This window comes from Microbacterium sp. WCS2018Hpa-23, from assembly GCF_031843845.1.
Lineage (GTDB): Bacteria > Actinomycetota > Actinomycetes > Actinomycetales > Microbacteriaceae > Microbacterium.
In genome coordinates this window covers 280,676-396,018 of sequence record NZ_JAVTIZ010000003.1, presented here as the reverse complement: position 1 = coordinate 396,018, position 115,343 = coordinate 280,676, and the positions used below count along the sequence as shown (strand labels likewise).

At 68.6% G+C, this 115,343-nt stretch carries 101 protein-coding genes and 1 pseudogene (2 of these 102 running past the window's edge); 38 read left to right on the top strand and 64 right to left on the bottom strand.

What is annotated here, in order from left to right; genetic code table 11:
- From RQG77_RS07380 to RQG77_RS07370, 3 genes and pseudogenes are all read right to left on the bottom strand, one after another.
- Nucleotides 1-4,924 carry the 5' portion of a choice-of-anchor G family protein gene (locus RQG77_RS07380; protein ID WP_311244162.1) on the bottom strand. 614 nt of this gene lie to the left of the window's left edge, so 4,924 of the gene's 5,538 nt are visible here — the first part of the coding sequence; the start codon lies at nt 4,922-4,924; its stop codon lies off the left edge, out of view.
- A 360-nt stretch (nt 4,925-5,284) separates the two neighbouring features.
- Nucleotides 5,285-7,040 (bottom strand): annotated as a pseudogene (locus RQG77_RS07375) (glycoside hydrolase family 3 protein).
- A 2-nt stretch (nt 7,041-7,042) separates the two neighbouring features.
- Nucleotides 7,043-8,341: an MFS transporter gene (locus tag RQG77_RS07370; RefSeq protein WP_311244161.1), complete on the bottom strand. Its 1,299-nt coding sequence runs from the start codon at nt 8,339-8,341 to the stop codon at nt 7,043-7,045.
- Between the two features lie 136 nt (nt 8,342-8,477).
- On the opposite strand from RQG77_RS07370, the gene RQG77_RS07365 reads away from it, so the two are divergent.
- Nucleotides 8,478-9,758, top strand: a complete 1,281-nt coding sequence (locus RQG77_RS07365) for a TetR/AcrR family transcriptional regulator (RefSeq protein WP_311244160.1) — start codon at nt 8,478-8,480, stop codon at nt 9,756-9,758.
- 13 nt (nt 9,759-9,771) lie between these two features.
- On the opposite strand, the gene recQ is transcribed toward RQG77_RS07365, so the two are convergent.
- Complete coding sequence (gene recQ / locus RQG77_RS07360; RefSeq protein ID WP_311244159.1) at nt 9,772-11,802, bottom strand: DNA helicase RecQ; 2,031 nt, start codon at nt 11,800-11,802, stop codon at nt 9,772-9,774.
- A gap of 91 nt (nt 11,803-11,893) precedes the next feature.
- Here recQ and RQG77_RS07355 point away from each other — a divergent pair, with 91 nt between their 5' ends.
- Nucleotides 11,894-12,211, top strand: coding sequence for a GNAT family N-acetyltransferase (locus RQG77_RS07355; RefSeq protein ID WP_311244158.1), 318 nt, complete (start codon nt 11,894-11,896; stop codon nt 12,209-12,211).
- Nucleotides 12,212-12,242: 31 nt separating this feature from the next.
- Here the strand turns inward: RQG77_RS07355 and RQG77_RS07350 are convergent, their stop codons facing one another.
- The gene (locus RQG77_RS07350) at nt 12,243-12,620 is read right to left on the bottom strand and encodes a hypothetical protein (protein WP_311244157.1); all 378 of its coding nucleotides are present in this window, start codon (nt 12,618-12,620) and stop codon (nt 12,243-12,245) included.
- Between the two features lie 64 nt (nt 12,621-12,684).
- Here RQG77_RS07350 and RQG77_RS07345 point away from each other — a divergent pair, with 64 nt between their 5' ends.
- A complete protein-coding gene (locus RQG77_RS07345; protein ID WP_311244156.1) occupies nt 12,685-13,650 on the top strand; it encodes a pirin family protein in 966 nt (321 codons plus the stop codon).
- A gap of 136 nt (nt 13,651-13,786) precedes the next feature.
- Here RQG77_RS07345 and RQG77_RS07340 read toward each other — a convergent pair whose 3' ends face one another.
- The 7 genes from RQG77_RS07340 to RQG77_RS07310 form a co-directional block, all read right to left on the bottom strand.
- Complete coding sequence (locus RQG77_RS07340) at nt 13,787-16,819, bottom strand: S8 family peptidase (RefSeq protein WP_311244155.1); 3,033 nt, start codon at nt 16,817-16,819, stop codon at nt 13,787-13,789.
- Between the two features lie 171 nt (nt 16,820-16,990).
- A complete protein-coding gene (locus RQG77_RS07335) occupies nt 16,991-18,448 on the bottom strand; it encodes a cation acetate symporter (RefSeq protein WP_311244154.1) in 1,458 nt (485 codons plus the stop codon).
- Nucleotides 18,445-18,855: a heavy metal transporter gene (locus tag RQG77_RS07330; protein WP_311244153.1), complete on the bottom strand. Its 411-nt coding sequence runs from the start codon at nt 18,853-18,855 to the stop codon at nt 18,445-18,447. Before RQG77_RS07330 ends, RQG77_RS07335 begins: the two co-directional genes overlap by 4 nt.
- A complete protein-coding gene (locus RQG77_RS07325) occupies nt 18,852-19,571 on the bottom strand; it encodes a LytTR family DNA-binding domain-containing protein (RefSeq protein ID WP_311244152.1) in 720 nt (239 codons plus the stop codon). The genes RQG77_RS07330 and RQG77_RS07325 overlap by 4 nt, the downstream gene beginning before the upstream one ends.
- Nucleotides 19,572-19,580: 9 nt before the next feature.
- Nucleotides 19,581-20,762: a histidine kinase gene (locus RQG77_RS07320; protein ID WP_311244151.1), complete on the bottom strand. Its 1,182-nt coding sequence runs from the start codon at nt 20,760-20,762 to the stop codon at nt 19,581-19,583.
- Between the two features lie 41 nt (nt 20,763-20,803).
- Nucleotides 20,804-21,049 (bottom strand): YbdD/YjiX family protein, encoded by a 246-nt coding sequence (locus RQG77_RS07315; RefSeq protein ID WP_311244150.1) that lies wholly within the window; start codon nt 21,047-21,049, stop codon nt 20,804-20,806.
- A 1-nt stretch (nt 21,050) separates the two neighbouring features.
- Nucleotides 21,051-23,345 carry a carbon starvation CstA family protein gene (locus tag RQG77_RS07310; RefSeq protein WP_311244149.1) on the bottom strand — a complete coding sequence of 765 codons (2,295 nt, stop codon included), beginning with the start codon at nt 23,343-23,345 and terminating at the stop codon, nt 21,051-21,053.
- A 183-nt stretch (nt 23,346-23,528) separates the two neighbouring features.
- On the opposite strand from RQG77_RS07310, the gene RQG77_RS07305 reads away from it, so the two are divergent.
- The 5 genes from RQG77_RS07305 to RQG77_RS07285 all read left to right on the top strand — a co-directional run bounded on the left by RQG77_RS07305 (nt 23,529) and on the right by RQG77_RS07285 (nt 28,346).
- Nucleotides 23,529-24,071 (top strand): ECF transporter S component, encoded by a 543-nt coding sequence (locus RQG77_RS07305; protein ID WP_311244148.1) that lies wholly within the window; start codon nt 23,529-23,531, stop codon nt 24,069-24,071.
- A 90-nt stretch (nt 24,072-24,161) separates the two neighbouring features.
- The gene (locus RQG77_RS07300; RefSeq protein ID WP_311244147.1) at nt 24,162-25,868 is read left to right on the top strand and encodes an ATP-binding cassette domain-containing protein; all 1,707 of its coding nucleotides are present in this window, start codon (nt 24,162-24,164) and stop codon (nt 25,866-25,868) included.
- Nucleotides 25,865-26,683: an energy-coupling factor transporter transmembrane component T gene (locus RQG77_RS07295; RefSeq protein ID WP_311244146.1), complete on the top strand. Its 819-nt coding sequence runs from the start codon at nt 25,865-25,867 to the stop codon at nt 26,681-26,683. The genes RQG77_RS07300 and RQG77_RS07295 overlap by 4 nt, the downstream gene beginning before the upstream one ends.
- 11 nt (nt 26,684-26,694) lie before the next feature.
- Entirely contained in the window at nt 26,695-27,570 is an 876-nt protein-coding gene (locus tag RQG77_RS07290; protein ID WP_311244145.1) for a siderophore-interacting protein, read from the top strand.
- Nucleotides 27,567-28,346: an ECF transporter S component gene (locus tag RQG77_RS07285; RefSeq protein ID WP_311244144.1), complete on the top strand. Its 780-nt coding sequence runs from the start codon at nt 27,567-27,569 to the stop codon at nt 28,344-28,346. The genes RQG77_RS07290 and RQG77_RS07285 overlap by 4 nt, the downstream gene beginning before the upstream one ends.
- A 291-nt stretch (nt 28,347-28,637) precedes the next feature.
- Here RQG77_RS07285 and RQG77_RS07280 read toward each other — a convergent pair whose 3' ends face one another.
- The gene (locus tag RQG77_RS07280) at nt 28,638-29,801 is read right to left on the bottom strand and encodes an acyl-CoA dehydrogenase family protein (RefSeq protein WP_311244143.1); all 1,164 of its coding nucleotides are present in this window, start codon (nt 29,799-29,801) and stop codon (nt 28,638-28,640) included.
- A 176-nt stretch (nt 29,802-29,977) separates the two neighbouring features.
- Nucleotides 29,978-30,913, bottom strand: a complete 936-nt coding sequence (locus RQG77_RS07275; protein WP_311244142.1) for a M15 family metallopeptidase — start codon at nt 30,911-30,913, stop codon at nt 29,978-29,980.
- 83 nt (nt 30,914-30,996) lie between these two features.
- Between RQG77_RS07275 and RQG77_RS07270 the strand changes: the two genes are divergently transcribed.
- Nucleotides 30,997-32,058 (top strand): Rv2578c family radical SAM protein, encoded by a 1,062-nt coding sequence (locus RQG77_RS07270; protein ID WP_311244141.1) that lies wholly within the window; start codon nt 30,997-30,999, stop codon nt 32,056-32,058.
- Nucleotides 32,059-32,143: 85 nt separating this feature from the next.
- The gene (locus tag RQG77_RS07265; RefSeq protein ID WP_311244140.1) at nt 32,144-32,683 is read left to right on the top strand and encodes a YaeQ family protein; all 540 of its coding nucleotides are present in this window, start codon (nt 32,144-32,146) and stop codon (nt 32,681-32,683) included.
- Between the two features lie 187 nt (nt 32,684-32,870).
- On the opposite strand, the gene RQG77_RS07260 is transcribed toward RQG77_RS07265, so the two are convergent.
- Complete coding sequence (locus tag RQG77_RS07260; protein WP_311244139.1) at nt 32,871-35,198, bottom strand: DEAD/DEAH box helicase; 2,328 nt, start codon at nt 35,196-35,198, stop codon at nt 32,871-32,873.
- A 293-nt stretch (nt 35,199-35,491) separates the two neighbouring features.
- On the opposite strand from RQG77_RS07260, the gene RQG77_RS07255 reads away from it, so the two are divergent.
- The gene (locus RQG77_RS07255; RefSeq protein ID WP_311244138.1) at nt 35,492-36,388 is read left to right on the top strand and encodes an aldose 1-epimerase family protein; all 897 of its coding nucleotides are present in this window, start codon (nt 35,492-35,494) and stop codon (nt 36,386-36,388) included.
- Nucleotides 36,389-36,554: 166 nt separating this feature from the next.
- Here RQG77_RS07255 and RQG77_RS07250 read toward each other — a convergent pair whose 3' ends face one another.
- The 9 genes from RQG77_RS07250 to RQG77_RS07210 all read right to left on the bottom strand — a co-directional run bounded on the left by RQG77_RS07250 (nt 36,555) and on the right by RQG77_RS07210 (nt 46,858).
- On the bottom strand, nt 36,555-39,797 hold the full coding sequence (locus RQG77_RS07250; protein ID WP_311244137.1) for an efflux RND transporter permease subunit: 3,243 nt from the start codon (nt 39,795-39,797) through the stop codon (nt 36,555-36,557).
- A 22-nt stretch (nt 39,798-39,819) separates the two neighbouring features.
- A complete protein-coding gene (locus RQG77_RS07245) occupies nt 39,820-40,413 on the bottom strand; it encodes a TetR family transcriptional regulator (protein WP_311244136.1) in 594 nt (197 codons plus the stop codon).
- A 135-nt stretch (nt 40,414-40,548) separates the two neighbouring features.
- Nucleotides 40,549-41,718: a Gfo/Idh/MocA family oxidoreductase gene (locus tag RQG77_RS07240; RefSeq protein ID WP_311244135.1), complete on the bottom strand. Its 1,170-nt coding sequence runs from the start codon at nt 41,716-41,718 to the stop codon at nt 40,549-40,551.
- Between the two features lie 47 nt (nt 41,719-41,765).
- Nucleotides 41,766-42,830: a LacI family DNA-binding transcriptional regulator gene (locus RQG77_RS07235; protein WP_311244134.1), complete on the bottom strand. Its 1,065-nt coding sequence runs from the start codon at nt 42,828-42,830 to the stop codon at nt 41,766-41,768.
- A 3-nt stretch (nt 42,831-42,833) separates the two neighbouring features.
- Nucleotides 42,834-43,727: a carbohydrate ABC transporter permease gene (locus tag RQG77_RS07230; RefSeq protein WP_311244133.1), complete on the bottom strand. Its 894-nt coding sequence runs from the start codon at nt 43,725-43,727 to the stop codon at nt 42,834-42,836.
- Complete coding sequence (locus RQG77_RS07225) at nt 43,720-44,676, bottom strand: sugar ABC transporter permease (protein ID WP_311244132.1); 957 nt, start codon at nt 44,674-44,676, stop codon at nt 43,720-43,722. Before RQG77_RS07225 ends, RQG77_RS07230 begins: the two co-directional genes overlap by 8 nt.
- A 6-nt stretch (nt 44,677-44,682) precedes the next feature.
- Nucleotides 44,683-45,954: a sugar ABC transporter substrate-binding protein gene (locus RQG77_RS07220; RefSeq protein WP_311244131.1), complete on the bottom strand. Its 1,272-nt coding sequence runs from the start codon at nt 45,952-45,954 to the stop codon at nt 44,683-44,685.
- 161 nt (nt 45,955-46,115) lie between these two features.
- Complete coding sequence (locus RQG77_RS07215) at nt 46,116-46,475, bottom strand: CrcB family protein (protein ID WP_311244130.1); 360 nt, start codon at nt 46,473-46,475, stop codon at nt 46,116-46,118.
- The gene (locus RQG77_RS07210; protein WP_311244129.1) at nt 46,472-46,858 is read right to left on the bottom strand and encodes a CrcB family protein; all 387 of its coding nucleotides are present in this window, start codon (nt 46,856-46,858) and stop codon (nt 46,472-46,474) included. Before RQG77_RS07210 ends, RQG77_RS07215 begins: the two co-directional genes overlap by 4 nt.
- Before the next feature lie 86 nt (nt 46,859-46,944).
- Here RQG77_RS07210 and RQG77_RS07205 point away from each other — a divergent pair, with 86 nt between their 5' ends.
- Entirely contained in the window at nt 46,945-48,474 is a 1,530-nt protein-coding gene (locus tag RQG77_RS07205) for an FAD-dependent oxidoreductase (protein ID WP_311244128.1), read from the top strand.
- A 5-nt stretch (nt 48,475-48,479) separates the two neighbouring features.
- Here RQG77_RS07205 and RQG77_RS07200 read toward each other — a convergent pair whose 3' ends face one another.
- The 3 genes from RQG77_RS07200 to RQG77_RS07190 all read right to left on the bottom strand — a co-directional run bounded on the left by RQG77_RS07200 (nt 48,480) and on the right by RQG77_RS07190 (nt 50,662).
- Nucleotides 48,480-49,301, bottom strand: a complete 822-nt coding sequence (locus tag RQG77_RS07200) for a nitroreductase family protein (RefSeq protein WP_311244127.1) — start codon at nt 49,299-49,301, stop codon at nt 48,480-48,482.
- A 4-nt stretch (nt 49,302-49,305) separates the two neighbouring features.
- Nucleotides 49,306-49,680, bottom strand: coding sequence for a hypothetical protein (locus RQG77_RS07195; protein WP_311244126.1), 375 nt, complete (start codon nt 49,678-49,680; stop codon nt 49,306-49,308).
- A gap of 193 nt (nt 49,681-49,873) precedes the next feature.
- Nucleotides 49,874-50,662: a MerR family transcriptional regulator gene (locus tag RQG77_RS07190; RefSeq protein WP_311244125.1), complete on the bottom strand. Its 789-nt coding sequence runs from the start codon at nt 50,660-50,662 to the stop codon at nt 49,874-49,876.
- A gap of 140 nt (nt 50,663-50,802) precedes the next feature.
- Here RQG77_RS07190 and RQG77_RS07185 point away from each other — a divergent pair, with 140 nt between their 5' ends.
- The 3 genes from RQG77_RS07185 (at nt 50,803) to RQG77_RS07175 (ending at nt 54,883) form a co-directional block, all read left to right on the top strand.
- Nucleotides 50,803-53,289 carry a glycogen/starch/alpha-glucan phosphorylase gene (locus RQG77_RS07185; protein WP_311244124.1) on the top strand — a complete coding sequence of 829 codons (2,487 nt, stop codon included), beginning with the start codon at nt 50,803-50,805 and terminating at the stop codon, nt 53,287-53,289.
- 131 nt (nt 53,290-53,420) lie between these two features.
- Nucleotides 53,421-54,260, top strand: coding sequence for a DUF4097 family beta strand repeat-containing protein (locus RQG77_RS07180; protein WP_311244123.1), 840 nt, complete (start codon nt 53,421-53,423; stop codon nt 54,258-54,260).
- The gene (locus RQG77_RS07175) at nt 54,257-54,883 is read left to right on the top strand and encodes a PadR family transcriptional regulator (RefSeq protein ID WP_311244122.1); all 627 of its coding nucleotides are present in this window, start codon (nt 54,257-54,259) and stop codon (nt 54,881-54,883) included. Before RQG77_RS07180 ends, RQG77_RS07175 begins: the two co-directional genes overlap by 4 nt.
- A 208-nt stretch (nt 54,884-55,091) precedes the next feature.
- On the opposite strand, the gene RQG77_RS07170 is transcribed toward RQG77_RS07175, so the two are convergent.
- The gene (locus RQG77_RS07170; RefSeq protein WP_311244121.1) at nt 55,092-55,634 is read right to left on the bottom strand and encodes a universal stress protein; all 543 of its coding nucleotides are present in this window, start codon (nt 55,632-55,634) and stop codon (nt 55,092-55,094) included.
- A 149-nt stretch (nt 55,635-55,783) separates the two neighbouring features.
- Here RQG77_RS07170 and RQG77_RS07165 point away from each other — a divergent pair, with 149 nt between their 5' ends.
- Together RQG77_RS07165 and RQG77_RS07160 are read left to right on the top strand one after the other, a co-directional pair.
- Entirely contained in the window at nt 55,784-55,972 is a 189-nt protein-coding gene (locus RQG77_RS07165) for a DUF3073 domain-containing protein (protein ID WP_045254362.1), read from the top strand.
- A gap of 134 nt (nt 55,973-56,106) precedes the next feature.
- On the top strand, nt 56,107-56,928 hold the full coding sequence (locus RQG77_RS07160; RefSeq protein ID WP_311244120.1) for an MOSC domain-containing protein: 822 nt from the start codon (nt 56,107-56,109) through the stop codon (nt 56,926-56,928).
- Between the two features lie 75 nt (nt 56,929-57,003).
- Here the strand turns inward: RQG77_RS07160 and RQG77_RS07155 are convergent, their stop codons facing one another.
- Genes RQG77_RS07155 through purM form a run of 3 tightly spaced genes read right to left on the bottom strand, consistent with a single transcriptional unit; the run spans nt 57,004 to nt 60,917 of the window.
- Nucleotides 57,004-58,335 carry an MFS transporter gene (locus tag RQG77_RS07155; protein ID WP_311244119.1) on the bottom strand — a complete coding sequence of 444 codons (1,332 nt, stop codon included), beginning with the start codon at nt 58,333-58,335 and terminating at the stop codon, nt 57,004-57,006.
- A complete protein-coding gene (gene purF, locus RQG77_RS07150; RefSeq protein WP_311244118.1) occupies nt 58,308-59,780 on the bottom strand; it encodes an amidophosphoribosyltransferase in 1,473 nt (490 codons plus the stop codon). Before purF ends, RQG77_RS07155 begins: the two co-directional genes overlap by 28 nt.
- 6 nt (nt 59,781-59,786) lie before the next feature.
- Nucleotides 59,787-60,917 carry a phosphoribosylformylglycinamidine cyclo-ligase gene (gene purM / locus RQG77_RS07145; protein ID WP_311244117.1) on the bottom strand — a complete coding sequence of 377 codons (1,131 nt, stop codon included), beginning with the start codon at nt 60,915-60,917 and terminating at the stop codon, nt 59,787-59,789.
- A 62-nt stretch (nt 60,918-60,979) separates the two neighbouring features.
- Between purM and RQG77_RS07140 the strand changes: the two genes are divergently transcribed.
- Nucleotides 60,980-61,612 carry a zinc-binding alcohol dehydrogenase gene (locus RQG77_RS07140; protein ID WP_311244116.1) on the top strand — a complete coding sequence of 211 codons (633 nt, stop codon included), beginning with the start codon at nt 60,980-60,982 and terminating at the stop codon, nt 61,610-61,612.
- Nucleotides 61,613-61,669: 57 nt separating this feature from the next.
- Here RQG77_RS07140 and RQG77_RS07135 read toward each other — a convergent pair whose 3' ends face one another.
- On the bottom strand, nt 61,670-61,984 hold the full coding sequence (locus RQG77_RS07135) for a potassium transporter Trk (RefSeq protein WP_311244115.1): 315 nt from the start codon (nt 61,982-61,984) through the stop codon (nt 61,670-61,672).
- Between the two features lie 101 nt (nt 61,985-62,085).
- Nucleotides 62,086-65,559, bottom strand: a complete 3,474-nt coding sequence (locus RQG77_RS07130) for an HtaA domain-containing protein (protein ID WP_311244114.1) — start codon at nt 65,557-65,559, stop codon at nt 62,086-62,088.
- A 163-nt stretch (nt 65,560-65,722) separates the two neighbouring features.
- Here RQG77_RS07130 and RQG77_RS07125 point away from each other — a divergent pair, with 163 nt between their 5' ends.
- The 3 genes from RQG77_RS07125 to RQG77_RS07115 are packed head-to-tail and all read left to right on the top strand — an operon-like array spanning nt 65,723 to nt 68,708.
- Nucleotides 65,723-66,847, top strand: coding sequence for an ABC transporter substrate-binding protein (locus tag RQG77_RS07125; protein WP_311244113.1), 1,125 nt, complete (start codon nt 65,723-65,725; stop codon nt 66,845-66,847).
- The gene (locus tag RQG77_RS07120) at nt 66,844-67,917 is read left to right on the top strand and encodes an iron ABC transporter permease (RefSeq protein WP_311244112.1); all 1,074 of its coding nucleotides are present in this window, start codon (nt 66,844-66,846) and stop codon (nt 67,915-67,917) included. Before RQG77_RS07125 ends, RQG77_RS07120 begins: the two co-directional genes overlap by 4 nt.
- Complete coding sequence (locus tag RQG77_RS07115; RefSeq protein ID WP_396653396.1) at nt 67,908-68,708, top strand: heme ABC transporter ATP-binding protein; 801 nt, start codon at nt 67,908-67,910, stop codon at nt 68,706-68,708. Before RQG77_RS07120 ends, RQG77_RS07115 begins: the two co-directional genes overlap by 10 nt.
- 109 nt (nt 68,709-68,817) lie before the next feature.
- Here the strand turns inward: RQG77_RS07115 and RQG77_RS07110 are convergent, their stop codons facing one another.
- On the bottom strand, nt 68,818-69,189 hold the full coding sequence (locus RQG77_RS07110; RefSeq protein ID WP_056512688.1) for a sterol carrier family protein: 372 nt from the start codon (nt 69,187-69,189) through the stop codon (nt 68,818-68,820).
- A gap of 184 nt (nt 69,190-69,373) precedes the next feature.
- On the opposite strand from RQG77_RS07110, the gene RQG77_RS07105 reads away from it, so the two are divergent.
- Both RQG77_RS07105 and purD read left to right on the top strand, forming a co-directional pair.
- Nucleotides 69,374-70,054, top strand: a complete 681-nt coding sequence (locus RQG77_RS07105) for a CoA pyrophosphatase (RefSeq protein ID WP_311244110.1) — start codon at nt 69,374-69,376, stop codon at nt 70,052-70,054.
- Between the two features lie 61 nt (nt 70,055-70,115).
- Nucleotides 70,116-71,393: a phosphoribosylamine--glycine ligase gene (purD, locus tag RQG77_RS07100; RefSeq protein WP_311244109.1), complete on the top strand. Its 1,278-nt coding sequence runs from the start codon at nt 70,116-70,118 to the stop codon at nt 71,391-71,393.
- 136 nt (nt 71,394-71,529) lie between these two features.
- On the opposite strand, the gene RQG77_RS07095 is transcribed toward purD, so the two are convergent.
- The 7 genes from RQG77_RS07095 to RQG77_RS07065 form a co-directional block, all read right to left on the bottom strand.
- Entirely contained in the window at nt 71,530-72,258 is a 729-nt protein-coding gene (locus RQG77_RS07095; RefSeq protein ID WP_311244108.1) for an amino acid ABC transporter ATP-binding protein, read from the bottom strand.
- Nucleotides 72,255-73,733, bottom strand: a complete 1,479-nt coding sequence (locus RQG77_RS07090) for an amino acid ABC transporter substrate-binding protein/permease (protein WP_311244107.1) — start codon at nt 73,731-73,733, stop codon at nt 72,255-72,257. Before RQG77_RS07090 ends, RQG77_RS07095 begins: the two co-directional genes overlap by 4 nt.
- A 120-nt stretch (nt 73,734-73,853) precedes the next feature.
- Nucleotides 73,854-74,384, bottom strand: coding sequence for a GNAT family N-acetyltransferase (locus RQG77_RS07085; protein ID WP_311244106.1), 531 nt, complete (start codon nt 74,382-74,384; stop codon nt 73,854-73,856).
- 104 nt (nt 74,385-74,488) lie between these two features.
- Nucleotides 74,489-76,063 (bottom strand): DHA2 family efflux MFS transporter permease subunit, encoded by a 1,575-nt coding sequence (locus tag RQG77_RS07080; RefSeq protein ID WP_311244105.1) that lies wholly within the window; start codon nt 76,061-76,063, stop codon nt 74,489-74,491.
- Nucleotides 76,060-76,692, bottom strand: coding sequence for a PadR family transcriptional regulator (locus tag RQG77_RS07075; RefSeq protein ID WP_396653395.1), 633 nt, complete (start codon nt 76,690-76,692; stop codon nt 76,060-76,062). The genes RQG77_RS07080 and RQG77_RS07075 overlap by 4 nt, the downstream gene beginning before the upstream one ends.
- A gap of 72 nt (nt 76,693-76,764) precedes the next feature.
- Entirely contained in the window at nt 76,765-77,313 is a 549-nt protein-coding gene (locus RQG77_RS07070) for a GNAT family N-acetyltransferase (protein ID WP_311244103.1), read from the bottom strand.
- 53 nt (nt 77,314-77,366) lie between these two features.
- The gene (locus tag RQG77_RS07065; RefSeq protein WP_311244102.1) at nt 77,367-77,582 is read right to left on the bottom strand and encodes a DUF2945 domain-containing protein; all 216 of its coding nucleotides are present in this window, start codon (nt 77,580-77,582) and stop codon (nt 77,367-77,369) included.
- A 97-nt stretch (nt 77,583-77,679) separates the two neighbouring features.
- Between RQG77_RS07065 and RQG77_RS07060 the strand changes: the two genes are divergently transcribed.
- Nucleotides 77,680-78,558: a phosphoribosylaminoimidazolesuccinocarboxamide synthase gene (locus tag RQG77_RS07060; RefSeq protein ID WP_311244101.1), complete on the top strand. Its 879-nt coding sequence runs from the start codon at nt 77,680-77,682 to the stop codon at nt 78,556-78,558.
- A 183-nt stretch (nt 78,559-78,741) separates the two neighbouring features.
- A complete protein-coding gene (locus RQG77_RS07055; protein ID WP_311244100.1) occupies nt 78,742-80,097 on the top strand; it encodes a solute carrier family 23 protein in 1,356 nt (451 codons plus the stop codon).
- Nucleotides 80,098-80,229: 132 nt separating this feature from the next.
- Here the strand turns inward: RQG77_RS07055 and RQG77_RS07050 are convergent, their stop codons facing one another.
- The 5 genes from RQG77_RS07050 to RQG77_RS07030 are packed head-to-tail and all read right to left on the bottom strand — an operon-like array spanning nt 80,230 to nt 86,391.
- Complete coding sequence (locus tag RQG77_RS07050) at nt 80,230-81,951, bottom strand: biotin carboxylase N-terminal domain-containing protein (protein ID WP_311244099.1); 1,722 nt, start codon at nt 81,949-81,951, stop codon at nt 80,230-80,232.
- Nucleotides 81,948-83,543: an urea amidolyase family protein gene (locus RQG77_RS07045; RefSeq protein ID WP_311244098.1), complete on the bottom strand. Its 1,596-nt coding sequence runs from the start codon at nt 83,541-83,543 to the stop codon at nt 81,948-81,950. The genes RQG77_RS07050 and RQG77_RS07045 overlap by 4 nt, the downstream gene beginning before the upstream one ends.
- Nucleotides 83,543-84,343, bottom strand: coding sequence for a putative hydro-lyase (locus tag RQG77_RS07040; RefSeq protein ID WP_311244097.1), 801 nt, complete (start codon nt 84,341-84,343; stop codon nt 83,543-83,545). The genes RQG77_RS07045 and RQG77_RS07040 overlap by 1 nt, the downstream gene beginning before the upstream one ends.
- 1 nt (nt 84,344) lies before the next feature.
- Entirely contained in the window at nt 84,345-85,109 is a 765-nt protein-coding gene (locus RQG77_RS07035; RefSeq protein ID WP_311244096.1) for a 5-oxoprolinase subunit PxpA, read from the bottom strand.
- Nucleotides 85,110-85,113: 4 nt separating this feature from the next.
- Nucleotides 85,114-86,391 carry a divalent metal cation transporter gene (locus tag RQG77_RS07030; protein WP_311244095.1) on the bottom strand — a complete coding sequence of 426 codons (1,278 nt, stop codon included), beginning with the start codon at nt 86,389-86,391 and terminating at the stop codon, nt 85,114-85,116.
- 173 nt (nt 86,392-86,564) lie between these two features.
- Between RQG77_RS07030 and RQG77_RS07025 the strand changes: the two genes are divergently transcribed.
- Entirely contained in the window at nt 86,565-87,221 is a 657-nt protein-coding gene (locus RQG77_RS07025; protein WP_311244094.1) for a GntR family transcriptional regulator, read from the top strand.
- A gap of 62 nt (nt 87,222-87,283) precedes the next feature.
- Here RQG77_RS07025 and RQG77_RS07020 read toward each other — a convergent pair whose 3' ends face one another.
- Nucleotides 87,284-87,949, bottom strand: a complete 666-nt coding sequence (locus tag RQG77_RS07020) for a TetR/AcrR family transcriptional regulator (RefSeq protein ID WP_311244093.1) — start codon at nt 87,947-87,949, stop codon at nt 87,284-87,286.
- Nucleotides 87,950-88,067: 118 nt separating this feature from the next.
- On the opposite strand from RQG77_RS07020, the gene RQG77_RS07015 reads away from it, so the two are divergent.
- A complete protein-coding gene (locus RQG77_RS07015; RefSeq protein ID WP_311244092.1) occupies nt 88,068-88,871 on the top strand; it encodes a DUF1266 domain-containing protein in 804 nt (267 codons plus the stop codon).
- 98 nt (nt 88,872-88,969) lie between these two features.
- Here RQG77_RS07015 and RQG77_RS07010 read toward each other — a convergent pair whose 3' ends face one another.
- The 5 genes from RQG77_RS07010 to RQG77_RS06990 form a co-directional block, all read right to left on the bottom strand.
- Nucleotides 88,970-89,965: a LacI family DNA-binding transcriptional regulator gene (locus RQG77_RS07010; protein WP_396653394.1), complete on the bottom strand. Its 996-nt coding sequence runs from the start codon at nt 89,963-89,965 to the stop codon at nt 88,970-88,972.
- A 55-nt stretch (nt 89,966-90,020) separates the two neighbouring features.
- The gene (locus tag RQG77_RS07005) at nt 90,021-91,451 is read right to left on the bottom strand and encodes a GH1 family beta-glucosidase (protein WP_311244091.1); all 1,431 of its coding nucleotides are present in this window, start codon (nt 91,449-91,451) and stop codon (nt 90,021-90,023) included.
- 5 nt (nt 91,452-91,456) lie between these two features.
- Nucleotides 91,457-92,347 (bottom strand): carbohydrate ABC transporter permease, encoded by an 891-nt coding sequence (locus RQG77_RS07000; RefSeq protein ID WP_056310182.1) that lies wholly within the window; start codon nt 92,345-92,347, stop codon nt 91,457-91,459.
- Nucleotides 92,344-93,477, bottom strand: coding sequence for a sugar ABC transporter permease (locus tag RQG77_RS06995; RefSeq protein ID WP_311244090.1), 1,134 nt, complete (start codon nt 93,475-93,477; stop codon nt 92,344-92,346). Before RQG77_RS06995 ends, RQG77_RS07000 begins: the two co-directional genes overlap by 4 nt.
- Nucleotides 93,478-93,600: 123 nt before the next feature.
- Nucleotides 93,601-94,908: an ABC transporter substrate-binding protein gene (locus RQG77_RS06990; protein ID WP_311244089.1), complete on the bottom strand. Its 1,308-nt coding sequence runs from the start codon at nt 94,906-94,908 to the stop codon at nt 93,601-93,603.
- 267 nt (nt 94,909-95,175) lie between these two features.
- Between RQG77_RS06990 and RQG77_RS06985 the strand changes: the two genes are divergently transcribed.
- From RQG77_RS06985 to purQ, 3 genes are all read left to right on the top strand, one after another.
- A complete protein-coding gene (locus RQG77_RS06985) occupies nt 95,176-95,706 on the top strand; it encodes an adenine phosphoribosyltransferase (RefSeq protein ID WP_311244088.1) in 531 nt (176 codons plus the stop codon).
- Nucleotides 95,707-95,787: 81 nt separating this feature from the next.
- The gene (gene purS / locus RQG77_RS06980) at nt 95,788-96,036 is read left to right on the top strand and encodes a phosphoribosylformylglycinamidine synthase subunit PurS (RefSeq protein ID WP_311244087.1); all 249 of its coding nucleotides are present in this window, start codon (nt 95,788-95,790) and stop codon (nt 96,034-96,036) included.
- Nucleotides 96,033-96,740: a phosphoribosylformylglycinamidine synthase subunit PurQ gene (gene purQ / locus RQG77_RS06975; protein ID WP_311244086.1), complete on the top strand. Its 708-nt coding sequence runs from the start codon at nt 96,033-96,035 to the stop codon at nt 96,738-96,740. Before purS ends, purQ begins: the two co-directional genes overlap by 4 nt.
- Nucleotides 96,741-97,007: 267 nt before the next feature.
- On the opposite strand, the gene RQG77_RS06970 is transcribed toward purQ, so the two are convergent.
- Nucleotides 97,008-98,270, bottom strand: coding sequence for a hypothetical protein (locus RQG77_RS06970; protein ID WP_311244085.1), 1,263 nt, complete (start codon nt 98,268-98,270; stop codon nt 97,008-97,010).
- Between the two features lie 152 nt (nt 98,271-98,422).
- Between RQG77_RS06970 and RQG77_RS06965 the strand changes: the two genes are divergently transcribed.
- Entirely contained in the window at nt 98,423-98,896 is a 474-nt protein-coding gene (locus RQG77_RS06965; RefSeq protein WP_311244176.1) for a VOC family protein, read from the top strand.
- A 100-nt stretch (nt 98,897-98,996) separates the two neighbouring features.
- On the opposite strand, the gene RQG77_RS06960 is transcribed toward RQG77_RS06965, so the two are convergent.
- Nucleotides 98,997-99,425, bottom strand: a complete 429-nt coding sequence (locus tag RQG77_RS06960) for a DUF1761 domain-containing protein (protein ID WP_056310200.1) — start codon at nt 99,423-99,425, stop codon at nt 98,997-98,999.
- A 138-nt stretch (nt 99,426-99,563) separates the two neighbouring features.
- Here RQG77_RS06960 and RQG77_RS06955 point away from each other — a divergent pair, with 138 nt between their 5' ends.
- The 4 genes from RQG77_RS06955 (at nt 99,564) to RQG77_RS06940 (ending at nt 104,880) form a co-directional block, all read left to right on the top strand.
- Nucleotides 99,564-101,225 carry an alpha-amylase family glycosyl hydrolase gene (locus tag RQG77_RS06955; protein WP_311244084.1) on the top strand — a complete coding sequence of 554 codons (1,662 nt, stop codon included), beginning with the start codon at nt 99,564-99,566 and terminating at the stop codon, nt 101,223-101,225.
- A 90-nt stretch (nt 101,226-101,315) separates the two neighbouring features.
- Nucleotides 101,316-102,326, top strand: a complete 1,011-nt coding sequence (locus RQG77_RS06950; protein WP_311244083.1) for a LacI family DNA-binding transcriptional regulator — start codon at nt 101,316-101,318, stop codon at nt 102,324-102,326.
- 75 nt (nt 102,327-102,401) lie between these two features.
- Entirely contained in the window at nt 102,402-103,295 is an 894-nt protein-coding gene (locus tag RQG77_RS06945; protein WP_311244175.1) for a formylglycine-generating enzyme family protein, read from the top strand.
- Between the two features lie 85 nt (nt 103,296-103,380).
- Nucleotides 103,381-104,880 carry an arylsulfatase gene (locus RQG77_RS06940; RefSeq protein WP_311244082.1) on the top strand — a complete coding sequence of 500 codons (1,500 nt, stop codon included), beginning with the start codon at nt 103,381-103,383 and terminating at the stop codon, nt 104,878-104,880.
- A 15-nt stretch (nt 104,881-104,895) separates the two neighbouring features.
- Here the strand turns inward: RQG77_RS06940 and nhaA are convergent, their stop codons facing one another.
- The 3 genes from nhaA to RQG77_RS06925 form a co-directional block, all read right to left on the bottom strand.
- On the bottom strand, nt 104,896-106,167 hold the full coding sequence (nhaA, locus tag RQG77_RS06935) for a Na+/H+ antiporter NhaA (protein WP_311244081.1): 1,272 nt from the start codon (nt 106,165-106,167) through the stop codon (nt 104,896-104,898).
- Between the two features lie 67 nt (nt 106,168-106,234).
- Entirely contained in the window at nt 106,235-106,408 is a 174-nt protein-coding gene (locus tag RQG77_RS06930; protein ID WP_311244080.1) for a hypothetical protein, read from the bottom strand.
- A 32-nt stretch (nt 106,409-106,440) separates the two neighbouring features.
- The gene (locus RQG77_RS06925; protein ID WP_311244079.1) at nt 106,441-106,782 is read right to left on the bottom strand and encodes a metalloregulator ArsR/SmtB family transcription factor; all 342 of its coding nucleotides are present in this window, start codon (nt 106,780-106,782) and stop codon (nt 106,441-106,443) included.
- Between the two features lie 83 nt (nt 106,783-106,865).
- On the opposite strand from RQG77_RS06925, the gene RQG77_RS06920 reads away from it, so the two are divergent.
- Both RQG77_RS06920 and RQG77_RS06915 read left to right on the top strand, forming a co-directional pair.
- On the top strand, nt 106,866-108,200 hold the full coding sequence (locus tag RQG77_RS06920) for an FAD-dependent oxidoreductase (RefSeq protein WP_311244078.1): 1,335 nt from the start codon (nt 106,866-106,868) through the stop codon (nt 108,198-108,200).
- Nucleotides 108,197-108,607 (top strand): arsenate reductase ArsC, encoded by a 411-nt coding sequence (locus RQG77_RS06915; protein ID WP_311244077.1) that lies wholly within the window; start codon nt 108,197-108,199, stop codon nt 108,605-108,607. Before RQG77_RS06920 ends, RQG77_RS06915 begins: the two co-directional genes overlap by 4 nt.
- A 119-nt stretch (nt 108,608-108,726) precedes the next feature.
- On the opposite strand, the gene RQG77_RS06910 is transcribed toward RQG77_RS06915, so the two are convergent.
- From RQG77_RS06910 to fdxA, 3 genes are read right to left on the bottom strand one after another with little or no spacing between them, the layout of a single operon-like run.
- Nucleotides 108,727-109,356, bottom strand: coding sequence for a superoxide dismutase (locus tag RQG77_RS06910; RefSeq protein WP_311244076.1), 630 nt, complete (start codon nt 109,354-109,356; stop codon nt 108,727-108,729).
- A 10-nt stretch (nt 109,357-109,366) separates the two neighbouring features.
- The gene (locus RQG77_RS06905) at nt 109,367-109,891 is read right to left on the bottom strand and encodes a flavin reductase family protein (protein WP_311244075.1); all 525 of its coding nucleotides are present in this window, start codon (nt 109,889-109,891) and stop codon (nt 109,367-109,369) included.
- Nucleotides 109,888-110,214, bottom strand: coding sequence for a ferredoxin (gene fdxA / locus RQG77_RS06900; protein ID WP_120494986.1), 327 nt, complete (start codon nt 110,212-110,214; stop codon nt 109,888-109,890). The genes RQG77_RS06905 and fdxA overlap by 4 nt, the downstream gene beginning before the upstream one ends.
- A 76-nt stretch (nt 110,215-110,290) precedes the next feature.
- On the opposite strand from fdxA, the gene soxR reads away from it, so the two are divergent.
- Nucleotides 110,291-110,773, top strand: a complete 483-nt coding sequence (gene soxR / locus RQG77_RS06895; protein WP_311244074.1) for a redox-sensitive transcriptional activator SoxR — start codon at nt 110,291-110,293, stop codon at nt 110,771-110,773.
- 33 nt (nt 110,774-110,806) lie between these two features.
- Here soxR and RQG77_RS06890 read toward each other — a convergent pair whose 3' ends face one another.
- The 4 genes in view from RQG77_RS06890 to RQG77_RS06875 are tightly spaced (at most 1 nt apart) and all read right to left on the bottom strand, a layout consistent with a single transcriptional unit that may run on beyond the window.
- Nucleotides 110,807-113,053, bottom strand: coding sequence for a glycoside hydrolase family 3 N-terminal domain-containing protein (locus tag RQG77_RS06890; protein ID WP_311244073.1), 2,247 nt, complete (start codon nt 113,051-113,053; stop codon nt 110,807-110,809).
- Entirely contained in the window at nt 113,053-114,177 is a 1,125-nt protein-coding gene (locus RQG77_RS06885; RefSeq protein ID WP_311244072.1) for an ABC transporter permease, read from the bottom strand. The genes RQG77_RS06890 and RQG77_RS06885 overlap by 1 nt, the downstream gene beginning before the upstream one ends.
- Nucleotide 114,178: 1 nt before the next feature.
- Entirely contained in the window at nt 114,179-115,267 is a 1,089-nt protein-coding gene (locus RQG77_RS06880; protein ID WP_311244071.1) for an ABC transporter permease, read from the bottom strand.
- Nucleotides 115,264-115,343 carry the 3' portion of an ATP-binding cassette domain-containing protein gene (locus RQG77_RS06875; RefSeq protein ID WP_311244070.1) on the bottom strand. It continues 727 nt past the right edge of the window, so the window shows 80 of its 807 coding nt (coding positions 728-807); its start codon lies beyond the right edge, outside the window; it ends in the stop codon at nt 115,264-115,266. The genes RQG77_RS06880 and RQG77_RS06875 overlap by 4 nt, the downstream gene beginning before the upstream one ends.

The following is a 115,343-nucleotide window of genomic DNA, read 5'->3' as shown; positions in this document are numbered from 1 at the left end:
CCTGGGCCGCGACCGCCGCCGAGGCGTTCGCGTCCGTGGTGGCGGTCGTCGAGGCATCCGTGGAGGCGTCGTCGGTCGCCGCGGCCGAAGCCGCTGCATCCGCCGTCACGTCCGCAGCCGCCGAGGCGGTGCTCGTCGCGTCGGCGAGTGCCGCAGCGACAGCCGCCGCCTCGACCGAGGCGTTGCTGTCATCGTCGGCCTGAGCCGATGCCGACGCGGATGCCGAGGCGTTGGTGTTGACCTCAGCGGACGGATCAGCCGCTGCCGACGCGTCAGCCGTGGCGACCGCATCCGAGGAGGCATCGGTCGAAGCGCTGGCGATCGCCGCCGCGCTCGCGTTCGACGCCGCACTCGTGCTGGCGTCCGACGTCGCCGAGGCTTCAGCCGCGGTGTCGGTCGACGCGTCTGCCAGCGCCGCCGCCTGAGCCGCGATCGCCGCACCGGCGTTCGCCTCTGAGGTGGCGTCCGCGGTGGCAGCCGTCGACGACGTCGCCGTCGCAGCCGATTCCGCCGCCGCTTCCGCTGCCGGGTCGGCCGCAGCCGAACCCTCGGCCGTGGCATCCGCGAATGCCGCAGCCTGCGCCGCCGCCTCCGCGATCGCATCGGTCGAGGCATCGGCGTTCGCAGATGCGGATGCCGATGCCGCCGCGTTCGTGTTGGCGGAGGCCTCGGAGGAGGCGTCGGTCGACGAGTCCGCCGTCGCCGCCGACTCCGACGATGCCGCCGAGTTCGCGTCCGCTGCCGTCGAGGCATCCGCGTTCACGTCGTCCGATGCATCCGCCTGAGCCGCCGCCTGAGCCGCCACAGCCGCAGAGGCGTTGGCCGTCGAGGTGGAGGTCGTCGACGCATCCGTCGATGCCGCCGTGAGCGCCGCAGCCTCAGCCGCCGACTCCGCACTGGCATCGGCGGCCGCCGAGGCGATCGCCGTCGCATCCGAGAACGCCGCAGCCTCAGCCGCCGCCTGCGCCGACGGGTCGCCGTCTGCGGTCGCGTCAGCCGACGCGGATGCCGAAGCCGCCGCGTTCGTGTTGGCCGACGCCTCGGAAGAGGCGTCCGTCGACGAGTCCGCCGTCGCCGCCGACTCCGACGATGCCGCCGAGTTCGAATCCGCCGCCGTGGAGGCATCCGCGTTCACGTCGTCCGACGCATCCGCCTGAGCCGCCGCCTGAGCCGCCACAGCCGCAGAGGCGTTGGCCGTCGAGGTGACGTCGGTGGAAGCGGTGGTCGACGCATCAGTCGTCGCCGCGGCCTCAGCCGCAGACTCCGCATCGGCGGTCGCTGCCGCGGAGGCGGTGGACGTCGCGTCGGAGAGAGCGGCAGCCTCAGCCGCCGCCTGCGCCGACGGGTCGCCGTCTGCGGTCGCGTCAGCCGACGCGGATGCCGAAGCCGCCGCGTTCGTGTTGACATCGCCCGGGTCGCCCGCCGTCACCTCTGTGGTGTCCGTGTCGCTGAACGCACCCGACGTGGCCGTGAGCGTGTACCCCGTGCCAGGAACCGTGTCGGCGGGAACCGGATAGTTCGCCGTGAACGCTCCGAACTCGTCGGTCGACGTGGTCACCGGACCACCGACGTCCGCGCCACCGCCCGGTGCCGTCAGCTGCAGCGACACCGTGGAGTTCACGGGCCAGCCCGTTCCGGTGACGCTCAGGTTGGTGCCCGCAGGGACGGTTGCGGCCGCGTCCACGACGACCGGAGCCGCCGTGACCTCGGTCGTGTCCGTCGCGATCTGAGTGCCGACGCTCGCAGTGACCGTGTAGCCCGTACCCGCGGGGGTTCCTGCGGGCACCGGATAGTCGATCGCGAATCCGCCGAGCGCACCCGTCGTCACCACCTGCGGTGTGCCGATCACGGCGCCGCCCGGTGCCGTCAGCTGGATCGTGACCTGGGTGTCAGCCGGCCAGTCGGTGCCGGAGACCGCGAGGTCCGAGCCCGCCTCGACGGTGTCTGCGGCATCGACGGTCGCAGCCGCCGTCACCGCGGTCGTGTCGGTCGCGGTCTGCGTGCCCACGGTCGCCGTCACGGTGTACCCCGTGCCCGGTGTCGCGTCAGCGGGAACCGGGTAATCCAGCGTGAAGCCACCGCTGCCATCCGTCGTCACCGTCTCAGGACCGCCGACGTCCACTCCCCCACCGGGGGCGGTCAGCTGCACCGAGACCAGGGTGTTCGCCGGCCAGCCGGTGCCCGTGACAGGAAGGCTGGTTCCCGCCTGCACGGTCGCCGCGGCATCGATCGCCGCTGCGGCCGTCACCTCAGTCGTGTCGGTCGCGGTCTGAGTACCCACGGTCGCCGTGACCGTGTAGCCCGCGCCGGGGACCGCCGCGGCGGGAACCGGGTAGTTCAGGGTGAACCCGCCTGCGCCGTCCGTCGTCACCGTCTCAGGATCGAAGGGGACCCCGCCGCCCGGGGGCGTGAGAGTCACCGAGACCTGGGTGTTCGCCGGCCAGTTCGAGCCGGTGATGGGAAGGCTGGTGCCCGCCTGCACGGTGTCTGCGGCATCGATCGCCGCAGCGGCCGTCACCTCGGTCGTGTCGATCGCCGTCACCGCACCCGCGGTCGCCGTGACCGTGTAGGCGGTGCCGGGAGCCGCCGAGGCGGGAACCGGGTAGTTCAGCGTGAATCCGCCTGCACCATCCGTCGTCACCGTCTCAGGGCCGCCGACGTTCGCGCCCCCACCGGGAGCGGTCAGCTGCACCGAGACCGGGGTGTTCGCGGGCCAGGTCGTGCCCGAGACCGCGAGGTTCGTGCCGGCCTGCACCGTCGCCGCCGCATCGATCGTCGCGACGGGAGCATCCGTCACCTCGGTCGTGTCTGTCGCGGTCTGCGTTCCCACGGTCGCGGTGACCGTGTAGCCGGTCGCGGCAGGAGTTCCTGCCGGCACCGGGTAGTCGAGCGTGAACGAGCCGGAACCGTCGGTGGTCACGAGCTCGGGGCCACCGATGTTCGCGCCGCCGCCGGGAGCCGCGAGCTGCACGGACACCTGCGTGTTCGCGGGCCAGTTCGTTCCGGAGACGCCGAGGTCGGTGCCCGCCTGCACCGCGGGAGCCGCGTCGATCGCCGCCGCGGCGGTGACCTCGGTGGTGTCGGTCGCTGTGCTCGTGCCGTCGGTCGCCGTCACGATGTAGCCGGCACCCGGCGCCGTGGCCGCGGGGATGAACACGCTGCCCGTGAAAGCACCGGATGCATCCGTCGTCACGGTCACGGGGTCATTGACCGCAGTTCCGCCGGCGGTAGTCACCTCGACCTCGACATCGGTGTTCGCCGGCCAGCCCGAGCCGGTCACCGGAAGGTTGGTGCCCGCCTGGACGGTGTCCGCCGCGTCGATCGCAGCGACTGCGGCTGCCGCCGCCTTCACCGTCGATGAGGCGAGGTCGAGTTCGACCCCTCCGCCGACGGCCGGTAGCAGATCGATGCCGAGGGCACGCACGGTGAAGCTGTCGCCGGGGATGTCGCCAGGCTCGGACTGCTCGTTGATCGTGATCGTCGCCACTCCGGACAGCACGCCCTGCAGAACCGGGTCGAGTGCGGTCAGAAGCGGACCCGTCAGGCCGGCAAGGGTCGTCTGCAGACCCGGAACCACACTCGTCAACGCGGTGTCGACCAGGGGCCCTGTCGTGGTCGCGATCGCTCCGGTCACCGCTCCGAGAACAGGAGTCAGGATCGTTCCGAGATCGAGGCCGGCCAAGACCAGGTCGCTCGTGACGGTGGGCGGCGCGGGGTCGGTTCCCGCGAACTGCGCCAGAGTTCCCTGGACCGTCACTCCGCCGCTCGCCACCGTGCCGAGGAGGACCGCATTGAGATCGACGTCGACGTTCAGCGTGACCTGAAGCGCGTCGAGGGTCGTCGTGAGGACCGTCGACAGCTTGCCGTTGAGGCTGTTCGTGTGGGTTCCCGTGAGCGCCGAGGTCACACCTTGCTGAATTGCCGAGATCGTGGCGGCTGACAGCACGGGGGTGTTCGCCGGGAGGCTGTTGAGATCTGCTCCGGCACCGGTCTCGACGAGGATCTGAGCAAGATCCACCGAGATCGTGCCGGTCGCGAGGTTGACCAGAACCGAACCGGTCGTGTTCTCGACCGGCTCGGTCAGCACCTCTGCCACGACGGTCGCGCCGACGGTGTCGAGGCCTGCGATCGAGACATCGGAATCGGTCGCGTCCACCGAGATGAGCGGGATTCCGAGGGCCGAGAGGTTGAGCGCCTCGAGCGTGGAAGTGACCGTTCCGAGGAGGCCGGTGAGCGCGCCCCCCGGACCGACCAGGTTGCTGACCGGCGTCAGCGCACCCTGCACCGTGGTGCCGAGAGTGTCGGCGAGGTCATCGAGGAGCTGGCTGTGGAGGTCGACGTTCAGACCGGCGACGCGGTACTCCGAATCGACCGTACCCGTGGTCGACTCCGCCCGTGAGGCGAGAGCTCCGATGGCGATCGACGCTTCATCGATGATTCCGTCGGTGACACCGGTCAGACCCAGCTGATCGAGCAGACCGGTGAGTTCGAGGCTGGCGGGGTTCGTGCTGCCGTCGATCGACCCGGTGTCGATGGCACCACCCGAGGTGATGACGCCCGAAGAGGCGATCGACTGCGTCTGCGACGGCGAGGAGCTGAAGCTCTGCGTCGCGCCCAGGTCACCGAGCTGCAGGAGACCCGGCGTCGTGCCGTCGGTCAGCAGAGCGATGTTCAGCGTCCCGACATCGATGTTGAGCGCATCGAGAAGGCCGACGTCCAGCCCGCCGAGCTCAGAACCCGGAGCGGCGGGGTTGCTGGTGATCGTGTGACCGAGCGCTGCGATGTCCAGGCCGCCGAGCAGATCGGCCGGCAATTGGATGATCTGGCCCTGCGCGACCGACGGATCGGTCGGTTCCGCAGCGTCCAGAGCGTTCGCCGCTGTGGGCACCAACGCGCTCGCGAGGATCACAGCCCCGGCGGTCACGCCGGCGATGCCCCCTCCGATGGCTCTGCGTCGCCGCAGAGTCCTCCCCCTCAGAAATTCCATTCGCCTCTCCCGTGATGCAGATGTTCCGCGTCACAAGGCCCTCCCCAGGCGTCGACACGAGTCGACCGAGCGCATGTCCAGACAGTATTGCCGGATCGAGATTCTTAAGTCCAGCGAACGTCCAGACTTCGTTCCCGGATCGTCATGATGCGAGACATTTCGTTAATCGAATGTCGAACCACCCCACAGGCGTGCGCGGCGGAGCCTTTCGGCAGGACGAATCGACGGCCGGTCGGAGCACGCAGAAACGCCCCGCAGGTCGATGCCTGCGGGGCGTTTCTGTGCGCGGTCGGGTCGCTAGAGCGTGAGGCCGTGCCCGAACCGGAAGAGCGGATCTGCGGTGTCGAAAGGGACGTCGGGGCGCGAGGCCTCGACCGCCGCCATCGACCTCGGCAGGTCGAACGGCAGCGTGCCCTGCGCAGTCGCGACGCCGCTCAGGACATCGAGCAGTGCGGCCGCGGAGACGCCCCAGTTGACCGTGACGGCTGCCGCCGCATCAGTGATCGGCTGGAGGATCGGCGGACGATCCGCGAGCACGTCGACCACGGTCGGAGCCGCGCTCGCCACCTCGATCACGTGGGCGATCACGTCGTCTGCGAAGTCCAGCGAGCCCGCGTGGAAGAAGTTCTCGAACATGGTCTCCCGCTGCTCGAACGGCGCCTGCAGCCGGATGATCGCGAGATCGGCCTCCGCGGGGGTCCCGACGACCGTGCCGTAGGCCGCCGCGGCCTCGGCATCGATCCCCTCGACGTAGAGCTTGATCCCCATCGCGAAGGGCAGCGATCCGTCGTTCGTCAGCACCGTGACCGATGCGCGCTGAGCCGCCTCGCCGGCGGCACGGAACTCCGCGCATCCGACGACCTCGTCGGCGGCATCCTCATCGACGAACGGGTTCTCGAAGAGCCCGAGCTCGAACTTCTCGCGGAGGATGCGGCGGGCGGAGACGTCGAGACGTTCCTCCGACACCGAGCCGTCCGCGACGAGCTCGAGCAGCAGCTCGGGGCAGTCCTCGCCGCCGAACTGGTCGGCCCCCGCATCCAGCACCTTCAGCATCCGCTCGCGCGGCGTCAGGTCCTCGACGCCCCACGCCCTGGCGGGGAAGGGCTGGCCGAAGATTTCGGCGTCGTTGATCAGACCCCAGTCGGTGCACACCAGGCCGTCGAAGCCGTAGCGCTCGCGGAGCAGCCCGGTGATCACGGACCTGTTGAAGCCGAACCCGACCTCCTCGTACTCGGTGCCGACGGGCATGCCGTAATACGGCATCATCTGCCGCGTACCCGCCGCGAGGGCATCCTCGAAGGGCTTGAGGTGCAGCTCGAACTGCCCTCCCGGATACACCTGCTCACGGCCGTACGGGAAGTGCGGATCTTCGCCGTCCTTCTGCGGGCCGCCCCCGGGGAAGTGCTTCGTCATGGTCGAGACGGAGCCGGGGCCGAAGGCCTCACCCTGGAATCCACGGATATATGCCGCTCCGAGAATGCCTGCCAACTCAGCGTCCTCTCCGAAGGTCGCGGTCTGGCGAGCCCAGCGTGATTCGGTGGCGAGATCGACCTGCGGGTGCAGCGCGACCCGCAGACCCACGGCCGTATATTCCTGGCGCGCGATATCCGCGAAACGCTCGACCAGCTCAGGGTCGCGTGTGGCGGCGAGCCCCAGCGTCTCGGGCCACTGGGAGAAAGGACCCGCGAGGATCGATGCGCCCGGATTCTCGCTGAACGAGTGACGCGGATCGGTCGACAGCGTCGACCGGAATGCCGAGTCGGGTGTCTGCGGCGAGACGCTGCAGGGCGTTCTGCCACGCGGCGATCTCGCGTCCGGTCGGAGCCGCGCCGAGCAGGTTGAAGTGCGTCATGTTCTTGACGTGCACGAACTCGCGCGCGCTCGGGGTCGCGAAGACCGGGTTCGCCTCGTCGAGGTCGCCGATCGCGATCATCGTGTGGAAGAACAGCCCCGCCTTCTCCTCGATGCTCATCTCGTCGAGAAGCAGCTGCACGCGGTCATCGACGGGAAGGCTCGTGTCGAGCCACGGTCGGGCGGTGGTCACGTCTGTCATGGTCACTTGACTCCCTTGATGCGATAGACGAGGACGGCGCCGGCGAGTGCGACGAGCGCACCGAACAGGTACCAGGTGGTGTATACGCCGAGCGGGGTGGCAGCTCCGAGGGCGATGATGCTCGGGGCGATCGCGGGAGCGATCGACTGCGGAAGGGCGTTGGCGATGTTGAGCACGCCGAGGTCCTTCGCCACATCGTCGGGGTTGGGAAGCACCTCGGTGGCGAGTGCGAGGTCGACGGACAGGAACGACCCGGCGCCGAGGCCGATGATGGCCTGCGCGATGATGACGACGGCGATCGTGGGGGCGATCGCGAGGATCACGAGACCGATCACCATGATCACGCCGGCGATCGCGACGAACGGTCGGCGCTTGCCGATCTTGTCGGAGAGGAATCCGCCGAGCGGTGCGGAGATGGCCATCGCCGCCATGGAGGCGAGGTTCGCGATCAGGATCGTGCCGACGGCGCCCTGCTCGTCGAGCGCGAACTTGGTCACGAGGTACAGCGGAAGGAAGGTGGCGATGCCGGCGTAGCCGAACATCACGAAGAACTTCGTCAGCCAGGTCCAGCCGAAGTCGGGGTGCTTGCGCGGGTTGAAGACGAACGAGCCGAAGAACGTGCCCACCGTGAAGCGCGTGGCCGGCTTCTCGGTGAGGCGGCGGTCCTTGAGCGTGAGGACGAACACCACGACGAGCACGAGAGCGATCGCGCCGGGCACGAAGAAGCGCTCGAAGTCGCCTGGCAGGAAGTTCACGATGAAGCTTCCGGCCAGGATGCCGATGGGCGTCGTGATGCCGATGATGCCCGAGACCTTGCCGCGGCTGGAGACGGGGACCTGGTCGGGCAGGGTCGCGTTGGCGGCGGCGAGCACCGCGTTCATCGATGCCTGCACGAGGCACCAGGCCAGCATGACCACGAGCACCGAGGTCGCGGCGCCGATGATGGCGAAGCCGCCGAGCCCGACGATCGCGCCGCCGAGGATCCACGGGCGACGCATGCTCCACTGAGAGGTGGTGCGGTCGGAGAGGCGGCCGACGAGCGGGTTCGCGATGAGGGCGAACGCGGCGCCAACACCCATCACGAGGCCGAGGCTGCCCTCGGTGTTGACCGGGTCGAGGCGCTGGATCTTGAACGCCATCGACACCATCACCGGGGTGAGGAGCGCCAGGTAGACGCCGAAGTTCACGGCGGCGAGTCCGGGGGTGTAGCCGCGCGGGGTCTTGAGGGGCGTGGTGCCGGGGGCTTTGAAGCCGGTCGTTCCGACTGCGGCCGCAGGGGCGGCCGATGACAGCTCTGTCATGGGGGTCCTTTCGGGCAAGGTTCGCCGGTCATCCGCGACCTGGCGTGAGGAACACCATATCGGAATATCGACCGTTTGGTAAGTGAATGTCGACCGATTGGTAATGAGACAGAATGGGGGAAGGAAGGGGGCAGCGATGACGACTGTGGCGACAGGCTCCCGTCACACGCGCGCGGCCGAGACCCGGCAGCGCATCGTGGATGCCGCCCGCGAGCTCTTCGTCTCGGACGGCTACCGGTCGACGTCTCTGCGTGACATCGCGGCGGCGGCCTCGGTCAGCCACCCCGGACTCCTCGGCCACTTCGCGTCGAAGGACGACCTGCTCGCAGAGGTGGTCGCCGGGTTCGAAGGCGACAACGAGAAGGCCTTCGACCTGATCGCCGCCGCATCCGACTCCGGTGAGCTGATCTTCGCCGACGTCGCCAGACGCAATGCCCGCACACCGGGCTACCTCGAACTCTTCGCCGCGCTCACCGGCGAGGCCTCCGCACCCGATCACCCCGCCCACGAGAGGATGCGGAAGCGCTACGCCCGGCTGCGGGCGCTGAGCTCCGACGTGCTCGAGGATGCGGCACTGCACGGCACCATCGAATCCGACCGCCACGTGTCGGATGAGACCACCCGGCACATCGCCGGATGGGACGGCCTGCAGCTGATCTCGCAGTACCTCCCCGACCGCGTGGACGTCGTCGAGATGCTCGAGGAGCGGGAGTCCCTCTGGGTCCTCCCCGTCGGCTGGCGCGACCCTGATCAGCCCTCCCCTGCCCCGGACGCGGCGGGCCCCCTGCCCGCCCTCGACGGCACGGCGGTCGAGGGACTGCCGGAGACCGACCCCGGCTACGCCGTCGGCCGAAGGCGGCGAGCGCAGATCCTCGCGGACGCGATGCGACTCTTCTCCCTTGCCGGATACGGCGACACGAGCCTGCGGGACATCGCGGAGGCGGTCGGGGTGTCGAAGTCGACGCTGCTCCACCACTACGCCTCGAAGGAGCTGCTGCTCAGCGCCGTGCTCTCGGAGCGCGACCGGTCGATCCAGGAGCGCACGAATGCGCACAGGGCGGAGCGGGCCGCCGACGTGCTGCGTGCGATCCACGAGGGCGCTCGCGTGAACGCCCTCGACGAACCCGGTCTGATCGAGGTCTACGCGGTGCTCTCGTGCGAGGCAGTGCCGTCCGGGCATCCGGCCCACGACTACTTCACCGAACGATTCCGCAGGGTGATCGATCACTTCGCCGAGCTGTTCCGGCTCGCGCAGGTCGACGGAGACCTTCCGGATCACCGTGACCCCGAGCACGAGGCCGTCTGGCTTCTCGCGCTGTGGGACGGACTGCAATACCAGTGGCTCTACGACCGCGAGGCCGTCGACGTCGCGGCGCACCTGCGCGCGCATCTCGAGGACGTGCTTCCTCGACTGTGAGGGTCGCGCGCGATCAGGCGGAGGCGATGACCGCCAGCACGCCCTCGCCGTAGCCGTCGCGCTTCTTGGCGCCGATTCCGGTGATGCCGTCGAGATCGGCGAGCGAGGCCGGGCGATGTTCGGCGAGCGCTCGCAGGGTCGCGTCACCGAAGACCATGTACGCCGGCTTCCCCTCCTCTCGAGCGGTCTCGGCGCGCCAGGCGCGGAGCGCCTCGAACAGTCCGCGGTCGGCCGCATCCAGCGCATCCGCCGCGCTCGCCTTGCGCGCCCGCGGGGTGGATGCCGGTCGTCCGATCGTGTCTTTGCGCAGCGGCACGGGCGTCTCGCCCTTCAGTACGCCGACCGACTGCTCACCCGGGGCGAGCGTGCCGTAGTCTCCCTGCGCCACGATGATGCCGCGGGCGAGCAGCTGCCGGACGACGCTGCGCCAGTCCTGATCCGAGAGGTCTGCGCCGATGCCGTAGGTCGCGACCTTCTCGTGCCCCTGCTGCCGGATGCGCTCGGTCGAGGCTCCCCGGAGGATGTCGATCAGGTGTCCGGCGCCGAACGACTGGTTGCGCTCGCGCTTGAGCCGCACGATCGTCGAGAGCAGCTTCTGCGCGGGGATGAGCCCGTCGAAGGTCTCGGTGGTCTCCAGGCATGTGTCGCAGTTGCCGCACGGCTGGGAGTCCTGCCCGAAGTAGCCGAGCAGGTTCTGCCGGCGGCACTCGACCGTCTCGCACAGGGCGAGCATGGCGTCGAGGTGCTGCCCCAGGCGCATCTTGAAGGTGCGGTCGCCCGGGCTCTGGTCGATCATGCGGCGCTGCTGCACCACGTCGCCCAGGCCGTAGGCCATCCACGCGATCGACGGCTCTCCGTCACGACCCGCGCGGCCTGTCTCCTGGTAATACCCCTCGACGGACTTCGGCAGGTCGATGTGGGCGACGAACCGCACGTCGGGCTTGTCGATGCCCATGCCGAAGGCGATCGTCGCGACCATCACGACGCCGTCTTCACGGAGGAAGCGCGACTGGTTCTTCGCGCGCACCTCGGCGGGAAGACCCGCGTGGTACGGCAGGGCGTCGAAGCCCTGCGCCGCGAGATAGGTCGCCGTCTGCTCGACGGATTTGCGGCTCAGCGCATAGACGATGCCCACCGAGCCCTCGGGCTGCGCGCGGATGAAGGCGACGAGCTGCTTGCGCGGGTCGACCTTCGGCACGATGCGGTACTGGATGTTGGGGCGGTCGAAGCTCGCGACGTAGTGCTTCGCGTCGTCGAGACGCAGCCGCTCGGTGAGCTCCTTGTGCGTCGCACGGGTGGCGGTCGCCGTGAGCGCCATGCGCGGCACGCCGGGGAACCGCTCGCCGAGGTCGCCGAGCGCGAGGTAGTCGGGACGGAAGTCGTGACCCCACTGCGACACGCAGTGCGCCTCGTCGATCGCGATGACGCTGAGGGTTCCCCGCTGCAGCAGAGCCGTCGTCTGCGGCGACGACAGCCGCTCGGGGGCGACGTAGATGAGATCGAGCTCCCCCGCGACATACGCGCGCTCGACCTCGCGGCGCTCGTCGATCGACTGCGTGGAGTTGAGATACGCCGCGCTGACGCCGTTGGCCCGCAGCGCGTCGACCTGGTCGTGCATGAGAGCGATCAGCGGGCTGACCACGAGCCCCGTGCCCTCGCGGACGAGCGCCGGCACCTGATAGGTCACGCTCTTGCCGCCACCGGTCGGCATGAGCACGACGGCATCGCCGCCGCCGATCACGTGCTCGACGATCGCCGCCTGGTCACCGCGGAACTCGTCGTATCCGAAGACCGTGTGCAGCGCCTCACCCGCGCTCGGGTAGCGGCTGGGCGCAGCGCGTCGAGCCGGCGCGGCGAATGCCGTCGTCGCCTGTCCCACCGGCGTGACCGGTCCTGGCCCCCAATCGAGCGGCGGCTCGTAGCCTGCGCCCTGCGGCACCCAGTCCATGGGCTCCGGCGGCTCCGAGGGCTCCCACTCGGCGCCGTCCCACGGCTCGTCTGCGTACGGCAGATCCTCGTACGGGTCACGGGGAGTCTGCGGCATCCCTCCAGCGTAACGACCCCCGCCGACCTCGGCCCGCCCGTCCACAACTCAGCGGGCGTAGGTTGGACGCAGACAGCCGAAGGAGCACTCGATGACCGATATCACCGTCACCCGCAACGACGACGAGTCCCGCTACGAGATCCGCACGGATGGTGCGCTCGCGGGCTACGCCGAGTACCAGCTGCGGCCCGGGGCGATCCGCTTCATCCACACCGAGCTCGACCCCGCCTTCCAGGGGCAGGGCCTCGCGAGCATCCTCGCCGAGCGGGCGCTGACGGATGCCGCGGCATCCGGCGACGCGATCGTGCCACTGTGCCCGTACATCGCGAAGTACCTCACGACCCATGAGATCGCAGGAGCCGAGATCCGCTGGCCGAAGAGACCCGGCGACGCGCCGACCGAAGCCTGACGACGCCCGGATGCCGCGCCCCGGACAACGGCTACTGCATGCAGGTGCCGTTGTAGTAGTCGAAGAGCGCTTCGCCAGCAGCCTTGACGTCGTCGTCGTAGGCGTTGATCATCGCTGTGACGTCATCGGTGATCGATTCCGATGCCACCGTCAGGTATCCCTTCCACGTCTCGAGGTCGTCGGCGAGCTCAGGCGTCGGCTCGACCTTCTCCATGAGCGCGAGTCGCGCCGTGACGTCTCCCTCGGTGTTCATCCCGGGGATCAGCGGCGAGAAGGCGGCCGCCGATGTCTGGGTGTCATCGATCAGCGGGCCGCAGAAGCCGGCGTCTCCGCCGGATGCGCACCCCGACAGCAGCACGGCCGATGCACCGAGGGCGAGCAGGATAATGGGAGAGCGTCGAGCGTTCATCCGCTGAGCCTACGAGTCCGCTCGTGCGACCGTGCGCAGACGCACCTGAGCGAAGGAGAATCGGATGACCGAGATCGCGAGCGGATCCGCCGACGCCCACGGCGCTTCACCGACGATCGGTGAGCGCCGCATCGTGCTCGAGCCGCGCGAGGTTCCGCTCGGCGGCGTCCGAGGTATGAAGGTGCTGCGCGTGCTGCCGCACCGCAACCTGCCGACGATCGGGGCCTGGTGCTTCCTCGACAGATTCGGACCGGCGGACACCAGGATGCGCGTCGAGCCGCACCCGCACATCGGGTTGCAGACGGTCACCTGGCCGCTCGTCGGCGAGATCCGCCACCGAGATTCGCTCGGCAGCGACGCCGACCTCCGTCGGGGCCAGCTGAACCTGATGACCGCGGGCAACGGCATCTCGCACTCGGAGTACTCGATCGGTGACGACCCGATCCCGCTCGACGCCCTGCAGTTCTGGGTCGTGCTCCCCGACGGTGCACGTCAGGGGGTCGGCGGTTTCGAGCGGCATACCGACCTCCCGCAGGTGACCCTGGTCGCCCACGAGGGCGCGGATGCCACGGCCACCGTCGTGCTCGGCGAGTTCGCCGGCACGACCTCACCCGCGACCGTGCACACCCCGATCGTCGGCGCCGAGATCGTCATCCCCGCCGGAAGCCGCATGCGACTGCCGCTGCGGGGCGACTGGGAGCACGCGATCATGCTCGTCGAGGGCGATGCGTCGATCTCCGAACACGAGATGACGCAGAACGACATGCTGTACCTCGGCGATTCGAGGGAGGACATCGAGGTCGCCAGCACGCAGGGCGCACTGCTCTTCCTGATCGGCGGCGAGCCGTTCGACGACGAGATCGTCATGTGGTGGAACTTCGCCGGCCGCACGCACGAGGAGATCGTCGAGGCGCGCGCCGAGTGGGAGACGGCCTCCCCGCGCTTCGGAGTCGTCGACGGGCACGACGTGCGCATCCCCGCTCCTCCCCTGCCCGACGTGCGCCTGATGCCGCGCGGCCGCAGGATCTGATCCGCCCTTCTCCGGTCGTTGAGCGAGGACGACGGAGTCGACCGAGACGAAACGCGGTGAGCTGATCCTGCATGCCCACCGCGTTTCGTCTCGCTGCTCCGCCGCTCGCTCAACGACCTGAGCGGCGTATCGGCTGCTACGGCGCGTCGACCGTGACGATCGTCCGCACGTCCGACTCGCTGTACTGCACGAGTCCGAGGTAGCGGGTGCCGGCGGTGAGGCCGGTCCAGCTGAGCTCGTAGCTCGTCGCCTGACCCCGGACGGCATCGATCGGGTTCGGGGTCGCGGTCAGCGCTCCCTCGCCTGCAGGCTGCACGTTGGCGTAGGTCATGTCCCACGTCATCGGCGCCGACGTCGAGTACACGTTGGCGACGACCAGATACGTGCCGGCCGTCGGAGCCGCCAGCGTCACCTGCTCGTCGGCCGAGCCCGTCGCCGACTGCCAGCGCTCGTAGTAGCGCAGGTCGTCAGGGCTCACGACCCGATAGACCGTGAGGTCGAGGTCGCTGCCGGTGTCATCCGACGAGTCGAGGTCGAAGCGCGAGAGCGTCGTGCCCTCGGGCACGTCGACGATCCACGACACGTCCTTGTTCGCGTCTCCCGACGCCTCGTCACCCGAGTGACCGACGACGCGGCCGTCGGGGTCCTCGAGCAGCGAGAACGGCGTCAGACCCGACAGTGCGAGAGCGAGAGCGCCGTCGACGCCGGGAGTGATGTCGACCGTGGTCGCACCGTCGACTCCCGTGCCCTCGACCTCGGCCGGAGCATCCGCCGTGACCGGGAACACCGCGATCGGCGACCGCACCGTGTTCTTCTTGCTCGTCCAGGTAAGCGACCCGGTCGCCCACTGCTCGACCGGTGCGCTCTGGTTGTCGAACGTGACCGTGTAGGTCGCCGTCTGCCCAGGCTTGTCGAAGCTCAGCGTCGACGGCTGCACCGTCACGTCGACGCCGGGCAGATCGACGGATGCCGTGAACGTGCCCTTCTCGGTCGCGGTGACCGTGCGGGTGACGGTCTGCGCACTCGCCAGCGATCCGATCGAGAACGACGCGACGTTCAGGTCGCTGCCGTCGATCGGCTCTCCGGGGAAGTCGGCGAGGCCCTTGCCCTCGAGGAACGCCACCCAGTCGGGCACGTCGTTCAGATAGAGCAGACCCGGGTTGAGCATGCGCTTCGGGTCGACCTGACCCGCACCCTGCTGGAACGGGTCCTTGTTGGCAGAGCCGTCGGCGTTGACCGTGTCGTACGCCGTCGTCATCATCGCGGACTTGATCTCGGCGGGCTTCGCGTTCGGGCGCTCACCGAGGTAGAGCGCGGCGAGACCGGCGATGTGCGGCGACGCCATCGACGTTCCCGACAGGATGCCGAAGGTCGGTGCTTCGCCCGGAGCGTTCTGCGTCGCGGCGAGGATCGCCACACCGGGCGCTGCGATGTCGGGCTTCATGATGTCGCTGCCGTCGGCGAGCATCGGTCCGCGACTCGAGAATCCGGCGATCTGCGGCACCGGCGTCACGACACCGGTGGTGTTCTCGCCCACGAGCGTGATCGGACGGTCGGTGCCGCCCTGCACGTATGCCAGCACGGCCGCGCGATACGCCGAGGCGAGGTGCACGGTCGGCACGGCGTGGAAGTCGTTGTCGAGCGAGTCCGCACCGCCGGGCACGTTCACGAGAACGACGCCCATGCCACCGGCATCCTTCACGACCTGCGACTTCTCGGCGCGAGCGTTGCCGCCGCGATCGCAGACCACGATGTGGCCTGTGACCTTGGCCGCGTCCAGCGTGCCCGGCAGGCACAGCGCCGCGTCCGCGGCCGCCTGACCCGCAGCAGGTGCGTCACCCGCGTAGATCGAGGGACCCGTGACCGTGGTGCCGAACGGCACGCTCACCGAGGCGCCGGCCTGGGCGAAGCCGTCGAACTGCACGGTGCCCTCCCAGGTCGGGATCGTCGATGCCGCGACCGTCGTGTACCAGGGGGAGGCGTGGTCGGCGGTGACGGAATCGGGCCCGTCGTTGCCGGCGCTGGTGGCGACGAAGACGCCGGCCGCTGCCGCGTTGAAGAACGCGATGTCCTCGGGGGCGAGCACGGTGGATGCCGCACCGCCGCCGATCGAGTAGTTGATCACGTCGACGCCGTCGGCGACGGCCTGGTCGATGGCGGCGATCAGGTCGCTGCCGGCGCAGATGTCGTCGGTCGTGACGGCCTCGTCGGGCCCGACGTAGCAGGCCTTGTAGGCCGCGACCTTGGCACCGGGTGCGACACCCGAGATCTTGCCGAAGTCGACGTCCTCGATCGATGCCTTCACGCCGAAGTTGCCTGCCGCGGTGCTCGCGGTGTGCGAACCGTGGCCATCGCCGTCGCGCGGCGAGAGGTAGTCGTACTGGAAGTCGAAGCCGGCGGCCGCCGCGCCCGCGGAGAAGTACTGGGCTCCGATGAGCTTCGACGAGTAGTCGCCCTTGTCCCACTCCTGAGCCTCGACCATCGCACCGCGGAACTGACCGCCGTCCGACTTGTCGAAGTAGACGAAGGTGCCGTCGGTGTACGGCTGGCTGCCCTTGTGGCGCTTGTCGTTCTTCGGCTGTTTCTTGAGCTTCTTGCCCTCGAACGAGGGGTGCTCGGGAGCGATGCCGGTGTCGATGACACCCACGACCACGCCCTCGCCCGCCTTGTCGACGCCGCCGGTCTGCTGCCAGACGCCGCCGCGGCCCTTCTTGTCATCACCGAGACCGAGGAAGTCCGTCGACGTCTGCGCGTCGGGATGGCGGATGAAGTCGGGGTAGACGTCGTAGACGTCCTTCGACGCGCGCAGCTTGTCGACCTGTTCGCCCGTGAGCTCGGCGCTGAAGCCGTTCAGCACGACCTGATAGCTGACCTCCGGCGTGACTCCCGCCTCCTGGGCGACAGTCTGCTGCTCGGTCTCGAGGTGCTGCACATAGCGCTGCGAGTCCTGCGACTGCGTCTCGAGCTGCTCGCCCTCGGCGGGCTTCGTGGCTTTGAGCCCGTTGACGTCGCCGGTGTAGCTGGCGAGAGGATCGGACTTGAGCACGACGATGTAATGCCCGGGCGTCCCTTCGACCGGAGTGGGGTTTGTCACCTCCTCCGTGCCTGCGTAGCCTGCGGTTGCCGTCGATGCGATGAACAGCGTTGCCAGGGTGGTGGCTGCTGCCATCCGGAGGGGTGTTCGACCCATGTGCTTCTCCCGATGATCTTCGTGCGACTGCGTTGCCGCACCGCCGCTCAAGCTACGCCGGGCTTTGGTCTACATTCCAGGGTCAGGGACGATTCCTAGACGAACGGCCAGCGGAATCGCCGTTGGTCGACCCGTGAGCCCCGGCTCGCCTCAGCGTCGTTCCGGCGAGTGCACCCGAGCGAGAAATCGCGAGGTGCGCGGTGACGGCCCGCGCGGATCGAACAGCGACACGATCACGGTGACAGCGGCCGCGAGCGGGATGGTCCAGGCGGCCGGCTGCGCGAGATACGGCGCTGCGACGCCGACTCCCCCGACCGCTCCGTGGATCAGCAGCGCCAGCCCGGCGGCGAGTCCGCCTGCGGCCATGCCGGCCACGGCCCCGCGCGCGGTCAGCCCTCGCCACCAGACGCCGAGCAGCACGACCGGCGAGAGCGTCGACGCTGCGACCACGAAGACCACCCCCACGCTCGACACGAGTCCGGCAGGTGCGGTCGTGAGCGCCACTGCGAGCGGCACCAGGGCGCAGAGAACGGCGGACACCCTGAACGAGCGCACGGAACCTGAGAACACGTCCTGGCTGATCACCCCCGCCAGCGACACGACAAGCCCTGCCGAGGTCGCCAGGAACGCCGCGAACGCTCCGGCGACGATCAGTGCCGTGAGCAGTTCGCCGAACACCCCGGGGAACACCCGCGACGGCAGCAGGAGCACGACGGTGTCGGCGGTGCCGGGAACCGCGAGATCCGGTGCCTCGATGCGCGCCAGCAGACCCATCGCGCTCGACACGGCGTAGAAGGCGCTGACCATGGCGATCACGATCACCGTGGTCCTGCGCGCCGAGACCCCGGTCGGACTCGTGTAGAAGCGCACCAGCACGTGCGGCAGCCCCATGGTTCCCAGCAGCAGAGCGAGAAGCAGGGATGCCGATTCGTAGGCGTCGAATCCGGAGGGCCCTGCTTCCGCGGGGAAGACGAGAGCCGGGTCGAAGTCGTACGGCCCGCCGCTGAGAGCGAAGGCGATGCAGATGACCGGCACGAGAAGAGCGGTGAGCTTCAACCAGTACTGGAACGCCTGCACGTACGTGATCGCGCGCATCCCACCCGCCGCCACGGCCGCCGCGACCAGCACGGCGACAGTCACGGCGCCCACCCATTCGGGCAGCCCTGCAACCACGACGAGGGTGATGCCCGCCCCGTGCAGCTGCGGCACGATGTACAGCCATCCGATGATCAGCACAGCGAGACTCGTCACGCGACGGGCCGCTGTCGATTCGAGCCGCGCCTCGATGAAGTCGGGGATCGTGTACGCACCGCTTCGACGCAGCGGTGCGGCCACGAACACCAGCACGAGCAGGTAGCCGGCCGCATAGCCGATCGGGAACCAGAAGCCCCTGGCTCCGTCGAGGAGGACGAGGCCGGACAACCCGAGGAAGGTTCCTGCCGAGAGGTACTCGCCGCTGATCGCCGATGCGTTCCACACCGGGCGGACCGTGCGCGATGCCACGAAGAAGTCGCCTGTGGTCCGCGAAACCCTCAGCCCGTACACGCCGATCAGCAGCGTCGCGAGGATGATCAGGGCGACACCGACGAGATTGGCGACGGTGTTCATTCACGGTCCCTGAGCTCGCGGAAGCGGCGCTCGTTGCGAGCGGCGGTGCGCGCGTAGAGCACGGCGAAGACGAGGATGACCGGATAGAACGCGAAGGCCTGAAGCAGCCACGACAGCGGCACGCCCCACAGGGTGATGCTCTCCATTCCGGGGATCAGCGCCACGGCGAGCGCCAACACCAGCACGACGACGACGAATCCGGCGATGGTGCCGAGCGCCAGGCGCAGTTGACTGCGCATGAGGGCGCGCACGTAGACGGCATCCGCTTCGTCGACCGGTGAGCCTGGGAGCGCGATTCCCCGGGTGAGGGCCTGCGTCCGACGTGTCGGCAGGTCGGCCGTGACGCGCACCCTCTTGGGCGCCTCCACTCTCTTGGGCGCCTCGCCCCTCTTCGCCGGCTCTGTCATGGCCCTGCCTCGCCGCGCACCAGCGCCTCGCGCACCGTCGACACGAGGCGTCTGCTGACCGACAGCGAGACGGCGCCGATCACGAGGGACGGATCGGCGCCCGACAGTCGCGCCTCGGTCACTGCGGAGATCCGCACGAGCACCGAGCGATGGATGCGGAGGAACCCGGCATCGGCCCAGCGACTCTCGAGCTCGGAGATCGGGATGCGCACCAGATGTCCTGTGCCGTCTTCCGTGTGCAGGCGCGAGTAGTCGCCCTGGGCCTGTGCCCAGACGACGTTCTTGCGATGCACGAAGCGGACGGCGGATCCGACCGTCACCGGAATCACCTCGTCGTCGCCCGACGCCGCACTCTCGCCGAGTTCGAGCACGCGATCCACTGCTCGACGCAGCCGCTCGGTGCGCACGGGTTTGAGGAGGTAGTCGGCGGCGCGGAGCTCGAACGCCTCGACGGCGCGTGCCTCGTCGGCCGTCACGAACACGACGGCCGGCGGATCGGCGAGAGAGAGGAACGCGCGGGCGAGCTCGGTGCCGAGCAGCCCCGGCATGTGGATGTCGAGGAACGCGATCCGCACGGCACGCTCGGAGAGCTGGCGCAGCGCGTCGGCGCCCGTGCGCGCGGTGAGGATCTCGCCGATCCGTTCATCCGTGCGCAGCAGGTGCACGAGTTCGTCGAGCGCGGGCTGTTCGTCGTCGGCGACGAGGACGTCGATCATGAGCGCACCTCAGTCGTTGTCCGGGTCGTGGAGCGGCTGCGATTTGGGCACCCGCATCCGCACCAGGGTACCCGCGCCCGTGTTGGTCTCGACGACGAGTCCGCCGTCGGTGCCATACAGCTGGCGGAGTCTCGTGTCGACGTTGCGCAGGCCGATGTGCACCCCCTCGGATCCGGCGGTGAGCAGCACTCGCAGACCCTCCGGGTCCATCCCGATCCCGTCGTCCTCGACCGTGATCTCGGTGTGGGTGCCGTCATCCCGCGATGCGATGCGGATCTCGCCGCCGCCCTCCCCCGGCTCGAGACCGTGGCGCACCGCGTTCTCGACCAGCGGCTGCACCGAGAGGAAGGGGATGACGGTGGCGAGCGTCTCAGGGGCGATCTGGAGAGTGACCCTCAGCCGGTCGCCGAACCGGGCCCTTTCGAGCTCGAGATACGAATGGATGCTGCCGAGCTCCTCCGCCAGCGTCGTGAACTCGCCCTGCCTGCGGAACGAATACCGGGTGAAGTCGGCGAACTCCAGCACGAGATCGCGGGCGCGCATCGGGTCGGTGTGGATGAAGGAGGCGATGGCGGTGAGCGCGTTGTAGATGAAATGCGGTGAGATCTGGGCCCGCAGCGATCGCAGCTCGGCCTCTGCCAGCTGCGTGCGCGAGCGGTCGAGATCACCCAGCTCGACCTGCGCGGCGCACCAGTCGGCGACCTCTTCGGCCGCACGCACGAGCGAGGCGCGCACCGGTGCGGCGAACGCGACCACCGCTCCGATCACCCGTCCGTCGACGAGGATGGGCGCACCGACCCCCTCGAGGTCGTCATCGGCGCCGGGCGAGGGGAACACCTGACGACGCCCCGACGCCGTGACCTGCTCGGCGATGCGCACCGCGGCCGATTCCAGCCCGTCCGAGGGGCCGTCGAACGACAGCGTGCCGTCGGCGTCGACGATCGCGACCGCCGCGCTGCCGAGCAGCACCCGCAGGTGTCGGGCGGCCTTCACCACATCGGACGCTGCGAGGCCCGCGCGCAGGTGCGGCGCCGCGAGACTCGCATGGTGCAGGGCGGTGAGGGCCGCACGCTCGGCATCGCTGCCGAGGTCTGCCGCCCCGCGCGCGAGCCGACGGGCGAGCAGCAGCAGCACCGTGAGCACGACGCCGCCGAGCACGCCGAGCACCGCAGCGAGAACGACGTCGGTCATGCCCTCAGCCTAGGCACTCGGGGGTCGGCGACGACCGGGACTCAGCAGCACCGCGCGCCCGGATTGCGATCCTGATCGTCCATCCGCTGCCGCCAGAACTGCCGCTCGGTCAGCGGCTCCTCCCCCGGGTGCTGCCTCTGGTGATGCGCGACGTAGGTCGCGTAAGCGGTGTCACCCATCAGAGTCGTGATGTACCAGCGGATGCCGCGGCCCACCCGCCCCGCGCCGCGGAGAAGCGTGCGCAGGAGGGTGGTCGCGGCATCCGCGCGGGTCACGGTGTCGGCCATCTCAGTGGGTCGATGCCTTGCGCTCGTCGGCGAGGATCGGGTCCCACTCCTTCTCGAGCTCGCGCTCGGCAGGGCTCGGCAGGAATCCGGCCGGAGCGAACCGTCGGGAGGCGACCGGGGTCTCCTCGGTGTTCTCGCCGCCGCCGTTGCGGATCGCCCTGATCGTCACGATCACCGCGGCGACCATCACGATGATCGCCAGCGTCACGAAGATGATCGACAGCGTGCCCTGCACGGCCGTGTTGCGGATGACGGCGTCGAGCACCTCCGGCGCTCCGAGCGAGGTGTCGCCGCTGTCGCGAGCCTCGACGTAGCGGAAGTGGTTCGCCCAGTAACCGATGGCGGGCACCGGCGAGGCGATCTTGTACAGCGACGCGGTGATCGTGACGACCGCCGTGAACGCGAGGGGCAGCCCGATGATCCACAGCCACTTGACGTAGCTTCGTCCCCTCTTGGCCACGATCGCCATCACCACGGCGAGCGCGATCGCCGCGAGCAGCTGGTTCGCGATGCCGAACAGCGGGAAGAAGGTGTTGATGCCGCCGAGCGGGTCGGTGACCCCCAGGATGAGGATCGCTCCCCAGCCGGCCACCATGATCGCGGTGCAGATCCACACACCGGGGCGCCACGAGACGTCGCGGAACTTGGGGAACCAGGCGCCGATCGAGTCCTGCAGCATGAAGCGGGCGACGCGGGTGCCGGCATCCACCGCGGTGAGGATGAACAGGGCCTCGAACATGATCGCGAAGTGGTACCAGAACGCCATGAGCGCCTGCCCGCCGAGGGCCTGCTGCATGATGTGCGCGAGGCCCAGCGCCAGCGTCGGGGCACCGCCGGTGCGAGAGACGATCGACTCCTCGCCGACGGCCTGCGCTGTGCCGGTGAGCATCTCGGGCGTCAGATTCACCCCCGTCAGCCCCAGCGAGTTGACGAAGGCGACGGCCCCTTCGACCGTGCCTCCCGTCGCCGCCGTCGGCGCGTTCATGGCGAAGTAGATGCCCTGGTCGATCGAGATCGCGGCGACGAGCGCCATGATCGCGACGAACGACTCCATGAGCATGCCGCCGTAGCCGATGAAGCGCGTCTGGCGCTCTTTCTCGATGAGCTTCGGTGTGGTGCCGGACGCGATCAGAGCATGGAAACCCGATAGCGCGCCGCACGCGATCGTCACGAACAGGAACGGGAAGAGCGGGCCTGCGAACACCGGGCCCATCCCGTTCTCGCCGAAGATGCTGACAGCCGGGACGGTGATCTCGGGGCGCACGAGGATGATCGCTCCGGCGAGCATGACGATCACGCCGATCTTCATGAAGGTCGACAGATAGTCGCGCGGGGCGAGCAGCAGCCAGACCGGCAGCACCGCGGCGATGAAGCCGTAGACGATGATGCCCCACGCGATCGTGGTGCGGTCGAGGTGGAAGATCGCCTGACCCCAGTCGGTGCCGGCGACCCAGCCACCGCCGATGATGGCGGCCATCAGCAGCACGAAGCCGATGATGGAGACCTCGGTGACCTTGCCGGGGCGCAGGAACCGCAGGTAGATGCCCATGAAGATCGCGATCGGGATGGTCATCGCGACCGAGAACACGCCCCAGGGGCTCTCGCCGAGCGCGTTGACCACGACGAGGGCGAGGATCGCGACGATGATCAGCATGATGAGCAACGAGGCGATGATCGCGGCCGTGCCGCCGATGCGGCCGAGCTCCTGACGCGCCATCTGGCCGATCGTGCGGCCGCCGCGGCGCATGGAGAAGAAGAGCACCGTGTAGTCCTGCACGGCGCCGGCGAGCACGACGCCGACGATGATCCAGATCGTGCCGGGCAGGTAGCCCATCTGCGCCGCGAGCACCGGTCCGACGAGCGGTCCGGCACCGGCGATGGCGGCGAAGTGATGGCCGTAGAGCACACGACGGTCGGTCGGGACGTAGTCCTTGCCGTCCTGCTTGACCTCGGCCGGGGTCGCACGGCGGTCGTCAGGGCGGGTGATGTACTTCTCGATCACCTTGGAGTAGAACCGGTAGCCGATCAGATAGGTGCAGACGGCCGCGAACACGAACCAGATCGCGTTGACGGTCTCACCGCGGACGATCGCGAGCATCGTCCAGGCGACGGCGCCCAGCAGCGCGATCGCCGACCAGATGAGGATCTTCGGCCAGGTCCAGCGGTTCGCCTTCTCGTGGTGCTCGTCGCTCAGGGCGACCGGGGGCAGGGAGGGGTCGGTGGTGATCACCGGTTCGTCGAGTCCGGTGCGATCGCGGCCGGTCCCGTCGCGGCGATGCGACGAAGGTGCAGTCATGGGGGTCTCCTCGGGGTGCGCGTCTTTGCGTTCACCCACGCTAGAAAGCATCCGCGGGACCGGCGGGGGCATCTCGGGATGGATGCGACGAACGGCGCAGACCACGCGACGAACGGATGCCGGAGGGGTTTTCCACGGCGCCGATCAGGCTCCGCCGCACCCACGCGCAAGTAGGCTTGAGGGGTGGCAACCACCCCCGTCCTGACGACTCGCGTGCTGCTGGTCTGTGCCGCGATCGGCGTCGCCACCGGCATCCTCGGGGGGATCGCCGGGTGGATCACGCTCCCTGTTCTCGCGGGCCCGGCATTCCTCTACGGACTCGTTCTCGGATCGCACGTCCTGCCCGGGATCATCGCGCAGGAGGTGCTGCGCCGACCGCTCGTGGCTCTCGTCACGCACGTGATCGCCGCGCTCATCTCGAGTGCGTTCAACCCGGCATGGTCGCTGCGCTTCATCGGCACCGCGCTGCTGTTCGGGGCGATCCAGGAGGGCATCGCCGCACTCACCCGCTACCGCTCCTGGGGCGCCTGGCGCTTCTTCATCTCGGCCGGGGTGATCGGCGTGATCGTGGCCGTCGTCGTCTTCTTCGCCGCTCATCTGGCCGTGCTGCCGCTGTGGGCGCAGATCGCCTACCTCGTGATCGCGGTGCTCGGCCCCATCGCCTGGACGGCCGTGGGGTTGGCCATCGGCGGAGCCCTGAGCCGGGCAGGCGTCGCCCGCCGTTGATGCCCGATCACTCGGAATCCGGCGAATGCGGATCAGGTAAGGCTCAGCTAAGTTAGAACGGTACCGATCCGCCGAAACCGGGGTTATGCCGTGCGCTCATCTGCGCCTCTCCTCCGCGTGCGTGACCTCTCGATCACGCACGCCGATGCCGCGCACCCCTCCCCCGAAGACGTCACCTTCGACATCCACCCCGGCGAGGTCGTGCTGTTGCTCGGTCCCTCCGGTTCGGGCAAGTCGACGCTGACGCTCGCACTCAACGGGCTGATCCCCCACGCGGTGCCCGCGACCATGACGGGGTCGGTCGAGGCCGGCGGACTCGACACCGCCAACGCACTCACCGCCACGCTGAGCACCCACGTCGCGATGGTCTTCCAGGATCCGGATGCGCAGATCGTCACCGGCACCGTCTACGACGAGGTCGCCTTCGGCCCCGAGAACCTGCTGCTGCCGCTCGACGAGGTGCGCACGAGGACCGAAGACGCACTGCGCCGTGTCGGTCTGTGGGAACGACGAGACGACAACCCCGACCGGCTCTCGGGCGGCGGGCGTCAGCGTCTCGCGATCGCCTGCGCCCTGGCGATGGGCTCCCCTCTGATCGTGCTCGACGAGCCGACCGCCAACCTCGACCCCCAGGGCATCGACGACGTCTACGCCGCGCTCACCGACGTGGTCGCCGCCGGCGACCGGTCGATCCTGCTGGTCGAGCACAACCTCGACGCCGCGATGGGCTTCCTCACCCGCACGATCGTGATCGACCGCGCGGGGCGCGTGGCGTTCGACGGACCGCCCGCCGACATCATCCGCACGAATGCCGCAGAGCTCGTCGCGATGGGGGTCTGGCTGCCCGCGGCGACTCTCGCGGCCCTTCGCATGCAGGATGCCGGGACGCACTTCGACCCGCTCCCCCTCACGCCTGACGAGCTCGCCGCCGCGCTCGCCGGCGCCACCATCCACCCCGTTTCGACTCTCTCCGCTCGCTCGTCGAGCGAGGAGCGCAGCGACGAGACGACACGCCCCGACTCCACCCCGGCCTCGAGCGCCCCGATCATCAGCGCCCGCGGTCTGACCGTCCGCCGTCACCGCACCGAGATCCTGCACGGCATCGACCTCGACATCGCGCCGGGCACCCTCACCGCGATCGTCGGAACGAACGGTGCGGGCAAGACGACGCTGCTGCAGTCGCTCGCCGGGGTCGTTCCGCCGCCGAAGCGGCAGGTGACGGTCGACGGCATCGATCCCGGGTCGGCGTCGCCGAGAGATCTCGCGAGCCGCGTCGGCTTCGTGTTCCAGAATCCCGAGCACCAGTTCATCGCGCACACGGTCTTCGACGAGCTCGCGCACGGGCTGCGGCTGAGACACACGCCGGATGCCGAGATCACCGAGCGCGTCGATTCGATGCTCGCGCGCTTCGGGCTCGAGGCCAAGGCCGATGTGCATCCGTTCCTGCTCTCGGGCGGAGAGAAGCGACGCCTCTCGGTCGGCACGGCGCTGATCACCCGCCCCCAGGTGCTCGCGCTCGACGAGCCGACGTTCGGACAGGACCGCGCCAGAGCATCCGAGCTGCTCACGCTGCTGCACGACCTGCGCGACGAGGGCACCACGATCCTGATCGTGACGCACGACCTGCAGCTCGTCGCCGAGCACGCCTCGCACACCGTCATCCTGAAAGACGGTCGCGTGCACGCCGCCGACCGCACTGCGGTGCTCTTCGGCGACGAGACGCCCTTCGTCGAGGCCGGGCTGCGCCTTCCGGCGCTCCAGCGCATGCTCGCCGCAGCAGGGCGGGCGATCGCGTGAGCGCGCAGACGTTCGATCCGTACGCCGCGGTCACGGCATCCTCTCCCCGTCAGTTCCTCTACGCCCTGAATCCGCTCGCGAAGGTCGCCGCAGTCGCACCCGCGATGCTGGTGCTGATCTTCGTGCGCGACCTCGCGACCCCGGCCGCCTTCCTGGTGCTGTCGCTCGTGCTGATCATCGTGGGGGCGCGGCTCACCCTGCGCACCGCGGCGCTGCTTTTCCTCGCGTTACCGCTGGGCATGCTCGCGATCGGTCTCGGATTCTCGCTGTGGGTCGACGCGGGCATCGTCGGCGACACCCCGCCTGCTCTGCAGATCGGCGACTGGACGCTGTATCAGGGGGCGCTCGCGATCGGCTTCGCCACAGCCCTCCGTCTCGGCGCGATCATCTCCCTCGCGCTGATCGGCGGCCTCACCACCACCGGGCCAGACCTCGTGCGCGCGAGCGTGCAGCAGCTGCGGGTGCCCTATCGGATCGGGTACACGGCGCTCGCCGCCTTCCGGTTCGTGCCCCGGTTCGGGCATGAGCTGGCCGTGATCCGCGCGGCACATCGCGTGCGCGGTCATCATGGCGGCAGCGGACCGTTCTCGCGGATCGCCCGCGGATGGGGCTACATCGTGCCGCTGCTCGCTGGAGCCATCCGCCACGCCGAGCGCGTCGCTCTCGCGATGGACTCCCGCGCCTTCGGCGCCCATCCCACGCGCACCGAACGCCACCTCGTGCCGTTCCGCACGCGCGACACCGTCTTCATCGTCGCCTCGATCGCCGCATCCACCGCGATCTTCGTGCTCTTCTTCCCCTGGCAGCTGCCCTGAAAGGCGCCCGCATGGCATTCAGCAAACTGGTCAAGCCCGAGTCGGCCGAGCTCCTCCACCTCAGCGTTGTGCGCACCGAACGGCTCGCCCCGCACTGGATCAGGGTCACGCTCGGCGGAGGCGAGATCGAGAGGTTCCGACCCATGGGCTTCGATCAGTGGTTCCGGCTGTTCCTGCCGATCGGCGGAGACGCCGGCCTCGACCGGGTGCCCGCGAAGGCGAACAAGATGTTCGGCTACCTGAAGTTCCTGCGCATCCCCGACGGCGAGCGTCCGGTGATGCGCAATTACAGCGTGCGGGCGTATCGCGCGGCGACCGCGGAGGCCGGCGCCGAGATCGACGTCGACTTCGTGCTGCACGGATCCGCCGCCGACGGCACGGCGGGCCCGGCATCGCGGTGGGCCGAGACGTGCGAACCCGGCGAGCACGTGCTGATCATAGACGAGGGACTGACGTTCAATCCACAGCGTGGCACCGATCGGGTCGTGCTCGTGGGCGACGAGACGGCGCTGCCGGCGATCGCCTCGATCTGCGCCTCGCTCCCCGCGGATGCCACGGGCTCGGCGCTCATCGAGGTGCCCACTCGGGAGGATGCGCTGGACTTCCCGCACCCGGCCGGGATCGACATCGTCTGGCTCGTACGTCCACATGAGTTCGCCCCTGGTTCGTTCGCCCTCGCCCGGCTCGGCGAGCTGTCGCTGCCCGATGCGCCGTTCCACGCGTATGCGGCAGGCGAGCAGTCACTGGCATCCGGTGCACGCAAGCATCTCGTCGGTGAGCGCGGTGTCGACAAGAACGCCGTCAGCTTCTGCGGCTACTGGAAGATCGGCGCGTCCTCGCCGACCTCGAAGACCGCTCGCGACGCCGCTGCCGAGCCCCTCGCATGAGCGGAGCGGAAGCCGTGAACGGGGCGGAAGCCGTGGGCGGAGCGGAAGCCGTGAACGGGGCGGAAGCCGTGGGCGGAGCGGATGCCATGCGACCGAACCCCTACGCCGATGCGTCGCGCGGCGTGGGGGCCGGTGCGGGGTCGAATACGCATCCGACTCCCGGTGCGGGGTCAGAAACGCATCCGAAATCGCCTCCTCAGCTGCAGAATCGGCCACGCACCGGCGGTGAACGCTCACGCTTCCGGTTCCCGACCGCGATCCTGCTGACGTGCGCGGCGCTCGGCGTCGCCGGCGGCATCCTGCTCGCACCCGCCAACTGGATCTCGACGCTCCTGTTCCTCGGCCTCCCGTTCGTCAGCGTGGGCCTGGCCGGGCTCTGGCTGCTGCCATCGGTGATCGCCCTGCGCCTGTTGCGGCGCCCGCTGGTCGGGCTGCTGGTGGGGCTCCTCGCCGGCCTCGTGATCGTCCCGTTCTCCGGATACGGCTTCAGCAGCGTGGCCACGAACGTCTGGTGGGCGGCATTCACCGAGCTCCCGTTCCTGTTCGTCCTCTGGCGCTACTGGGGCACCTGGCTGCACTACCTCGGTGCGGCGATCGTCGGCATCGTCTATCCGATCCTCGCCTGGACGTCGTTCAACCTCGGAACGTTCGACCTGGGCCTGCAGATCACGTTCTTCGCGATCACGCTCGCGAGCTGCCTCGGGGGCACCGCCCTCGGCATCCTGATCGCCGATCGGCTGCGCCGCGCGGGTGTCGGCGGCCGTCTGCCCCGCTGACCGGCGCTCGCTCCAGCCTTCTCAGCTGCCCGCCTGTCCGAACGCCCCTTGCCGCCTGCCCCCCTGCCCCTCTGCCCCTCTGCCCCTCTGCCCCTCTGCCCGCCCCTCCGGCCGGGCACAGCTTCGGATGCCGGGGTGCGGCGCGCCGTGCTCCGGCCGCCGACCTCGGCGCGTCGCGCCCACCCTCCGAATCTGTGCCCGGGAGTGGGGATCGGTTCCTCAGTTCTGCCCCGTGACGATCGAGAAGGGCCCAGGATGCTGGCATCCTGGGCCCTTCTCGCAGACGTTGCGTCAGCGCTTGCCGACGATCTGACGACCGACGAGGTCGCGCATGATCTCGTTCGTGCCGCCGTAGATGCGGTGCACACGGGCATCGGTGAACGCGCGAGCGATCGGGTACTCCATGATGTAGCCGTAGCCACCGTGCAGCTGCACGCCCGTGTCGAGCACCTCCCACTCGCGCTCGGTCGCCCAGAACTTGACCTTCGCGGCATCCTCGGCGGTGAGCGTGCTGTTCTTGTACGCGAGCAGCGCGCGGTCGATGTACGCCCACATCGCGTCGGTGGTCGCGGCCATGTCGGCGAGCCGGAAGCGGGTGTTCTGGAAGTCGGCGATGCGCTCGCCGAACGCCTCGCGGTCCTTCGTGTAGGCGACTGTCCAGTCGAGCGCGGCCTGAGCGGCCGCGGCCGCGGCGACGCCGATCGAGAGACGCTCGAGCGGCAGGTTGAGCATCAGCTGGATGAACCCCTGACCCTCCTTGCCGCTGATGAGGTTCTCGTCGGGGATGAACACGTCGGTGAAGCTGAGCTCGGCCGTGTCCCAGCCGTGGAAGCCCATCTTGCTGAGCTTCTTGCCCTGGTCGAAGCCCTCCATGCCCTTCTCGACGAGCAGCAGGCTGAACGCGTCGGGGCGGTTGCCCTCGCCGGTCTTGACGAAGGTCACCACGACGTCGGCCGTCGTGCCGGAGGAGATGAACGTCTTGGCGCCGTTGAGGATGTAGCCGCCGTCGACCTTCTTGGCGTTGGTCTTGATGCCGCGGAGGTCCGAGCCCGCACCGGGGTCGGTCATGGCGAGAGCGCCGAGCACCTCACCCGTCGCCATGCGGGGCAGCCACTTCTCCTTCTGCTCCTGCGTGCCCATGTGCACGAGGTAGGGCACGGCCAGGTCGTCCTGGATGCCGAATGCGCCGGCCAGCGAACCTGCGCCTGCGGCGATGACCTCTTCCATCACGATCGTGCGGAAGCGGTAGTCCTGCAGCATCCCGGCACCGCCGAACTCCTCGGGCACGGACAGCCCGATCAGGCCCGCCTCACCGGCTGCCAGCATGGTCGCCCGGTCGATCTCGCCCGCGGCGTCCCACCCCTCGATCGCCTCATTGGTCACGTGGCGCTTGACGAAATCCTTGACGAGGTCGCGGAATGCCTCGTGATCCTCTTCGTAGATGTCGCGTTCCATTGCGTCCTCCTGAACGTTCGTGCGTCATTGCTCCGGCGATTCTATGCCGGTTCGCCGACACCGGGACAGCCCGTTGTGAGAATGCATCCCACAATCGGTGGGACTGGGTACCGCGATTGTCGGATGCCGCAATGCGGCGGCCCAGGCGATGTTCGGCCCGGCGTTCCGTGCGGCGTTCAGTGCGTGTAGTCGGGCGCGGCGGGGAGCCCGAAGAACTCCTCGAGCGTGTGATATCCGCCGTGGTGGTAGGCAGCCGCAAGGTCTCGTCCGAGGTACCGGAGGTGCCAGGGTTCCGGCTTGTATCCGGTGACGCCGGAGCCGACCTGCTCGTAGCGGACGATGAACCCGTGCTCCCAGGCGTTCGCCGCGATCCACTCCCCCTGCGCCGTGGAGCCGAACGCCTCGATCGCCCCGCACCGGGAGTCGCAGGCCACGAGATCGATGGCGAGACCGGTCTGGTGCTCGCTGTGCCCGGCCCGCGCCGACGACGCATCCGCGCCGGCCTGCCCGCTGTTGCGGACGTGCGACGCATGGGTCGCCACCTGGAGATCGTACGAGCGGTAGCCGTTGTTCGCCCCGATGCGCCCCGCGCCCTCGGCCGCCGCGGCTTCAGCCATCTCGCCCACAGCCACGGCGACGTCGGCGCGCGCCTGACCGGACGCGGTCGTCATCTGCAGCGGAATGTCCGCGAGCGACTGCGGGGCGAAGGTGACGGGGGCGAGCGGACGCGCCTTGTTCACGACCACCCAGACATGGGCGGGGTCATCGAGCGCCACGCATGGCGCATTGCCGGCGATCACGGCTGCGCGGAAGCTCTCGGCACCGCCGAAGCCGGCGATGATCGCCGCATCATCGGCCACCGCGATCGCCTCCACCACACTCGGCTCCGAGCACGGGTCGGCCGCCGTGGTCGCTCCGACCTCGACCGAGGGAACCTCCTGCACGACGAGCGGTTGCGGCATCGCCACCGCCTCCGACGCCGAGTTCGCGATGGGCGCGCCGGCGATCGACAGCAGGATGCCGACGGCGGTCACCGCAAGACCGATGGGCAGCGCGGGTCCGCGAATCGGGGAACGCGGCGCCGCATGCTGAGGCTGCGGCGAGAAGTACATGCTCCCATTGTCCCTTAAGTCCAATAGAACATATATCCCAGCCGGGTTGACTCCACTGTCGTTTCTATGTTCGAATGTCTCTCATGCGGTGGCAGGGACAGAAGCTCGGTGACGTCGATGCCGCAGCGCTGCCAGGACTCGAGAACCGCTCGAACGTCCTCCGCACGGTGACCACGCCCGATTTCGCGGGCATGACCTTCCACGAGGTCCTGTCGAAATCCGCGCTCAACCACGTTCCGGGCGCTTCGCGCATGCCTTTCGCGTGGACCATCAACCCCTACCGCGGATGCAGTCATGCATGTGTATATTGCTTCGCTCGCGGCACGCACGAGTATCTCGATCTCGACGGCGGATCGGACTTCGACTCTCAGATCGTCGTGAAGGTCAACGTCGTCGAAGTGCTGGAGAAGGAGCTGCGCAAGGGCAGCTGGGAGCACGAGACCGTCGCCCTCGGGACGAACACCGATCCCTACCAGCGCGCCGAGGGCAGGTACAAGCTGATGCCGGGGATCATCGAGGCCCTCGCCGCGTCGGGCACCCCGATGTCGATCCTCACCAAGGGAACGCTGATCAGGCGCGACATCCCCCTGCTGGTGAAGGCGGCACAGCGGGTGCCCGTCGACATCCAGATGTCGATCGCGATGTACGACGACGATCTGCAGAAGGCGATCGAGCCCGGCACCCCGACCACACAGGCGCGGCTCGACACGGTGCGAGCGCTGCGGGATGCGGGCTTCCGGGTCACCGTGTTCCTGATGCCGATCATGCCCCACATGACCGACTCGCTCGAGGCGATCGACACCGCTCTGCGCCGCATCAAAGAGGCCGGAGCGAGTCGCGTCATCTACGGCGCGCTGCACCTCCGCGCCGGGGTGAAGCCGTGGTTCATGCAGTGGCTCGGCGAATTCCGTCCCGACCTGGTCTCGTCGTATCGCGGACTGTATCCGGGCGTCTCAGCAGAGGCACCCAAGGGTTATCGGCAGTGGCTCGCGAAGCGGGCGCGACCCCTGATCCGGATGCACGGGCTCGACGGGCAGCACGAAGACGACTACCCGGTGCGCGGCATCCGGTCGTCCGCCCCGCACGGACGACCAACGCCCGCAGTCGCTCCGTCGCCCGTTCCTGCGCAGCCGATGCTGTTCTGATCACGGATCGGAGTGCTCGGCGAGGCGCCGAGCGCGATCAGGCGAGGTCTGGAGGGCACCTCCAGGGCGCGTAGGCTCGGACGTTATGGCTATCGGCTCCACAATGCACACGTTCGAGGTCCAGCTGGCCGACATGGATCGCGGTGTGTACGACGACTTCTCGCTGCGCGTGGCACGGCATCCCTCCGAGACCGATGCGTACATGCTCACCCGCGTGCTCGCCTACGGGCTCGAGTTCACCGAGGGCATCACGTTCGGCGGCGGCATCTCGCAGACCGACGAGCCCGCCGTCCTGGTGCGCGACCTCACCGGCCAGACCACCGCATGGATCGAGATCGGCGCCCCCGACGCCGAGCGCCTGCACTACGGCAGTCGGCTCGCCGAGCGCACCGTCGTCTACACCCACCGCGACCCGGCGAAGGTCATGGCGCCGTGGGCCGACAAGCGGATCCACCGGTCCGAGGACATCCGCGTCTACAGCTTCGACCCCGGCTTCATCGAGTCCGCTGCACCGCTCATCGAGCGCCGCAACACCATGACACTCACCGTCACCGAGCAGGTGCTCTACCTCGACCTCAACGGCACGACCCTGACGACGGCGATCCACGAGCACGAGCTCGGCTGAGTCGACAGGGCGCTTCGCGGCGCCTCTTCAGGCGGAAGACTGCGCCTCGGGAGGACGCTCCACGCTGAATCCTCCTCCCGAGGCGCAGTTCTCCTCCCGGGGAGATGTCGCCCCCTGCGCAACACCCCGCGCACGACGAAGGCTCCGCCCCTGCCGATGCAGGAACGGAGCCTTCGAGCGTGACGGATCAGGCCGTGAGGTCTGCCGCGGTCGGCACGCGACCGGCGATCTCCTCGATCAGGTCGTCGTCGATGCGCGCGTTCTCGAACGGCGCGTCGATCTCGGCACGCTCCAGCAGCTCGGTCATGCGACGCTGGCGCTGACGCGTGATCAGCGTGACGACGCGACCCGAACGACCGGCGCGGCCCGTACGGCCCGAGCGGTGCAGGTACGTCTTGTACTCGTCGGGGGCGTCGGCCTGGACGACGAGGTCGATGTCGTCGACGTGGATGCCGCGCGCGGCGACGTCGGTGGCGACGAGCACGTTCACTCGTCCCGATGTCAGACGCTCGAGGTTGCGCGTGCGCTTGGCCTGGTTGAGGTCACCGTGCAGCGAGACCGCGGGGATGCCGGCGTCGTCGAACTGCTCTGCGAGCATGTCGGCATACGCACGGGTGCGGGCGAAGACCAGGGTCTTGCCGGCGCGGTCGACGAGCGACGTGAGGATGTCGGCCTTGTCGCGGTGCTCGATCACGAGCACGCGGTGCTCGATCGTGCTCGAGTCCTGGTCTTCACCGGCGACCTCGTAGACGGCCGGGTCGACGAGGAACTCGTCGACGAGAGCCGCGACCTCACGGTCGAGGGTCGCCGAGAACAGCAGCTTCTGGCTGCCGTCGGCCGTGTGGCGCAGGATGCGCTGCACGGGCTCGACGAATCCGAGCTCGCACATGTGGTCGGCCTCGTCGAGCACCGCGATGCGGCAGTCCGAGAGGTCGAGCTTGCCCTGGTTGATGAGGTCTTCGACACGACCTGGCGTGCCGATGACGATGTCGACGCCCTTCTTCAGCGCACCCACCTGGCGGCCCTGCGGCACGCCACCGTAGATCTGCGTGGTGAAGAGGCCGACGCTGCGGGCGATCGGCTGGATCGTGCGGTCGATCTGCAGCGCGAGCTCGCGGGTCGGAGCGAGGATGATCGCGCGCGGCGACCGACCGAACTCACGACGCTTGCCGGCCTGCGACTGCAGCACGCGCTCGACGAGCGGTGCGCCGAAGGCGATGGTCTTGCCGGAGCCGGTGCGGCCACGGGCGAGGACATCGCGCCCCTCGAGCACGGCGGGGATGCTGGCGGCCTGGATCGGGAACGGCGTCGCCGCGCCCATGCCGACCAGCGTCTCGACGATGTTCGATCCGAGACCGAGGTCGCCGAAGGTCACACCGTCGACCTCGACGGCAGCGACGGACTTCGCCTCGAGGCGCTCGTGCACGACGTCATCCGTCGGCTCGAACTTCTTGGCGGGCGCCGCGCTCGATGTGGCGTTCCAGTCGTTACGGCTGGGTCGCTCGTTGCGCGACGGCCGCCCGCGGGTGTCCGACGTCAGCGGGCGCGGACGCTCGGTGCGGTACGCGCCACCGGTCGAGGGACGCGAGCGCTCGTCGCGGCCACCCTCGAACGAACGCTGAGTGCGGTCACGGTCGAAGGCACGACGCGCACGGTCGGCGTCGTAGGAGCGCTCGGGGCGCTCGGCGCCGCCACGGTCATCACGACGCGGGCCTGCGCCACGGTCGTCACGACGAGGACGGTCGTCACGGTCGAAGCGCGGACGCTCGGATGCTGCACGGTCGAAGCGCGGACGCTCGGATGCTGCACGGTTGAAGCGCGGACGCTCGGACGCGCCGCGGTCATCGCGCTGCGGGCGGTCGTCGCGGTTGAAGCGCTGGCCACCGCGATCGTCGCGGAAGCCACCGGAACGCTGGTCACGACGGTCGTCGCGGCCCGGACGTCCGCCATCGCGGTGATCGTTGTCGCGGAAGCCCTGGCGCTGCGTGCCCGCACCGCGGTCGTCACGGCGCGGACGCTCGTCACGCTGGCCGCCGCGCTCATCGCGGTACGTGCCGGGACCGGTCGGACGCTGGCTGCCGCGGTCATCGCGACGCGGACGGTCGAAGCCCGTGGATGAGCGGTCGTTGTAGCGCGGGCGGTCGTCGCGATTGTGCGGTGCCTCACGGCGACCCGACTCGGCACGGTTGCGGATGCCGCGCGACTCGTCGCGACCCGCACGCTCCTGAGCGCTCCAGCGCTGCTTGGGCGCGCCCTCTTCGGCGGGACGGTAGCCGCGGTGGCTCGCGCTGCGGCTACCCGGGCGACGGTCGAAACCGGCGGCCGGGGTGCGGCGCTCGCCGGCATCCGCTCGTCCGCCCCGCGCGTCGCGGGAATCGCGCGTGTCGCGAGCACCGACGCGACCGGCGTCACGGCCGCCGACGTGGCGGTCGTGGAACGAGGTCTTGTTCGCGCCGTAGCGCGGCTCGAAGTTGGCGGCGGGACGGCCGCCGCGCGGCTTCTTGTTCTTGGGCATGGGTGTGTCCTTCTGAGTTCTCGCACGAGAACGGCGCTGCGCACACGCGCGAGCACCCTGCGCCGGATCGGATGCGATCGGGCGGGGTTCCGGACTGTCAGCGGCCGGGGCCATTCATGTGATGGTTGATTAGCGTCGAGCGACGCTCACCATCGGCCCCTGGACTCACACTTCTTACACAAAAACGTCCGCGCATTGCACGGGTGTCCGAAGCCGACCCATCAAGTGTAGCGGTCACTCCTGAAAATCCGCCCAGTCCCCCGGACGCTCACGCCTCGCCATACGATTGCGGGGTGAACTCCGCATCCCCCACCGGCACCCAGGTGTACCTCCAGCTCGGCGACGTCAGCGCCCAGATCGCCCAGGTCGGCGCATCCCTCCGATCACTCCGCATCGGCTCGGTCGACCTGATCTCCCCGTACCCGGCAGACTCCCCGACGCCCTCGTGCTCGGGAGTCGTGCTCGCGCCGTGGCCGAACCGTGTGCGAGACGGCCGGTGGAACGACGAGGGCACGGAGCGTCAGCTGGCGATCACCGAGCCGAAGTTCAGCAATGCGAGCCACGGGCTGCTGCGTTTCACCGCCTACGGCATCGAAGAGACAGCGTCGGGGACGACGCTGAGCGCCACGATCGTTCCGCAGACCGGCTACCCGTACCTGATCGAGACGAGCGTCACCTATGTGCTGCGCGCCGACGGAATCGACGTCACGCACGCGCTGACGAACCGCTCGGCGACAGCGGCGCCGGTCGCTCTCGGCACGCACCCGTTCGTCACGATCAGCGATGTGGATCCGCGCGACCTCGTGCTGCGTGTGCCGGCTCACACCCAGATCACGACCGACGAGCGGATGCTGCCCACGGGCACGCGACCCGCGGATGCCGCGCTACGCGACGGCGCCCGCCTCGGAGACGTCGACCTCGACACCGGATTCACCGACCTCGAGCGCGATGCCGACGGACTCGTGCGACACTCGCTCACCGCACCCGACGGGCGCCGCCTCACCCTCTGGCAGGGCGCGGGCTTCGACTTCGTGCAGGTCTACACGACCGACAAGTATCCGGGGCAGTCGCTCGCTGTCGCGATCGAGCCGATGACCGCTCCCGCCGATGCGCTGAACAGCGGCACAGGCGTTCGTCGCCTCGCCCCGGGCGAGACCTGGACCCTCGAGTGGGGCATCACGCTCGACTGACGCCGGCAGCGCCGACCCCGCTCTGCACCACCCCGGCCTGGGATCTCCGGGGTGACGGCACGGCCCGCGTGCACAACTCAGCACCGAACGGCCGACGCCCACCCGGAAGACGATTCCGGGTGGGCGTCGGGCTCAGTCGTGCTGAGAACGGAACACAGGCCGGCGACTACTCGCCGCGCTCGCGCATCTCCCGGCGGGTCAGCTGCGGCGCGTGCGGCAGCCCGGACTCACCAGCACCGGCGGCACCGGCCCCAGCCCCAGCACCGGCACCGGCACCGGCCAGCACCAAGTCGCCCGCAGGCACAGGGCCGTCGGACGGCTCGTCGCCGTCGACCGGCGCAGACCCGTCGTCGCCGGATCCCGCCTTGCGTGCCTGACGCCGCTCCTTCGCACCCTCGACGAGGTTGTAGAGCGTCGGCAGCACGATGAGTGTCAGCACGGTCGACGACAGCAGCCCACCGATCACGACGATCGCGAGCGGCTGCGAGATGAACCCGCCGTGCCCGGTGATGCCCAGCGCCATCGGAGTGAGTGCGAGGATAGTCGCGAGCGCCGTCATGAGAATAGGGCGCAGACGCTTCTCGCCACCGGCCCTGACCGCGTCGAGAGTCGACAGCCCCTTCTCGCGGTACTGGTTGACGAGGTCGATGAGCACGATCGCGTTCGTGACCACGATGCCGATGAGCATCAGCACACCGATCAGCGAGGCCACCCCCAGCGGCACACCCGTGACGATCTGCAGCAGGATCGCGCCGGTCGCCGCGAACGGCACCGACACGAGCAGCAGCAGCGGCTGACGCAGCGACTTGAACGTCGCCACCATCACGACGTAGACGATCAGGATCGCGGCGAGCATCGCGAGACCGAGCTGCGAGAACGAGTCGGCCTGCTGCGTCGCGACGCCACCGACCTCGGCGGACGCACCGTCGGGCAGGTCGACGGCGGCGAGCGCCTCGGTGACCGACTGCGTCGCCACGGCGAGGTTGTCGGATGCCGGGGGCACGGTGATCGTCGCGGTGCGGCGTCCCTGCTCGGTGGTGATCGAGGTCGGGCCGTTGCGCTCCTCGACCGTCGCGATGTCCTGCAGCTGCACGACTCCGAGAGCACTCGGGATCGTGAGCTCGCGCAGGGCCTGCGCGGTGGTCGGCGGCTCGGCTGCCGCGAGGTAAATCGTCAGCGCGGTGTCGTCGATCTCGACCGAGCCCACCTGCTGGGGACGCATCGTGTTCGACACGAGTGCGCCGACGGCCACCTCGGACAGTCCCCGCGCGGCTGCGGCGTCGCGGTCGACGACCACGGCCAGGTACGGCAGCGCGGCCGCGAGGTTGTCGGTGACCTTGCCGATGCCGTCGCGTCCCTCGAGCTCGTCGACCACGGCGGCGGTGGCGGTCTGCAGGTCCTCGGCGTTCGACGCGGTGACCGAGATCTCGATGTCGCTGGAGCCGAGGCCGGCGGATGCTGCGACCGACACCTCTCCGACATCCGTGAGGTCCTCGATCGCGTCCTGCACCGCGGTACGGAGCTTCTCCTGGTCGGCGTCCGGGTCGGTGAGCACCGAGTAGGTCACGCCGGCGCCGCCCGAGAAGGCGTCGCGCAGCGCCGATCCGCTCGAGCCGATCGAGGCCTGCACGGTGGTGACGCCGTCGATCTCGAGCAGCGCGTCCTCGACCGCGACGGCCGCCTCCGACTTCGTCTCGAGACTCGCGGTCGGACCGAGGTCCTGCGTGACGGTCATGGTGTTCTGCCCGGAGTCGCTGAGGAAGTTGACCTTCATCAGCGGGGCCGCAGCCAGCGTGGCTCCGAGCACCACGACCGCGAGGATCACGGTGAGACCGGAGTGCTTCAGCGTCCACCCCAGGATCGGGCGGTAGGCACTCTGGAGGCGCGTCGGCGGAGCATCCGGGTGCTCGGGGTCGATCTGCACGCCGTTCTCGTCGAGCAGCGGCTTGCCCGGGCGCAGGAACCAGTACGCGAGCACCGGGACGATCGTCAGCGACACGAGCAGCGAGGCCACCATCGCGATCGACACCGTCATCGCGAACGGCCGGAACAGCTCTCCGACCATGTCTCCGACGAACACGATCGGCAGGAACACGGCGACGGTCGTGATGGTCGACGACGTCACCGCCATCGCCACCTCGCGCACGGCGAGCCGGATGGCATCGCCCTTGTCGGCATCGCCGACGTAGTGCCTCTTGATGTTCTCGATCACGACGATCGAGTCGTCGACCACCCGTCCGATCGCGATCGTGAGCGCGCCGAGGGTCAGGATGTTGAGCGAGTAGCCGAAGGCCTGGAGCCCGATGAAGGTGATCAGGACGCTGGTCGGGATCGAGATCGCCGTCACGAGCGTCGAGCGGATCGACAGCAGGAAGACGAGGATGACGATCACCGCGAAGACGAGGCCGAGCAGCCCCTCGGTCGCGAGCGTCTCGATCGACTGCTGGATGAAGGGCGCCTGGTCGAAGATGATCGTGAAGGTCGCGTCGGGGAAGGCCTCTTCGATCGTGTCGAGCGCGGCGATGACACCCTGCGACACCTCGACCGTGTTCGCGGCGGGCAGCTTGGTGATCGAGATCGAGAGGGCGTCCTCGCCGTCGACGCGTGAGATCGACGAGATCGGGTCGGTCTCCTGCACGACGGTCGCGACGTCGCCGACCTTGGCGGTCGTGCCGACCAGCGGAAGCGCTGCGATCTCCTCGACGGAGGTGATCTTCGCACCGGTCTGCACCGTCAGGGTCTGACCGTCTTCGGTGATGTCACCACCCGGGAACAGCGTGCCGTTCTGCTCCAGGGCCGTGCTGATCGCCTGGGTGCTCTCCCCCACCGCGGCGAGCGCGGCGACATCGGGCGTGATCGTGATGCGCTGACCGACACCTCCGATGAGCTGTGCGGCGTTGACGCCGTCGACGTCCTCGAGCTCAGGAATGGCCACGCTCGTGAGCTCGGCCTGCGCGTTCTCGGCGTCGTCGAAGCCGGTCACCGCCACCTGGATCACGGGGAAGTCGTCGATCGACACCGCGAGCACCTGCGGGCTCAGGTCGTCGGGCAGCTGCCCCGAGATGCGGTTGATCGCCTGCTGGATCTTCTGCTCGGCCGTCGCGAGGTTCGTGCCGTAGGCGAAGGTCGCCTGCACGATCGACGCGTTGGTCGTGCTCGTCGCCGTGGTCCCCTCGAGTCCGGGAACGCCCTGGATCGCCGACTCGATCGGCGTCGAGACATCGTTCTCGACGACCTCGGGCGACGCACCGGGGTACGTCGTCATGACCATCAGGTTGGGCAGCTCGAGCGACGGGATGAGCTCCTGCTTGAGGTTCGTCAGAGCGAGCCCGCCGAACACGGCGGCGACGATCGTGATCAGTGCGATCAGTGCGCGGTTCTTGAGACTCAGGACGGCGAGGTTCGACAAGGCGGATTCTCTCTCGATCGGATCAGGCGGATGCTGCGGCGGCGGATGCGGAGGGGGACGCCGGAGAAGGAGTGAGGATCCCGGCGAGGGCGTCGCGGATGAGCTCTTCGTCGAGCGGCTCGTCGTGGATCTGAGAGTGCCAGAGTACGCCGTCGATGAAGACGGCGGCGGCCCTGGCCCTGTCGACTCCGTGAACGGGGGCGATGAAGCCGACGATCTCGTCGGACCAGAGTCGGGCGAACTGACGGACGCGCGGGTCGTGCACGGCGGCGGTGACGACGGCTCGGTCGGCCTGCACAGCGCGGGCGTCGTCGAGCCCTCGGCGCACCAGACGAGCGAGTCCTTCCGGCGTCACTCCCTCGATGACCACGGCTCGCCGGGTCGCGTAGATGCGCGCCTCGATCTCGGCGGCCAATGCCCCGATCGCCGCCTCGCGCAGGTCGTCGAGGGTGGCGAAGTACTGGGTCGTCGAGCCGAGGGGCACCCCGGCTCGCGCTGCGACCTTGCGGTGGGTGAGCGCGTCGACGCCGATCTCGACGATCAGCTCTGCGGCGGCGGTGACGATCTCGCGACGGCGCGCCTCAGGGTCGCGGCGGCGGCGCGTGCCATCGCTCATTCCGGACCCCCAGCGATCACCCCTGTACGGGCGTACATGTACGTTTGTACATTCTGCATCCCGAACCTGAGGGTTCGCTCGGGGCGCTGCGGCGGCGACGGGCGCCGCCAGTACGACAGGCGCACGGCGCGCCGTCTACTCGACCTGGCCGCGCTCGAAGTAGGCGACGAGGTCCTCGTCCAGCTGGGGGACCGTGATCGCCGAGCCGTCCCCGCGCAGCGACTCGGTGGCGAGGATGCCGGCGGCCACCGCCTCGCGAGCCGCCACCGGCGAGGTCTCCGTGACTCCCCCGTCGCGCACGAATCGCAGGAACTCCGCCACCAGCAGCGCGTCCGCTCCGTCGTGACCTGCGCCCTCAGCCGCAGGAACGATGAACGTCTCGTCGGCGGCTGCGGCCCCGCGATGGCGGCGGTTCCACAGCCTGACCTCGCTGCCCGCCGTGTCGCCCACGTTCTCGATGCGACCCTCGGTGCCGATCACGGTGTAGTTGCGCCAGTAGTCGGGTGTGAAGTGGCACTGCTGGTACGAGGCGAGGATGCCCCCTGACAGGCGCATGTTGACCATCGAGATGTCCTCGACGTCGATCACCGGGCTCAGGCCCGTGAGCGATGCGGGCGGCCAGTTGTCGACGCTGAACCAATCGGGCATCCGCTCTCCGGTGCGATCGCGGCGGTCGGTGATGCCGCCGTAGACGCTGAGCTCGCCCATCGCCGCGACCTGCTCTGTGTAGGCGCCGGCGAGCCAGTGGATGATGTCGATGTCGTGCGCCCCCTTCTGCAGGAGCAGTCCCGTCGTGCGGCGGCGGTCGGCGTGCCAATCCTTGAAGTAGTAGTCGCCTCCGTGTCCGACGAAGTGGCGCACCCACACGGCCTTGACGTCTCCGATCCGCCCGTCCTGGATGAGCCCGCGCATCAGGGTGATCACCGGCATGTGGCGCATGTTGTGACCGATGTAGAGCCGGCTGCCGGTGCGCCGGGCCGTCTCGAGCATCGCGTCGGCGTCGGCGAGGTCGATGGCGAGGGGCTTCTCGCAGAACACCGCGACACCGGCTTCGAGGGCGCGGATGCTGAGAGCTGCGTGCGTGTCGTCGGGCGTCAGCACCATGACGGCGTCGACTCCTGAGGAGAGCAGCTCATCGAGCGAGTCGGTGACGAAAGCCTCGGGAAGCAGACGCCGGGCGTCATCACGCGCACGCTCCGACCGGTCGCAGATCGCGGTGATGCGAGACCCCTGGCCGGGGCGGTGCACCTCCTCGCGCAGTGTGGCGCGCGCGCCGAAGCCGATGATTCCGATGGTGAGATCCACGGTGGTCCTTCTGAGAGTCGAATCGTGTGTGTACGCGGACGCCTGCGTCAGCGCGCGTGAGGGGTGGGGGCGTCGAGGTCCGTCGATGCCCCGGGGAACAGCGACCAGGCGAACTCGTGCAGCTGCCCGGCAGAATCGTCTGCAGCGAGCGCGCGGTCGATGATGATGCGCGCCTGCCTGTCGTAGAAGTCCGTCGGGCCGACCGTGGTCAGGGTGGGCGCGACGAGCTGCGCGTCGGGGGTGTTGCCCACTCCGATCACCGCGACGTCGTGCGGCACGCGGAGTCCGAGCATGTGCGCCGCATTGATCGCCGCGATGGCCGCGAAGTCGGTCGTCGCGTAGATCGCATCCGGTCGATCGTCGCGCGAGAGCAGCCGCACCGCCGCGGCGAAGGCGCTCGCCTGGCCCTCGGTGTAGGTCACCGTCCACTCGGGATCGATCGCGAGTCCGGCATCCGCCATCTTCTGGAGATACGGCGTGTACCGGGTGACCTGCGTGGGCGCGAGACGCACGGCGCCCTCGGCGGCCAGGCATCCGATCCGCACGTGCCGCTCGAGCAGATGGTCCATCGCGAGCTCGCACCCCGGGATCGCATCCGAGCGCACGACGTCGAATCCGGCGGGTTCGAGGTGCTCCGAGAATACGACGAGCCGCTGCCCGCGCTGCACGAGGTCCGCCAGCTTGCGCTCGGCGTCCTCGTCGATCCCGACGCCGTCGAGATAGGCGACGTCGCTCTCGACCCGGTCGAGAGCCGCATGCCAGTCTCCGTCGGCGAGGATGAGCGTCGTGAGACCGTGCCTGTTCGCCTCGACGTTCACGGCGTCGGCCACCGCGAGCGACCACGGGTCGCTGAGCATGTGCAGCGAGAGCTGCACCATGCCGCTGCGCCCGGTGCGGATCGTCCGCGCCGCGACGTTGGGCCGGTAGTTGAGCTCGTCGGCCGCGGCGAGCACCCTGGCCGCGGTGGCCTCGGCGACGCCTGCCCCCGATGCCGCGCCCGAGCGCCCGGAGAACACGTACGACACCGTGGCTGTCGAGACGCCTGCGCGCTCTGCGACCATCTTCAGGGTCGGCCGCCGGACGGTCGTCGACTGCTGCCTGCGCTCTGCCATCGGTCAGCCCTTCGATCCGCTGAAGGCGATGCCCTGGATGAACTGCCGCTGCAGGATCATGAAGGTGACCAGCATCGGCAGGGTCGCGAGCAGCGCTCCCGCCATCAGCACCGGGTAATCGGTGCCGTGGATGCCGACGAGCTGCGAGAGCCCGACGGACAGCGGCATCTTGGCGGGGTCGGTCGTCACGATCAACGGCCAGAGCAGATCGTTCCAGGACCACAGCACAGTGAACACCACGAGAGCGATGATGCCAGGCTTCGCGAGCGGAACCATGATCCGCCAGAAGGTCTGCCACGGATTCGCCCCGTCGATGCGGGCCGCCTCCTCGAGTTCCGCAGGCATCGACATGAAGAACTGACGCATCAGGAACGTGCCGAAGGCACTGAAGATCCCGGGCACGATCAGCGCCTGCAGGGTGTTCAGCCACCCGAGCGACTGGATGATCTCGTACTGCGGCAGCAGGTACAGCTGCGAGGGCACCATGAGCACCGACAGGAACACCACGAACAGCGCGTTGCGTCCGGGGAACGGGATGCGGGCGAAGGCGTAGCCGGCCATGGTGCACAGCACGACCTGTCCGACCGTGCGGCCGACCGTCAGCAGCACCGAGTTGGCGAACATCTGCGCGAAGGGCATCGAGTCGAAGACCTCGGCGAAGTTGGTGAACACCCACTCGCGCGGGAGCAGGCTCGGCGGCACCTGCACCGAGTCCGACAGGGTCTTGAACGAGGTCAGCAGCTGCCAGATGAACGGGAAGACCATGAGGATCGCACCGACGAGGAGCACGACGTGGACGATCCAGAGCGCCCTGTTGCGAGGCTTTCCGGGACGGGCGGCCGAGCGACCGGCCGGAGCGCCGACGACGGCGCGCGTGTCGAGCGAGACCTCACTCATAGTGCACCCACTTCTTCTGCAGACGGAACTGCACGACGGTCAGCACCAGGATGATCACGAGCAGCAGGAAGGCGACGGCCGCGGCATACCCCCGGTCGTTGTCGAGGAACCCCGCCTCATAGAACAGGTAGACGACCGTGCGAGTGTTGGGCATGGCCGGATTGCTGCGTCCGAGCATCATGTAGATCAGGTCGAACACCTGCAGCGCGCCGATCACGCTGATGACGCTGACGAAGAAGATCGACGGCGACAGCAGGGGGATGGTGATGGAGAAGAACTTGCGCACCGGACCGGCGCCGTCGAGGTCGGCCGCCTCCATGATCGTGTCGGGGATGCCCTGGAGGCCGGCGAGGAAGATCACGATGTTGGTGCCGAGGCCCGCCCAGATGCCCACGACCGCGATGGCGACGAGCGCCGTGTTCGGATCGGTGAGCCAGCTGCGACCCGCGATGCCGACCGAGCCGAGGGCGGCGTTGAGCACGCCGTAATCGCCGTTGTAGATCATGCGCCACACCAGGGCGATCGCGGCGGGCATCGTGACGACCGGGATGAAGTACAGCGTCCGATAGGCGCTGCGCCCCTTGAGCCCCGCGGTGTTGAGCAGGGCGGCGATGCCCACGGCGAGCGGGATGCCGATGAGGGCGATGACCGTGTAGAGCGCGGTGTTGCGCAGCGCCCCGATCAGCTCCGGGTCCTGGAACAGGCGGACGTAGTTCTCGATCCCCACCCATTCCGCGCCGCCGAACGGCCCCGACTTCGTGAACGAGATGATGAGCGTGCGCACGGTCGGCCACAGGTAGAAGACGGCGATGCCGAGGGCTGTCGGGCCGATGAAGACGAGAGCCCACCACGGGGAGGCACCCGGGTTGCGGCGGCGGCGGATGCCGGGGCTCTTGGCCTCCGGCATCCGCTCCGCCTGCGCACGCGGGGGTGACGCGACGGCTGTCATGTCCGGCTACTCCTGCTCGGCGTCGAGCGCCGTCTGCATCTGCTCGGCGAGGTCCTTCAGTCCCTCCGCCGGGGCGACGGCACCCGACCAGACCTGCGAGAGCACCTCGCTCTCGATGCTCGTCCACGCCGAGGTGTTCTTCGAGACCGGGTAGGGCACGGCGGTGTCGAGGGCGTCGATGTAGACCTGCAGGTCGTACTGCGGCAGGGCATCGACCCACGCCTGCTGGGTGCCGTTGAACGCGGGGATCACGGTGCCGGACTCGGCCTGGATCTGCGCCGCCTCCTCGCCGCTCGCGAAGGCGGCGAACGCCTGGGCCTCGGCCAGATGAGAGCTCTTCGCGTTGGCGACGTTGCCCACACCGTGGATCACGCTCTGATTGCCCTCCGGCCCCTCGGGGAGCGGCGCGACGTTCACCCTGTCGGCGATGTCGGCGTTGTCCCCGTAGGCGATGGCCGCCCACGAGCCGTTCTGGAACATCGCGACCTTGCCCGAGAGGAAGAAGTCCTCGGGGTTGGTGTCGGTCATCTGCTGCGCGGTCGGAGACGACCCCGCCTCGATCAGATCGGTCCACAGCTCGATACCCGCGAGCGCCTCAGGCGAGCCGTAGCCGCTCTCGGTGCCGTCGGCCGAGATGACCTCGCCACCGGCCTGCGCGATCGAGTTGTAGAAGTTCTCCTGGCCGTACTGGCTCGCCGCGACGCCGAACTGCCCGGTGGCCGGGTCGGTGAGCGCAGCGGCAGCCGCGGTGAAGTCGTCCCACGTCCAGCCGGCGGTCGGGTAGTCGACACCCGCGGCGTCGAAGAGCTCCTTGTTGTACCAGAGCGCGACGGTGTCGAAGTCCTTGGGGGCGCCGTAGAGCTTTCCGTCGAAGGTGTAGAGGTCGATGAGACCCTGCGGGTAGTCGGCCGCATCCACTCCGGCGTCGTCGAGTGGCGCGAGCTGGCCGTTCGAGGCGTAGAGCGGGAAGTTCGGGCCGTTCATCCAGAACACGTCGGCGGCGGACCCGCCGGTGGCCGCGGTCTGCAGCTTGGTGAAGTACTCCTTGTAGGGCGTCACCTGGATGTCGATCGTGACGTTCGGGTTCTCCTTCTCGAACGCCGCCGCGATGTCCTCCATCGCGGGCTTCTGGTTCTCGTCCCAGATCGCGTAGCTGAGGGTGACGTCTCCACCGGACGAGCTCTCACCCCCGGCCTGTGACGAGCAGGCGCTGAGCGCGAGGACAGCTGCCGCAGAGGCGGCGAGGGCGCCGAGGGCGCGACGGGAGGTGCGGGGCATCGATGTCTCCTTTGACGGGTGCAGGGGATCGTGACGAGCGGAATCAGACGTGTTAAACGATTAGCAGTTAAACGATTAGCAAGGAGACTAACTCGACCGGCGGGGAGCGCGCAAGCATCGATCTTCGAGAGGCGCGAATGCGCCGGCGTCCGGAGCGCAGGTCAGAGCGCGGAGCCGAGCGCCAGTCCCAGGCCGGCCGCGAGAAGGCCCAGCAGCAGCATCCCGATCGCATCGAACGCGGATGCTGTGCGCTCGCCGTCCTTCCACAGCGCGACCGCGTCGAGCATCGCGGTGCTGAACGTCGTGTAGCCGCCGAGAAGACCCGCGCCCAGCAGGAACGCCTCCGCGGGCAGCGCGGCGGTCACGAGGCCGAGTGCGAACGATCCGCTGAGGTTGACGACGAGGATGCCCCACGGAAAGCGTCGGCCCGCGACCTTCGCGACCCCGAGGTCGACGACGTAGCGGAGCACGGCACCCACTCCCCCGGCGAGCGCGGCCCCGACGAACAGCAGCGGGGTCACGACGTAACCCCCGCGCGAGGCGTCGCGCGCGGTCGGCCGAGCCGCAGGCCCAGCGCTGCCGCCCCCAGGCCGAGCACAAGGCTGCCGGCGGCATAGGCGAACGCGAGCACGGGAGCAGCAGACCACAGGGCGACCGTTCCGGTCATGAAGGCGCTGTAGGTGGTGAACCCGCCGAGCACACCCGTGCCGAGGAACAGCCGCAGGCCGGTCGTCTGCGGCAGGCGCGCGGCGAGGATGCCGATCAGCAGCGACCCGAGCACGTTGACCGCGAGGGTGGCGAACGGGATGCCGCCCGCATCCGGCATCCAGAGCCCTACCGCGAGTCGCGCGGCGGTGCCGATGCTCCCGCCTGCGAAGACGAGGAGCAGGCGGCGAGCGGTCACGCCGCCACTCTAGTCTCGTCGTTGTGGTGCACCCGTCGAATGTCAACCCGGTGTGGCTCAGCGCCGCCGAGGCGAAGACTGAAGCCATGAAGCCACTGTGGAAGCTCGACCGGACCCCGCCCACCGGCACGCCGTTCGACCCGGGAGCACGGCACGACGTCATCATCGTCGGCGCGGGCCTCACGGGCCTGACCACCGCCGTCATGCTGACCCGGGCGGGTCTCGACGTCGCGGTGATCGAGGCGGGTGAGGTCGCCGAGCTCGCGACCGGCGGCAACACCGGCAAGCTGTCGCTGCTGCAGGGCAAGCGCCTCGCCGAGATCCGCGCGCACCACCCGGCCTCACTCGTGCAGGCCTACGTCGACGGCAACCGCGAGGGCATGGAGTGGCTGGTCGCGTTCGCCGACCATGCCGGCGTCTCGTACGAACGCCGCACCGATCACTCCTACGCGCAGGACCCGAGCGGGCTGGACGCGGTGCGCGAGGTGCATGACGCGGCGCACGAGGCGGGGCTCCCGACCAGGATGCTGACGCCCGACGAGCTTTCATCTCTGCCGTTCCCGGTCTTCGGTGCGGTCGCGCTCGACGACCAGGTGACGATCGACCCCGCGCTGGTGACGCACGCGCTCGCCGAGGAGCTCCTCGCCGCCGGCGGGACCCTGCACACCGGAGTGCGGGTCACTGCGACCCATGCTCTTCCCGATCCTCGCGTCGAGACACCGGTCGGACCAATGTTCGCCGAGCACATCGTGATCGCGACGGGATACCCGATCCTCGATCGGGGACTGTATTTCGCCAAGATGCGGGCGTTCCGCTCGTACTGCGTCTCGTTCCGCGTGAGCGGCGATCTGCCCACGTCGACGTTCATCTCGGTCGACGGCTCCACGCGCTCGATCCGCCCGGTCTCCGACGCCGACGGGCCCGGCGGTGACGCGCGACTCGTCGTGGGCGGCAACGGGCATCCGGTCGGGCGCTCCGACGGCGAGGCAGCCGCGGTCGACGACCTCGTCGAGTGGACGAGACAGTACTTCCCCGATGCCGAGGAGACCCACCGCTGGTCTGCGCAGGACTACGAGTCGCACAATCAGATCCCCTTCGTCGGCGCGATGCCGCGCGGACTCGGCGTCATCCGCTTCGCGACGGGCTATGCGAAGTGGGGGCTGTCGAACGCTCCGGCCGCCGCCCTGCGCCTGACCGCCGAGATCCTCGGTGCCAACTGGCACGACCGCCCGTCGTGGATGGTGAAGATCGGCACGAGACTGACCGTCCCCGCCGACCTCGCGCGAGGGGCCGTCGAGGGCGCGAAGGTGGCGGCCGCGGCGACGACCGGATGGGTCGATGCCGAGCGACGCCCCGTGCCGGTGCCGAAGCCGGCGGAGGGCGAGGGCGTGGTCGCGAACCGCAGCGGACGCCCGGTGGCCATCTCGACCGTCGGCGGAGTCACCCGTGCCGTGTCGGCCGTGTGCCCGCACCTGGGCGGTGTTCTCGCATGGAACGACGCCGAGTGCACGTGGGACTGCCCGCTCCACGCCTCGCGTTTCGCGGCCGACGGCACACGGATCGAAGGCCCCGCAGTGGAGGATCTGAAGATCCTCCCGCGCAAGAGCGGGGGCTGAGCGCGTCAGCCGCGCGGCGCGTCGGCGCCCGGCGGCGGGGAGTCCCAGCCCTGCTGGGGCTCGTCGCAGTTCTCGCGGAACACATACTGCGAGGCGAGCTTGCGCTGGTGGCTCGACCAGTCGATCGCCGGGCGGCGCTGCTCGGGCGGCAGATAGCCGAGACGATACACGGCCATGAGCTCGAGGTCGTCTGGCACTCGCAGCAGCTTCACGATCTCGTCCCAGCGCCCCGGAACCTCCATCGGGAAAGAGATGAACTGGATGCCCATGCCGAGCTCGACAGTGGTCAGCCAGACGTTCTCCATCGCCGCCCCCATGCTGAACACCGAGTAGAACGACGACAGCTGGCCCGGCCGGTACTCGCTGCGATCGAGCATCACACCCAGCAGCAGTGGGGACCCTGCGACGAGCTTGTGATTCTCCTCGCCCAGGGTCTTCGGCACCCCGAACGTGTTCATCAGCTTCTGGCCGCGCTTGGTGAACACCTGGCTGGTGAAGGGTCGGAGGGCCGCGGGGAGCTTGTCGAACAGCATCCCGCTGCGCTTCTCCTCCATCTCGGCCTGGCTGAAGCGGAAGTACGGCTTGTAGCGCTCGAAGAAGGTGCCGTTCGACATGGCCTCGGTCATGCTCTCGCCCGAGATGCGCGCGATCTGATCGATCGTGTCGCGGTTCTCGATGACCACGAACCGCCACGGCTGGCTGTTCAGCTGCGAGGGTGCGCGACCGGCCGCCTCGAGCAGGATGCGCTGATGCTCCTCCGACACCGGGTCGGGCAGGAACGGCCCGTTCGTGGTCTTGCGGCGGCGGATGGCGTCGAGCAGTTCCATGCGTTCACTTCCGGTCGGTGGTGAGGCGCGAGCAGATGAAGCCCGCGACGATGAAGGGGGCCGCGGCGAGCGCGACCAGCGGATGCCGTCGGCTGTGCGACCCCAGGTAGGGAATGGCCGCGAGCGGGGCGGCGGCCGGCGCGAGCGCCAGTGCGGCACGGCGGCTCGCGTGCTTCGGCCGGCCCCAGAGCACCGCGGAGAACGCGGCGGCAGATGTCACGCAGGTCGCGATGTACATCGCGTGGTGCAGCCAGCGGTAGCCGCTGGTGTCGATGACCCTGGTCGCGACGGCTGTGCCCAGCGCGCAGTTCGCGGTGTAGGCGACAGCTGCGGCGGCGAACAGCGGCGCGGCATCGGTGCGTCTGCGGCGGGGGGCCATGCCCCGACCCTACGCCCACCCCCGGCATCCGTTCTCGGCCTTGCCGTGGTGTCTCGTTCTGTGCAAAGCCCTCCCGCTCCGTGCGGGGTCAAAAACGCACCGCCCGCGCGATGCGGGGTCAAAAGCGCACCTGAATCGGTCGATTGCGATGCGTTTCTGACCCCGCAAGCGCCAGCGGATGCCGCGCGGCTGCTTAGAGGTTGCTCTCCGCGTAGATGCGGAGTGCGTCGCGGACGAACTCCGCGCCCTGCGTGCCGCCTGCGGACGTCGCGTAGTTCGCGCCGAAGCGCGGATCTGCGACGTACATCTCACCGAGTCCGATGACGTAGGCCTTCACGTCACCGCCCGGCACGGCCGCGGGCGTCCCCGGGATGCCGGTGAGCCACTCGACGTGGCGGCGAGCGACGTCCTGAGCCTCGGCGGATGCCGGGTCGATGCCGCTCTCTGCGGCGGCGATCCAGTCGCGACCGAGGTCGGAGACACGCTGCTGCCAGTCGGCGCGCTCGGCGTCGGTCATCCCGCGCCACCAGCGGTCACTGTCGGCGTAGGTCTTGCGACCCCAGCGCTCTTCGACCTCCTCCTTGTACCGGGTGTGGTCGAATCCGTCGAACATGTTCTCTGCCATGAGTTCTTCACCTCCTTTCAATGCGTTGATGGTGTTCTCGACAGACGCGATCTGTCGCGCCAGCCGGTTCTGCTCCTCGCGCAGCAGCGCGAGGTGGGTTTCGAGAGCAGACGCCTCGCTCTGCCGTGAGGTCACCGGGTTCAGCACCTCGGCGATCTGCGGCAGACCGAGTCCGAGCTCACGCAGCAGCAGGATGCGCTGCAGGCGCACGAGCGCGGCCTCGTCGTAGTGGCGATAGCCGTTGTGCGCGATGCGCGACGGCCGCAGCAGGCCGACGTCGTCGTAGTGACGCAGCGTTCTGCTGGTGGTGCCGGCGAGTCGGGCGATCTCCTGGATCGACCAGTCGCGACCGGTCATGGCCTCCTCCTTCCGTGGATCCGTTCTTCGATAACTCCACGGTAGAAGTTGACGTTGCGTCAAGGTCAAGCCATCGTCTCAACCGATATTCTTCATCCGCTCGTCACACGAATCGGCCTGTCGCTCGCTACGGTCGACACGTGCCCGAATCCCGCTCCGCCACGCATCCGCTCGCCCTCGCTCCCGTGATCGCTCCGCCGAGCACCGCGGACGAGTTCGTGGAGCGCTTCCTGCACAACCTCAACTTCGATCGGGGCGTCGCCCTGTCGGCCTCCAGCGCGAACGACCGCTACCTCGCGCTCGCCCACACCGTGCGCGACTATCTGATGGCGCGCTGGCTCGAAGATGTGCGGCATCAGAAGGAGGTGCAGGCGAAGGGAGTCTGCTACCTCTCGGCCGAGTATCTGCTGGGGCGTCAGCTCGACAACAACCTGCTCGCCGCCGACCTCACCGACGTCGCGGCCGAAGCTCTCGCCTCGTGCGGAGTCTCGCTCGATGAGCTGCGCGCCCACGAGGTCGAGCCCGGCCTCGGCAACGGTGGACTCGGGCGCCTCGCGGCCTGCTTCATCGACTCGCTCGCGACGATGGCGGTGCCGAGCATCGGCTACGGCATCCGCTACGAATACGGGATCTTCCGCCAGACCTTCGTCGGTGGCCAGCAGGTCGAGCAGCCCGACTCCTGGCTCACCCTCGGCTCGCCGTGGGAGTTCGCGCGCCCCGAAGACGCGCAGACCATCGCATTCGGCGGCCACACCGAGAAGTACGACGACGAGGGCGTGACGCGCAGTCGCTGGGTGCCCGCGTGGAACGTGCAGGCGGTGCCGTACAACTACATGGTCCCCGGGTTCCAGAACGGCCGCGTCAACACACTGCGCCTGTGGAGCGCGGTCGCCACCAGCGCCTTCGACCTGCGCATCTTCAACTCGGGCGACTACGAAGAGGCCGTGCGGGCGCAGACCTACGCCGAGAACATCTCGAAGGTGCTCTACCCCGAGGACTCCACCCCGCAGGGCAAAGAGCTGCGGCTGCAGCAGCAGTACTTCTTCGTCGCCGCATCCATTCACGACTTCCTCGACAACATGCTGGCCGACGGCTTCGACCTGACGAACCTTCCCGATCGCGTCATCTTCCAGCTCAACGACACCCACCCGGTGATCGCGGTGCCCGAGTTCATGCGCGTGCTCATCGACGAGAAGCACCTCGAATGGGATGCCGCATGGGCGATCACCCGGCAGTGCTTCGCCTACACCTGCCACACGCTGCTGCCCGAAGCGCTCGAGGTCTGGTCGGTCGAGCTTCTGGGCCGCTTGCTGCCCCGCCACCTCGAGATCATCTACCGCATCAACGACGAGTTCCTCGTGGCGGTGCGCGAGCGCTTCGGCGACGACGAAATGCTCGTGCGCAACATGTCGATCATCGCCGAGCATCCGGTCCGCTCGGTGCGCATGGCGTACCTCGCGACGGTCGCCGGCGCGAAGGTCAACGGCGTCGCAGAGCTTCACTCGCAGCTGCTCCGCGAGAAAGTGCTCCACGACTTCGATGCGTTCTTCCCCGGCAAGTTCACGAACGTCACGAACGGCGTCACCCCTCGTCGATTCCTGCGTCTCGCGAACCCCGAGCTCTCGTCGCTCATCACCGCGGCGATCGGCGACGGCTGGGTCACCGACCTCGAACGACTGCGCGAACTCGAGCCGTTCGTCGACGATGCCGAGTTCCGCACCGCCTTCGCGGGCGTGAAGGCCGCGAACAAGCGCCGCCTGAGCGAGGTGCTGCGCGAGCGCGACGGCGTCGAGATCAGCGACGGCCACATGCTCGACGTCATGGTCAAGCGCCTGCACGAATACAAGCGGCAGCTGTTGAAGGTGCTGCACATCGTCACGACCTACGAGGGCGTGATCTCGGGGCGCATCGCCGTGTCGGATGTCGTTCCCCGCACCGCGATCTTCGGAGCGAAGGCCGCTCCGGGCTACGCGATGGCGAAGCGCATCATCCATCTGATCAACGCCGTCGGCGAGGTCGTGAACACCGACCCTCGCCTCGAGGGCCGGCTGAAGGTCGTCTTTCCGCCGAACTACAACGTGACCCTCGCCGAGCGCGTGATCCCCGCCGCCGACCTGTCGGAGCAGATCTCGCTCGCCGGCAAAGAGGCATCGGGCACCGGCAACATGAAGTTCGCCCTGAACGGCGCGCTCACGATCGGCACGGATGACGGCGCGAACGTCGAGATCCGCGAGCTCGTCGGCGATGACCACTTCTACCTGTTCGGCATGAGCGAGCCCGAGGTCTCCGACCTGACGGCTCGCGGCTACCGCCCTCAGGACTTCTACCAGGCCGACGAGGGCCTGCGTCGGGCGATCGATCTGATCGCATCCGGTGCCTTCTCGCGCGGCGACCGATCGGTGTTCGAGCCCGTCGTCTCGAACCTGCTCTACGAGGACCGCTTCATGGTGCTCGCCGACTACGCGTCGTACATCGCGGCGCAGAACAGAGTGGATGCCGCGTACGCCGATCAGGATGCCTGGACCCGCTCAGCGATCCTCAATATCGCCCGCACCGGATTCTTCTCGTCCGACCGATCGATCCGCGACTACATCGACCGCATCTGGCACACCCCGCCCCTCCTCTGAGGTCGCTCCCGACTCACTTCTTCTGACCCTCAGTCGCACTCAGGGATCTCCCTCTTGACAAAGTCGAGATATATCGTGTTACGCTGTCCGAACACGATATATCGTGTTCCCTCAACACAGGAGAAGCAGACATGACCGAGAAGTGGCTCATCGCCCCGGGCGAAGAACGCGTCATCGACATCGAGAACGTCACCCGCCTGAAGATCGGTCTGGTCGGCGGCCAGGTCGATGTCATCGCGCACGACGAACCCGGCATCCGCATCGAGGTCCACGGCGTCACCACCAAGGACCTCCGCATCGAGTCGAACGACGGCGAGGTCGAGATCGACCACCCGCAGCTCGGCTGGGACAACTTCCTCGAGGTTTTCCGCAACTTCGGATCCGGCGGCCCCAAGGCCGAGGTCAGCGTCGCGGTCCCCCGTTCGATCGCCCTCAACCTCGGCGTCGTCAGCGCCGGCGCCCTGGTGTCGGGCATCCGCAACGACGCCCGCCTCAACACGGTCTCGGGCGACATCATCGTCGACACCCTCATCGGCGACCTCACCGTCAACTCGGTCTCTGGCGACGTGCAGGTGCGCGGTCTCACCGGCTCCATCAGCGCGAACAGCGTCTCGGGAGATGTGGCCGTCACCGGCACCGTCCGTCGCGCGACCGTCGACATCGTCTCGGGCTCGACGCTCGTCGACGCCGCGGGAGATGTGAACACGATCAACGTCAACTCGGTCTCGGGCGGCACCACCGTGCGCCTCGACGAGTCGCTCGCCGCCAACTACGTCATCCGTTCGCTGAGCGGCCGTCTGCTGATCGACGGCATCGAGCGCGGCTCGTCCGGCATCAACAACTACACCGGCTCGTCCGGTGAGCTCGCCGGACGCTTCGTCGACCTGCGCGCCAACTCCGTCTCGGGTGGCGTCACCGTTCTGCGCCGCACTCCCGCCTCGATCACGAATGATGCGGAGTGGGAAGCATGAGTCCCGCCGTCTTCTCCCACGGCGACCTGAGGCTGTACCTCCTGTCGCTGCTCGCCGAGGCGCCCCAGCACGGATACGGAATCATCCAGGCCCTGACCGACCGCACCGGCGGCACGTACACGCCGAGCGCCGGCACCATCTACCCCCGGCTCGCGAAGCTCGAGGAAGAGGGGCTGGTCACGAAGACCGTCGACGGTCGCACCACGATCTATGCGATCACGGATGCCGGCCGCACCGAGCTCGCTTCCCGCGAGGGCGACCTCGCCGGCATCGAGGCGGGACTCACCGATTCGGTGCGCCTGATCGCCAACGAGGTTCGCCAGAGCGTCAAGGAGGCGATGAAGAGCCTTCGCGCCGACCTCGCCACCGCCGAGAAGGACGACCGCGCCGCATCCAAGTCCCGCCCCCGCACCGCAGGCGACGACGAGCGCATCATCACGCGCGAAGAGATGCACCGAGCGGATGCCGTCATCAACGCCTTCCGCGCACGCGTGCGCACCGATCTGCGCACGCACATCGCGAAGGGCGGCGCGCTGCCGGCATCCGTCGTCACGCAGCTGGAGGACGGATTGGATGCCGCCGCACGCGGCGTCACCACCGCGCTGGCGTCGCTCGAGCGCTGACCTCAGCCGCTCACATCTGCCGCTCACATCCTGCCGCTCACATCTGCCGAGATACTCGAAGCCCCTCCCGTCACACGACGAGAGGGGCTTCGGCCGTTCGGGTGGCTGGCGTTGCCCCGGTCGGCTACGTCGTTCGGCCGATCTGACCAGCCGGGCGGGGATCGGCCAGTCATCCGTTCGGACGGAACTCAGCGAGGGATGCCGAGACCTATTCGGTCCAGATCTCGGGCTGTTCGTCGGGCACCGGATCCTGCAGCGGAACGACGAGCACCGAACGATGCTGACGATGTGCGAGGCGGGCGGCGACCGACCCGGTGAAGAACTCGCGGATCGACTCGCCGATGCCCCGCTTGCGCGTGCCGACCACGATCAGCTGCGCATCGAGCTTGGTGGCGAGCGCCTTGATGGCGAGCGCCGGGTCTCCGACGAGCTGACGGGCGGTCCAGGTGAGGCCGGTGCCGTCGAGCGCGGCGGATGCTTCGGCCTGCACTGCTTCGAACTCGGCCGTGCCGGCGTCGAAGTTGATGTCGATGGGCGCCGAGTGCACGTAGCCGTCGGGATCTTCGTAGGTGACGAAGCGCGTGACATCGACGTGGGCGACCACGAGCGGCACGCGCAGAAGCCGTGCGAACCTCGCGGCCTCTTCGATCACTCGCGCGGGTTGTCCAGGCTGCATCCCGACGATCACTGCTTTCTGCAGTGTCGCGTTCTGCGCGGCCTCGTCGGAGGGCGTCGAGGTGTTGTCAGTCATGAGGATCGCTCCCTTCACCAGCTGCCAACGGGCCAGTGCGGTCTGGCCGCGTGCTATTCTGAATGCTACTCTTACCGGCCCTCAGCCGGTGTCGTGAATGACTCGGGCCTGTCGTTGCCCGCAGCTTAACTCGTGAGGGGGTCTCAGGCATGGGCCGTGGCCGTCAAAAGGCGAAACACACCAAGATCGCCCGCGAACTGAAGTCGTTCAGTCCGTCGGTGAATTACTCGGCGCTCGAGCGCGAGCTCGCGCACCCGAGCGACTCTGAAGACGCATACGTCGACAAGTGGGCCGACGAATATGCAGACGAAGACGAGGACGAACTCGAAAAGGCCTGACCGCCCTTTCGTTCGTCCGTCGTCTCCCCCGTGCACCGCACGGGGGTTTCGTCGTGTCTGGAATCCCGGAACATCGCACTGCGATCGCGTCGTCGATCGCAGTGCGTCGTCTCGCACCTGAGAGAATCTCCCCTATGCCACACGTCGTCTCGCTCTACCGTCATCCGATCAAGGGCTTCACGGCCGAGTCCGTCGATGAGCTCAGGGTGCAGCCCGACGGTCGGATCGCCGGCGACAGAGTCCTCGCCTTCCGCTTCGCGGATGCGACGACGCCGGAGGATCGCGACGGCCTCGACCACTGGCCGAAGGCGAAGGGGCTCTCTCTTCAGGACTTCCCGACGCTCGCCTCGCTGCGCACCCGATATGACGACCAGGCGCGGCGTATGCGGATCGAGCATTCCGGATCCGTCCTCGTGGAGGCGGGACTCGACGACGACGGCCGCACGCAGCTCGCGGATGCGGTGACGGAGTTCGTGCTCGCCAGCGCGGAGGGCCGCAGGCTCCGGCGCCCCGGGCGGCTACCGCTGATCCTTGTGGGCGACGGAGTGACGTCGAGATTCCAGGATCGAGCACGCGGTTATGTCTCTGTGCACACCCGCAGCAGTGTGAGCGCACTGGGAGAAGCCCTCGGCGCGGATGTCGACGACCGCCGCTTCCGCTCGAACATCGTCATCGACGATGCCGCTGCGTGGTCGGAGCTCGACTGGACAGGGCAGGTGACCGTCGGGGACGTCTCGTTCGACGCGGCCGGCCCCATCGTGCGCTGCCTGGCGACGCATGCGAATCCCGACACAGGGGTGCGCGACGCCAAAGTGCTGACGACACTCACCACCGCGTTCTCGCAGGCCGAGCCCACCCTCGGAAGACTTCTCCTGCCCGGCACCGCGTCAGACGGCGGGCAGACCTCCTGGACGGGCGGCACGATCCGTCTCGGAGATTCCGTCACCGCGCACTGAGCTCACCGCGCACCACGGTCACCGCAGGCCCGCGCCACCAGCGACCGGCTCACCGACGACCGGCTCACGACCGGCTCACCAGCGACCGTGCCGGCGCTCCCAATCCTCTTCGATCGTGCGGCGGCGACCCGCGATCCACCCTGCGGGGATCACGGCGATCAGCACGCCCACGAGCAGCCAGAGCGGGATCAGCCAGCTGTCGGTCGCATCGTGGAGCAGTCCGATGAGCAGCGGGAACACTGCAGCCACCGCATAGCCGATGCTCTGCACGAACCCGCTGAGCGCGACGGCGCTCTCGGGCGTGCGGGCCCGGATACTGAGCAGCACCAGCGCGAGCGGGAACAGCGCGGCAGCGAGGCCGAAGAACGCCACCCACAGCGGCATGCCCACGGTCGGAAGGAACAGCATCCCCGCGAGTCCGATGAGCCCGGAGGCGATCGCGCTGAAGAAGACCGGACGAGTCGCCTGGAAGCGCACGATGAGAATCGGGACCAGCAGCGAGCACGGCAGACCCATGAGCCCGAACAGAGACAGCAGCAGTCCGGCGTTGGCTGGTGACACGCCTCCCACATCGATCATGATCGTGGGCAGCCAGGCGAACGACACGTAGGCGATCGTCGAGGAGGACGCGAAGACCAGCGCGATCGACCAGGCCATGGGCAGTCGCCAGAGCCGACCGAAGACTCGCGGGTTCGCCGGGGTCGTGGCGATCGGACCGGTCGCCATCGATGCGGCGTCGGACTCGCCCGTCGCCGCCTCGGAAGACGACGGCTCGGCGTGGGAACGCCCGGTCGTGACGGCATCCGTCCGGTGCGCGAGCAGCATCGCCACCCACGGAACCAGCGCGATCGCCGCGAAGACGCCCCACAGCCCGAGCGACACCCGCCACCCAGCGGTGTCGGCGATCGGCACCGCGACCAGCGGCGGAACGAACGTCGACACCGCCATGGTGGTCGAGTAGACGGTCATCATCAGACCGAGGCGGTCGGGGAAGTACTTCTTGACCAGCGGAGGCAGCAGCACGTTGCCCGAACCGACACCCGCGAAGACGACTGCGGTCGCCGCGAGAAGCGAGGTCGAGTCGACCGCGAGGCTGCGCAGCAACAGACCGGCCGCGATCAGTGCGATCGCCACCACAGCGACCCGCTCGAGGCCGAAACGCCTCTCGAACAGCGGCGTGAGCAGGCCGAACACGGCGAAGCACACCGGTGGAGCGGCGCCGATGAGACCGACGACGACCGACGACACGGTGAAGTCCTCGGCGATGTGATCGATCACCGGCGACAGCGAGGCGACGGCGGATCGCAAGGAGAACGCGACCAGCACGATGCCGATCAGCGCGAGGGCGCGTCCGCGCCAGAGCGGCTGCGCACCCGAGGTCACGAGGTCTGCGACCCCTCCACCCACGCGAGGTACTCGTCCGAGACGGTTCCGGTGACGTACCGGCCGTCGAAGCAGCTCATGTCGAGATCGTCGAGCACCGAGCCCTCGGTGATCGCCGCCTTGAGATCGTCGACCTCCTGGTACACCAGGTGGTCGCAGCCCAGAACCTCGGCGATCTCGGGGATCGTCCGGCCGTGCGCGATGAGCTCGTGACGCGAAGGCATGTTGATGCCGTAGACGTGCGGGTGCCGCACCGGCGGCGCCGCCGAGGCGAACGTGACCGAGGTCGCACCGGCATCCCGCGCCATCTGGATGATCTCTTTCGACGTCGTTCCCCGGACGATCGAATCGTCGATCAGGAGCACGTTCTTGCCCTGGAACTCGGTCGACATGGCGTTCAGCTTCTGGCGCACGCTCTTCTTGCGCACCGCCTGGCCGGGCATGATGAAGGTGCGGCCGACGTAGCGGTTCTTGTAGAAGCCCTCGCGGTACTCGATCCCGAGCTTGCGGGCGACCTCCATCGCCGCGGGGCGGGAGGAGTCGGGGATCGGCATGACGACGTCGATCTTGTCCATCGGCACGTGCTTGGCGATCGTGTCGGCGAGTTTGTCCCCCATGCGCAGGCGGGACTCGTAGACCGAGACGCCGTTCATGACCGAGTCGGGACGCGCGAGGTAGACGTACTCGAACGCGCAGGGCGCGAGCATGGTCTCGGTGGCGCACTGCCTGCTGTGCAGCTCGCCCTCGCTCGTGATGAAGATCGCCTCGCCGGGTTCGACCTCGCGGACCACCTCGTAGTCGGCGTTCTCCAGCACCAGCGATTCGCTCGTGACGACCCACTCGTCACGGCCCTCAGCGCCGGGGACGGTGGAGGGACGACGGCCGAGGATGAGGGGGCGGATGCCGAACGGGTCGCGGAAGGCGAGCAGACCGTATCCGGCGATCACCGCGATGACGGCGTACGCACCCTCGATGCGCTCGTGCGTGCGCTCGACGGCCTCGAAGATGCGCTCTGCGTCGAGGTCGACCGTCGAGGTGGTGTTCTGAAGCTCACCGGCGAGCACGTTGAGGAGCAGCTCGGTGTCGCTCGAGGAGTTGAGGTGACGACGGTCGCGCTTGGCCATGTCAGCCGTGAGCTCACGCGTGTTCGTCAGGTTGCCGTTGTGGATGAGGATGATGCCGTACGGCGCATTCACATAGAACGGCTGCATCTCCTCTTCGTTCGACGCGGTGCCCTTGGTCGCGTAGCGCACATGACCGAGCCCGACGTTTCCGAGGAGCCCACGCATGTCACGGGTGCGGAACGCTTCGCGGACCATGCCCTGCGCCTTGGCGTTGTGCATGACGCCGTTCGCCTCAGCGGTGGCGATTCCCGTCGCATCCTGGCCGCGATGCTGCAGCAGCAGGAGTGCGTCGTAGATGTCCTGATTGACCGGGGCAGAGCCCACCATTCCGACGATGCCGCACATGGGCTCTTACTTCGCTCCGTCCGCGTAGGCGCCGACCAGGCGCACTGCTCCACCGTCGACGCCCTTGGCGCCCTGTTCGAACTCTCCTGCCGGACGCGCGCCGAAGCCCACGGTTCCGACCTGCCATGCGGGCATGCCCTCGGCCGCGAGGGCCGCGATCGCGGCATCCTTCTTGTCCGCCGCGATGATCGCGAGGAATCCGATTCCGAGGTTCCAGGTGCCCTCGGCGGACTCCAGCGTGGAGCCTGCGATGTCGCTGAGCACGCGGAAGACCGGGCTCGGCGACCAGGTGCTGCGGTCGACCTCGGCCCAGCTGCCCTGCGGGAGCACGCGGGCGAGGTTCGCCGCGATGCCGCCGCCGGTCACGTGGCTGAGCGAGTGGACGCCGCCCGCCCCCGCAGCGCCGCCGAGCTGCTCGATGAGACGCAGCAGCGGAAGCGTGTAGAGACGGGTCGGCTCGAGCAGAGCCTCGCCCCAGGTCTTGCCGAAGTCGGCGGCGTTGTCGCCGTAGCCGATGCCGGCGTTCGTGACGATGTGGCGCACGAGCGAGTAGCCGTTCGAGTGGAGTCCGCTGGACTCGATCGCGAGCACGACGTCGCCGTCCTGCACGCGGTCGGCTCCGAGGATGCCGTCGGCCTCGACGACACCCGTGGCGGCACCCGCCACGTCGTAGTCGCGCGGTCCGAGTAGGCCGGGGTGCTCTGCGGTCTCGCCGCCGATGAGCGCGGTGCCGGTGGCGGTGCACGCCTCGGCGATGCCGCGCACGATGTCGGCGATGCGCTGCGGAAAGACCTTGCCGCAGGCGATGTAGTCGGTCATGAAGAGCGGCTTCGCGCCCACCACGACGATGTCGTCGACGACCATGCCGACCAGGTCCTGGCCGATCGTGTCGTGCTTGTCGATGGCCTGCGCGATGGCGACCTTCGTGCCGACGCCGTCGGTGCTGGTCGCGAGCAGCGGGCGACGGAAGTCGCGCAGCGCACTCGCGTCGAACAGCCCGGCGAATCCGCCGACACCGCCCAACACTTCAGGGCCGTGCGTCGCGCGCACGGAGGACTTCATCAGCTCGACGGCGAGATCGCCTGCAGCGGTATCGACGCCGGCTTCGGAATAGGGATTGGTGGGGGAGGCAGCCACGCATCCAGCCTACCGCCCGCGGAGACCTCCTCTCCCCTCCCCGCATCTCCTACGATGGGGCCATGGCCGACAAGCCGCAGTGGCTGATCCGCGAGGACGCGAGCGTTCCGGTGCTCGTCGCGCTCGCGCTGCGGCAATCGCTCGGCATCCGCGCCCCCGAAGACCTGCCGAGCCTGCGGGATCTGCCCGTCAGAGCGCCCGACGCCACCGAGGCCACCCCCGAGCTCGAGAAGCAGTGGCGAGAGTACTGGGACATGACGGTCGAGCCGCGAGCGCATCCGTCCGGAGTTCCACTCGAGCTCATCGAGGGCTTCGACACGCTGGTGGCACTGCCGGCAACAGGATCCGAGCAGCTCGCCGAGGCGATCGTGCCGCATGCAGCATCGGCGATGCATTTCGCCCGCGTCGCGCACGATCGCTACGTGTCGTCGATCCACAGTTCGATCGCGAACCGGTCGGGCGGGGGCACGATCGGGGGCGAGGCGTATCGCGCCTATGCGAGCGCCATCGCCGAGTTCGAGCGTGAGATCGGGCGCCGTGCGCACTCGTTCGAGCTGAACGTGCAGGTCCTGCCGTTCTCACAGCGCGGGATCTGGTGGATCGGCGCGCTGACCGTGGCCGTCACCGACGGTCTGCGCCGCGACGTGGTGTCGTTCGACGCCGCCATCCGGCCGATCATCGCCGAACTCGCGTAGGTCGGGAACGCGCGGTCGAGCGGCGGCGCTCAGCCGACAGCTGTCAGGAGACTGCGGTCAGTCGTTCTCGATGATCGTCTCGTGCTCGACCTTCACGACATGGTCGTGGCGTCGCGCGACGCGCTCGAGGACGAGGGCGACGATGCTCGCGAGCGCGAAGCCGATCGGCACCGTCCACAGCAGCAGGAATCCGAAGACCTGGCCGGGAGGGTAGACGACGTTCACTGCCTCGGACGGCTCGTAACTGCCCACCATCGTCAGGATGCCGGCGGCGATGATGCCGAGCACGACGCCGATGCCCATGAACACGCCGAATCGCGGAACGCGTCGGACGGTCGCCTCGACCGTCTGGGAGGAATCGTGGGAGGACATGCATCCATTGTCCCACCGTTGGCTGTGGGTCGCGCCCTTCTGCGCAGAGCGACGCCCTCCCCGCGTCCGCGGCGGGGAGGGCGTCGCCGTTATGCGGCGGATCAGACCTCGGTCGTGACCTCGGGGTTCTCGGCCGTCGCCCTGGTGCGGCGTCCGATCAGCACGCCGCCGCCGACGGCGAGCACGACGATGACGAGGCCTCCGACGATCCACGGCCAGACCGGGGCACCCTCGGTGTCGGCCACGGCCGTGACGGATGCCGCGGCCGCCGTGCCCTCGGACTCGGCGGGCTCGTCCTCCTCGACAGCGACCCCGCACTCGGCCGCGACCGGGAGCAGCGCGGTCACCGGGTCGAGCTCCTCGCCTGCGGCGTAGGTGCCGAATGCTGCAGCACCCGCCTCGGTGAGAGTCGTCGGGATCGCGTCGAGCGAGAGCACTCCGTCGATGACCGCGGCATCCCCCAGAGCGAACTCCGCGAGCCGGACCGCCTTCTGGTCGACACTCTGGCCGTCCTGTGTGGTGCCGAGCAGGTCGAACACGAGGTAGCCCGTGTCTCCGGCGAGTTCGACTCGCGCGTTCGCCAGCGTGGTGTTCAGCGCGCCGCTGTGGCCGGTGAAGTTGATGCTGCCGCCGAACGTGACGAGGCCGGTGAGGGTCTCGTCGTCGAACGAGCCGGTGCCGCTCGACCAGACGTAGTCGGGGTACTCGTAGGCGACGTCGGTGAGCGTCCATCCACCGGCGGCGATGCCCTCGATGTAGATGCGGAACGACTCCTTGTAGCCCCACTTGAGTGTGGCGCCGTCGACCGTGCAGGCGCCGATCGCAGCGGTCTCCCGCGCCAGCGTGAACTCGAGGCCGCGCGCGACGGACCCCTGCAGCGTCAGCGTGTGCACGCCGTCCTCGAGGCTCGCCGGCAGCGTTCCGGTCCAGGTCGCGACGCCGGCGGCATCCGCCGAGATGGTGTCGAGCAGCACGGGCGTCGAGTACACGACGACCTTGATGCCCGTCTCGTTCGGCTGGAACCCGGATGCCGAGAACGTCGCGGTCTTGCCGGACTGGAGTGCGGCGAGGCTCTGCTCGTCGATCTCGATGCCCGCGGTCGCCGGCGGGGTCGCCGGGAGCGTCGTCTTGGCCTTCACCGCTGCGGCCGCCACGGTGCCGGTCGTCCCCGACGGCGCTGCCGCCACCGACCCGATCGTGAAGGACACGGGGTCGAGGTTCGTCGAGAAGCCGGCGAGCACGCGGTTGCGTCCGTCCGCCGTGAGAGCGGCGGGAGCACCCGAGTAGGTGACCGCGCCGTTCGCGGTGGTGACGACGGCCCGAGACAGGTCGAGCGTCGCGAACGCCACCTGGGCGCCGGCATGCGTGACGTACAGGGTCGCAGCACCCGCGGAGGTGACGCTGATCTGCGGGTTGGACACGGTCACGTCGAGCACACCACCATGGCCGGTGAATCGCACCGAACCGCGGTATACGACGCTGCCGAGGCCGGTCGCCGTGCTGTAGTCACCGCCGACCGTCTGACCGAACTGGAAGAGCCCGCCCGATCGGGTGGCTCCACCCGAGACGTCGATCGCCCCCTTGGCGATATCGCCGACCACGTACTGCGTGAACGACGTCGAGATGCCCCAGCGCAGCGATCCACCCGGAACCGAGACCGCCGGGATCGTCGGAACGGTCACCGGGGGGTTCGGGTTCTCGGGCTTCTCACCCTTCAGAGCGTCCCATTGGGCCTCGGTGATCGCGACCGTCGCACGGGCGTAGATCGTGCTGTCGTTCGGCAGGGTGTGCTGCTGCCACACGATGACCTCGTAGGTCTTGGTGCGGTCGAGCGTGTCGTCCGACGTGTTGAGATCGACGCTGAACGCGCCACCCGTGATGCCGCGGACGTACTGCATCGCGAGGAATCCGCCGCCGGCGGTGACGTCGGCCTCGGTGCCCTTCTCGATCAGAGCCACGTAGGCACCGGCGATGTCGCCCAGGTTCGCACCTGTGGTGGCCAGCGTCAGGCCGTCGGCGGCCGTCGCCGTCTTCACACTCGTCGAGACGGATGCCGCGGGGGCCGGGAACAGTGCGCTCCAGTTCGCGTCACTGATCACGACGGTCGAGCGGGCGTAGATCGTGCTCGCGTTCGGCATCGTGTGCTGCTGCCACACGATCACCTCGTACGTCTTGGTGCTGTCGAGCGACTCGGTCGCCGCCGTCAGGTCGACGCTGAACGCGCCGCCCGTGATGCCGCGGACGTACTGCATGCCGAGGAAGCCACCGCCCGAGGTGACGTCGGCCTCGGTGCCCTTCTCGATCAGCGCGACATAGGCGCCTGAGATGTCGCCGAGCTTCGATCCGGCAGCCGTGACCGTCAGGCCCTCTGCGGCGGTCGCGGCGGCGACGGTCGACGTGACGGCGGGCGTGAGCCCGTAGTTCAGGGCGACGCTCTGCTCCTGCGCGGCGTTGGCGACGCCGCCGGCGCCGTAGGTGTAGACACCGTACGACCCGGGGGTCGTCGCGGAGTCCTTGAGGGTCAGCGACGCCTGGAACGTGCCGTCGTCGGCGATGTCGACCCACTGCGCGCGGATGGCTGCCTGATACTGAGCCGGGACCTGGTCGAGCACGGTCTCAGACAGGGCCCATGCCTGCGCGCCGACCGAACGCGTCGCACTCGCGGCCCCCGCGGAGGGCTGCCACGCCGATGCGAAGTTGCCGAAGACCACGTAGGTGCCCTGCGGCAGGTTCGCCGGGATCGGCACCCCCCGGCCGCCGACGTTCGCGGTCGGGTCGTAGCCCGAACCCTTCACGACGACCTTGTCGCCCGCCTTCAGTGCGGTCGTGCCGGCAGGCGTGGTGCCGTCGGCGAGGAACACCTGGATCGAGGGAGCGGCGGGCTCGACCTCGCCCGGGTCGGTACCCGGGTCGGTACCCGGGTCGGTACCCGGGTCGGTCCCGGGGTCTGTTCCCGGGTCAGTGCCGGGGTCGGTACCCGGGTCAGTGCCCGGGTCCGTCCCCGGGTCAGTGCCGGGGTCGGTACTGGGGTCCGTCCCCGGGTCCGTTCCCGGGTCAGTGCTGGGGTCCGTGCCCGGGTCGGTCCCGGGGTCGGTCGTCTCCACACCGAAGACCGCATCCCACTGCGCTGTCGAGATGGTGACGTCGCCGCGAGCGTAGATCGTCTCGGCGTTGGGCACCGAGTGCTGCTGCCAGATCAGGACCTCGTAGGCCTTCGTACGATCGAGGGATCCTGCCGGAGCGGTCAGCGTGAACGAGCTCGCTCCCGCGGCCACCGCCGGGAACGGCTGCGCGAACGCGGCGTACCCGCCGCCGGGGCCGGAGAGTCCGCTCTCGGTGCCCTTCACGATCAGCGCCGCGTAGACGCTCGCGACCTCGGGAAGACCCGACGCATCGACCTGCACCGTGATGCCGGTGGTGCCGGCAGATGTCACGGAAGCGGCGACCGAGCCGCCCGCTGCATGCGCGGGAGGAACGATCACCGCGCCCGCCGCGATCAGGACGAAGGATACGAGAGCGGCGAGCAGCACGCGTATGCGGCCGCTCCCCGTGGATGCTGTGGCTGTGGCGTTCACGATTCTCCAGGGCTCCGGGCGCGCAGGAACGGACGCGCGCCAGCGGTGCCGCAATGCAGTCGGGCGAGAGGGTGATTGTTGGTTAGGCTTAGCTAAGTAAGTCTCGTTCCAGAGACTAGAGGCGGCCACGAGGTCGAGTCAAGTTTTAGGATAGCCTTGCCTAATGCGACGCGCCTCAGCCTTCCTTCTCGCCGCCGTCCTGGCCGTCGGCCTCGCCGCGTGCGCCGACCCGGGAGCATCCGCCGCGCCGCAGAAGAGTGACGCCGCAGACGCCTGCCCCCAGGCATCCGTCCCGCTCGTCGATCTGGATCTCGTCGACGACGTGCGCGGCGCGACCGGCGGATCCACGGCCTGCCTCTCGAGTCGTGCGATCGAGCCTGTGGCCGACGACACCGCCCCGCAACTCCCCGTGACCGTCACCGACAGCGAGGGTCGCGAGGTCGAGATCACCGATGTCGACCGCATCCTGCCGATCGACATCTCGGGCACGATCGCCTCGACCGTCTTCGCCCTGGGCCTCGGCGACCAGGTCGTCGGCCGGGACTCGTCGACGATGTTCGCCGGTACCGAAGACCTTCCCGTGGTCACGAAGACGGGGCACACACTGAACGCCGAGGCGATCCTCGAGCTCGCCCCCACCGTCATCCTCACCGACACGACCATCGGCCCGAAGGAGATCCGCCAGCAGCTGCGCGACGCCGGGATCACGATCGTCGTCATCTCGAGCGACCGACGCCTCGACACCACCGACGAGCTGGTCACCGAGATCGCCACGGCGCTCGGCGTCCCCTCTCGCGGAGCGGCCCTGATCGAGCGCCTCGACGCCGACCTCGACGATGCGTTGGCCGAGATCGCCGAAGTCGTGCCGACCGAGGTCGACGACCGGGCACGGATGCTGTTCCTCTACGTGCGCGGCAACGCGAACATCTACTACATCTTCGGCGAGGACTCAGGAGCCGACTCTCTGATCGACGCCGTCGGCGGGGTCGACGTCGCCGCAGAGATCGGGTGGGAGGGTATGAAGCCGATGACGGCCGAGGCGCTCGTCGCGGCCCGGCCCGACGTGCTCGTGATGATGACCGACGGACTAGAGTCCGTCGACGGCATCGACGGGCTGATCGAGCGCATCCCCGCGATCGCCGAGACTCCCGCCGGAGCGAACCGTCGCGTGATCGATATGGCCGACAGCGAGATCCTCAGCTTCGGCCCCCGCTCGGCGGACGTGATCGAGGCGATCGCCCGCGCCCTGTACGCCCCGGAGCCCGCGACCGCCGAGCCCGTGAAGTGAGCGGCGAAGTCGTCACCCGCACGCCGTCGAGACACCTCGGATTGCGCTTCACGCTCGTCATCATCGGCCTCGTCGCCGCCCTGCTCGTGACCTGCATCGCGTCGATCACGAGCGGACAATACTCGCTCTCCCCCACCGACCTCATCGGGGTGCTGCTGCGCGGCATCGGCATCGACACCGCCTGGGCCCCCACCGAAGCGGCCGACTACGGCGTGATCTACAACCTGCGCCTCCCCCGTCTCGTGCTCGGCCTGCTCGTCGGTGCCGCCCTCGCCGTGTCGGGCGTTCTCATGCAGGCGATCTTCGGCAACCCGCTGGCGGATGCCGGTGTCGTCGGAGTCTCGTCCGGTGCCGCGCTCGGCGCAGCCGCGAGCATCACCCTGGGCCTCGCTTCCTTCGGCATGTGGACCACCCCCGCGTTCGCCTTCCTCGGCGGGCTGATCGCGGTGCTCGCGGTGTACTTCATCAGCCGATCGGGCGGGCGCACCGAGGTCGTCACCCTGCTGCTCACCGGCATCGCGATCAACGCGATCGCGGGCGCGGGCATGGCCTTCCTCACGTTCCTCGGCACGACGTCGACGCGCGAGCAGATCGTGTTCTGGCAGCTCGGTTCACTGAACGGCGCCCTCTGGTCGAACGTGGCGCTGGTCGCTCCGCTCGTCGCCATCGGCATCGTCGTCGCATTGATCGTGTCGCCGCAGCTCGACCTCTTCGCGCTCGGCGAGCGCACCGCCCGCCACCTCGGCGTCAACGTCGAGCTGCTGCGTATGGTCGTGATCGTCACGGTCGCGGTGCTGGTCTGCGCCGCCGTCGCCTTCGCCGGCATCATCGGATTCGCGGGGCTCGTCGTGCCGCACCTGATGCGCATGATCATCGGCCCCGCGCATCTGCCGCTCATGATCGCCTCGGCGTTCGGCGGCGCACTGCTGATCGCGATCGCCGACCTGGTCGCCCGCACCGCGGTGCCGCTGGCGGATCTGCCGATCGGCATGATCACCTCGCTCGTCGGCGGACCGTTCTTCCTCTGGCTGCTCGTGCGCACGCGCCGACGCTCGGGAGGATGGGCATGAGCGCCGTCGACATCACCACCCGGCTGCAGGCGAGCGGCGTCACCGTGCTCGTCGGCGGCGAGCGCGCGATCCTCGACGACGCGTCGATCGAGGTCAGAGCGGGCGAGATCCACGCGCTGGTCGGGCCCAACGGCGCGGGCAAGTCGACTCTCTTCGGAGTTCTCGCGGGCGATGTGACCCCGAGCGCGGGCGCGGTTCTGCTCGACGGTTCGCCGATCACCGGCATCCGCGCACAGGACATGGCGCGAGCGCGAGCGGTGCTGCTGCAGGAGAACACGGTGTCGTTCCCCTTCAGCGCCGAGCAGGTCGTGCGCATGGGCCGGGCGCCGTGGGCACGCACCGGGGCCGCGGACGACGACGACGAGATCGTCGCCGCAGCGATGGCTTCGACCGAGGTGCTGCCTCTCGCGTCGCGTGCGGTGACGTCACTGTCGGGCGGTGAGCGCGCCCGCGTGGCGCTGGCCCGCGTGATCGCGCAGAGCACCGGCATCCTGCTGCTCGACGAGCCGACCGCCGCACTCGACCTCAAGCACCACGAAGACGTGATGCGTCTGATCCGAGGGCAGGCGGATGCCGGCATCGCCGTCGCGATCGTGCTGCACGACCTCAACGCCGCTCTCGCCCACGCGGATCGCGTGACTCTGCTCTCGGAGGGCCGGGTGGCCGCGACGGGCGCGGCTGCCGAAGTGCTCACGTCCGAGAGGATCGAAGAGGTCTACGGTCAGCCGGTCGACGTGTTCCCGCATCCCGTCACCGGTGTGCCCCTGGTGGTCGCGCGCCGCGGCCTCTGACCCGGTCGTTTTTCTGGCCCGGTCGTTGCCGCTGCCTTCGAATCGCGTGAATGGTCGCATCCGAGCCGCAGATGCAGCCATTCACGCGATTCGAATGGCCGCCAACGACTCAGGGGCGCAGCGGAAGGACGTCCGAGAGGTCGGCGCGGGTGCCGGAGGCGCTGACACGACCGGATGCCGCGGCATCCGCCCAGTGCTCCGTGCCGGTGGCGACAGCGATCCACGTCGCCGCATCCATCTCGACGACGTTCGGCGGGGTCCCTCGTGTGTGCCGGGGCCCCTGGATGACCTGCACCGCACCGAACGGAGGCACCCTCACCTCGACGCTGTTGCCAGGCGCCTTCTCATCGAGCAGCTGCAGAAGGTACCGCACGGCCGTCGCGAGGTCGGTGCGCTGCGGTTTGTCGCCGGCGGCATCCGCTCGACGCACCGCATCGAGAGCCGCGCGCCCGTCGATGATGTCGATCTTCCTGGAGGGCATGGTGACCAGGCTACGCCGGGGTCATCAGTCCCGGTTCCCCACTGGCATCCCGTGCGCCTGAGAGGTCGACGCGCACTTCGGAAGGACGGATTCCCCGAACTCGGGCTTCCGAAGCGCGAGTCTCCTTCGCTGACGTACACGCCGCCCGCCCTGCCGCGTCGCACACAGGCATAGGCTCGAGGCGATGAGCCAGAATCCCGATACCCTGCACGGCGCACGAGCCGAGCTCCTCGCCGCGACGCAGCGCAGCGAGAATTGGGCGCGTCCGTTCCCGCCGATCGTCGGCGACGCTCACCCGGCATCCGTGCTCGTGCTGTTCGGCCGGCTCGACAGCGTCCCCGCTCAGACCGACGAGCTGACCGTGGCGGCCGACCTCGACGTGCTGCTGCAGCGCCGGGCCGCGACTCTGTCGTCGCATCCTGGCCAGGTGTCGTTCCCCGGCGGCAGGCGCGAGGAACAGGATGCGGATGCCGCCGCCACCGCCCTGCGCGAGGCCGAGGAGGAGACCGGCCTCGACCCGGCCGGCGTCGAGATCCTCGCCACGCTGTCCGAGCTGCCGCTCGCCGCGAGCAATCACGTCGTCACGCCGGTGCTCGCCTGGTGGCGCTCCCCCTCACGCGTCGCGGCCGTCGACCACGCTGAGACGGTCGACGTGTTCCGCGTGCCGGTGGCGCAACTGCTCGACCCCGAGACGCGATTCACCTCGACCATCCACCGATTGGGTCGCACCTGGCGCGGACCCGCCTTCGACGTCGACGGCACGATCGTCTGGGGTTTCACCGCGATGGTGCTCGACGCCCTGTTCGACGCAGCCGGTTGGACGGCGGAGTGGGACCCTTCGGTCGAGCGCCCGATCGAACTCTGAGCGTGTGCGGGCGGAATGCGACTCGCCGAAACCCGCGCGCCCGCGTCGGTAGTCTGGACGGGTGAAGATTCTCGTCCTCGGTTCCGGTGCCCGTGAGCACGCGATCATCCTCGCTCTGCGAGCAGAGCAGGCGGAGCACGAGATCTTCGTCTCCCCAGGCAACGCCGGAATCGCGCAGGATGCGACTCCCGTCTCAGTCGACATGCTCGACGGCGCCGCGGTGACCTCGTTCGCGAACGAGCATGCAATCGACCTCGTGGTCGTCGGCCCCGAGGCCCCACTGGTCGCCGGCGTCGCCGATGTGCTGCGCGCGCACGGCATCCCCGTGTTCGGCCCCGGCAAAGCGGCGGCTCAGCTCGAGGGCTCCAAGTCCTTCGCGAAGCGGATCATGGATGCCGCGGGCGTGCCCACCGGTCGCGCGGTGCGCGCCACCACCACCGCCGAGGTCGAGGCCGCGTTCGACGAGCTGGGCGCCCCCTACGTCGTGAAGGCCGACGGGCTGGCTGCGGGCAAGGGCGTCATCGTCACGTCCGACCGCGCTGACGCGCTCGCCCACGCCGAGCACTACCTGCCGTCCGGCCCCGTGCTGATCGAGGAGTTCCTCTCAGGCCCCGAGGTCTCGCTGTTCTTCCTGAGCGACGGCGACACGGTTCGCGCCCTCAGCCCTGCGCAGGACTTCAAGCGCGCACTCGACGGCGATGAGGGACCGAACACCGGCGGCATGGGCGCGTACTCGCCGCTGCCGTGGCTCGCCGACCAGTTCGGCAGTGAGCAGGCCTTCGTCGAGGAGGTCACGCGGGACGTCGCACTCCCCGTCATCCGCCAGCTCGACAGCGAGGGCACCCCGTTCATCGGCCTGCTCTATGCCGGCCTCATCCTCACGCCGGCGGGTGTTCGCGTGATCGAGTTCAACGCTCGCTTCGGCGACCCCGAGACGCAGATCGTGCTGCCGCGCCTCGTGACGCCGCTGTCGGAACTGCTGTTCGCCGCCGCATCCGGCACACTCGAAGACCAGCCGGAACCCGCCTTCAGCGACGATGTCGCGATCACCGTGGTGCTCGCCAGCGAGGGATACCCCGAGGCACCGCAGACCGGCCGTCCGATCGAGGGTCTCGCCGACGCGGCGGCCGTCGAGGGCGTCCGTCTCGTGCACGCCGCGACCGCCAGCCCGGATGCCCCCGGTGGATCCCTCATCGCGACGGGCGGCCGCGTGCTGAACGTCGTCGCCGTGGCATCCGACTTCCGCACCGCACGCGACCGTGCCTACGAGGCGATCGGCCGCATCACGCTCGAGGGTTCGCACTTCCGCACCGACATCGCCGCCCGCGTCGCCGAGTAACACCGACCGGCGGCGCCCTCCCCCGCCGGCGCCCTGATGAGACGACGCTGATGCGACGGCTCCCCGCCGAGACACCCCGACACGGAAGAAGACCCCCACCCAGGACCGGGTGAGGGCCTTCGCGCAGGAGAAGGTCTCAGAGCACCTTCGAGAGGAAGTCCTTCAGGCGCTCGTTCTTCGGGGCACCGAACAACTCGGCGGGCGGCCCCTCCTCGACGACGACGCCAGCGTCCATGAAGACCGTGCGACCCGACACCTCGCGGGCGAACCCCATCTCGTGCGTCACGAGCACCATCGTCATGCCGCCCGACGCGAGGTCGCGGATCACCTGCAGCACCTCGCCGACCATCTCGGGGTCGAGGGCGCTGGTGGCCTCGTCGAAGAGCATGATCTCGGGGTCCATCGCGAGCGCACGGGCGATCGCGACACGCTGCTTCTGACCGCCCGAGAGGGATGCCGGCTTCGCATCCGCCTTCTCGGCGAGACCCACGCGGTCGAGCAGAGCGAGCGCGCGTTCCTTCGCCTCGGCCTTCGACAGCTTGCCGAGCTCGACCGGGGCGAGCGTGATGTTCTCGAGCACGGTCATGTGCGGGAACAGGTTGAAGTGCTGGAACACCATGCCGATGCGCTGGCGCACCTCGTCGAGCTTGACGCTCTTGTCGGTCAGGTCGACACCGTCGATGACGACGTGACCCGAGGTCGGCTCCTCGAGCTTGTTGAGGCAACGCAGCAGCGTCGACTTGCCCGACCCCGACGGACCGATGACCGCGACGACCTCGCCGTCGTCGACCGTCAGATCGATGCCCTTGAGCACATGGTTGTCGCCGAACGACTTGTGCAGGTCTCTGACCTCGATCTTGCTCATGCGTTGAACTTCCTCTCCAGGCGGTTCGCGAGCAGCGTGAGAAGCGTGATCACGACGAAGTAGATGATGGCGACGATGGTCAGCACCTGAGCCGACAGGTACGTCGAGGCGATGATCTGGCGAGACACGAACGTCAGCTCGGCGAGACCGATGACGCTGATCAGCGACGTGTCCTTGAGCGTGATGATGCCCTGGTTCACGAACGACGGGATCATGATGCGGAACGCCTGCGGCAGCACGACCTTCTGCATGGTCTTCCAGTGACCGAGGCCGAGCGAGCGCGAAGCCTCGTTCTGGCCCGGGTCGACGGCCTGGATGCCACCGCGGATGATCTCGGTCATGTACGCACCCGTGTTCAGCGAGAGCGTGATGGCGCCGGCGACGAACGGGTTGAACGTGAGCCCGGGGAACAGCTGCGGGATGGCGAAGAACACGAAGAACGCCTGCACGAGGATCGGGGTGCCGCGGAAGACGAACACGTACGCGGTCGCGAGCCAGCGGAACGGGAGGAACTTCGAGATGCGCCCGAATCCGAACACGATGCCCAGGATGAACGCGGCGACGAGGGCGACGAGCGTCGCGAGGATCGTCAGCCACAGGCCCTCCATGAGTGCGGGCCAGTACTTCACGGCGACCGAGAAGATGTCGGTCGCCTGCGTGGTCTCCTCGCCGCCGGCGAGGTAGGTGTCGACGATCTCGTCGTACTCGCCGGAGGCCTGGAGGTTCGCGAGTCCCGCGTTGAACTTCTCGATCAGGTCGGGGTTCTGCCCCTTGTTGACCGCGAAGCCGTACTCGCCGCCGAGCTCGGGGTCGCCGACGAGGCGGAAGCCGGATCCCTGCTGGATGCCGTAGGCGAGCACGGGGAAGTCCTCGAAGTAGCCCACTGCCTGCCCGGCCTTGACGGCGTCGACCATGTCGGTCGTGTCGGAGTAGGGCGTGACTCGGAAGCCGTACTCGTCCTGGTTCTCCTCGGCGAAGGTCTGCCCCTGCGTGCCGGTCTTCACCGCCACCGTCTCGCCGTCGAGGTCGTCGAGCGACTCGATGTCGCTCGCATCGAGCACACCCAGCTGGATGCCGCTGGTGAAGTACGGATCGCTGAAGTCGAAGATCTGCTGACGCTCATCGGTGATCGACATGCCGGCCATGACGGCGTCCACCTGATTCGACTGCAGAGCCTGCAGAGCGGCGTCGAAACCGAGCTGACGGATCTCGACCTCGAACCCCTGGTCCTCGGCGATCGCCCGGAGCAGGTCCATGTCGATGCCGACGAGGTCGCCCTCGGGCGAGGTGAACTCGAACGGCGCGAACGTGGTGTCCGTGCCGATGACGTAGGTCTCGGAGTCGTCGGCCGCGGTGGCTGCGGATGCTCCGCCGAGCAGCGCACCGGCCGCGATGAACGCCGTGAGCGCCATCGCCCCGACGTTGCGTCCGAACGTGCGCAGACGCGCAGACGCGGAAGAGGGATTTCGGATCACGACGGATGCTCCTCGGATCGGATGGGCGACAGGATGCTGTCACCGGGATGGTCGTCGACCATCCACCCTAACCGGCGTCGGCGTGTCGCACTGCGCCGAGGTCGGCTCGTGGACTCGGCGTCAGAGCGTGATCCAGTAGCGGCGCAGCATCGCGTGACCGCGCTCCGACTGGTCGCTGACGTCCTGCAGCACGCCGCCGGCGCCCTCGATCGTGCGGTAGGAGCCGACGTTGTCATCGTCGCATGTCACCATCACGCGCTCGAGTCCGATCTCGCGCGCACGGTCGAGTCCGAGCCGCAGCGCCGCGGATGCAAAGCCCTGACGTCGACGTGATTCCCGCACCGAGTAGCCGATGTGTCCGCCCGCCTCACGAAGCCACTCGTTCAATTCGTGCCGGAACGAGAGGAAGCCGACGACCTCGCCGTCATCCACGACCCAGTACAGGTCGTTGTGCACCGCATCCTCCGGCAGCTCGGCCGTGGTGTCGGAGAGAAGTTCCGACTTCTCGATCAGTGCGTCGAGCGTCGCACGATCGGGGGTGACGGGCGCCTGCAGACCAGATCCGTCGATGTGCCCGTCGCCGAATTCGGCGACGGCTGCCGCCCAGGAGTCGAACAGGTCGGTGGTGGGCCTCATGAGCTCGATCGTCATCGCCCGATGACATCACACCGGAGCCGTCTGTCGCAAAACCGGTGTGAGAAGAGCCGGGCTCCCGCAGCATCGTGCAGAAGACCCGGCTCGTCGTCAGGCGCGGATCACGCGGCGGGCGCCGGCGCCTCCGCGGGGGCGGATGCCGCGGCATCCGCCTTGTCGTAGCGACCGAGGAAGAGCGATGCGACGAGCGCGACGACCATCACGCACGCCGGCAGCAGGATCGCCTGCGACATGCCGGCCGCGAACCCCTCGGCCACCTCGGGCGGCAGCGAACCTCCACTGATCCCCGAGGGCGCATCGGCGAGCCCCGGCAGGTTCGCCTCGAGGCGGGACTGCATGAACGTCGCGATGGATGCCGAGCCGATCACCGATCCGATGGTGCGAGTCGTGTTGTAGATACCCGCGCCGGCACCGGCCTGGCGAGGAGGCAGCTTGCGCGTCGCGGTGGTCGCGAGCGGCCCCCACATGCCGGCATTGCCGATACCCATCAGTGCCGAGGGCAGCAGGAACATCCAGATCGGGGTGTCCATGTTGATGAGCGCCGAGTACCAGATCAGGGCGACGACGACGCAGAGCAGACCAGGGATCAGGATGATGCGCGGGTCGACGCGGTCGAGCAGCTTGCCGGCGAACGGCGCCAGCACGCCCGACAGCACGGCCATCGGGATCAGCAGCAGCGCCGCTTCCGTCGGTGTGAGTCCTCGCGCGGTCTGCAGGAAGAACATCATCGGCAGCGACATGCTCGTCACGGTGAAGCCGACAGCGGCGATCGCCACGTTCGCCCCCGAGAAGTTGCGGTCGCGGAAGAGCGCGAGGGGCACGAGCGCCTCACTGCGCGTCCGCGCCTGCTGCACGATGAACAGCGCGAGGATCACAAGGCCCGCGATGATGAGGCTCCACACCGAGATCGGGCCCCAGATCACACCCCAGTCGAACTTCTCGCCCTCCTGCAACCCGAAGACGATGAGGAACAGCGCCACCGCGCTGAGGATGACACCGAGGATGTCGAAGCGGTGCGGACTCGTCTGCAGCTTCGGCACCAGCCGCCAGGCGAGCACGAAGGCGACGACGCCGACGGGGATGTTCACGAAGAAGATCCACTCCCAGCCGAAGCCGTCGACGAGCAGTCCGCCGACGAGCGGACCCACGAGCGTCGCGACACCGGCGGTCGCGCCCCAGAGGCCCATGGCCGCGCCGCGGCGTTCGGGCGGGAACGTGCGCGTGATCACGGCCATCGTCTGCGGCGTCATGAACGCGGCGCCGAGACCCTGCACGGCGCGTGCCGCGATCAGCATCTCGAGCGAGCCCGACAGCCCGCACCAGAGCGACGCGAGCGTGAAGATCGCGAGACCGATGAGGTAGATGTTCTTCGGCCCGAACCTGTCGCCCAGCCGCCCGGTGATCAGCAGCGGCACCGCGTACGCGAGCAGGTAGGCGCTGGTGACCCACACGACGTTGTCGAGGTTGTTGGTCGTCGGGTCGAGAGCGGCTTTGATCGCGGGGTTGGCCACCGAGACGATCGTCGTATCGACGAGGATCATGAAGAAGCCGATGACGAGCGCCCAGAGCGCCGGCCACGGGCTCGCAGGTCGATGACCTGCGGCGAAGGTTCCGGTCGAGGGACCGGAAGACGAGGATGCTCCGGGCGGGCGTCCTGTCGAGGAGGAATCGGTCATTGCTGTGCGGCCTTTCGCTGTGCGCGGTAGCGGTCTGAGTACTCGAAGGCGCTGGGGCCCCACGGGAACTCCTCGGCCTCGAGTCGGTCGATGAGGGAATCGATCCAGCGCAGCTCGGCGTCGAGCAGCACCTCCTGACGCTCGAACTCCACGAGCACCTGCTCGGGGACGCCGGTGCGTCTCGCGCTGACCAGCCCGTCGCGATGCGAAACGTGCCCCTCGTCGAGAACCGCACGTCGCAGACGCAGAGCCTCGATCACATCGGCGCTCTCGAGATTGTGGGCTTCGGCGAGCGCGATCCGGAACTCCGCCGGCCGGTCGATGATCGACAGCTCGCGACGCAGCCAGGCGATGAGGGCGTCTCGCCCGGCATCCGTCAGCGAGTAGGTCGTGCGCTCGGGACGGTTGCCGTCACGATCGCTGCCGACCTCGTCGATGAGGCCTGCCCGTTGGAGGCGTCCGACCGTGTGATAGAGCGTGCCGTTGGTGATGGAGAGCAGGCGCTCGTCGCGCCGGGCTCGCATGAGCCGCACCATCTCGTAGGGGTGCATGTCGCCCTCGCGCAGCAGCGCGAGGATCATGACGGCCATCGGGGTCAGGCGGTCGGTGGTGTCGTTCGGCACGCGCATCCCTTCGAATAGTCCATGTGGACTATACGCCGAGATATGAGCTCGGGCAACGCCGCGGGGGTGTCCATCCGCTCAGTGAAGAGTGGCCCGGAGCTGAGCCGACGAGAGTGCCCGGTCTGCATACACGAGCCGCATCACCGACCGGTCGGGATTGCCGAGGTCCGGCGCCCGATGCACGAGTTCGAGTCCGAGCTTCTCGGCCACACGTGCCGACCCGGTGTTGTGCTCGACGAGGTACGCGATCACCGGCCGATCGGGCGCGACTTCCCGCGCCCGCTCGATACCGGCGCGGGCCAGTTCGGTCGCGAAACCGCGTCCGTGGTGGTCGGCGGCGATCCGGTAGCCGACGTTCCAGACTTCGCCCCCGAGCAGAGTGCATCCGCCGTTGCCGATCACCTCTCCGGTGTCTCGCAGCCGAGCGACCCATGACCCGAGCCCGACGGTGTCCCAGCTGCGCTCCCACCGCTCCATCATCCGGATCGAGTCGTCGGGGGTCGTGTGGCGGAGGCTCGGATAGTGCGCCCACACCCGCGGATCGCTCTGGATCGCGAATACCGCGTCGAGATCCGAGGGAACAGCCCGCGACAGCCGCAGTCGATCAGTGAGGAGGTCGTCAGTCACCTCATCACGCTAGACAGCCCCGCCGACACTCGGGCCATTCGACCGCAGTGCGCTCAACTGCTCAGCTTGCGCAGCGCCGCCCCCTTGTGCGCCGCCGTGTCTCCGCTCTTCTCCGACTTCACGATGTACGCGGGCTCGTCGTCGGAGGCCGTGAAGCTCTGCCCGGCGAACCGGAAGTCCTTCGTCCGCTTCTCCTCGACGGTGCCCTGCGTCCGCCCCTGCGGGGTGTTCCAGCTCACCCGGTCACCCGTCGACAGATCCTTCGACATGTTTCCTCCGCTTCGTCGATTCGAGCGTCGCCGATGCCGCGGGGCTCGCACCAGCCCTTGACACGACACCGGCGACGTCTACCGGGATAATGGGCGGGTGAGCACACCTTCGGACAGCAACGCGCAGACCATCCCCGGCTGGCGCCACATCTATTCGGGCAAGGTCCGCGACCTGTACGCCTCGGATGACGCCGCCGACACCCGCATCCTCGTGGTCGCCTCAGACCGCGTGAGCGCCTTCGACTTCGTGCTGTCGCCCGGCATCCCCCAGAAGGGTGCGCTGCTCACGCGTCTGAGCCGCTGGTGGTTCAGCGAGCTCAGCGATGTTCCGAACCACCTGGCCGAGGGAGATATCCCCGCGAGCGTCGCCGACCGCGCCATGCTCGCGCAGTCGCTCGAGATGCTGCCTGTCGAATGCGTCGTGCGCGGCTACATCACCGGTTCCGGCTGGGCCGAGTACACCGAGAGCGGCACCGTGTGCGGCATCCCGCTGCCCGAGGGCCTGCAGAACGGCGACCGCCTGCCCGAGCCGCTGTTCACCCCCGCCTACAAGGCGCCGATGGGTGAGCACGACGAGAACATCACATTCGAGCAGACCGTCGAGCTCGTCGGCGCCGACCGTGCGGCCGAGCTGCGCGACGTCTCGCTCGCGCTCTACACGCGCGCCGCCGCGATCGCCGAGGAGAAGGGCCTGATCCTCGCCGACACCAAGTTCGAGTTCGGGACGGATGCCGAGGGCATCCTGCACCTGGCCGACGAGGTGCTCACGAGCGACTCGTCGCGCTACTGGGATGCCGAGGCCTGGCGCACCGGCACGACGCCGAAGGAGCGCATGGCGAGCTTCGACAAGCAGATCGTGCGCGACTGGCTGGCCTCGAACTGGGACAAGCAGGGTGAGCCGCCCGTGCTTCCCGAGGACGTCGTCGAGCGCACCGCCGACCGCTACCGCGAGCTGATCGAGCGCCTAGGGGCCTGACCCACGCGCTCTCCCCCCGCACCTCGGGAGGAGAACTGCGTCTCGGGAGGAGGGATTCTCGAGAATCCTCCGCCCCAGGCGCAGAAATGCGCCCGAAGGGATGACTCGCGCGCACCCAGGGAACACTCAGGAATCGGTAGTGTTGCTCCAGCACTCCCCCTCCCCCGATCCTGAGGAGCCCGCATGCCCCTGTGGAAGACCCACGGAAACGGCCGCACGGTCGAGCCCGGCGCCGTCGTCACACCCGATGAGCGCCTGAACTGGCCCGCCACGATCGCGATCGGTGCCCAGCACGTCGTCGCGATGTTCGGTGCCACGTTCCTCGTGCCGACGTTGACCGGCTTCCCGGTCTCGACCACGCTGCTCTTCAGCGGTCTGGGCACCCTCCTCTTCCTGTTGATCACCAAGAACCAGCTGCCCAGCTACCTCGGCTCGTCGTTCGCGTTCATCGCGCCGATCACCGCCGCGGTCGCGGCAGGTGGCACGGGATCCGCCCTGGCCGGAGTGGTCGCGGTCGGCATCCTGCTCACCGTGGTCGGTCTGGTCGTGCAGTTCGCCGGCCTCCGCTGGGTCGACGCGCTCATGCCCCCGGTCGTCGCCGGTGCGATCGTCGCGCTGATCGGCTTCAACCTCGCGCCGACCGCATGGAACAACTTCCAGCTCGACCCCGTGACCGCGACCATCACGCTCGTCGCGATCATCCTCTTCGCAGTGCTGTTCCGCGGCTTCCTCGGCCGCATCTCGATCTTCCTCGGCGTCGCAGTGGGCTTCATCTACGCCGCCTTCACCGGCTCGTTCGAGGTGCCCAATGCCCTGCGCGGAGGCAAGACTCCCGCAGAGCTCATCGCGGATGCTCCCTGGGTGGGCCTCCCCGAGTTCCAGCTCCCGAACTTCGTCGAGCCCGGCACCTGGTCGACGATCGCGATGTTCCTGCCCGTCGTCCTGGTGCTGGTCGCCGAGAACGTGGGCCACGTGCGCGGCGTCGCGACGATGACCGAAGACCCGGCGATCAACAGGCACACGGGTCGCGCGCTCATCGCCGACGGTGTCGCCACGACGATCGCCGGCGGCTTCGGCGGATCGGGCACGACCACGTACGGCGAGAACATCGGCGTCATGGCCGCGACTCGCGTCTACTCGACCGCGGTCTACTGGGTCGCCGGTCTCTTCGCGATCCTGCTCGCCTTCTCGCCCAAGGTCGGCGAGGTCTTCAACTCGATCCCCGCCGGCGTGCTCGGTGGCGCGACCACCGCGCTGTACGGCCTGATCGGCATCATCGGCATCAAGATCTGGGTCGACAGCAAGGTCGACTTCTCACGTCCGGTGAACCAGTACACGGCGGCCGTCTCGCTCGTGATCGGCATCGCCGGATTCTCGATGCAGCTCGGTGACTTCGCGTTCGGCGGCATCGTCCTCGGCACGGTCGCGGCTCTCCTCATCTACCACCTGGGCAACGCCATCGCCCGCGCCCGCAAGACCGGCGCGGACGACCCGAAGCCGCTCGAGGCCGTGGGTCCGCTGGGTGGCGACCCCGCGTAATCACGATCGACTCGTGAACACAGAGATCCCGGATGCTGCCGCTGCGGCATCCGGGATCTCTGTGTTCAGTCGAGGATCGTGTTCAGTCGAGGATCGTGTTCAGTCGAGGATCGCGCTCAGCGATCGACCCGCTCAGGCGATGACCGCGAGCACCCCGTCGGGCGCGATAGCCGCGGAGAGCTCCGCACGATGCGAGAGCGTGCCCGACCGATGAGCGGTGACCGTGGTCTCCATCTTCATCGCGTCGAGCACCGCGACCGGGTCGCCCTCCGAGACGGTCACGCCGTCGTCGGCGAGCCAACGCACGAGCGTGCCCGGTGCCGGAGCACGCAGCTCGGTCGGATCGGATGCGGGCGCCGCTGTTCCGGCATCCGCAAGACCCCTGAGCCCGCCGAGCCCTGCGAGCAGAGCGACAGGCAGTCCGAGCACGACCCGGCGTCCGTCGATCTCGACGGGGAAGCGCTGCAGGGTCGCATCCGCGGCGGGGGCAGGCCTCAGCTGCGGCTCGAGCCGAGGCAGCAGCGTGCTCTCGATCCACTGCGTGTGCACCGCGAAGGTATCGGTGGCGAACGCCTCGTCCTCGACGGCGAGCAGGTCGAACGGGATGACCGTGGCCGGCCCCTCGACCACGAGCTCGCGCAGCGCCCGCCGCGCTCGCACGAGTGCTGCATCGCGGCTGTCGGCGTGCACGATGAGCTTCGCGATCATGGAGTCGAAAGCCGGCTGAACGACATCGCCCGCCTCGATGCCGCTGTCCCAGCGCACGCCGGGTCCGCCGGGGATCCTCAGCGATTCCACCCGACCGGGGCTGGGAAGGAAGCCGCGACCGGGATCTTCCGCATTGATGCGGAACTCGAAGGAGTGCCCCGTCGGCACGGGGGTCTCGGTGAACGAGATCCCCTCGCCGAACGCGATGCGGAACTGCTCACGCACGAGATCGGTGCCGGTGACCTCCTCGGTGACGGGATGCTCCACCTGGAGGCGCGTGTTCACCTCGAGGAACGAGATCGTGCCGTCGGCCGCGAGGAGGAACTCCACGGTTCCCGCGCCCCGGTACTGCACCTCGGCGCAGATCGCGCGCGCCGCGTCGTGGAACCGCGTGCGCTGGTCGTTCGTCAAGCCCGGGGCTGGCGCCTCTTCGATGAGCTTCTGATTGCGGCGCTGCATCGAGCAGTCGCGGTCGCCGACGACCACGACGCCGCCGCGTCCGTCGCCGAGCACCTGCACCTCGATGTGACGGGGGCTCTCGAGGAAGCGCTCGACGAAACACTCACCGCGACCGAACGCGGCGATGGCCTCACGGGTCGCCGCGTCGAAGGCATCCGCGACCTCCGACATCTCTCGCACCACCTTCAGCCCTCGCCCGCCGCCGCCGAACGCCGCCTTGATCGCGATCGGAAGTCCGTGTTCCTCGGCGAACGACACAGCCTCGGCGGGCCCGGCCAGCGGCTGGTCGGTGCCGGCCGCCAGGGGCGCTCCGACACGCTGCGCGATCCGACGTGCGGTCATCTTGTCGCCGAGCGCGTCGATGCTCTCGGGCGAGGGGCCGATCCAGATGAGGCCCGCCCCCTCGACGGCCCGCGCGAACTCCGCGCTCTCCGAGAGGAACCCGTAGCCGGGATGCACGGCATCCGCACCGCTCGTGCGTGCCGCTGCGAGCAGAGCGTCGATGGAGAGGTACGTGGTCGCCGCGGTGTCCCCGCCCAGCCCCAGGGCCTCGTCGGCGAGTCGCACGTGCAGCGCGTCAGCATCCTGATCGGCGTAGACGGCGATCGACGTGTAGCCGGCTTCGGCGCAGGCACGGATGACGCGCACGGCGATCTCTCCGCGATTCGCGATCAGCACCTTGGTCATGAGGTCTCCTTGACGGTGAAACGGACGCGCACGCCCGGCGGCAGCTGCCCGGCGAGATCGAGGCTGCGGTCGGTGAGCGCACCGATGATCGGATATCCGCCGGTGAGCGGGTGGTCGGGGAGGAACAGCACGGGCTGGCCGTCCGGAGGCACTTGAATGGCGCCGGTCACCGCCCCTTCGCTGGGCAGCTCGCCACTGACGGATCGCTCGAGGGGCACGGCGCCCTCGAGCCGGATTCCGACCCGGTCCGACCGCGGGGTGACCGTCCATTCCTGGCCGGTGAGGGTCGCGAGGGCCGCCGCGGTGAACCAGTCGTCGCGCGGGCCGAGGGTGACCTCGAGGTCGACGAGGTCGCCGGGTGCCGGCAGTGTCCGCGGGGTGACATCGGGCTCGACCGGATGCCGGGCAGAGTCGCCGACGCGCAGCACGTCGCCTGCGACCAGCGGAGCAGGTCCGAGCCCGGCGAGGGTGTCGCTCGCGCGACTGTCGAGGGCAGACTCCACAGCCACGCCGCCACGGACCGCGATGACATAGCGCAGCCCGCTGGTCGGGTGTCCCAGAGTGAGCTCGTCGCCGTCGACCGTGGCGAAAGGCGCCCCGTGGTCGATGCGACGAGTCACGCCCTGGACATCGATCAGCTCGAGAGATCCCCCAGCGCCCGCGACGGCGGCGACCCCCGGACCGCGGAAGCGCAGCACGGCACCTCCGACGCTCTCGAGCACGGCGGCGCCGGTCGCGTTGCCCACCGCACGGTTCGCCTCGCGCATCGCACGACGATCGGCGACACCCGAGGCCGAGACGCCGAGTGCCGCGAAGCCGGGGCGACCGGAATCCTGTACCAGCAGTTGCAGCGAGGGGCGCACGATCTCGACCGCGGCCTCGTTGGCAGCCGGAGAACCCGGGTCCGTCGCGCCTGCGACGGCGTGTCGGTCGGCGACAGGCCGTGCGTCGGCACGATCATCTGCGTTCTCCGACACCACGACCTGCGCCCGCACCTGCTCGAACCGGACGGTGGTGCCGGGCGACAGCAGAGCGGGAGGCTCGCGATCGATGTCCCACATCACGGCATCCGTGCGACCGATGAGCTGCCATCCGCCAGGGCTCTCGCGCGGGTACACCCCGGTGAACTGTCCGGCGAGTGCCACGGATCCCGCCGGCACGCGGGTGCGGGGCGACGATCGGCGGGGCACATCGAACAGCGGGTCACTGCTCACCACGTAGCCGAAGCCCGGGGCGAAGCCCGAGAAGGCGACCTTCCAGTCGGCCGCGAGGTGGCGGTTCACGAGTTCAGCGGCAGACACTCCCAGCAGGGATGCCGCCTCGTCGAGGTCTTCCCCGTCGTATCTCACCGGCACGATGACCTCACCCGTCACGGGCAGATGCGCTGCGTCGATCTCCGTCGCCGCGAGCACAGCCGCGAGATCGGCAGCCGAGACGATAAGCGGATCGAAGCGCACGAGCACGGTGCGAGCGCCGGGAACACGCTCGACCACGCCGAGCACTCCGTCCCAGGCCAGGTTCAGGCGCATCGCCTCGTCGAGGTCTGCCGCCTCCACGAGAAGAGCGCTGTCGGATGCGGTGAGGATGCGCATCAGACGAGGTACTCCGCATCGGGGACGTCGGTGATGAACATGTAGCCGGGCGCGTGGGTGATGGCGAAGGGAGGCTTCGAGGCCATGATCGCTGCCTGCGGGGTGACGCCGCAGGCCCAGAACACCGGCACCTCGCCCTCACGCACCTCGGGAGCCTCGCCGAAGTCGGGACGAGCCAGGTCGGCGATGCCGAGGGAGGCAGGATCGCCGATGTGCACCGGAGCACCGTGCACGGCGGGGGTCCGTCCGGAGATCTGCACGGCATCGGCCACGCGGTCGGCCGGGATCGGCCGCATCGACACGACCATCTCGCCGCTCAGGCGGCCCGCCGGGGTGCATGGCACCGATGTGCGATACATCGGCACGTTGCGCCCGAGCTCCTGGTGGCGGATCGGGATCCCCGCCTGCACGAGACCGGACTCGAACGTGAAGCTGCATCCGATGAGGAACGAGACGAGGTCGGGATGCTCCGCCCACGCCGCCGTCGCGTCGGCCACCTCTTCGGCCAGTTCGCCGTCGCGCCAGATGCGATACCGACCGATGTCGGTGCGGATGTCGCTGCCGGGCGTGAGCCTCGACTCGACCTCGCCCTGTTCGATGACCTCGAGCACGGGGCACGGCTTCGGGTTCCGCTGCGCGAAGAGCAACGTCTCGAAGGCCCAGTCGGCCGGCACGGAGATCAGGTTCGCCTGCGTCAGCCCGACCGCGACACCGCTCGTCGGCTCGGCGTGCCCCACACGGATGGCCGCGCGCGCTGCACGTGCGGCGGCGAGCTGGTCGGCGGTGGCGAGAACGGTCATGTCAGACCCCCGCGAACGGTGCGATCGTGATGCCGGCATCCTGCAGCATCCGCTTGGTCTCCGCGGCCATGGCCACCGAGCCGGGGCTGTCGCCGTGCACGCAGATCGACTGTGCGCTGACGACAACATCGGTGCCGTCGATCGCGCGGATCACTCCCTCGCCGGCGAGGCGCACCATGCGCTCGGCGACGGCCGCGGGATCGTGCAGCACAGAGCCCGGTTCGGTGCGCGAGACGAGCTGACCGTCGGGCTGATATGCCCGGTCGGCGAAGGCCTCGGCCGCGATCTGCAGGCCCGCGCGCTCGGCCACGTCGAGCACGACGCCTCCTGCGAGGCCCAGCAGCACGAGGCTCGGATCGATCGCACGGATGGCTGCCACGACATCCTTCGACTGCCGCTCATCACGGGCGATCGTGTTGTAGAGCGCTCCGTGCGGCTTGACGTAGGAGACCGTGCCGCCGACGGCTGCGGCAAGACCGATCAGGGCTCCGAGCTGGTACTCGACATGCGCCTGCAGCGTCGCCGAATCGATGTCGACCTTGGTGCGGCCGAAGTTCTCGTAGTCGCGGTATCCGGGGTGAGCACCGATCACGACGCCACCGGCCGCAGCACTCGCGAGGGTCTCGCGGATGCCCTCGGGGCTGCCCGCATGGAAGCCGCACGCCACATTGGCACTCGTGACGAGGCGCAGCATGCTCTCGTCGTCGCTGACCACCCGATCGGGGACGTTCTCTCCGAGGTCGGAGTTCAGGTCGATCGATGTCATGGGGTCACGCTCCGATTCCGAGGAAGGCGAAGATGGGGCCCACCGAGACGATGCCCATGTACCAGGTGAGCAGCGTCACGAGCGTACCGGCGACGAGCAGCCACATCGGGTACTTCTTCGAGCCGAGCAGGTCACGGCGGAACCAGCCGATGTACATGAAGACCGTGAGGCCGATGGGAAGGATCAGTCCGTTGAATCCGCCCACGAAGACGAGGATCGCGGCAGGCGCGGTGCCGATCGAGAGGTAGACGATCAGCGAGACGACGATGAAGGCGACGGTCGCCAGCTGCAGCGGCCAGCCGCCCTTGAGCTTCTTCGTGAAGGTCGAGAGGAAGGTTGCCGACGTGTACGCCGCCCCGATGACCGAGCTGATCGCGGCGGCCCAGAAGATGGCGCCGAAGATGCGCAGTCCCGCGTCGCCGAGCACGGCACCGAAGGCCTGACCCGCGGGGTTCGCCGCCTGGCTCGAGAGGTCGAGCGAGACACCGGAGGCGACGACACCGAGGATCGCGAGGAAGAGCACGTAGCGCATGATGCCGGTGACGAGGATTCCGTTCGCCGCGGCGCGCATCACGGGGCCCGCCTGCTCGGGACCCGTGTGACCCGAGTCGAGGTACCGGTGCGCGCCCGAGTAGGTGATGTATCCGCCGACTGTTCCGCCGACGATCGTGGTGATGGTGGCGAAGTTGAGCTCATCCGGCACGAACGTCTGCCGCAGCGCCTCGCCGATCGGCGGCTGGGCGATGACGGCGACGACAACGGTCATCACGATCATGCCGATGCCGAGCACGACCAACACGATGTCCATCACGGGCCCTGCCTTCTTGATCAGGAAGATGATGATGGCGAGGGCCGCAGTGAGCATGCCGCCGAGTTTCGGGTCGATGCCGAGCAGCGCGTTCAGCCCGAGGCCACCACCGGCGATGTTGCCGATGTTGAAGGCCAGGCCGCCGATCACGACGAGCACGGCGATGACGTGGCCCGAGAAGGGGATGGCACGGTTGGCGAGCTCTCCGGCACGCATGCCGGAGGAGGTGATCATGCGCCAGATGTTCAGCTGCACTGCGATGTCGACGAGGATCGAGACCAGAATCGCGAAGGCGAAGGCCGCGCCCATCGTCGCGGTGAAGGTGGCGGTCTGCGTGATGAATCCGGGGCCGATGGCGCTGGTGGCCATCAGGAAGATCGCGCCGATCACGGCACTGCGGCCGGCGCGCCTCTTGGCGGCGGAGAGCCGGACTTCGTCTTCTGCGGAGAGCGGGGCTGCGGTGTTCTCAGACATTGCGGGGGATTTCCCATCGTCGTTGGTGGGTGTCGAGTGCACCCAGTGTAGAACGGATTGAGCAATATTGTTCAACAACTTTGTTTCCGCTGTGCTACGACGGAGTTCCATTCGCGTAATGGCCGAGACCGGCGGTCGAACGATCCGTAGCGACCCCCGCCTACGATGAAGGCATGAACCAGCAGGGCATGCTCGCCGATGCGCTCCGACAGCAGATCATCGACGGAGCCTTCGCGCCCGGTTCACGGCTGTCGGAGTCGGCCATCGCCGAGCACTTCGCCGTCTCACGCAACACGCTGCGCGAGGCGTTCCGCGCCCTCTCCGAGCAGGGACTCCTCGAACACGTCCCGCACCGCGGCGTCTCCGTCGCCTCGCCGTCGATCGCCGACGTCATCGACATCTATCGCGCACGCCGCATCATCGAATGCACCGCGCTCCTGCACTCCGAGCCCGAGCATCCGGCGGTCCAGCAGATGCAGGAGGCGGTGCTCGCGGCTGAGGCGGCCGCCCGCAATGCGGTCCTCGACGACACCGAGACCTGGCGCGCGGTCGGCAGCGCCAACATGGCGTTCCACGTCGCTCTGGTGGCGCTGGCCGACAGTCCGCGCCTGGCGCGCACCTATCGGGACCTGGCCGCAGAGCTGAGACTCGCCTTCCTGAAGATCGACGACCCCCGATCGCTGCACGAGCCGTTCGTCCGCAAGAACCGCGCCGTACTCGACACGTTCCTCTCGCAAGGTGCCCAGGCCGGAGCCGACGAGCTCGAGCGCTACCTCGTGCAATCGGAGCGCGTCGTACTCGGCGCGTTCGCACGCATGCAGTTGGGGTGAGTTGTTCCGCAGGGCAGCGAACCGGATGAACCACAGGATCTGAGACAGATCCCGTTCCGCACTCAGCCCTCCGAGCGGAGCGCGCCGGACGCGCGCGTTCGTACGTCCGGGTCGCGCGGAGCGAGCCGCAGCGGAAGGGGCGAGTCCGGCCTGGGGAGGCCGTAGAGCCGATGCACCCAGCGCCTCGCGTCTTCGAGCGGATAGGTGTCGCCGTAGACGGCGTACTTCATGAATATGCCTTCGAGGGTGCTGCGCAGCATGACCTCTTCGAGTGCGGGGTCTGTAGCGCCCCGCTCCCGGAAGATCTCCCGCACGATGTTCTCCGAGAGGGTCGCCTGCTCCGCATGCCGCTCCTCCGCCTCGGCGTACAGACGGTGGGTGCTCGGCTGCTGCTGCATCGCGAACACCGCTCGCTGCACCGGCAGCGCATAACCGGTGGCCGTGAGAGCGCCATCGATGATGCCGGCCAGACGCAGATCGGCGGGGCCCTCGACCTGGGGAATCCCGAACAGCACGTCGAACCAGCTGTCGAGCACAGCCGCGATCAGCTGGTCCTTGCCACCGAAATGGTAGTTCGCCAAACCCTGCGCGACGCCCGCGCGGCGAGTGATCTCCGCGATGCTCGCACCCGAGACACCGCGCTCTGCGAACAATTCGATCGCAGCCTCCAGGATGACCTTGCGGGAGCGCTCCCGTGCCAGGCGGTTCAGCTCGTCGTTGCGCGTCATGTCTAGTCCACCTCCCCAGGATTGGACGACTCGGAAAATGGATCCGAAACCTATATATTACTGATTGAACGGCTATTCAAGCTTTGCGTGTCGGCAGTGCAGCGACGGAAGGAGTGCGATGCATCCCCTCTCGTGGATCCTGCCCGCCTCCAGATTTCCGGCGTCGAGCGAATATGCGACTTCCGATGCCGCGGCGAACGAGATCGCGCTCGGGTTCCTGCAGATCCGTGCGGTTCCATCCGGTGCGTGGAACGATCCGACCGCCTCAGAGCTCGGTGACGACGAGAAGCAGGCTCTGATCGATCAGTGGGGAATCCACTCGCGGCAGGACTGGCTCGGGATGATCGAGCACCTGACGACGGTGCGCCGTCGCCGCCACGCGTGGATGCTGCATCTCGCCGTGCGCAACGACCTCGCCACCAGGCTGGGCCGCGCGCCGAGAACACGGGAGTGGCTCGACGCGATCGCCGCAGACGGCGGTGATGCGCGTGACGCGCATCCGTTCGTCGCGGGCATCGAGCACATCGAACGCGAGATCCGCCGCCGCGTCGGAGATGACATCGTGACTTCGGACGTGTACGTCCGAACGCTCGACGCCTATGCGCTGGGCCAGGCCGTCGCCATGACGACCTGGGGCGTGGCGCTCGGATACGCAGACCTCGCCGAAGCGCGCAGGATCATCCATCGCATCAATGTCGAGGCCAGGCCGTGCTTCGTCTCGTGGGCGGACTTCGGACTCAGCTACCTCGCCGGACGCATCATGCACTGGAGCGACGGCACCCTCGACGACGACTCGTTCGCCAAGTACGGCGGAGGGTGGCACGACTTCAAGGATGCTGCGTCGGCGAAACGTCACGGCCCCTGGGCGACCCTCCCCTGGCCCGCCCCCATAGAACTCAGGTCGCCACACCCGATCGGCTGACCGCCCAGAACCACGGATGCGGACCAACCTGGAGGGGCGTCTGGTCCGCGTCCGTGTCATCTCCCCCTCCGCCGGCGGTATCCGGCGACCGCAAGTCGCTACGAAGAGGCTCGCACCACCAGCTCGGTCGGCAGGATCGTGACGTGCTCAGGATCGCGGCCCGCGAGTCGCGAGAGCAGGACACCGGCCATCGCCTCGCCCTGCGCGTACATCGGCTGCCGCATCGTCGTCAGCTCCGGATCGGTGCTCAGCGCCACCGAGGAATCGTCGAACCCGACCAGCGCGACATCTTCGGGAACACGGATGCCGGCGGCGCGCAGCGCCGTCAGCGCACCCCGTGCCATGAGGTCGCTCGCCACGAAGATCGCGTCGGGGAGCCCTGCCGCTAGGATGCGCCGCGCGGCATCCGCTCCGCTGGACTCGCTGTAGTCACCGGCCTCCTCCGCGAACGGCGAGAGCCCTGCGTCGGCCAGCGCACCTCGGAATCCCTGCACACGGTCGACAGACGACACCATCGTCAGCGGGCCGGAGATGGTCGCGATACGGGTGCGTCCCGTCTCGATCAGGTGCGCAGTCGCCGTGCGAGCGCCCGCGACGTTGTCGACGTCGACCACGTAGTCGCCCTCGCGGATCCGCACGGGCCTGCCACCCCAGACCACCGGCACCGCGTCGGCGACCCGGTCGATGAAGGCGTCGCTCGTGTGATGCGACACGATCAGCGCGCCGTCGACGCCGCCGTTGCGCACGAAGCTCGTCATCTTGTCGCCGGGGTCGTCACTCGCGATGAGCAGATTGAGCAGGTAGTCGGAGCCGCGGAGCGCGCCCGTGATGCCCGCGACGATCGCCGCGAAGAACGGGTCGCCGAAGAAGCGGGTGGTGTCCTCGGGCACGATCAGCGCGATCGCGTGGGTCTGCTTCGAGGCGAGTGATCGGGCCGCACGGTTGGGCACGTAGCTGAGTTCCTCGATGGCCCGCTGCACGGCGAGGAGTGCCTCGGGGCTCACGGCCGTCGATCCGTTCACGACGCGCGACACGGTCGATCGCGAGACTCCGGCGGCCGATGCCACCTCTTCGATGGTCGCTCGCAGTGACACGACTCTCCCTCCGTCCGGCGGCGAAGCCGGATGCTCCCTGGTTCGCCGCCCGGCGTCAGAGAGCGCGAGCGGCGATGATGCGAGCGTACTCCCGACCGGAGTCCTTCAGACTCCGCTCCTGGGTGTCGTAATCGACGCGCACGATCCCGAAGCGCTTGTCGTAGCCCCAGGCCCACTCGAAGTTGTCGAACATCGACCAGTAGAAGTAGCCGCGCACGTCGACGCCGGCCTCGGCCGCATCGAGCACCGCGCCGAGATGCAGACGCAGGAACTCGGTGCGGTCGTCGTCATGCACGCGGGTCTCGCCGTCTTCGACGACCGCGACGTCGTCGTAGGCGGCGCCGTTCTCGGTCATGTACAGCACGGTTCCCGCGGGCTCGGCGTACTCCGTCCACACCCGCTGCAGCAGGCGGGTGAGCCCCTCTGGCTGCACCTCCCAGTTCTGCGCCGTGCGCGGAAGACCGCGCTCGACCGAATGGATGCCGTCGCTCGAGGGGTAGGGGCTGCGCCCGACACGATCCGTTGCTGGTCCGCCGCTGACAGGCTTCTGCGCCGGAGCCGAGCCCGAGACGAAGTCGCCGTGGTAGTAGTTGACGCCCTGCGTGTCGATGCGCTGCGAGATGACGTCGAGGTCGCCGTCATGCACGGCAGCCGTGAAGCGCGCCACGGCGTCGGCATCCACCGCCCTGATGTCCCTGATGATGTCGTCCGGGTACACGCCGCGGTAGATCGGGTCGAGGAACCAGCGGTTGAACTGGCCGTCGACGCGGCGTGCGGCGTCGACATCGGCGGGGTTCGTCGGGTCGGCAGGGTCTGCGACCGTGTGGTTCAGCGTGATGCCGAGGTTGAGGCTCGCGTCGCGCCCACGCAGCTCGCGCACCGTCTCGCCGTGCGCGAGCAGCAGGTGATGGGCGGCGAGCAGGCCCTCGGCGACGCTCGTGTGGCCGGGTGCGTGCTCGCCGCCGGTGTACGAGAGGAACGATGAGCACCACGGCTCGTTCAGCGTGGTCCAGACGTTGACACGGTCGCCCAGGGCGTCGTGCATCGTCCCCGCGTACTCGAGGAAGCGCCCCACGGTGTCGCGGTTAGTCCAGCCGCCGGTCTCCTGCAGCGCCTGCGGCATGTCCCAGTGATACAGCGTCAGCCAGGGAAGGATGTCGTTCGCGAGCAGCTCGTCGACCAGGCGCTCGTAGAAGTCGACGCCCTTGGCGTTGACCGCACCTCCGTCAGGTCGCACCCGCGACCAGGACGTCGAGAAGCGGTACGTCTGCAGTCCGAGCTCCCTCATCAGTGCGACGTCCTGCGGATAGCGGTGGTAATGGTCGCACGCCACGTCTCCGTTGTCGCCGCCGATCACTGCGCCGGGCACCGTGCTGAAGGCATCCCAGATCGACGCGGTGCGCCCGTCTTCGAAAGCCGCCCCCTCGATCTGGTACGCCGCTGTCGCGGCGCCGAACAGGAAGTTCTCGGGAAAGGCTCGGGTCATAGGGGTCATCCTTTCACCGCGCCCGCCATGATGCCACTGACCAGCTGGCGTCCTGCGACGACGAACAGGACGAGCAGCGGGAGGGTCGCGAGCACGGCTCCGGCGAGCACGATCGAGTAGTCGATGTAGTAGCCGGACTGCAGCTGGCTGAGGGCCGTCTGCAGGGTCGGGTTCTGCGGGGAGAGCACGATCAGCGGCCAGAGGTAGTCGGTCCACGCCGTCATGAAGGTGAAGAGGCCGAGGATCGCCATCGCGGGTCGGGCGGCGGGGATGCCGACGGTCAGGAACGTGCGGAACTGGTTCGCGCCGTCCATGCGCGCGGCCTCGATGAGCTCGTCGGGGATCACGTCGACCAGGTACTGCCTCATGAAGAAGACTCCGAACGCCGTGACGAGGGTCGGCACGATGACCGCGCCGATCGAGCCGGTCCACCCGAGCTCGCGCATCAGCATGAACAACGGGATGATGCCGAGCTGCGTCGGGATCGCCATGGTCGCGATCACGAAGATCATCAGTCCGTCGCGACCCTTGAAACGCAGCTTGGCGAAGGCGTAGCCCGCGAGCGTCGAGAACGTCACGACCGACAGCGTGATGATCGCCGAGATGAGGAACGAGTTGCCGAGAGCCAGCCAGAAGGGGATCGCGTCGAACACCTTGGCGGCGTTGGCGAAGAAGTTGCCGCCGGGGATCAGCGGCAGGGTCTCGCCGCGGGTCGCGTTGGTGCCGCTCGCCACGACGACCGACCACCACAGCGGGTAGACGCTGCCGATGATGAAGGCGGCGAGCAGCCCGTAGGTGAGGAATCCGGGGCGGCTGCCGATTCCGGCGTTTCCGCCGACGGCTCCGCGGCGCCTGCGGATCTTCTCGGGGACGCTGAGTGCCTGGGTGGCGGTCATCGCGCGTTCTCCTCGGTCGTGGTGGCGATCGTCGTGGCGGGGGCTGCCGTGGCGGCGGCCGTGACAGCGGTGGCGGCGGCAGCGCTGGCGGTACGTGCGCGGCGGCGGGCGGCTCGATTCTTCGGGGAGTCCCCGGTCGAGATCCGCCGAGAGATGAGGAAGTTGATCACTCCGATGCCGACGATGAGCAGGAAGAGCAGAATGGCGACGGCGGATGCTTCGCCGAGGTCTCGGCGGAAGAACGCGAGCTCCCACAGGAACAGCACGGTCGTCTGGAACTGTCGATCGCTGCCTCCGATGCCGCCGGCCGTCGAGACGTCGAACAGTCGCGGCTCGGCGAAGATCTGCAGACCACCGATCGTCGCCGTGATGATCACGAAGATCAGCGTCGGACGGATCGTGGGGATCGTGATCGAGAAGAAGCGGCGGGCGGCTCCTGCACCGTCGAGGGCGGCGGACTCGTAGAGGTCGCGCGGGACCGCCTGCATCGCGGCGAGCAGGATGAGGGCGTTGTAGCCCGTCCAGCGGAAGTTCACCATGATCGCGATCGCGAGGTGCGACAGCGCCGTGTCGTGCTTCCACTCCTGGTCGGCGATGCCGATCAGGTTCAGCAGGTTGTTGGCCAGGCCGTCGGCCTCGTTGAAGATGCTCGAGAAGATGATGGCGACGGCCACGGGCGTGACGACGAACGGGATGAGGATGCTCATGCGCCAGAACGTCGGGGCACGGAGGCCGCGATCCAGCAGGTACGCGATCACCAGGGCGACCGCCAGCTGCGGGATCGCGGACAGCAGGAAGATGCTCAGGGTGTTGAAGATGGAGTTCCAGAACATCGCATCGCCGAGGATCTCGATGAAGTTGCCTGCTCCGACGAACTCGCCCTGCCCCTTGAGCAGGTCCCACTCGTGCACGGCCACCCACACCGTGTAGATCAGCGGGAACAGGCCGACCAGTCCGAACAGCAGGAAGAACGGCGAGATGTAGAAGTACGGCGACGCGTTCTGATCGAACCGCGAGAGGCGGTGCCGCCAGGGACGCCGGCCGGCGGCATCCGTCTTCGGGCTCTTCGCGCTCTTCGCGTATTTCGTCGACGCGGCCGCCGTCTCCGAGCGCTCATCGGTGAGTGTCATGACTCTTCCTTGGTCCTGGTTCCGGTCCTGGTGCGTGCGTCCGAGGGGTTCCGGTCGCAATCCGTGCCGCCCCGACAGAGGCGGTGCGGCACGAACTGCGACCGGAAGGGATGCGTGGGTGGGTCAGTCGACCAGCTCGTTCAGGAGCTTGATCGCTGCATCCCAGGCACCCTGGGTGTCGGTGTCTCCGCGGTCGAGCCCGCTGAGGGCCGGGCCGAAGACGTTCTCCTGGATGACGGAGTCATCGGCGCCCTTGAACTGCGCGACGACGCCCTTGGCGCGCTCCGCGAGGATCGCTCCGGTGGGCGCGTCGTTGAAGAACGCGTTGGGCGTGGCCTCTGACGACAGCGTCTCCTGAGCGGTGATCGTGGAGGGGAAGTTGCCCGCGGCCTCGGACTGCGCGACCTGCTGCTCGGGCTGGGTCAGCCAGTCGGCGAGATCGGCCGCGGCCTGCTTGTGCTCGGAGCTCTCAGGAATCGAGAGGAACGCGCCGCCCCAGTTGGCTGCGCCGCCGGGGAAGACGTCGGCGAAGTCCCAGCCGGTGGAGGCGTCTCCGCCGCCGGCCTCGACCTGGCCCTGCACGACTCCCAGCATCCAGCCCGGGCAGACGAAGGTGGCGAAGGTGCCGTCGACGAACGACTTGCCGCCGTTCCAGTCCCATGCGGTCTGGGCTGCGGACTGGCCGCCCTCGGTGGCCGCTCCGAGCATCTCGAAGCGCTCCTTGAGCTCGGCGTTGTCCTCGACGTTCAGCTCGCCGTCGGTCGTGTAGTAGCCCTCGTCGAGCTGGTTGACCATGGCGTTCCAGACGAAGCCGGAGTGGTCGTACCAGGCCTTGCCGGTCTTCGCGGTGTACTCGGCGCCGACGGCGAAGTAGTTCTCCCAGTCGCCGTTCAGCAGCTCGGCGACCGACTCGCGGTCGCTGGGCAGCCCCGCAGCCTCGAAGGCAGCGCCGTTGTAGCAGATGCCGCTCGGTCCGATGTCGGTGCCGTAGCCGATCACGCGGCCCTCGGCATCCGTCGCCTGTCCGTACTTCCAGTCGACCCAGTCGGCCTTGCGGTCTTCGATGCCGTAGTCGCGCAGGTCGACGAAGGTGTCGGAGACGTCCATGATGGCGCCGAGCCAGCCCTCTTCGATCGCGACGATGTCGCTCAGGCCCGAGCCTGCGGCGATCTTCGTGAAGGCATCGGTGCGGGCGTTGCCGCCGGTGTCGATGTTGGTCGCCTCGATCGTGACGTTCGGGTGCTCCTTCTCGTAGGCCTTGTAGAGGTCTTCGTATCCGAAGGTTCCGAACGTGGTGACGGTCAGCGTGACCTTCTCGTCGCCGCTGGCGCTGTCGCCGGAGTCGGCGGAAGCGCAGCCGGCGAGGGCCAGAGCGGCGACGGATGCGACGGCTGCTGCCGCCAGGATCCGGGTGCGGGCACGTGTGTTCACAGTTCACTCCTTTGTGGTGGGTCGTGCGGTGTTGGTGCGGGTGGTGCTCGGGGTGGTGCGTGGTGTTCCCGTGAGGAATCTCGTGGGAGCGCTCCCACGCACTGTCCAGTGACTCTATGGGAGCGCTCCCACGGTGTCAAGCCCGTGCAGTTGATGACGCTTCACGGATCATGTGTCGGATCACGGACGATCCGCTCCGAACACTCCGGGAACCGTCCGGCACTCCGTGAATCGTCCGGTCACCGCAACGCGGCGTACCCTTGTCCGGTGCCCGACACCGAACTCGCTCCCGCTCTCGTCCGTGCCGAATCGCTGATCCGCAGCATCCCGGACTACCCGGAACCGGGGATCATCTTCCGCGACATCACTCCGCTGCTCGCGGACGCCGAGGCGCTCCAGGCCACCACCGAGGCGATCATCGCGCCGTTCGCCGGCCAGTTCGACGTGGTCGCGGGCATCGAGGCCCGAGGCTTCATCCTCGCCGGGGCTGCGGCGATCGCGGCCGGAGTCGGCCTCATCCCGATCCGCAAGGCGGGCAAGCTGCCCCGGCCCGCGGCATCCGTCGACTACGCCCTCGAGTACGGCACCGCGACGATCGAGATGCACGACGACCTGCCCGCGGGATCACGCGTGCTGCTCATCGACGACGTCCTCGCGACGGGCGGAACACTGGCCGCCGGCCGCGAGCTGGTCGAGCGCCTGGGCAGCCACGTCGTCGGCATCTCGGTGCTGTTCGAGATCGATGGACTCGGCGGCCGCGACGCGATCGGCGACCTGCACACCGTCTTCCACGCCTGAGGCGCGACACCCCGGGAATCGAGCGAGTCGCGAGCCGGTAGACTGAGCACGCCCGTCCGCCCGCGACTCCCGGAGCCGTTCATGCCCACCATCGTCGTCGACGTCATGCCCAAGCCCGAACTGCTCGACCCGCAGGGGAAGGCCGTGTCCGGCGCATTCTCCCGTCTGGGCGTCGAGGGCTTCTCCGATGTCCGCATCGGCAAGCGCTTCGAGCTCACCGTCGAGGGCGAGGTCACCGACGAGATCCTCGCCGAGGCCCGTCGCATCGCCGACGAGGTGCTCTCCAACTCCGTGATCGAAGACGTCGTGGGCATCGAGGTCACCGAGTGACCACGCGCATCGGCGTCATCACCTTCCCCGGCTCGCTCGACGATCGCGACGCGCAGCGGGCCGTCCGCATCGCCGGCGCCGAGCCCGTCGCCCTCTGGCACGGCTCGCACGACCTCGAAGGCGTCGACGCCCTCGTCCTGCCCGGAGGCTTCAGCTACGGCGACTACCTGCGCGCCGGCGCGATCGCCGCACTCTCGCCGATCATGGCCGAGGTCAAGGACGCCGCAGCCAAGGGCATGCCGATCCTCGGCATCTGCAACGGCTTCCAGATGCTCGTCGAGGCGCACCTGCTGCCCGGCGGCCTGATCCGCAACGACCACCAGCACTTCGTTCGTCGCGATCAGAAGCTCATCGTCGAGAACTCCGACACGGCCTGGACCAACCGGTTCCGCACGGGCCAGGAGATCACCATCCCGCTCAAGAACGCCGACGGCGGATACATCGCCGACGAAGAGACGCTCGACCGTCTCGAGGGCGAAGGTCTCGTCGCGTTCCGCTATGCCGGCGTGAACCCGAACGGATCGCTGCGCGACATCGCGGGGCTCACCAACGAGGCGGGCAACGTCGTGGGGCTGATGCCGCACCCCGAGCACGCCACCGAGGCGGGATTCGGCCCCGACACGTCTGCCGCCATGCGGTCGGGCATTGACGGACTCGACTTCTTCACGAGCGCGATCGCGGCAGTCGCCCGCGTCGCCGCATAAGCACCGGACGCGCGGCTTCGGCCGACAGGCGGGGTCGGTCCCTTCCGTCGCGACCGCCCCCGGTCGGCGACGCATCCGCGCCGCGGCCGGGGCCACTTCCGCATCCGCGCACGCAGCCGGGGCCACTTCCGCATCCGCGCCGCGGCCGGGGCCACTTCCGCATCCGAACCGTCCGAATCGGATGCCTTTTTGGCCCCGCATCATGCCGACGATGCGCATCCGGCCCACCCCGGCCCAGGGGGCGGAGAATCGGCGCCTCTCCGCCTATCAGTCGGCCGGGAGGGTGAACGGATTGTCGCCGGCCGCCGCGAGCAGATACCAGGCCGTGGCACCCGTGTGGAGGCTCGCGTAGTAGAGGTCACCGAAACCCGAGTCCAGGCCGTCGGTCGAGGTCGCGACGATGCCCTTGCCGTCGCCGTTCGCCGCATCGCGCTGTCCGAGACGGATGCTGTCGAGCAGCGCCTCGGCGCGGTCGGCGTCGCCTGCCGCGCCGCGCAGCTTGAGCGCGAGCGCCAGGTGCCCGCTGCCCTCGAACCACACCTTCGAGACATCGGTGTCGCTGATCGACGGCCCCCGATACTGGCCGTCTGTGGCGATGAGGTTCGCGAGGGTCCAGTCCAGTGCTGTGTCGTAGCGGTCATCGCCGGTCGCGAGCGAGGTCCATGTCTGCGAGTCCAACGGCACGGGGTGGGTGTTCACCGTGCTCCCGTCGAGGAGAGTCCCGGTGTCGACGTGCCCGTCGGCACTCTGCATCGCTGCCACGAAGTCCGTCGCGACCGCCGCGCGGTCGGCCCACACCTGATCGCCTGAGACCTCGGCGAGCTGGGTGAAGAATCCGGCGATGTCGCTGTTGTGCTCGGTGGACTTCCACACGAGCGAGGTGCCGTCTTCGAGCTGACCGCCCGTGTAGCCGTAGGGCGCCCGCACCATGTCTGCCGTGTTCGTCTGGATCCACTGGGCCGTCTGCAGCGCCCCGTCGAGGTACTTCTGCTCGCCGGTCGCGTGGAAGAGCCGCGTGAGGGCCATGCCCACCCACGCCTGGTTGCCGGTGAAGGTGCCGGGGCCGGTGATCTCGACCCGTCCCTGTCGGATGCCGTGCGGCTCGTAGGAGGCGCGAGTGCGCCCGTCGCCGATCGGGTCGTTCTCCTGCACGAAGAGCAGGGTGTCGCCGATCGCCTGAGCACGGCGGATGTCGTCAGGCAGCCCGCGTGCCGTGTAAGCGATCACGACGAGGGCGTCGTCGTAGACGAACGAGGGGGTGAAGTCCCATGTCGGCAGGTCGGTGAAGAATCCGCCCTCGTAGCTCCGCGGAAGGCAGTGGCCCTCGCCGTCGCAGAACTGGTCGACGCGTGCATCGAGGAACTCGTATGCCAGCGCGACCGACAGAGTGGGATCGGGGGCTGCACCCTCGGCCGGGTCATCGGGGATCGAGTCGCCGGAGGCGGCGGTCGTCGCTCCCGCGACCAGCGCGACCGCGACGAGTGCGGCGGCGATCATCCACGGAGCCGAACGGCGCGATGAACCCGACATGACGACCCCCTCGGTCCGAACAGCGGTCCGAGTGCGGGCCCCGCAGGCGACCAAGAGGTCACGTGCAAAATGCTGGCATACCAGGAAGTCTCGGCGGAAGTGGCGAAGGTCTAGTCTTTCAGCGCCTGCCGACGTCGCAGCCGGCGAGTAGCATCCGAGGCACGCCCATCACACTGGAGAACGTCGGCATCGCCGTGCGCGACCTCGAAGCCACCATCGCCTTCTTCACCGACCTCGGACTCACGATTCTCGGTCGAGACGAGGTCAGCGGCGAGTGGGCAGACACCGCCGTCGGCCTCGACGGCAACCATGCGAAGATCGCCGTCCTGCAGACACCGGACGGTCGCGGGCAGCTCGAGCTGTTCGAGTACATCCACCCCGATGCGATCGAGACCGAGCCGACACTCGCGAACGAGATCGGGATGCACCGCGTCGCATTCTCGGTCGACGACATCGACGAGTCGCTCGCCATCGCCGCCCGGCACGGGTGCCACCCGCTGCGGGGAGTCGCGAACTATCAGGGCGTCTACAAGCTCACCTACCTGCGCGGCCCCAGCGGCATCCTCGTGATGCTCGCGCAGGACCTGACGACGACCCCGGCGGATCAGCCGACCGACGAAAGCTAGCCGAGCCAGTCGAGATCCGGCGAATCAGCCGAGACCCGGCGAATCAGCCGAGACCCGGCGAGCCAATCAAGACCCGGCGAATCAGCCGAGACCCGGCGAATCAGCCGAGCGCCGGCGGCCAGACGCCGATGAGCACTGCCATGATGACGATCGTGACGAGCTCGTGCGCGATGTTCATGACCGTCAGCCCCGTCGGGCGCCCCTCGAACGCGTCGTGGGTGATGAAGCGCGCGGCGGTGAATCCCGCCCACAGCAGCACACCGGTGACGACCGCAGCCCAGAAGAACGACCCGTCGTAGAAATGCCAGGCGATGGCGGATGCTCCGGCCAGCACCCATGACGTGATGAAGCTCACGATGACGGTCGTGATGATCGCCATGGTCGCACTCGAACCCGGCCGATCCATGTCGACGTTCGCGAGCTTCGACCAGCGCGTGCCGAACACCTTCGGCGCGTACCAGACCGAGCCGACGATCATGCTCGACGCCGTGGCGATGAGGACCGCCCAGTAGTTGATCTCGGGAACCATGACAGCCTCCAGTCATCGGATGCCCGAAGCATACTCCCGGACTGCAAGTCACCGGGGAGTGGTGTGGAATATCACACGACCGAATCGATTCGAACCCCGCTCTGGCAATCATGTAAGCGTTTGCACTAATCTGTTGCCATGGAACAGCTTGAGCAGATCGCAGCCCCCGGTTCCGAGTGGTGGCGCAGTGCGGTCATCTACCAGATCTACCCCCGTTCGTTCGCCGACGCCTCGGGTGACGGCATCGGCGACCTGCCCGGCATCACCAGCCGCCTCGACTCCCTGAAGGAGCTCGGCGTCGACGCGATCTGGCTGAGCCCGTTCATGACGAGCCCGCAGCGCGACGCCGGCTACGACGTCGCCGACTACCGCGACGTCGACCCGCTGTTCGGCACGCTCGACGATTTCGACACCATGCTGAAAGAGGCGCATGCCCGCGGCATCCGCGTGGTCGTCGACCTGGTGCCGAACCACTCGTCGGCCCAGCACGCCTGGTTCCAGGAGGCGCTCAAGGCCGCCCCCGGCAGCCCCGAGCGCGCTCGCTACATCTTCCGCGACGGCAAGGGCAAGAACGGCGAGCTGCCCCCGAACAACTGGGAGTCCGTGTTCGGCGGCGGTATGTGGGAGCGCATCACCGAGGCGGACGGCACCCCCGGTCAGTGGTACCTGCACATCTTCGATCCCACGCAGCCCGACTTCGACTGGAACAACGAAGAGGTCCGTGAGGAGTTCCGCTCGATCCTGCGCTTCTGGCTCGATCGCGGCGTCGACGGATTCCGCGTCGATGTGGCGCACGGCATGATCAAGGCCGAGGGCCTGCCCGACTACACCCCGCCGGCCGACGCCGACTCGATGGGTGGCGGCGAAGCCGATGTCCCCTATTGGGGCCAGGACGGCGTGCACGACATCTACCGCGACTGGCACAAGGTGCTCGCAGAGTACGACGGCGACCGCGCTCTGTGCGGCGAGGCCTGGATGCCGACGCTGAAGCAGACCGCTCTGTGGGTGCGCCCCGACGAGATGCACCAGACCTTCAACTTCCCGTACCTGATGACGGAGTGGGATGCGAAGGCTCTCGGCGACGTCATCCGCGAGTCGCTCGACGCGTTCGGTGCCGTCGGCGCCCCCAGCACCTGGGTGCTGTCGAACCACGATGTGGTGCGCCACGCCTCGCGCCTGGCGCTCACCGACGACAACCCGCAGGGTGAGGGCATCGGCCCGAACACCCCGCACAAGCCCGACACCGCCATCGGCCTCGCCCGCGCCCGCGCGGCGACGACCGTGATGCTCGCACTGCCGGGTTCCGCGTACCTGTACCAGGGCGAGGAGCTGGGGCTTCCCGAGGCGATGGAGATCCCCGACGCGTTCCGTCAGGACCCGACGTGGTTCCGCACGAACGGCGAGCGCTACGGACGAGACGGATGCCGCGTCCCGCTGCCCTGGGAGGCGGAGGCTCCGGCCTTCGGCTTCAACGAGACCGGCGCCTCGTGGCTGCCGCAGCCCGCCGATTGGGCCGCATACTCGCGTGACGTCGAAGAGGTCGACCCCGCGTCGACGCTCGCGCTCTACAAACGTCTGCTCGCCGGACGCCGTGAGTACGGTTTCGGCAGCGGATCGCTCGTCTGGGAGGACGCCGGAGCAGATGCCGTGGCATTCCGCCGCGGCGACGTGCACGTGCTTGCGAACCTCGGAACCGAGCCGCTGCCGCTGCCGACCGACGCGTTCGTGATCCTGCAGAGCCAGCCGTTCGACGGTGGCGCAGTTCCCGTCAACACGGCCGTCTGGTACACCAAGGCGTAACGTCGCACCACGTTCCGGTCGCAGTTCGCGCCGCCCACGGCACCGCCCGACGGCAGGAACTGCGACCGGAACGCCTCAGAGAGGAAACCCATGGCGAGCATCGATGAGGTCGCCCGGCTCGCCGGGGTCTCGACGGCCACGGTCTCGCGCGCGCTGAGCGGCCGAGGTCATGTCTCGGAGTCCGCGCGCCTGCGCGTGCAGGAGGCAGCGTCCGCGCTCGGCTACGTCGTGTCATCCCGGGCCTCGAGTCTGGCATCGGGCCGCACCCGCAACATCGGCGTGGTCGTGCCCTTTCTCGACCGCTGGTTCTTCAGCACCGTGCTGTCGGGGGTGTCGTCCGCGCTGATGCGCGAGGGCTACGACATCACGCTCTACAACATCACCGCCGACAAGGATGTGCGCCGACACGTGTTCGACACGTTCCTGCGCCGCCAGCGGGTGGATGCGGTGATCGCGGTGTCGATCGAGCTCGACGACGACGAGACCCAGTACCTGCTCGACCTCGGCCTGCCGGTGATCGCGATCGGCGGTCCGAACCCGAAGCTCGACACCCTCACCGTCGACGACGTCGCTGTCGCGCAGCTCGCGACAGAGCACCTGATCGGCCTGGGTCACCACGACATCGCGCACATCGGTGCGAACCCCGAGTTCGACATCGACTTCCATATCCCCACGAACCGTCGCCTCGGTTTCGAGAAGGCGCTGGCGAAGGCGGGCATCGCGCTGAACCCCGCCTTCCTCGAACCCGCCGACTTCACGGTCGAGGGCGGATACCGCGCGGCGAAGCAACTGCTCGGCCGCCCCGGCCCTCGCCCCACGGCCGTGTTCGCGGCGTCGGACGAGATGGCGATCGGCGCCCTCCTCGCGGCGCGCGACCTCGGCTTCGCGGTGCCGGAAGACCTCTCGATCGTGGGCATCGACGGCCACGAGCTGGGCGAGTTCTTCCGCCTCACGACCGTCGACCAGTTCCCCCTCGGGCAGGGCGAGCGAGCGGCCGATGCCGTGCTCGCCAAGCTCGCCGAGGGCGACGCCGCCGGCATCCCCGCGGCACTCCCCTACGAGCTGAACGTCCGAGGGACGACCGCGCGCCTGATCCCCTAACCCGCAGCGGGCGAGCGCTCCGCCACTCCTGCCCGCCTGGCCGCTACGCTGGCGCGGGTGACGAACATTCGCGACATGGTCCTGATCCCCGGCGGCACCTTTCGGATGGGGTCTGAGGACTTCTACCCGGATGAGCGTCCGGTGCACGAGCGCGAGGTCGCATCCTTCGAGATCGACCGCTACGAGGTGACGAACGCCCAGTACGCGGAGTTCGTCGATGCCACGGCCTACGTCACCGTGGCCGAACGTCCGCTCGATCCTGCGGCCTTCCCCGACGCCGACCCGAACGACCTCGTTCCCGGGTCCATGGTGTTCACCCCGACCTCCGGCCCGACGGACCTCCGCAATTGGCGCAACTGGTGGCGCTGGCAGGCGGGCGCCTCGTGGCGGCATCCGTTCGGCCCCGACTCGTCGATCGATGACCGGCTGCAGCATCCGGTCGTGCACATCGCGTTCGAGGATGCTGTCGCCTACGCCGACTGGGTCGGGATGCGGTTGCCCACCGAGGCCGAGCACGAGTACGCCGCCCGCGGCGGCGTCGACGGAGCCGCGTTCGCGTGGGGCGACGAGACCTATCCCGGCGGCGAGGCTCAGGCGAATTCGTGGCTGGGGCGCTTCCCCTACGACAATCAGGGGGTGGGCGGTACGGCCCCTGTCGGCTCCTACGCTCCCAACGGCTACGGCCTCTACGACATGATCGCGAATGTCTGGGAGTGGACGAGCGACTTCTACACCCCGCGGCACCTGAAGCTGTCGGACAAGCCCGTCGATCCCGGCAAGCGGGCGAACCTCCTGGCCGCGGCGAGCGCGCAGGAGGGGCTCCCGAGCATCCCGCGCCGTGTGCTCAAGGGCGGGTCACACCTCTGCTCCCCCGATTACTGCCTGCGTTTCCGGCCGGCTGCCCGCTCGCCGCAGGCCGAGGACACCGGAATGTCGCACATCGGATTCCGCCTCACCCGTTCGGTGTGAGGGGGCCCTGGGCATCCACCGATGCTCCTGATTGGCTGAGCCGCACGGGCACCTGCCCGGCTTCACCGCCGACCGAGGAGCGATCATGTCCGACAAGCCCAACATCCTCATAATCTGGGGAGATGACATCGGTATAGCCAACCTGAGCACGTACACCGACGGGCTGATGGGCTATCGGACGCCGAACATCGATCGGATCGCCCACGAGGGTGCGAAGTTCACCGACTACTACGGCGAGCAGAGCTGCACCGCCGGACGCGCGGCGTTCATCACCGGGCAGAACCCGTACCGCACCGGCCTCACGAAGGTGGGTATGCCGGGTGCACCCCTGGGCCTGCAGGCCGAGGACCCGACCATCGCCGATGCGCTCAAGCATCACGGCTACGCCACCGGCCAGTTCGGCAAGAACCACCTCGGCGACCGCGACGAGCATCTGCCGACCGCCCACGGCTTCGACGAGTTCTTCGGAAACCTCTACCACCTCAACGCCGAGGAAGAGCCGGAGCACCCCGACTACCCGACCGACGAGGAGTACCCCGGATTCAGCGAGAAGTTCCGCCCGCGCGGCGTGATCCACTCCTGGGCGAACGACGACGGCACCCAGCGCATCGAAGACACGGGCCCTCTGACGAAGAAGCGCATGGAGACGGTCGACGAGGAGTTCCGCGACGCGGCGGCCGACTTCATCCGCGCTCAGGCCGACGACGACACACCGTTCTTCGTGTGGTTCAACTCGACGCACATGCACTTCCGCACTCACACCAAGGAGGAGAGCAAGGGTCGGGCCGGTCGCTGGCAGTCCGAGTACCACGACACGATGCTCGATCACGACGATGTGGTGGGCAGCCTGCTCGACCTGCTCGACGAGCTGGGTCTCGCCGAGAACACGATCGTCATGTACTCGACCGACAACGGCCCGCACATGAACAGCTGGCCGGATGCCGGCATGACACCGTTCCGCAACGAGAAGAACTCCAACTGGGAGGGTGCCTATCGCGTGCCGGCGATGATCCGCTGGCCCGGGCACATTCCTGCCGGCACGACGCTGAACGGCATCGTCAGCCACAACGACTGGTTCGTCACTCTGCTCGCGGCGGCCGGCGACGCCGACATCGCCGAGCGGCTGAAGTCGGGAACCGAGTTGCACGACACCGAGTACAAGGTGCATCTCGACGGCCACAACCAGCTCGATTACATCACGGGTGCCGTCGAGCACAGCCCTCGGAGGCACTTCTTCTACGTCTCCGACGACGGTGACCTGACGGGGCTGCGCTTCGAGAACTGGAAGCTGGTCTTCCTCGAGCAGCGCGCGGCCGGAACGCTCCAGATCTGGCAGGAGCCGTACATCGAGCTGCGGTTCCCCAAGCTCTTCAACCTGCGCACCGACCCCTTCGAGCGCGCCGACATCACCTCGAACACCTACTGGGATTGGGTGATCGACCACGTCTTCCTCTTCGTGCCGGCGCAGGCGTACGTGGCACGCATGCTGCAGTCCCTCAACGAGTTCCCGCAGCGACAGGAATCGGCATCCTTCACGATCAACCAGGTGATGGCGAAGCTCCAGTCCACAACCGGAAGCTCTTGACCTCACCGGCCGCCATCAGGGGCGGAGCGATGCTCGACGGGCGAGCGAGTTTCGCCGAGACAGGACCAGCCCGCCGATGACCGCCGCGACCAGGGAGCCGACGAGCACGCCTATCTTGACGTGCTCGTCGGCGACCGAGCTCGCCCCGTAGGCGAGCTCGCCGACGAGCAGCGAGACGGTGAAGCCGATCCCGGCGAGGAAGGCCATGCCGACGAGATCCGGCCAGCGCAGCGATTCGTCGAGCCGCAACGCCGGCAGGCGGCTGAGCAGGAAGGTCGTCGCGAGGATGCCGATCGGCTTGCCGATGACGAGTCCGACGATGATGCCGATGGTGATCGGGTCGGTGAGCGCCGAGGCTAGTCCTTCCATCCCGCCGATGGTGACCCCCGCGGCGAAGAAGGCGAAGACCGGAACCGCGAACAGCGTCGCCACGACACCCCACCGGTCGGCGAAGTGCGGCGCCATGCCGTCGTACAGCGGCTCGCCGTTCGCATCTTCCCCCGCCCGCACCCGCGCGCGCTCGGACGGCACCACGGGCACCACGAATCCGAGGAGCACACCGGCGACTGTCGCGTGCACGCCTGCGGCGTGGATGCAGACCCAGACGGCGATCGCGAGTGGCAGCAGGATCCACCACGCGCGCACTCCCCGCTGCACGAGGAACGCGAATCCGGCGAGGGGGAGCAGTGCGAGAGCGAGCCACGGAAAGCTGATCGTGTCGGTGTAGAACGTCGCGATGATCGTGATGGCGATCAGGTCGTCGATGATCGCCAAGGTCAGCAGGAAGACGCGCAGTGCCGGCGGCAGGAACCTGCCGACGACGGCGATCACTGCGACCGCGAAGGCGATGTCGGTCGCGGTCGGAATCGCCCAGCCGCGCAGCACATCGGCACCACCGCCGAGGTTGATGAGCACGAAGAACAGCGCGGGCACGATGACTCCACAGACCGCGGCGGCGATGGGAAGAGCCGCCTGACGCGGGTCTCGGAGGCGGCCGGTCACGAACTCCTCCTTCAGCTCGAGGCCGACGACGAAGAAGAAGATCGCGAGCAGACCGTCGGCCGCCCAGGCGCCGACGCTGAGGTCGAGATGCAGCTCGGGGATGCCGAAGGTGAAGTCGCGAACGGACTCGTACCACCCCACGGCCGAGGTGTTGGCGAGGATCAGTGCGGCGACGGTGGCGGCAAGCAGGAGCGAGCCGCCGAGAACGTCGCTGCGGGCGTTGGAGCGAATGCCGCGCCACAGTTCATGCGGAGCAAGGCGGAGACGGGACGGAGAAGTGGACACGAGAAGACCTCACGCGGAAGAAGGGGGTGGGATGGCGCAGATGACCACACCCCTCTCGAGGCGTGATCTAGTCGCGTGGCGGCGGGCAGCCCGCGATCTCACCGTGTGAGAGGGTGCCCCAGACGCTCGTCCATCCATTCGTGCCCGGGTGCATCACCACGCGCATCGACGTCCTCATCGGCGTCGCCGAACGCAGCTCCTGCGGAGCGCGCGCCGAAGCGGCGATGAGGGTTGCGGGCATCTCCCCAGCCTAACCGGGCGTGCCTGAGGAATTCAGATGCTCCTCAGCGCCTTTCCGGCAGCCTCGAGCGCATCATCGGCGAGCGAGAAGTACGCCCACTTGCCGCGCTGCTCCCGGGTGACGAGCCCCGCCTCCGCCAGGAGTCTCATGTGGTGCGAGACGGTGCCCTGTGACAGGCCGACCGGGTCGGTGAGATCGCAGATACAGGCCTCACCGCCCTCCGCTGACGAGATCAGTGAGAGCAGGCGGATGCGCGTCGGGTCACCGAGTGCCTTGAACAGGTGCGCGATGCGTTCCGCTTCGGCGAGCGCGAGGGTGGATGCCGCTCGCGGCGTGCAGCAGGCCGTCTGCTCGATCGTCACCGGAAGGGTCATGGGGTCATCCTCTCACGTATTGACAATCTTCGATACGTGAGCGACGCTTCTCGTATTGAAGTCTTTCGATCTGAGGAGTCGTCGTGTCAGAGCTTCCCGTCGTCGTCATCGGAGCGGGGCCGCAGGGTCTCGCCGCTGCGGCGCATCTCGTCGAACGCGATGAAGACGTCGTCGTCATCGAGCGCGGGCATGGTCCTGCATCCGCCGTCTCCGAATGGGGACACGTGCGACTCTTTTCGGCGTGGCCCGAGCTCACCGATGCTGCCGCACGGCGCCTGCTCGAGCCCACCGGGTGGACCGCCCGCACTTCCGGTTACCCGACCGGAGCGGAGTGGGTGAGTGACTATCTCGCCCCGCTCGCCGCCGCCCTGGGCGAGCGGGTCCGCTATGCGACGACGGTCACCGGGGTCGCTCGCCAGGGTCGCGACAAGGTCGTCGAGGCCGGGCGTAAGAGCCAGCCGTTCGTCGTGCACACCGTCGACGCCGACGGCAATGATGCACGTCTCCTCGCCCGTGCCGTGATCGACGCGAGCGGCACCTGGGGCCTTCCCAATCCTGCCGGGGCCGACGGCTTTCCGGCGCTCGGCGAAGCAGCGGCATCCGATCTCATCTCGTACCGCATCCCCGCCGACGTCGCAGATCTCGCCGGTTCGCATGTCGTCGTCGTGGGAGCAGGACACTCCGCCACGCATGCCGTACTGCGTCTGAGTGAGCTGGCCCGCCGGACGCCGGGAACCCGCGTGACCTGGCTGCTGCGGCGCGGGAGTGCCGCGAACGTCTTCGGCGGCGGCACCGGAGACGCGCTTCCCGAGCGCGCCGCCCTCGGATCACGTGCACGCAAGGTGACCGACGACGGGGTCGTGGACCTCGTGACCGGATTCCGCGTCGCCGAGTTCCGCCGCAGCGACGACGGACTGACGATCGTCGCAGAAGACGGGCGTGAGGTGTCGGCTGTCGGGCGCGTCTTCGCACTCACGGGCTTCCGGCCGGACACCGGGATGCTGCGGGAGGTCAGGATCGACCTCGACCCCGCGCTCGAGGCCGTCGCCGGCATCGCCGCCGAGATCGATCCCAACATCCACTCCTGCGGCTCCGTGGCCGCGACCGGCGCCCGCCAGCTCGTGCAGCCGGAAGCCGGATTCTTCATCGTCGGCGCGAAGTCGTACGGGCGCGCCCCGACGTTCCTCGCCCTCACCGGGTACGAGCAGGTGCGCAGTGTCGCGGCCCACTTGGCCGGGGATCACGAGAGCGCCGCCCGCAACGAACTCCGGCTTCCGGACACCGGCGTCTGCGGCGGGTCCGGCGACTTCGACGACAACGCAGGCAGCTGCTGCGCAGCCCCCGCCGTGCTGCAGATCGGCAGCTCGCGGCTGAACGCCTTCGACCCCGCACGCTCGCTTACCCTGGAGACATCATGACCGACACCAGTGCCAAGCCCTCCGTCCTCTTCGTCTGCGTGCACAACGCAGGGCGCTCGCAGATGGCCGCAGGCTTCCTGCGCGACATCGCCGGCGACCGCATCGAGGTGCGCTCGGCCGGATCCATGCCCGCCGACCAGATCAACCCGATCGCGGTCGAGGCGATGGGTGAGCTCGGCATCGACATCGCCGCCGAACAGCCCAAGGTGCTCACGACCGAGGCCGTGCAGGCATCCGACGTCGTGATCACGATGGGATGCGGCGACGCCTGCCCGTTCTTCCCCGGCAAGCGCTACGAGGACTGGAAGCTCGACGACCCGGCAGGTCAGGGCATCGAGTCGGTGCGACCGATCCGTGACGACATCCGCCGGCGCATCGAGGCTCTCGCGGGCGAGCTGCTCGCCTGAAGCCCGCTTGCTCGCTTCTTCACCTGCTGCGTCTCAGGAGGAGAACTGCGCCTCAGGAGGACGGATGCCGTGGCATCCTCCTCCCGAAGACGAGATCTCCTCCCGAAGAGGCGCGCAGGTCAGCGGGCGACGATGAGCCCCGCGGTCTTCTCCTGCACTGCCTGGAACCGACGCTGCACGTCGGACCAGTTGACCAGCTCCCAGAACGCCTTGACGTAGTCGGCACGCACGTTGAGGTAGTCGAGGTAGTAGGCGTGCTCCCAGACGTCGAGCTGCAGCAGCGGCGTCACTCCGAGCGGCGCGTTGCCCTGCTGGTCGAAGAGCTGGAAGATGACCGGGCGCGCGCCGACACTGTCCCACGCGAGCACGGCCCAGCCTGAGCCCTGCACGCCGAGCGCCGTCGCCGTGAAGTGGGCGCGGAAGGCGTCGATCGACCCGAACGCGTCGGTCAGCGCCGCCTCGAGCTCTCCTTCGGGGTTTCCGCCGCCGTCGGGCGAGAGGTTCTCCCAGAACACCGAGTGGTTGATGTGCCCGCCGAGGTTGAAGGCGAGGTCCTTCTCGAGCTTGTTCACGGCGGCGAAGTCGCCCGAGTCGCGGGCCGCGGCCAACTGCTCGAGGGCGGTGTTCGCACCGGTCACGTACGCCTGGTGGTGCTTGGAGTGGTGCAGCTCCATGATCTTGCCGGAGATGTGCGGCGCGAGAGCCGAGTAGTCGTAGGGCAGTTCGGGGAGGGTGTACACAGCGGACATGCTGTTCCTTTCAGTCGTTCTGATCGGTGGGGAGTGAGTGGAACCGGCGGTCGAGATAGACGAGCGGTCGGCCCGGCCGACCCAGCAGCACCTCGTCGATCTCGGCGACCACGACGGTCGACGAGCCGACCGCAACAGTCGACATCGTGTGACCGCGCATCGCGGCGCGCGCCTCGGCGAGGTACGGCTCACCGGTCGGAAGGGTGCTCCACCCCTGTTCGGGGGTGAAGCGGTCGGCGCCGCTCAGCGCGAAGCTCTGCGCGAGGGCGGAGTGCTCGTCGTCGATCAGGTGCACGACGAACGACTCGGCGTTGAGGATCGAGCCCGCGCTGCCGGTGGCCCTGGTGACCGAGAACACGATCGCCGCGGGGTCGACAGCGACGGATGCGACGCTCGACGCCGTGAGACCGACCGGTCCTGCGGGGGTCATCGCGGTGATGATCGCGACTCCGGCCGGATGCGCGCGGAACGCGGCTTTGAGCCCTTCACCGACCTCGGAGGGGACGGGGGCTGCGGGGTGCGGCTGACTGCTCATTCGGGTGCCTCCTGGGGCGGAAGGGCTGTGATGATCGGATGATCGCGCTCGATGACGCCGAGCTTGGCGGCACCACCGGGGGATCCCATCTCGTCGAAGAACTCGACGTTGGCCTTGTAGTAGTCCTGCCACTCGTCGGGCAGGTCATCCTCGTAGTAGATCGCCTCGACGGGGCAGACGGGTTCGCACGCGCCGCAGTCGACGCATTCGTCCGGGTGGATGTACAGCGAGCGTTCGCCCTCATAGATGCAGTCAACCGGGCATTCGTCGATGCACGCACGGTCCTTGACATCGACGCACGGAAGGGCAATCACATAGGTCATCGGTCATTTCCTGTCGCGGTCACATGTGCAACCGTAAGACCTCAAGTACGCTTGAGGTCAAATCGAGGAGGTCGCGATGACCGCAGAGACAGATTCCGATCGGGCCGTCCACGGCCCCGACGAACCCTTGACGATCGGCGAGATGAGCAGGCGCACCGGCGTCGCCCCCTCAGCCCTGCACTTCTACGAGAGCCTCGGACTCATCGCGTCGACCCGCACCGCCGGAAATCAGCGCCGCTATGCCCGTCACATGCTGCGGCGGGTCTCGCTGATCACGGTGGCGAAGCGCCTCGGCATCCCCCTCTCCGACGTGCAGCACGCGTTCGCCGACGTGCCCCTGACCCAGACCCCGAGCCATGCCGACTGGCAGCGTGCGTCGAGACGCTGGAAGCGAGAGCTCGAGAAACGCCGCGAGGGGATCGAGCGTCTCGAGCGCGAACTCACCGGATGCATAGGCTGCGGGTGCCTGTCGATGAAGGCCTGCGGCCTGCTCAACCCCGGCGATGCTCTCGGCAGCCAGGGCGCAGGGCCCCAGCGTCTGCGTGACGAGGACGCCTGAGCGCCCTCGTCACGACGCGACTCAGGAGTCGGTTCAGGCGACGGTGAAGGCGGCGCTCAGCAGCGCGTCGTCACGCGAGCTCGAGCCCACGAGCAGCTCGAATGATCCCGACTCCACGAGGCGGATGCCGGCGGCATCCACGATCGAGCAGTCGGCGACGGGCAGGTCGAGGCGCACGCGCACGGACTCCCCCGGTGCGACGTCGACCTGGCGATAGGTCTTGAGCTCCTTGTCCGCCCAGCTGACACTCGTCACGGAGTCGCGCACATAGACCTGCACGGTCTCGCGCGCGGGTCGCGAACCCGTGTTCGTGACCGTCACCTCGGCGACGATCCGGTCGTCGTGGCCGAGCCGATCGGATGCGAGCGACAGGTCGCCGTACGCGACGGTCGAGTACGACAGCCCCTCGCCGAACGCCCAGGCCGGAGACTGGGTGAGATCGGCGTAGCGGTCGCCGTGCTGTCCGCGGATCTGGTTGTAGTAGGTCGGTTGCTGGCCGACGTGGCGGGCGAACGAGATCGGCAGGCGCCCTGACGGCTCGACGGCACCCGAGATGATCTCGGCGAGCGCCCGGCCACCCTGCATGCCGGGGTTGGCAGCCCAGATGACGGCGGCGGCCTGCGAGGCGGATGCCGGCAGCACCAGCGGCTTGGAGGCGAGCAGCACGATCACCACGGGCTTCCCCGTCGCGATCAGCGCGTCGAGCAGGGCGTTCTGTCCGCCGATCAGCTCGAGGGTCGCGGTCGATCGCCCTTCGCCGACGAGCTCGATGCGGTCTCCGACGACCGCGACGACGACATCGGATGCCGCAGCAGCCGCAACCGCGTCGGCGATGAGCACGTCGTCAACCGGCGCCGGCACGACGACCGAGGGCCGAGGCTGCCCGTCGGGGAACTTCGCGCCGCGAGGGTCTTCCTCGAGAGTGAGGATCTCGGCGCCGCGCGCATGCGTCACCGACCATCCGTCGACGCCCGCGAAGCCGTCGAGCACCGTCGTGATCATCTCGCGCGGCTGTCCGTCGAGCCAGCCGGCCTGACCGGAACCACCGGCCCAGTCGCCGAGCTGCGTCTGCGCGTCGTCGGCGAGCGGACCCACCACCGCGACCTTCAGGGGGGCCGACGCGTCGAGCGGCAGCACACCGTCGTTCTCGAGCAGAACGATCGAGCGGCGAGCCGTCTCGAGGTTGAGCTTGGCGTGCTCGGCGCTGCCGACCACGGAATCCAGGTCGTCCTGCGGCAGCCGCGGGTTCTCGAACAGTCCGAGCTCGAACTTCAGGGTCAGGATGCGCGCGACCGCGTCATCGAAGGCGTCCTCGGCGAGCAGTCCGTTCGACACCGCCTCGAGCGCACCGGCGAAGAAGCCGGGGGTGTTCATGACCATGTCGTTGCCGGCGGTCACCGCAGCGGCCGAGGCGTACGCGTAGTCGGGCTGCACGTGCTGCTCCCACACCATGCGACCGACGTTGTCCCAGTCGGTGATGAGCGTGCCGGTGTAGCCCCACTCGCCGCGCAGCACGTCGCTGAGCAGCCAGTCGTTGACCGTGATCGGCACGCCGTCGGTGGTCTGGTAGCCGAGCATGAACGTGCGGCATCCCTCGCGAGCGACGCGCTCGAACGGCGGCAGGAACCACGACCGCAGCTTGCGCCGCGAGATGTCGGCCTCGCTCGCGTCGCGACCTCCCTGCGTCTCGGAGTACCCGGCGAAGTGCTTGGCCGTCGCGAGGATCGCGGTCGGATCGTCGAGGCCCTCACCCTGGTAGCCGCGCACCATCGCCGAAGCGAGCTCGCCGATGAGGAACGGGTCTTCGCCGAACGTCTCGTCGATGCGGCCCCAGCGCAGGTCGCGCGCGATGCAGAGCACGGGAGAGAAGGTCCAGTGGATGCCGGTCGCCGCGACCTCGATCGCCGTCGCCCTGGCGACCTTCTCGACGAGCTCGGCGTCCCACGTCGCGGCCATGCCGAGCTGCGTCGGATAGATCGTCGCACCGGGCCAGAACGAGTGGCCGTGGATGCAGTCCTCGGCGACGAGCAGCGGGATGCGCAGCCGCGTCTGGGAGGTCAGCTCGTTCGCGCGGATGATGCGCTCGGGCGACGTGTGCAGGATCGAGCCGACGTGCTTTCCCAGGACGTGGTCGTCGAGGTCGTCGCGGGCGTCGAGCTGCAGCATCTGCCCGATCTTCTCCTCGACGGTCATGCGATCGAGGAGGTCGGCGACGCGTGCCGCGATCGGCAGTTCAGGGTCGAGGTAGGGCAGGGATTCGGTCAGGGTCTGAGAGGTCATCACTCGGCGTTCTGTGTCTTCGTATCGGTCTTCGTATGGGTCGTCGTCGCTGTCGCCGCGCTCTGCACGGTACCCGAGTCGGTCGTCGGCGCGCTCCGCACCGCCGTCACCGGGTCGTTCACGTTGAGCCCCTTCTTCTTCATCGCGCGGGCGCGCTCACCCGCCGACCGCAGCCTCGGGTTCACGTACTCGTCGATGCCGAAGTTGATGAGCGACAGGGCGACGCCGATGATCGCGATGCAGAGCCCTGCGGGCACATACCACCACCACAGTCGCGGGAACGCGCCGTTCTGCTGCGCCCAGAACAGGATCGTGCCCCAGTTGAGGTTGCTCACCGGGATCACCCCGATGAAGGCGAGGGTCGTGAGACCGAGGATGGCCGCGGTGACGGTGCCGACGAAGCTCGACGCGATCAGCGCCATCAGGTTCGGCAGCATCTCGACCGTGATGATGCGGTGCAGCGGCTCGCCGTTGGCGCGGGCGGCCTGGATGAAGTCGCGGTTGCGCAGAGACATGGTCTGCGCACGCAGCACGCGCGCACCCCAGGCCCATCCAGTGAGACCCAGCACCGCGGCGATCACGATGAGCGGCGGGTTCTCGAACTGCGAGGCCACGATGATGATCAGCGGGATGCCGGGGATCACGAGGAACACGTTCGTGAGCGCCGACAGCGACTCGCTCTTCCAGCCGCGCACGTAGCCGGCGATGACACCGATCGTGATCGCGATGATCGTCGCGATGATCGCCGAGAGGAAACCGACCACGACGACGCCGCGGGTGCCGAAGATGAGCTGGCTCAGCACGTCCTCGCCCATGTGCGTGGTGCCGAGCCAGTGGTCGAGAGACGGCGGCTGGCGGAGCGCCGTGCGGTCCTTCTGCGTGGCCCCGTAGGGTGCGAGCAGCGGCGCGAAGATCGCGATCAGCACGAACACCCCGAGGATGATCAGGCCGGCGATCGACTTCGGGTTGCGGAACATCGCGAACGAGTGCGCGAGCTGCGACCAGAACGTCTTGCGGCCGGGCACACCGTCGCTCGCGGTGCGGAACGTCGCGGTCTCCGGCATCCCGGTGGGGATGGTGCTCCCGTCGGGTGCCGTCGTCTCGGTCGAGGTGGGAACGCTCATGTCAGGCCTCCGTCTGGCGCGTACGCGGGTCGAGGTATGCGTAGACGATGTCCGCCAGGATGTTGGCGACCAGCACCGACAGCGTGATCACCAGGAACACCCCCTGCATCAGGGCGAAGTCCTTCGCGTTGGTGGCATCGAGCAGCAGCTTGCCGACGCCCGGGTAGCTGAAGACCATCTCCATGACGATCGTGCCGCCGACGATGAAGCCGATCGAGAGCGCGAAGCTCTGGATCTGCGGCAGCACGGCATTGCGGGCGGCGTATGCCCACAGCACGCGCTTGTTCGGCATGCCCTTCGCCTGCGCGACGGTGATGTAGTCCTCGTCGAGCACCGTGAGCATCATGTTGCGCATGCCCAGCATCCAGCCGCCGAGCGACGCGATGATGATCGTGACCGCCGGCAGGGTGCCGTGCACGATCACCTGGCCGATGAAGTCGACGCTCCACTCGGGCGATTGGCCCTTGTCGTAGGCGTGCGACGACGGGAACCACTTCAGGGTCGACGAGAAGATCGCGATCGCGATGAGCCCGAGCCAGAAGTACGGGATGGTGTTGAAGAACGTCGTGATCGGGATGAGCGCGTCGAGCCTGCTGCCGCGCTTCCAGCCGACGATCGCGCCGCCCACCGTGCCGAGCATGAACGAGATGATCGTCGCGAGACCGACGAGACCCAGCGTCCACGGGAGGGCGGATGCCAGCACCTCCGACACCGGCCGCAGACCGTGCAGCGTCGAGATGCCGAGGTCGCCGCGGAACAGCATCGCCCAGTAGTCGAGGTACTGCTGCCACATCGACTTGTCGGTGTCGATGCCGAGCAGAGCGCGCAGCGAGTCCGCCGCCTCCGGGCTGATGTTGCGGTTGCGGGCGAGGTAGGAGCTGACCGCGTCGCCCTTCATGAACCGCGGCAGGAAGAAGTTGATCGTGATGGCGGCCCACAGCGTGAACAGGTAGAAGCCCGCCCGACCGGCGAAGAACCGCCACGGCACGAGCGTGCGGCCCTTCTGCGCGGTGGTCGCGGTGGTGCCGACCTCGAGCGCGTCGCGGCTCTGCTGGTCTACCTGACCCAGATCGGGGGATGCGGTGGTCACTGTGCACCTCCGTGCGAGCCGGCCGTCGCGAAGTGCTTGTCGGGGTCGGGAGACGCCGCCCGCAGTTCGCGCGTGT

Coding starts and splice junctions, on each gene's coding strand:
- RQG77_RS07080 (WP_311244105.1), bottom strand. CDS start 76,063: ATGACCGATTCCTCCTCGACAGGACGCCCGCCCGGAGCATCCTCGTCT.
- RQG77_RS06925 (WP_311244079.1), bottom strand. CDS start 106,782: ATGACCCTTCCGGTGACGATCGAGCAGACGGCCTGCTGCACGCCGCGA.
- RQG77_RS07325 (WP_311244152.1), bottom strand. CDS start 19,571: ATGATCGACGTCCTCGTCGCCGACGACGAACAGCCCGCGCTCGACGAA.
- RQG77_RS07175 (WP_311244122.1), top strand. CDS start 54,257: ATGAGTCCCGCCGTCTTCTCCCACGGCGACCTGAGGCTGTACCTCCTG.
- RQG77_RS07050 (WP_311244099.1), bottom strand. CDS start 81,951: ATGACCAAGGTGCTGATCGCGAATCGCGGAGAGATCGCCGTGCGCGTC.
- RQG77_RS06945 (WP_311244175.1), top strand. CDS start 102,402: ATGGTCCTGATCCCCGGCGGCACCTTTCGGATGGGGTCTGAGGACTTC.
- RQG77_RS07135 (WP_311244115.1), bottom strand. CDS start 61,984: ATGTCCTCCCACGATTCCTCCCAGACGGTCGAGGCGACCGTCCGACGC.
- RQG77_RS07040 (WP_311244097.1), bottom strand. CDS start 84,343: ATGACCGTTCTCGCCACCGCCGACCAGCTCGCCGCCGCACGTGCAGCG.
- RQG77_RS07030 (WP_311244095.1), bottom strand. CDS start 86,391: ATGTCTGAGAACACCGCAGCCCCGCTCTCCGCAGAAGACGAAGTCCGG.
- RQG77_RS07330 (WP_311244153.1), bottom strand. CDS start 18,855: ATGACAGAGCCGGCGAAGAGGGGCGAGGCGCCCAAGAGAGTGGAGGCG.
- RQG77_RS06890 (WP_311244073.1), bottom strand. CDS start 113,053: ATGACCTCTCAGACCCTGACCGAATCCCTGCCCTACCTCGACCCTGAA.
- RQG77_RS07200 (WP_311244127.1), bottom strand. CDS start 49,301: ATGGAACTGCTCGACGCCATCCGCCGCCGCAAGACCACGAACGGGCCG.
- RQG77_RS07095 (WP_311244108.1), bottom strand. CDS start 72,258: ATGAGCAAGATCGAGGTCAGAGACCTGCACAAGTCGTTCGGCGACAAC.
- RQG77_RS06915 (WP_311244077.1), top strand. CDS start 108,197: ATGACCGACACCAGTGCCAAGCCCTCCGTCCTCTTCGTCTGCGTGCAC.
- RQG77_RS07225 (WP_311244132.1), bottom strand. CDS start 44,676: ATGACAGCCGTCGCGTCACCCCCGCGTGCGCAGGCGGAGCGGATGCCG.
- recQ (WP_311244159.1), bottom strand. CDS start 11,802: ATGCCGCAGACTCCCCGTGACCCGTACGAGGATCTGCCGTACGCAGAC.
- RQG77_RS07220 (WP_311244131.1), bottom strand. CDS start 45,954: ATGCCCCGCACCTCCCGTCGCGCCCTCGGCGCCCTCGCCGCCTCTGCG.
- RQG77_RS07085 (WP_311244106.1), bottom strand. CDS start 74,384: ATGACGATCGAGCTCATGAGGCCCACCACCGACCTGTTCGACTCCTGG.
- RQG77_RS07315 (WP_311244150.1), bottom strand. CDS start 21,049: ATGGCCGACACCGTGACCCGCGCGGATGCCGCGACCACCCTCCTGCGC.
- RQG77_RS07170 (WP_311244121.1), bottom strand. CDS start 55,634: ATGACTGACAACACCTCGACGCCCTCCGACGAGGCCGCGCAGAACGCG.
- soxR (WP_311244074.1), top strand. CDS start 110,291: ATGACCGCAGAGACAGATTCCGATCGGGCCGTCCACGGCCCCGACGAA.
- RQG77_RS07365 (WP_311244160.1), top strand. CDS start 8,478: ATGACGACTGTGGCGACAGGCTCCCGTCACACGCGCGCGGCCGAGACC.
- purS (WP_311244087.1), top strand. CDS start 95,788: ATGCCCACCATCGTCGTCGACGTCATGCCCAAGCCCGAACTGCTCGAC.
- RQG77_RS06960 (WP_056310200.1), bottom strand. CDS start 99,425: ATGGTTCCCGAGATCAACTACTGGGCGGTCCTCATCGCCACGGCGTCG.
- RQG77_RS06995 (WP_311244090.1), bottom strand. CDS start 93,477: ATGACACTCACCGATGAGCGCTCGGAGACGGCGGCCGCGTCGACGAAA.
- RQG77_RS07235 (WP_311244134.1), bottom strand. CDS start 42,830: ATGGCAGAGCGCAGGCAGCAGTCGACGACCGTCCGGCGGCCGACCCTG.
- RQG77_RS07115 (WP_396653396.1), top strand. CDS start 67,908: ATGGGCATGAGCGCCGTCGACATCACCACCCGGCTGCAGGCGAGCGGC.
- RQG77_RS07005 (WP_311244091.1), bottom strand. CDS start 91,451: ATGACCCGAGCCTTTCCCGAGAACTTCCTGTTCGGCGCCGCGACAGCG.
- RQG77_RS07310 (WP_311244149.1), bottom strand. CDS start 23,345: ATGACTGCACCTTCGTCGCATCGCCGCGACGGGACCGGCCGCGATCGC.
- RQG77_RS06970 (WP_311244085.1), bottom strand. CDS start 98,270: ATGTCGGGTTCATCGCGCCGTTCGGCTCCGTGGATGATCGCCGCCGCA.
- RQG77_RS07345 (WP_311244156.1), top strand. CDS start 12,685: ATGACCGAGATCGCGAGCGGATCCGCCGACGCCCACGGCGCTTCACCG.
- RQG77_RS07195 (WP_311244126.1), bottom strand. CDS start 49,680: ATGGCCCCCCGCCGCAGACGCACCGATGCCGCGCCGCTGTTCGCCGCC.
- RQG77_RS07285 (WP_311244144.1), top strand. CDS start 27,567: ATGAGCGGAGCGGAAGCCGTGAACGGGGCGGAAGCCGTGGGCGGAGCG.
- RQG77_RS06950 (WP_311244083.1), top strand. CDS start 101,316: ATGGCGAGCATCGATGAGGTCGCCCGGCTCGCCGGGGTCTCGACGGCC.
- RQG77_RS07275 (WP_311244142.1), bottom strand. CDS start 30,913: ATGTACTTCTCGCCGCAGCCTCAGCATGCGGCGCCGCGTTCCCCGATT.
- RQG77_RS07205 (WP_311244128.1), top strand. CDS start 46,945: ATGAAGCCACTGTGGAAGCTCGACCGGACCCCGCCCACCGGCACGCCG.
- RQG77_RS07350 (WP_311244157.1), bottom strand. CDS start 12,620: ATGAACGCTCGACGCTCTCCCATTATCCTGCTCGCCCTCGGTGCATCG.
- RQG77_RS07075 (WP_396653395.1), bottom strand. CDS start 76,692: ATGCGCGTGCCGAACGACACCACCGACCGCCTGACCCCGATGGCCGTC.
- RQG77_RS07020 (WP_311244093.1), bottom strand. CDS start 87,949: ATGACGCGCAACGACGAGCTGAACCGCCTGGCACGGGAGCGCTCCCGC.
- RQG77_RS07045 (WP_311244098.1), bottom strand. CDS start 83,543: ATGCGCATCCTCACCGCATCCGACAGCGCTCTTCTCGTGGAGGCGGCA.
- RQG77_RS07140 (WP_311244116.1), top strand. CDS start 60,980: ATGGCCGACAAGCCGCAGTGGCTGATCCGCGAGGACGCGAGCGTTCCG.
- RQG77_RS07265 (WP_311244140.1), top strand. CDS start 32,144: ATGGCTATCGGCTCCACAATGCACACGTTCGAGGTCCAGCTGGCCGAC.
- RQG77_RS07280 (WP_311244143.1), bottom strand. CDS start 29,801: ATGGAACGCGACATCTACGAAGAGGATCACGAGGCATTCCGCGACCTC.
- RQG77_RS07270 (WP_311244141.1), top strand. CDS start 30,997: ATGCGGTGGCAGGGACAGAAGCTCGGTGACGTCGATGCCGCAGCGCTG.
- RQG77_RS07180 (WP_311244123.1), top strand. CDS start 53,421: ATGACCGAGAAGTGGCTCATCGCCCCGGGCGAAGAACGCGTCATCGAC.
- RQG77_RS07110 (WP_056512688.1), bottom strand. CDS start 69,189: ATGCCCTCCAGGAAGATCGACATCATCGACGGGCGCGCGGCTCTCGAT.
- RQG77_RS06905 (WP_311244075.1), bottom strand. CDS start 109,891: ATGAGCAGTCAGCCGCACCCCGCAGCCCCCGTCCCCTCCGAGGTCGGT.
- RQG77_RS07335 (WP_311244154.1), bottom strand. CDS start 18,448: ATGAACACCGTCGCCAATCTCGTCGGTGTCGCCCTGATCATCCTCGCG.
- RQG77_RS07260 (WP_311244139.1), bottom strand. CDS start 35,198: ATGCCCAAGAACAAGAAGCCGCGCGGCGGCCGTCCCGCCGCCAACTTC.
- RQG77_RS07025 (WP_311244094.1), top strand. CDS start 86,565: ATGAACCAGCAGGGCATGCTCGCCGATGCGCTCCGACAGCAGATCATC.
- RQG77_RS07015 (WP_311244092.1), top strand. CDS start 88,068: ATGCATCCCCTCTCGTGGATCCTGCCCGCCTCCAGATTTCCGGCGTCG.
- RQG77_RS06885 (WP_311244072.1), bottom strand. CDS start 114,177: ATGAGCGTTCCCACCTCGACCGAGACGACGGCACCCGACGGGAGCACC.
- RQG77_RS06940 (WP_311244082.1), top strand. CDS start 103,381: ATGTCCGACAAGCCCAACATCCTCATAATCTGGGGAGATGACATCGGT.
- RQG77_RS07160 (WP_311244120.1), top strand. CDS start 56,107: ATGCCACACGTCGTCTCGCTCTACCGTCATCCGATCAAGGGCTTCACG.
- RQG77_RS07105 (WP_311244110.1), top strand. CDS start 69,374: ATGAGCCAGAATCCCGATACCCTGCACGGCGCACGAGCCGAGCTCCTC.
- RQG77_RS06910 (WP_311244076.1), bottom strand. CDS start 109,356: ATGTCCGCTGTGTACACCCTCCCCGAACTGCCCTACGACTACTCGGCT.
- RQG77_RS07125 (WP_311244113.1), top strand. CDS start 65,723: ATGCGACGCGCCTCAGCCTTCCTTCTCGCCGCCGTCCTGGCCGTCGGC.
- RQG77_RS07190 (WP_311244125.1), bottom strand. CDS start 50,662: ATGACCGGTCGCGACTGGTCGATCCAGGAGATCGCCCGACTCGCCGGC.
- purF (WP_311244118.1), bottom strand. CDS start 59,780: ATGTGCGGCATCGTCGGAATGGTGGGCTCTGCCCCGGTCAATCAGGAC.
- RQG77_RS07245 (WP_311244136.1), bottom strand. CDS start 40,413: ATGAGCGATGGCACGCGCCGCCGCCGCGACCCTGAGGCGCGCCGTCGC.
- RQG77_RS06930 (WP_311244080.1), bottom strand. CDS start 106,408: ATGCCCGCAACCCTCATCGCCGCTTCGGCGCGCGCTCCGCAGGAGCTG.
- RQG77_RS07230 (WP_311244133.1), bottom strand. CDS start 43,727: ATGAGTGAGGTCTCGCTCGACACGCGCGCCGTCGTCGGCGCTCCGGCC.
- RQG77_RS07165 (WP_045254362.1), top strand. CDS start 55,784: ATGGGCCGTGGCCGTCAAAAGGCGAAACACACCAAGATCGCCCGCGAA.
- RQG77_RS07035 (WP_311244096.1), bottom strand. CDS start 85,109: ATGACATCGATCGACCTGAACTCCGACCTCGGAGAGAACGTCCCCGAT.
- RQG77_RS07340 (WP_311244155.1), bottom strand. CDS start 16,819: ATGGCAGCAGCCACCACCCTGGCAACGCTGTTCATCGCATCGACGGCA.
- RQG77_RS07355 (WP_311244158.1), top strand. CDS start 11,894: ATGACCGATATCACCGTCACCCGCAACGACGACGAGTCCCGCTACGAG.
- RQG77_RS07055 (WP_311244100.1), top strand. CDS start 78,742: ATGCCCCTGTGGAAGACCCACGGAAACGGCCGCACGGTCGAGCCCGGC.
- RQG77_RS07370 (WP_311244161.1), bottom strand. CDS start 8,341: ATGACAGAGCTGTCATCGGCCGCCCCTGCGGCCGCAGTCGGAACGACC.
- RQG77_RS07065 (WP_311244102.1), bottom strand. CDS start 77,582: ATGTCGAAGGATCTGTCGACGGGTGACCGGGTGAGCTGGAACACCCCG.
- RQG77_RS07320 (WP_311244151.1), bottom strand. CDS start 20,762: ATGACCGACGTCGTTCTCGCTGCGGTGCTCGGCGTGCTCGGCGGCGTC.
- RQG77_RS07290 (WP_311244145.1), top strand. CDS start 26,695: ATGGCATTCAGCAAACTGGTCAAGCCCGAGTCGGCCGAGCTCCTCCAC.
- RQG77_RS06955 (WP_311244084.1), top strand. CDS start 99,564: ATGGAACAGCTTGAGCAGATCGCAGCCCCCGGTTCCGAGTGGTGGCGC.
- RQG77_RS07000 (WP_056310182.1), bottom strand. CDS start 92,347: ATGACCGCCACCCAGGCACTCAGCGTCCCCGAGAAGATCCGCAGGCGC.
- fdxA (WP_120494986.1), bottom strand. CDS start 110,214: ATGACCTATGTGATTGCCCTTCCGTGCGTCGATGTCAAGGACCGTGCG.